Annotated in this window: 86 protein-coding genes and 1 pseudogene (1 of these 87 running past the window's edge); 54 read left to right on the top strand and 33 right to left on the bottom strand. The window is 52.9% G+C overall.

Translation table 11 applies throughout. The features are described 5' to 3' along the window. The 3 genes from MRY86_RS26560 to MRY86_RS26550 form a co-directional block, all read right to left on the bottom strand. A protein-coding gene (locus tag MRY86_RS26560; RefSeq protein WP_293565289.1) for a beta-N-acetylhexosaminidase crosses the window boundary here: on the bottom strand, positions 1 to 2,135 show its 5' portion. Its footprint begins 265 nt before the window's first position; 2,135 of the gene's 2,400 nt are visible here — the first part of the coding sequence; its start codon is at positions 2,133 to 2,135; its stop codon lies beyond the left edge, outside the window. A gap of 102 nt (positions 2,136 to 2,237) precedes the next feature. Next, on the bottom strand, positions 2,238 to 4,268 hold the full coding sequence (nagB, locus tag MRY86_RS26555) for a glucosamine-6-phosphate deaminase (RefSeq protein ID WP_363325390.1): 2,031 nt from the start codon (positions 4,266 to 4,268) through the stop codon (positions 2,238 to 2,240). Between the two features lie 22 nt (positions 4,269 to 4,290). Continuing rightward, entirely contained in the window at positions 4,291 to 5,244 is a 954-nt protein-coding gene (locus MRY86_RS26550; protein WP_293565287.1) for an ROK family protein, read from the bottom strand. A 236-nt stretch (positions 5,245 to 5,480) separates the two neighbouring features. Here MRY86_RS26550 and MRY86_RS26545 point away from each other — a divergent pair, with 236 nt between their 5' ends. Then, positions 5,481 to 6,566 carry a substrate-binding domain-containing protein gene (locus MRY86_RS26545; RefSeq protein WP_293565285.1) on the top strand — a complete coding sequence of 362 codons (1,086 nt, stop codon included), beginning with the start codon at positions 5,481 to 5,483 and terminating at the stop codon, positions 6,564 to 6,566. Here MRY86_RS26545 and MRY86_RS26540 read toward each other — a convergent pair whose 3' ends face one another. The 4 genes from MRY86_RS26540 to MRY86_RS26525 are packed head-to-tail and all read right to left on the bottom strand — an operon-like array spanning position 6,567 to position 12,347. Next, complete coding sequence (locus tag MRY86_RS26540; RefSeq protein ID WP_293565283.1) at positions 6,567 to 8,198, bottom strand: hypothetical protein; 1,632 nt, start codon at positions 8,196 to 8,198, stop codon at positions 6,567 to 6,569. A gap of 11 nt (positions 8,199 to 8,209) precedes the next feature. Next, positions 8,210 to 9,292: a carbohydrate-binding family 9-like protein gene (locus MRY86_RS26535; RefSeq protein ID WP_293565281.1), complete on the bottom strand. Its 1,083-nt coding sequence runs from the start codon at positions 9,290 to 9,292 to the stop codon at positions 8,210 to 8,212. Then, the gene (locus tag MRY86_RS26530; RefSeq protein WP_293565279.1) at positions 9,292 to 11,580 is read right to left on the bottom strand and encodes a GH92 family glycosyl hydrolase; all 2,289 of its coding nucleotides are present in this window, start codon (positions 11,578 to 11,580) and stop codon (positions 9,292 to 9,294) included. The genes MRY86_RS26535 and MRY86_RS26530 overlap by 1 nt, the downstream gene beginning before the upstream one ends. A 17-nt stretch (positions 11,581 to 11,597) precedes the next feature. Continuing rightward, positions 11,598 to 12,347 (bottom strand): DeoR/GlpR family DNA-binding transcription regulator, encoded by a 750-nt coding sequence (locus MRY86_RS26525; RefSeq protein ID WP_293565277.1) that lies wholly within the window; start codon positions 12,345 to 12,347, stop codon positions 11,598 to 11,600. A 259-nt stretch (positions 12,348 to 12,606) separates the two neighbouring features. On the opposite strand from MRY86_RS26525, the gene MRY86_RS26520 reads away from it, so the two are divergent. The 9 genes from MRY86_RS26520 to MRY86_RS26480 all read left to right on the top strand — a co-directional run bounded on the left by MRY86_RS26520 (position 12,607) and on the right by MRY86_RS26480 (position 29,848). After that, a complete protein-coding gene (locus tag MRY86_RS26520) occupies positions 12,607 to 15,141 on the top strand; it encodes a glycoside hydrolase family 2 protein (protein WP_293565275.1) in 2,535 nt (844 codons plus the stop codon). Positions 15,142 to 15,155: 14 nt separating this feature from the next. Beyond that, positions 15,156 to 18,188, top strand: coding sequence for a GH92 family glycosyl hydrolase (locus MRY86_RS26515; protein ID WP_293565273.1), 3,033 nt, complete (start codon positions 15,156 to 15,158; stop codon positions 18,186 to 18,188). Positions 18,189 to 18,194: 6 nt separating this feature from the next. Beyond that, the gene (locus MRY86_RS26510) at positions 18,195 to 20,537 is read left to right on the top strand and encodes a GH92 family glycosyl hydrolase (protein ID WP_293565271.1); all 2,343 of its coding nucleotides are present in this window, start codon (positions 18,195 to 18,197) and stop codon (positions 20,535 to 20,537) included. Further along, a complete protein-coding gene (locus MRY86_RS26505) occupies positions 20,534 to 21,859 on the top strand; it encodes a sulfatase-like hydrolase/transferase (protein WP_293565269.1) in 1,326 nt (441 codons plus the stop codon). The genes MRY86_RS26510 and MRY86_RS26505 overlap by 4 nt, the downstream gene beginning before the upstream one ends. A gap of 250 nt (positions 21,860 to 22,109) precedes the next feature. Next, the gene (locus MRY86_RS26500) at positions 22,110 to 24,440 is read left to right on the top strand and encodes a PSD1 and planctomycete cytochrome C domain-containing protein (protein WP_293565268.1); all 2,331 of its coding nucleotides are present in this window, start codon (positions 22,110 to 22,112) and stop codon (positions 24,438 to 24,440) included. An 11-nt stretch (positions 24,441 to 24,451) separates the two neighbouring features. Beyond that, positions 24,452 to 25,930 (top strand): DUF1501 domain-containing protein, encoded by a 1,479-nt coding sequence (locus tag MRY86_RS26495; RefSeq protein ID WP_293565266.1) that lies wholly within the window; start codon positions 24,452 to 24,454, stop codon positions 25,928 to 25,930. Further along, complete coding sequence (locus tag MRY86_RS26490) at positions 25,927 to 26,946, top strand: 6-bladed beta-propeller (protein ID WP_293565264.1); 1,020 nt, start codon at positions 25,927 to 25,929, stop codon at positions 26,944 to 26,946. The genes MRY86_RS26495 and MRY86_RS26490 overlap by 4 nt, the downstream gene beginning before the upstream one ends. Beyond that, positions 26,943 to 27,728 (top strand): chitobiase/beta-hexosaminidase C-terminal domain-containing protein, encoded by a 786-nt coding sequence (locus MRY86_RS26485; RefSeq protein ID WP_293565262.1) that lies wholly within the window; start codon positions 26,943 to 26,945, stop codon positions 27,726 to 27,728. Before MRY86_RS26490 ends, MRY86_RS26485 begins: the two co-directional genes overlap by 4 nt. 2 nt (positions 27,729 to 27,730) lie before the next feature. Further along, the gene (locus MRY86_RS26480; RefSeq protein ID WP_293565260.1) at positions 27,731 to 29,848 is read left to right on the top strand and encodes a c-type cytochrome domain-containing protein; all 2,118 of its coding nucleotides are present in this window, start codon (positions 27,731 to 27,733) and stop codon (positions 29,846 to 29,848) included. A gap of 2 nt (positions 29,849 to 29,850) precedes the next feature. Here MRY86_RS26480 and MRY86_RS26475 read toward each other — a convergent pair whose 3' ends face one another. The 9 genes from MRY86_RS26475 to MRY86_RS26435 all read right to left on the bottom strand — a co-directional run bounded on the left by MRY86_RS26475 (position 29,851) and on the right by MRY86_RS26435 (position 43,765). Then, complete coding sequence (locus MRY86_RS26475; RefSeq protein ID WP_293565258.1) at positions 29,851 to 30,483, bottom strand: Uma2 family endonuclease; 633 nt, start codon at positions 30,481 to 30,483, stop codon at positions 29,851 to 29,853. Positions 30,484 to 30,543: 60 nt separating this feature from the next. Beyond that, complete coding sequence (locus MRY86_RS26470) at positions 30,544 to 36,525, bottom strand: MG2 domain-containing protein (protein ID WP_293572079.1); 5,982 nt, start codon at positions 36,523 to 36,525, stop codon at positions 30,544 to 30,546. A 277-nt stretch (positions 36,526 to 36,802) separates the two neighbouring features. Next, entirely contained in the window at positions 36,803 to 37,894 is a 1,092-nt protein-coding gene (locus MRY86_RS26465) for a septal ring lytic transglycosylase RlpA family protein (RefSeq protein WP_293568168.1), read from the bottom strand. A gap of 110 nt (positions 37,895 to 38,004) precedes the next feature. Then, positions 38,005 to 40,878, bottom strand: coding sequence for a glycosyl hydrolase (locus MRY86_RS26460; protein WP_293568166.1), 2,874 nt, complete (start codon positions 40,876 to 40,878; stop codon positions 38,005 to 38,007). A 110-nt stretch (positions 40,879 to 40,988) separates the two neighbouring features. Further along, positions 40,989 to 41,513 (bottom strand): DUF4252 domain-containing protein, encoded by a 525-nt coding sequence (locus MRY86_RS26455; protein WP_293568164.1) that lies wholly within the window; start codon positions 41,511 to 41,513, stop codon positions 40,989 to 40,991. A gap of 36 nt (positions 41,514 to 41,549) precedes the next feature. After that, positions 41,550 to 42,113 carry a DUF4252 domain-containing protein gene (locus MRY86_RS26450; RefSeq protein ID WP_293568162.1) on the bottom strand — a complete coding sequence of 188 codons (564 nt, stop codon included), beginning with the start codon at positions 42,111 to 42,113 and terminating at the stop codon, positions 41,550 to 41,552. Between the two features lie 74 nt (positions 42,114 to 42,187). Further along, on the bottom strand, positions 42,188 to 42,727 hold the full coding sequence (locus tag MRY86_RS26445; protein WP_044228547.1) for a DUF4252 domain-containing protein: 540 nt from the start codon (positions 42,725 to 42,727) through the stop codon (positions 42,188 to 42,190). A 43-nt stretch (positions 42,728 to 42,770) separates the two neighbouring features. Next, positions 42,771 to 43,274 carry a hypothetical protein gene (locus MRY86_RS26440; RefSeq protein ID WP_293568156.1) on the bottom strand — a complete coding sequence of 168 codons (504 nt, stop codon included), beginning with the start codon at positions 43,272 to 43,274 and terminating at the stop codon, positions 42,771 to 42,773. After that, positions 43,259 to 43,765 (bottom strand): RNA polymerase sigma factor, encoded by a 507-nt coding sequence (locus tag MRY86_RS26435; protein WP_293568154.1) that lies wholly within the window; start codon positions 43,763 to 43,765, stop codon positions 43,259 to 43,261. The genes MRY86_RS26440 and MRY86_RS26435 overlap by 16 nt, the downstream gene beginning before the upstream one ends. A gap of 304 nt (positions 43,766 to 44,069) precedes the next feature. On the opposite strand from MRY86_RS26435, the gene MRY86_RS26430 reads away from it, so the two are divergent. The 3 genes from MRY86_RS26430 to MRY86_RS26420 are packed head-to-tail and all read left to right on the top strand — an operon-like array spanning position 44,070 to position 47,425. Then, on the top strand, positions 44,070 to 45,767 hold the full coding sequence (locus MRY86_RS26430) for an LptF/LptG family permease (RefSeq protein ID WP_293568152.1): 1,698 nt from the start codon (positions 44,070 to 44,072) through the stop codon (positions 45,765 to 45,767). Then, positions 45,751 to 46,422, top strand: coding sequence for a phosphatase PAP2 family protein (locus MRY86_RS26425; protein WP_293568150.1), 672 nt, complete (start codon positions 45,751 to 45,753; stop codon positions 46,420 to 46,422). The genes MRY86_RS26430 and MRY86_RS26425 overlap by 17 nt, the downstream gene beginning before the upstream one ends. A gap of 34 nt (positions 46,423 to 46,456) precedes the next feature. Beyond that, a complete protein-coding gene (locus MRY86_RS26420) occupies positions 46,457 to 47,425 on the top strand; it encodes a GNAT family protein (RefSeq protein WP_293568148.1) in 969 nt (322 codons plus the stop codon). 47 nt (positions 47,426 to 47,472) lie between these two features. On the opposite strand, the gene MRY86_RS26415 is transcribed toward MRY86_RS26420, so the two are convergent. After that, positions 47,473 to 49,023 carry an alanine/glycine:cation symporter family protein gene (locus tag MRY86_RS26415; protein WP_293568146.1) on the bottom strand — a complete coding sequence of 517 codons (1,551 nt, stop codon included), beginning with the start codon at positions 49,021 to 49,023 and terminating at the stop codon, positions 47,473 to 47,475. A gap of 307 nt (positions 49,024 to 49,330) precedes the next feature. On the opposite strand from MRY86_RS26415, the gene MRY86_RS26410 reads away from it, so the two are divergent. Then, positions 49,331 to 49,882, top strand: a complete 552-nt coding sequence (locus MRY86_RS26410) for an RNA polymerase sigma-70 factor (RefSeq protein WP_293568144.1) — start codon at positions 49,331 to 49,333, stop codon at positions 49,880 to 49,882. 130 nt (positions 49,883 to 50,012) lie between these two features. Next, positions 50,013 to 50,999 (top strand): FecR domain-containing protein, encoded by a 987-nt coding sequence (locus MRY86_RS26405; protein WP_293568143.1) that lies wholly within the window; start codon positions 50,013 to 50,015, stop codon positions 50,997 to 50,999. 2 nt (positions 51,000 to 51,001) lie between these two features. Here MRY86_RS26405 and MRY86_RS26400 read toward each other — a convergent pair whose 3' ends face one another. The 4 genes from MRY86_RS26400 to cysC form a co-directional block, all read right to left on the bottom strand. Further along, positions 51,002 to 52,099 carry an OmpA family protein gene (locus MRY86_RS26400; protein ID WP_293568141.1) on the bottom strand — a complete coding sequence of 366 codons (1,098 nt, stop codon included), beginning with the start codon at positions 52,097 to 52,099 and terminating at the stop codon, positions 51,002 to 51,004. 167 nt (positions 52,100 to 52,266) lie between these two features. Continuing rightward, complete coding sequence (gene cysN / locus MRY86_RS26395; RefSeq protein WP_293568172.1) at positions 52,267 to 53,556, bottom strand: sulfate adenylyltransferase subunit CysN; 1,290 nt, start codon at positions 53,554 to 53,556, stop codon at positions 52,267 to 52,269. 8 nt (positions 53,557 to 53,564) lie between these two features. Continuing rightward, the gene (gene cysD / locus MRY86_RS26390; RefSeq protein ID WP_363325444.1) at positions 53,565 to 54,476 is read right to left on the bottom strand and encodes a sulfate adenylyltransferase subunit CysD; all 912 of its coding nucleotides are present in this window, start codon (positions 54,474 to 54,476) and stop codon (positions 53,565 to 53,567) included. 53 nt (positions 54,477 to 54,529) lie between these two features. Further along, positions 54,530 to 55,135: an adenylyl-sulfate kinase gene (gene cysC, locus MRY86_RS26385; protein ID WP_293568137.1), complete on the bottom strand. Its 606-nt coding sequence runs from the start codon at positions 55,133 to 55,135 to the stop codon at positions 54,530 to 54,532. A gap of 256 nt (positions 55,136 to 55,391) precedes the next feature. On the opposite strand from cysC, the gene MRY86_RS26380 reads away from it, so the two are divergent. The 4 genes from MRY86_RS26380 (at position 55,392) to MRY86_RS26365 (ending at position 58,741) form a co-directional block, all read left to right on the top strand. Further along, positions 55,392 to 56,561: a PLP-dependent transferase gene (locus MRY86_RS26380; RefSeq protein ID WP_293568135.1), complete on the top strand. Its 1,170-nt coding sequence runs from the start codon at positions 55,392 to 55,394 to the stop codon at positions 56,559 to 56,561. Positions 56,562 to 56,693: 132 nt separating this feature from the next. Further along, positions 56,694 to 57,731 carry a hypothetical protein gene (locus MRY86_RS26375; protein WP_293568133.1) on the top strand — a complete coding sequence of 346 codons (1,038 nt, stop codon included), beginning with the start codon at positions 56,694 to 56,696 and terminating at the stop codon, positions 57,729 to 57,731. Positions 57,732 to 57,871: 140 nt separating this feature from the next. Then, positions 57,872 to 58,348 carry a DUF2452 domain-containing protein gene (locus MRY86_RS26370; RefSeq protein WP_293568132.1) on the top strand — a complete coding sequence of 159 codons (477 nt, stop codon included), beginning with the start codon at positions 57,872 to 57,874 and terminating at the stop codon, positions 58,346 to 58,348. Between the two features lie 36 nt (positions 58,349 to 58,384). Next, positions 58,385 to 58,741 carry a DUF1573 domain-containing protein gene (locus tag MRY86_RS26365; protein ID WP_293568130.1) on the top strand — a complete coding sequence of 119 codons (357 nt, stop codon included), beginning with the start codon at positions 58,385 to 58,387 and terminating at the stop codon, positions 58,739 to 58,741. Here MRY86_RS26365 and MRY86_RS26360 read toward each other — a convergent pair. Further along, positions 58,713 to 59,267 carry a TrmH family RNA methyltransferase gene (locus MRY86_RS26360; protein ID WP_293568128.1) on the bottom strand — a complete coding sequence of 185 codons (555 nt, stop codon included), beginning with the start codon at positions 59,265 to 59,267 and terminating at the stop codon, positions 58,713 to 58,715. The two genes, MRY86_RS26365 and MRY86_RS26360, sit on opposite strands and share 29 nt — an antisense overlap. 124 nt (positions 59,268 to 59,391) lie before the next feature. On the opposite strand from MRY86_RS26360, the gene MRY86_RS26355 reads away from it, so the two are divergent. Continuing rightward, positions 59,392 to 61,359 carry a T9SS type B sorting domain-containing protein gene (locus MRY86_RS26355; protein ID WP_293568126.1) on the top strand — a complete coding sequence of 656 codons (1,968 nt, stop codon included), beginning with the start codon at positions 59,392 to 59,394 and terminating at the stop codon, positions 61,357 to 61,359. Positions 61,360 to 61,585: 226 nt separating this feature from the next. Here the strand turns inward: MRY86_RS26355 and pruA are convergent, their stop codons facing one another. Together pruA and MRY86_RS26345 are read right to left on the bottom strand one after the other, a co-directional pair. After that, positions 61,586 to 63,217 carry an L-glutamate gamma-semialdehyde dehydrogenase gene (pruA, locus tag MRY86_RS26350; protein WP_293568124.1) on the bottom strand — a complete coding sequence of 544 codons (1,632 nt, stop codon included), beginning with the start codon at positions 63,215 to 63,217 and terminating at the stop codon, positions 61,586 to 61,588. Between the two features lie 69 nt (positions 63,218 to 63,286). Continuing rightward, positions 63,287 to 64,042 carry a hypothetical protein gene (locus MRY86_RS26345; protein ID WP_293568122.1) on the bottom strand — a complete coding sequence of 252 codons (756 nt, stop codon included), beginning with the start codon at positions 64,040 to 64,042 and terminating at the stop codon, positions 63,287 to 63,289. Between the two features lie 87 nt (positions 64,043 to 64,129). Between MRY86_RS26345 and MRY86_RS26340 the strand changes: the two genes are divergently transcribed. The 3 genes from MRY86_RS26340 to MRY86_RS26330 are packed head-to-tail and all read left to right on the top strand — an operon-like array spanning position 64,130 to position 68,548. Further along, a complete protein-coding gene (locus MRY86_RS26340) occupies positions 64,130 to 66,130 on the top strand; it encodes an AMP-binding protein (protein ID WP_293568120.1) in 2,001 nt (666 codons plus the stop codon). Positions 66,131 to 66,139: 9 nt separating this feature from the next. Continuing rightward, the gene (locus MRY86_RS26335) at positions 66,140 to 67,591 is read left to right on the top strand and encodes an MBOAT family O-acyltransferase (RefSeq protein ID WP_293568118.1); all 1,452 of its coding nucleotides are present in this window, start codon (positions 66,140 to 66,142) and stop codon (positions 67,589 to 67,591) included. A 24-nt stretch (positions 67,592 to 67,615) separates the two neighbouring features. Continuing rightward, positions 67,616 to 68,548 carry a hypothetical protein gene (locus MRY86_RS26330; protein ID WP_293568116.1) on the top strand — a complete coding sequence of 311 codons (933 nt, stop codon included), beginning with the start codon at positions 67,616 to 67,618 and terminating at the stop codon, positions 68,546 to 68,548. Positions 68,549 to 68,655: 107 nt separating this feature from the next. Here the strand turns inward: MRY86_RS26330 and MRY86_RS26325 are convergent, their stop codons facing one another. Both MRY86_RS26325 and MRY86_RS26320 read right to left on the bottom strand, forming a co-directional pair. After that, the gene (locus MRY86_RS26325; protein ID WP_293568114.1) at positions 68,656 to 70,074 is read right to left on the bottom strand and encodes a DUF5009 domain-containing protein; all 1,419 of its coding nucleotides are present in this window, start codon (positions 70,072 to 70,074) and stop codon (positions 68,656 to 68,658) included. 40 nt (positions 70,075 to 70,114) lie between these two features. After that, complete coding sequence (locus MRY86_RS26320) at positions 70,115 to 71,641, bottom strand: VCBS repeat-containing protein (protein WP_293568112.1); 1,527 nt, start codon at positions 71,639 to 71,641, stop codon at positions 70,115 to 70,117. Between the two features lie 223 nt (positions 71,642 to 71,864). On the opposite strand from MRY86_RS26320, the gene MRY86_RS26315 reads away from it, so the two are divergent. The 7 genes and pseudogenes from MRY86_RS26315 (at position 71,865) to MRY86_RS27280 (ending at position 79,075) form a co-directional block, all read left to right on the top strand. Next, positions 71,865 to 73,175 carry a cytochrome c peroxidase gene (locus tag MRY86_RS26315; protein ID WP_293568110.1) on the top strand — a complete coding sequence of 437 codons (1,311 nt, stop codon included), beginning with the start codon at positions 71,865 to 71,867 and terminating at the stop codon, positions 73,173 to 73,175. A 336-nt stretch (positions 73,176 to 73,511) separates the two neighbouring features. Further along, positions 73,512 to 73,766, top strand: a complete 255-nt coding sequence (locus MRY86_RS26310) for a hypothetical protein (RefSeq protein WP_293568108.1) — start codon at positions 73,512 to 73,514, stop codon at positions 73,764 to 73,766. Continuing rightward, complete coding sequence (locus MRY86_RS26305) at positions 73,748 to 74,071, top strand: type II toxin-antitoxin system RelE/ParE family toxin (RefSeq protein ID WP_293568106.1); 324 nt, start codon at positions 73,748 to 73,750, stop codon at positions 74,069 to 74,071. Before MRY86_RS26310 ends, MRY86_RS26305 begins: the two co-directional genes overlap by 19 nt. 95 nt (positions 74,072 to 74,166) lie before the next feature. Further along, positions 74,167 to 75,234 (top strand): nucleotidyltransferase domain-containing protein, encoded by a 1,068-nt coding sequence (locus MRY86_RS26300; protein ID WP_293568104.1) that lies wholly within the window; start codon positions 74,167 to 74,169, stop codon positions 75,232 to 75,234. A 254-nt stretch (positions 75,235 to 75,488) separates the two neighbouring features. Next, positions 75,489 to 76,160: a hypothetical protein gene (locus MRY86_RS26295; protein WP_293568102.1), complete on the top strand. Its 672-nt coding sequence runs from the start codon at positions 75,489 to 75,491 to the stop codon at positions 76,158 to 76,160. 16 nt (positions 76,161 to 76,176) lie between these two features. Next, a pseudogene (locus MRY86_RS26290) lies at positions 76,177 to 78,747 on the top strand (tetratricopeptide repeat protein); the annotation flags it as partial. Next, positions 78,683 to 79,075 carry a CHAT domain-containing protein gene (locus MRY86_RS27280; protein ID WP_363325443.1) on the top strand — a complete coding sequence of 131 codons (393 nt, stop codon included), beginning with the start codon at positions 78,683 to 78,685 and terminating at the stop codon, positions 79,073 to 79,075. The pseudogene MRY86_RS26290 and the gene MRY86_RS27280, both read left to right, overlap by 65 nt. 17 nt (positions 79,076 to 79,092) lie before the next feature. On the opposite strand, the gene MRY86_RS26285 is transcribed toward MRY86_RS27280, so the two are convergent. Together MRY86_RS26285 and MRY86_RS26280 are read right to left on the bottom strand one after the other, a co-directional pair. Further along, a complete protein-coding gene (locus tag MRY86_RS26285) occupies positions 79,093 to 79,941 on the bottom strand; it encodes a hypothetical protein (RefSeq protein WP_293568098.1) in 849 nt (282 codons plus the stop codon). 53 nt (positions 79,942 to 79,994) lie between these two features. Further along, positions 79,995 to 80,546 carry a hypothetical protein gene (locus tag MRY86_RS26280; RefSeq protein WP_293568096.1) on the bottom strand — a complete coding sequence of 184 codons (552 nt, stop codon included), beginning with the start codon at positions 80,544 to 80,546 and terminating at the stop codon, positions 79,995 to 79,997. A 482-nt stretch (positions 80,547 to 81,028) separates the two neighbouring features. Between MRY86_RS26280 and MRY86_RS26275 the strand changes: the two genes are divergently transcribed. Continuing rightward, positions 81,029 to 82,867, top strand: a complete 1,839-nt coding sequence (locus MRY86_RS26275) for a metallophosphoesterase (RefSeq protein ID WP_293568095.1) — start codon at positions 81,029 to 81,031, stop codon at positions 82,865 to 82,867. On the opposite strand, the gene MRY86_RS26270 is transcribed toward MRY86_RS26275, so the two are convergent. Beyond that, positions 82,860 to 83,996 (bottom strand): ATP-binding protein, encoded by a 1,137-nt coding sequence (locus MRY86_RS26270; RefSeq protein ID WP_293568094.1) that lies wholly within the window; start codon positions 83,994 to 83,996, stop codon positions 82,860 to 82,862. The two genes, MRY86_RS26275 and MRY86_RS26270, sit on opposite strands and share 8 nt — an antisense overlap. 214 nt (positions 83,997 to 84,210) lie before the next feature. Here MRY86_RS26270 and MRY86_RS26265 point away from each other — a divergent pair, with 214 nt between their 5' ends. Continuing rightward, entirely contained in the window at positions 84,211 to 85,221 is a 1,011-nt protein-coding gene (locus MRY86_RS26265) for a hypothetical protein (RefSeq protein ID WP_293568092.1), read from the top strand. 65 nt (positions 85,222 to 85,286) lie between these two features. Here MRY86_RS26265 and MRY86_RS26260 read toward each other — a convergent pair whose 3' ends face one another. After that, positions 85,287 to 85,772 (bottom strand): thioredoxin family protein, encoded by a 486-nt coding sequence (locus MRY86_RS26260; protein WP_293568091.1) that lies wholly within the window; start codon positions 85,770 to 85,772, stop codon positions 85,287 to 85,289. A gap of 158 nt (positions 85,773 to 85,930) precedes the next feature. Between MRY86_RS26260 and MRY86_RS26255 the strand changes: the two genes are divergently transcribed. Next, positions 85,931 to 87,157, top strand: a complete 1,227-nt coding sequence (locus MRY86_RS26255) for a T9SS type A sorting domain-containing protein (RefSeq protein ID WP_293568090.1) — start codon at positions 85,931 to 85,933, stop codon at positions 87,155 to 87,157. Here MRY86_RS26255 and MRY86_RS26250 read toward each other — a convergent pair. After that, positions 87,097 to 88,494, bottom strand: a complete 1,398-nt coding sequence (locus MRY86_RS26250; protein ID WP_293568088.1) for an RNA methyltransferase — start codon at positions 88,492 to 88,494, stop codon at positions 87,097 to 87,099. The two genes, MRY86_RS26255 and MRY86_RS26250, sit on opposite strands and share 61 nt — an antisense overlap. Positions 88,495 to 88,559: 65 nt before the next feature. Here MRY86_RS26250 and MRY86_RS26245 point away from each other — a divergent pair, with 65 nt between their 5' ends. The 11 genes from MRY86_RS26245 (at position 88,560) to MRY86_RS26195 (ending at position 101,150) form a co-directional block, all read left to right on the top strand. Next, on the top strand, positions 88,560 to 90,356 hold the full coding sequence (locus MRY86_RS26245; protein WP_293568086.1) for a helix-turn-helix domain-containing protein: 1,797 nt from the start codon (positions 88,560 to 88,562) through the stop codon (positions 90,354 to 90,356). An 86-nt stretch (positions 90,357 to 90,442) separates the two neighbouring features. Beyond that, positions 90,443 to 91,435, top strand: a complete 993-nt coding sequence (locus tag MRY86_RS26240) for an NAD(P)-dependent alcohol dehydrogenase (protein ID WP_293568084.1) — start codon at positions 90,443 to 90,445, stop codon at positions 91,433 to 91,435. Positions 91,436 to 91,459: 24 nt separating this feature from the next. Continuing rightward, positions 91,460 to 92,146, top strand: a complete 687-nt coding sequence (locus tag MRY86_RS26235; protein ID WP_293568082.1) for a DUF4386 domain-containing protein — start codon at positions 91,460 to 91,462, stop codon at positions 92,144 to 92,146. 6 nt (positions 92,147 to 92,152) lie between these two features. Beyond that, complete coding sequence (locus MRY86_RS26230; protein ID WP_293568080.1) at positions 92,153 to 93,010, top strand: alpha/beta hydrolase; 858 nt, start codon at positions 92,153 to 92,155, stop codon at positions 93,008 to 93,010. Positions 93,011 to 93,211: 201 nt separating this feature from the next. Next, complete coding sequence (locus MRY86_RS26225) at positions 93,212 to 93,583, top strand: VOC family protein (protein ID WP_293568078.1); 372 nt, start codon at positions 93,212 to 93,214, stop codon at positions 93,581 to 93,583. 176 nt (positions 93,584 to 93,759) lie between these two features. Continuing rightward, a complete protein-coding gene (locus MRY86_RS26220) occupies positions 93,760 to 94,908 on the top strand; it encodes a serine hydrolase domain-containing protein (RefSeq protein ID WP_293572075.1) in 1,149 nt (382 codons plus the stop codon). Positions 94,909 to 95,006: 98 nt separating this feature from the next. Continuing rightward, on the top strand, positions 95,007 to 96,401 hold the full coding sequence (locus tag MRY86_RS26215; protein WP_293568074.1) for a glycosyl hydrolase 53 family protein: 1,395 nt from the start codon (positions 95,007 to 95,009) through the stop codon (positions 96,399 to 96,401). A gap of 91 nt (positions 96,402 to 96,492) precedes the next feature. Further along, positions 96,493 to 98,640, top strand: coding sequence for a TonB-dependent receptor (locus MRY86_RS26210; protein WP_293568072.1), 2,148 nt, complete (start codon positions 96,493 to 96,495; stop codon positions 98,638 to 98,640). A gap of 28 nt (positions 98,641 to 98,668) precedes the next feature. Next, entirely contained in the window at positions 98,669 to 99,334 is a 666-nt protein-coding gene (locus MRY86_RS26205) for a hypothetical protein (RefSeq protein WP_293568070.1), read from the top strand. A 5-nt stretch (positions 99,335 to 99,339) separates the two neighbouring features. Beyond that, positions 99,340 to 100,395 (top strand): histidine kinase, encoded by a 1,056-nt coding sequence (locus MRY86_RS26200; RefSeq protein WP_293568068.1) that lies wholly within the window; start codon positions 99,340 to 99,342, stop codon positions 100,393 to 100,395. Next, positions 100,395 to 101,150 carry a LytTR family DNA-binding domain-containing protein gene (locus MRY86_RS26195; protein ID WP_293568066.1) on the top strand — a complete coding sequence of 252 codons (756 nt, stop codon included), beginning with the start codon at positions 100,395 to 100,397 and terminating at the stop codon, positions 101,148 to 101,150. Before MRY86_RS26200 ends, MRY86_RS26195 begins: the two co-directional genes overlap by 1 nt. Before the next feature lie 80 nt (positions 101,151 to 101,230). Here the strand turns inward: MRY86_RS26195 and MRY86_RS26190 are convergent, their stop codons facing one another. Both MRY86_RS26190 and MRY86_RS26185 read right to left on the bottom strand, forming a co-directional pair. Further along, positions 101,231 to 102,376: an acyl-CoA dehydrogenase family protein gene (locus MRY86_RS26190; protein WP_293568064.1), complete on the bottom strand. Its 1,146-nt coding sequence runs from the start codon at positions 102,374 to 102,376 to the stop codon at positions 101,231 to 101,233. Positions 102,377 to 102,640: 264 nt separating this feature from the next. Next, positions 102,641 to 104,719 (bottom strand): S9 family peptidase, encoded by a 2,079-nt coding sequence (locus tag MRY86_RS26185; RefSeq protein ID WP_363325442.1) that lies wholly within the window; start codon positions 104,717 to 104,719, stop codon positions 102,641 to 102,643. Positions 104,720 to 104,955: 236 nt separating this feature from the next. On the opposite strand from MRY86_RS26185, the gene MRY86_RS26180 reads away from it, so the two are divergent. The 10 genes from MRY86_RS26180 to MRY86_RS26135 all read left to right on the top strand — a co-directional run bounded on the left by MRY86_RS26180 (position 104,956) and on the right by MRY86_RS26135 (position 115,169). Next, the gene (locus MRY86_RS26180; protein ID WP_293568060.1) at positions 104,956 to 106,293 is read left to right on the top strand and encodes an MATE family efflux transporter; all 1,338 of its coding nucleotides are present in this window, start codon (positions 104,956 to 104,958) and stop codon (positions 106,291 to 106,293) included. Positions 106,294 to 106,351: 58 nt separating this feature from the next. After that, the gene (locus tag MRY86_RS26175) at positions 106,352 to 107,425 is read left to right on the top strand and encodes a T9SS type A sorting domain-containing protein (protein WP_293568058.1); all 1,074 of its coding nucleotides are present in this window, start codon (positions 106,352 to 106,354) and stop codon (positions 107,423 to 107,425) included. Position 107,426: 1 nt separating this feature from the next. Further along, positions 107,427 to 108,443 carry a DUF1028 domain-containing protein gene (locus MRY86_RS26170; protein WP_293568056.1) on the top strand — a complete coding sequence of 339 codons (1,017 nt, stop codon included), beginning with the start codon at positions 107,427 to 107,429 and terminating at the stop codon, positions 108,441 to 108,443. A 9-nt stretch (positions 108,444 to 108,452) separates the two neighbouring features. After that, on the top strand, positions 108,453 to 108,905 hold the full coding sequence (locus MRY86_RS26165; protein WP_293568054.1) for a type I restriction enzyme HsdR N-terminal domain-containing protein: 453 nt from the start codon (positions 108,453 to 108,455) through the stop codon (positions 108,903 to 108,905). 98 nt (positions 108,906 to 109,003) lie between these two features. Then, positions 109,004 to 109,954, top strand: coding sequence for an NAD-dependent epimerase/dehydratase family protein (locus tag MRY86_RS26160; protein WP_293568052.1), 951 nt, complete (start codon positions 109,004 to 109,006; stop codon positions 109,952 to 109,954). 33 nt (positions 109,955 to 109,987) lie between these two features. Continuing rightward, on the top strand, positions 109,988 to 111,175 hold the full coding sequence (gene kbl / locus MRY86_RS26155; protein WP_293568050.1) for a glycine C-acetyltransferase: 1,188 nt from the start codon (positions 109,988 to 109,990) through the stop codon (positions 111,173 to 111,175). Between the two features lie 256 nt (positions 111,176 to 111,431). Beyond that, entirely contained in the window at positions 111,432 to 111,659 is a 228-nt protein-coding gene (locus MRY86_RS26150) for a DUF433 domain-containing protein (protein ID WP_044228394.1), read from the top strand. Between the two features lies 1 nt (position 111,660). Further along, positions 111,661 to 111,996, top strand: coding sequence for a DUF5615 family PIN-like protein (locus MRY86_RS26145; RefSeq protein WP_293568045.1), 336 nt, complete (start codon positions 111,661 to 111,663; stop codon positions 111,994 to 111,996). Positions 111,997 to 112,161: 165 nt separating this feature from the next. Next, positions 112,162 to 112,824: a beta-phosphoglucomutase gene (pgmB, locus tag MRY86_RS26140; protein ID WP_293568043.1), complete on the top strand. Its 663-nt coding sequence runs from the start codon at positions 112,162 to 112,164 to the stop codon at positions 112,822 to 112,824. Positions 112,825 to 112,844: 20 nt separating this feature from the next. Next, a complete protein-coding gene (locus tag MRY86_RS26135; protein WP_293568041.1) occupies positions 112,845 to 115,169 on the top strand; it encodes a glycoside hydrolase family 65 protein in 2,325 nt (774 codons plus the stop codon). The last annotated feature ends 174 nt before the right edge of the window (positions 115,170 to 115,343 follow it).

The raw sequence follows: 115,343 nt of genomic DNA, 5'->3' as shown, positions 1-115,343 counted from the left end.
AAGCGAAACCTGGCTTTGTTGACCTGCTGTAGCTTTTCCCACTCGATAGTACCAACGAAGTCTTCTCCCTCAAAGCCCAGCCATTCTGAATCGCCGTAGCGTTCGTCGCTGCCATCAACGCCGTTGAGGACCACTTGTGGTTGGTCGCCATTGTATTTAGGGTGGGCTTCGCTTTCCAAAGTAAGCGTTTGTCCAGCTGCAAGGTGCCTTTCAAACTGAAGTGTGGCGGGGCGGCCTGTCTTGATGCCCTTCACGTAGCCTTGTACGCTATACCTGCCGGATTCTGGTTCAAAAGGCGCTGTGTAGGGGAAGTCGGCATTGCCAGTAGCCGGCACTTTAGTTACCGCAAACCGGCCTTCTTCCGCCGGATTGCTTACCGATATTTTGAGGGGCGCTCCCTGGCCGCCTACCACTTTCAGGTCTACATCGTAGATATGGTTGGCCGCGTTGATGCCTTCCCTTTCCATCCATTTGAGATGGTGGCTGAGGCGCTTTACGAAGTTACTGTAACCTGGCTTTTTCTTGCCTGTCCAGACCACTTCAGATAGTGCCTGCATTCTGGGATAGGCCATGTACTGCAGTTTGGAAGGTGTGGGGATGTACTCTGTCCAGACATTGCCCTGTGCACCGAGTATGTGTTTAGCCTCCTCCTCACTCAGTTCTTCCGGCACCGGGTAATAATTGTACACTTTATCGAGGGGCAAATATCCGCCGATGGCGAGTGGCTCATCCGGATGGTTGGACTGATAGTAGTCGAAATAGCAATAGGTAGTCGGGGTCATCACCACATTGTGCCCTTGCTTAGCGGCTTCGATTCCGCCGGCTTCGCCCCTCCAGCTCATCACAGTGGCGTTAGGGGCTAGCCCACCCTCCAGGATCTCGTCCCAGCCGATGATCTGCCGGCCCTTGCTGTTGAGGAAGCGCTCAATCCGCTGGATGAACCAGGACTGCAATTCATGCTCGTCTTTCAAGCCTTCCTCATCGATGATTTGCTGGCAAAGCTCGCTCTGCTTCCATTGTGTCTTAGGGCACTCGTCGCCACCAATGTGGATGTATTCACTTGGGAAAAGCGCCATGACTTCTGTCAAAACGTTTTCCAGGAAGGTGAAGGTCTCCTCGGATGGGCAGTACACATCTTCAAAAATCCCCCATTTGGTAGCGACTTCCACCGGTTCCCCTGTGCATCCCAGCTCGGGGTAGGCAGCGATGGCAGCCTGAGCGTGACCGGGCAGCTCAATTTCCGGAATCACGGTAATAAAGCGTTCCTGAGCATAACGGACAATTTCTTTGACTTCTTCCTGTGTGTAAAACCCGCCATAGCGCTTTCCATCAAACTGATGGGGCTGATCACTGTAGTGCCCTTTCAGGGTTTCCTTGCGGTAAGCGGCTACTTCCTGTAGTTTAGGGTATTGCTTTATTTCAATACGCCAGCCCTGATCTTCGGTCAGGTGCCAGTGGAAGCGGTTCATTTTGTAGCGGGCCAGCATATCAATGTAGGATTTGACCGACTCAACAGGGAACATATGGCGGCCAACATCAAGGTGCATCCCCCGGTAGCTAAATGCCGGTTTATCCTGAATGAAGGCCGTTGGCACCTTCAGCAAACGGGTACGCATGATTTCCCAGGGCTCGCTAAGTTGTATCAAGCTTTGAATACCGTAGAAAACGCCGGCGGCATCAGAGCCTAAAATGTTTATTTTATTGTTGTTGATCACCAGGCGGTAGGCTTCCTCTTGTTCCAGCGAATCCACAATCCGAATCCTGATTTTTGCTGCCTTTTGCCCGCTCGGGGTTGGAGCCAGCCGCTGCCCGGTGAGCCACCGTTCGAGGTGCTGTACCGCAGTTTCAAGGGCTTCATCTTCTTTGTCAAATTCAATCGTGGCATCCTTGCTGATAACCACGGCCTCATTTTTAGTCACCTTTATGGTGTGCGGTTGCGGAATGATTGTGGGCTCCATAAGCTGCTCAGGGGGGATGTTCTTGATTCGGTCCCGCAAGGCTTTTCCTTTTGCTTTTCTTTTGTCTTCCTGAGTCGTTTTATCCTGATTCTTTTGTTCCTGCTGTGCAGAAGCTGGCAGAACGGATGCCAGCATAAGGACGAGCACAGGTATAAAAATGGGAGTAATACGTTGCATGAAATTGTTTTTTGTTTCGTACCGCCAAATTACAAAAGAAGGAAGGCGCTCGGCCTTCCTCCCTAAAAAATAGTGTATGAAACTTAAATTCTTAATAAGTGCTTAGGCCTTCGCTTTCGCTTTTTTCTCTTTGGAGTTAGGCTCTGGCGCTGCCTTTTTCGCTTTGGCAGGCTTCTCGCCGGTTTGCCAGTCAAATTTCCAGCGGCTAAAGGCCTCCATGGCTTCGTACTCCGCCAGGCCTAGAGCCCGGTACTGATTGGCCAGGTGTTTGTTCCGGTCTTCGGCACGCTGCCAGAACTCCCGGGAGTCGTTGCCCGGGAATGGCGGACGGTCTTTTTGAGACTGATGCATGAAGATGGCATCCCGTTTCTTGAGCAGTTCCACCGGGCTGATGGGCACGGCCATCTCTATTTCATGCACCGGCCATTCGTGCCAGGCTCCACGGTAGAGCCACAGCCAGGCATCCTGTGCCCAGTCTTTGCTTTTAACCCGGTCATAAGCCTGGAATATGGCATCCAGACAGGTGGCGTGGGTGCCGTGCGGATCGGCCAGGTCACCGGCAGCGTATACCTGATGAGGCTTGATCTTTTCCATCAGGTCTACGATAATCTGAATGTCTTTTTCGCCCAGGGGCTTTTTGCGGGTACGGCCGGTTTCATAAAACGGCATGTCCAGGAAGTGGATTTGCTCGTCTTCCAGTCCACAAAGGCGGGCGCCTGCGCGTGCTTCTCCTCTTCTGACGAGCCCTTTAACCAGTCGGGTTTCCTGGGCGGCAACGCTGTTGGTATCTTTGGTAATCACCTGCTTCAGCATCTGCCGCACCCGGGTATCCAGCTCTTTGTAGTCGCCTTTCTCGGCGTCCATTAGCTCAATGCAGAACTCCAGGAAATGGCGGGCGTGGTGATCGTGCACGGCAATATTTCCAGATGTCTGGTAAGCCACGTGTACTTCATGCCCCTGCTCAACAAGCCGCTGGAAGGTCCCCCCCATGGAGATCACATCGTCATCCGGGTGTGGGCTGAATATAATGACCCGCTTTTTGGAGGGGGTTTTGCGCTCAGGGCGGGTAGTATCGTCAGCATTCGGTTTTCCGCCCGGCCAGCCCGAAATGGTATGTTGCAGGCGGTTAAAAATCCGGATGTTGATATTGTAAGCCGAAGCATGTTCTATCGTGAGATCGCTCAGGCCGTTCTCAGCGTAGTCCTCTGTCGTGAGTTTGAGAATGGGCTTTTGCACTTTTCTGGACAGCCAGGTTACGGCTTTGCAAATGAGGTCTTCGTCCCAATTGCAAATACCAATGAGCCAGGGCGCTTCAAACCGGGTCAGCAGTTCGGCTGCACCGTAGTCCAAGTGTACGCTGACATCCTTGTGCTTTTGCAGGAAGGTGGAAGGAATGTTTGGTGTGATCTCCTCTTCAACGGCTTTCTGAAGGATGGCGGCTTTGTGCTGCCCCCAGCCCAGCAGGAAGATTTTGCGGGCTTCCATAATGGTCTGAATTCCCATAGTGATGGCCCGGTAGGGAATATCTTCCTCCCGGTCGAAGTCCTTTGCAGCATCCCGGCGGGTTAGGGCATCGAGGCGTACCATACGGGTAACGGAGGTCTCCCAGGAGCCCGGCTCGTTGAACCCGATGTGGCCCGTCCGGCCTATACCGAGAAGCTGAATATCAATGCCTCCGAAGTATTTAATTTTGCGCTCGTATTCTTCGCAGTAAGATTCCACATCGTCCATCTCAAGGGTGCCATCCGGAATGTGGATGTTTTTCTTTTGGATATCGATGTGGTCGAAGAGGTGTTCATTCATGAAGCGCACATAGCTTTGCCGGGCGTTGGGCGGCATGGGGTAGTACTCATCCAGGTTGAAGGTGATAACATTTTTGAAGCTAAGGTCTTCTTCCTTGTGCATGCGGACCAACTCCCGGTACACCTGAATAGGGGAGGAGCCGGTTGCGAGCCCGAGCACGATGTGCTTGTTCTCCTGTTGGCGCTGCCGGATCGCGAGAGCAATCGACTTGGCTACATGAACGGAGCCATCTGTAGCTTTGGGCCAGACGGTGGTCGGCATCTTTTCTACAGATCGCAACTGGTATTTCAGAAAATTCCTCATAAGTGAACTTGAGTTTTCGGTTTTGATTTCTTCTATTGTATTTGTCTGTTTATGTGACCGGTGTGCCGAGGTAGACTTGTGCGGCTGCGCCCAGTGTACCTGCCGTATCTGCACCCAAACGGGAAACTTCAATTTTTACCTTGCCCCGAAACGCAGGCAAGAGCTGTGCATTCATATGATGTGCCACGCGCTCAGCCAGCATTGGGCCAGCATTGGAAAGCCCCCCTGATAAGAAAATGCCTTCGGGGTCAATCTGCAAAACCACAGCAGCGAGTGCCTGGCCCAGGCGGCGGGATAAGTCTTCAAGTGCCATCTGCGCCAGGGGGTCGCCTTCCTTTGCGGCGAGGGCGATGGTCTTGGCGGTCAGTGCCGATTGAGGCAGTTCCCGCAATGGGCTGGGGATGATTTCCCGTCCCATTAAGGCTTGGCAGGTCCTGCGCAGGCCCGTTGCAGAGACATAGGTCTCCAGGCAGCCTTTGCGCCCGCACGAGCACTTTCGCCCGTCCGGTACTGCAATGGTGTGGCCCAGTTCGCTGGCCAGACCATGCCCGCCTTCCACTATTTTTCCGTTGATGTAAAATGCACTGCCTAAGCCTGTGCCCAGTGCCACCAGGACGAAATTCTCCATTTGGCGGGCACCGCCCCACATTTTTTCGCCCAATGCGGCGGCTGTGGAGTCCTTTACTAGTACTGTGTGCGCACACAGTTTTTCTGACAAAAAATCTCTGATTGGGAATGGAGCAGAAAAAGGAAGGTTGACCGCATAGCTGATGTAGCCGGAAACGGGGTCACAACCTGGAGCACCTACGCCAATGCCTTCAAGGGGATAGGGCGCGTACTGCAACAATTTTTGCATTGCATTCACCAGGGCGGTGGGGTAGTCCGTTTGGCCATTACCCTGCGTGGGGAATGCAGAACGCTGTAAGATCGCGCCCGAACGGTCCACCAAGCTTAACTTAGTGCTCGTCCCTCCGATGTCTACGCCTAGCGCAAGTGTGCTCAAGATGATAATGGATTAACTGCCCGAAAATAAGGGGGCAATACTTGAAAAATTAGGCTTACTTCCACAAAAGTATAATTTTTTCTAGTTTTACGCGAGTAATTTGAAATATTTTAACGCTGTGTTCGGACACATATCCAATTTTATACGTATTATAGCCCCCGCGCCTGCTCACCCGGCTGTTGCAACTGTAGCGATTGCAGCTGCACGTTTTAATAGGCTACAACCTAATAGGACTAATGGGAAATCGAATTCGAATCAAGGACATTGCTAAAAAAGCAAAAGTCTCCACGGGCACTGTTGACCGGGTCATTCACAACAGAGGGAACGTTTCGCCGGAGAAACGGGCAAGAGTGAAAGCCGTGATGGAAGAGTTGGGCTATGAACCCAATATCATCGCCCGGACCCTGGCCACCCGAAAGGTTATGCGTATCGCCTTGCTCCTGCCAGACCCCAGCATTGACCCTTACTGGGAATTGCCCAATGTTGGAGTAAACAAAGCCTGGCATTCGGTAAAGCATTACGGCGTGGAGCTCGATCATTATTACTTCAACCTTTTTGACCAGGCTGACTTTGCCAAAAAAGCTAAAGTGGCGCTTAAGGCCAAGCCGGAAGCCATCGTCTTCCCACCGGTCTTTTTGAAGGCCGCCAACGAATTGCTCGAAGCCTGTGCCCGGTTTGGCATTACGGTGTCCCTGTTCAATACAGAGCTCTCAGGGGAGAACGTGCTGACCTACGTTGGCCAGAATTCTTACCAAAGTGGAGTGCTGGCAGGCAAACTGCTGAGCTTTAGCATGGGGCCGTCCGCCCGGGTTGCGGTAGTCAACCTCTCCAAAGAACCGGCAAATGCCAAGCACCTCTCCGACAAAGCTCAGGGATTGGAAGATTACTTTCAGGCACAGGGTATGGGCGGCCGAAACCGAGTGGAAAAGGTGGTTTTTGAGGCTTTTGAAAACAAGGAGGCACTCCGGGCTTTCCTGCTTGAGCTTTTGCGGGAACAGCCAGAGTTAAAGGGCTTTTTTGTGACCAATTCCCGGGCTTATAAGATACTGGACGCACTAGGGCAGGAGGCGCTACAGGATATTCGCATCGTAGGCTTCGATCTCCTTCCGGAAAATATCGCCTACCTGAAAAAGGGGGCCATTCAGTTTTTGATCAACCAAAATCCGGTAGAGCAGGGCTACCTCAGCCTGACTAGCGTTGTGCAGAAGCTTATTTTTGACAAGGAGATAGATGCTATTCAGCACTTGCCGCTGGACATTGTAGTGGCTGAGAACGCCAAATATTACCTCGAGCGGGAGGATAAGTATGCCCTGATGGTCTAATCAGGCTTTGATGGTGATTAGGATAGCGGTGGTTTCGGTTGGGGCTTCCCAGACCAGCTTTTTCAAGCGGGCAGGCAGTAGCACAACTTGCCCGAACAGCAGCTGATATTGAGCGCCATCGCCATAAGTAAGCCATGCAGAAGTGCCTTCCACCACACAGATCGCCCGGACTTGGCTCACGTCCTTGAGTTCCAGTTTTTTACCGCCCGATAATTGTTCCAGTTCCAGGAAGTGGTCTTCATAGGGTGCATTTTTAAGGGAAGCAGGCTGGGCAGAAGCAGGAGCTAGGGGTTGAAGGGGATTGGCGCTATTTCCGTCAGGCGTCCTCAGGTGTGGCCTTTTCCCGGTTTTTTTGCTGACCAGGTGCTGCCTGAAAAAGGGAGACGCAGTGCCGATGTTGAGTAGCTGGCAGCCGGTACCTGTACTGTGTACCACCCCCGCCGGAATGCAGGCTACCGAACCTTTTTTAAGCGGAAGGGGGTGTAACAATCCCAACCATTCTTTTGCGCTCAGGTATTCCTGCCGCTCCGCTGTCCCTTCTTCGGCATCTTTGCCAACACCAGCCAAAATTATAGCGTTTTTGTGTGCTTTTACTGCATAGTAATAATCCTGGTGCCGGGCAGTCTTCCCAAAGTGCAGGGCCATTGCTGAAGAGTCCGGGTAGTAGTTGATGTCGGGGATCTGCTGCTGCAGGTGGTCGAAAAACTGAATGTAAAAGGGTAGCCGGTCACCGTAGGCCTGTCGGATGTCAGCTCCGAGGAATTCATGGGCCCTGTAAAATAGAAGATTGACAACCGGCGCTTCAATTAACTGATCGCAAATCTTGAAAAGCAGGTTGTCTTCTTCTACCCGCAGATGGAAATTGACGCCTAGCTCACCCGGCTCCTGCTGTGGGCTGTCTTCATCCCATAGCTCAGGGTCAAAGAAGGGAGAAGGGTAGACCGGGCGCTCAAGAGCCAGCTCAAAACCTCTTCTGATGGCATCTCCTGCCACCATTTTCGGGCGTTGCCAGTTGTTGGTCTCCAGAATATAGTCACAGGAAGGCAGCAGCTGCTGCTTGACATGATCGCCAAGCGGCCAGTCGATGAAATAGCTCCAGGCGTACTGAAGGTCGTAGCCCAACTCCCGGTTGTCCACGCCGATATTAGTGATGTCTCTTCGCCGGAGCCGCTGAATCAGTTCGTAACGGGAGACGTCCGAATACACCAGTACATCGGGTTGCGCGATCAGGTGCGCCCCCACACCGTGGACGAGGATAATGCCGTTTTCAATTTCCGCAATGGTCTCCTGAATGGAGGCCAGTTTTTGGGGGTCAAAGTAGGAAGCAATAGTTACAGGCAGGTTGGCATCCGCTCGCGGTGTTTTGGCAAAGCCCGGGCCGATACGCTGCCGGATTTCATTTTCTTCCAGGAAGAGGTCCTCCGCCCGGCACACCACATTGGGGGAAAGCGTTGATTTCAGGAAGCCCATGTCAATATTGGCATAGGTGCCCGGGTAGCACTCCACTGCCAGAATGGTTCTGGCTTTGCCCAGTTGCTTCAGGTGCTCTTGCAGTGCTTTGCCAATGGCCGGCCAGCTGCCCCAGCAGGCGCCTTCAGATTCCGGTACTTCTATGTAGGGCGATTGTAGCATTCGTGGTTCGTTTATTCCTCTTCTTCCTTAGGCTGTATGTGGTCCAGTTTCCCGTCTTCCCGTATCCGTAGTTTCAGGTCGCCTAACTCGTACGTGGCCAGGAAGAAGTCGGCTCCGGCGATGACCTGAACAGGCTCGCCTTCCAGCCCGAGCTGGGCAGGGTCATCGGTGAAGGTGCCATTGGCTTCCTTCCAGGCGTGTTGTTTGTAGTACAGCTGCCGCAGTTGCCAGCGGATGGCTTCCAGGTTGGGCTGCTCGTTGAATCGAGCCCGTTTGCCTACAGGGGCGCTGGAAAATTGTACCAATCCCCAGGTTTCCGGCTGATGCATGGCAATAGCGCCCTGTGGGGACCACACCCAATTGTGCTCCGGGTAGGGCTGTCCGGTGACCGGGTCTTTTTCCTTTACGTACTGGCCGTCTTCCGTTTCGGTGCGCCATTGCACCCTGGAGAAGTTGACCCGCCAGATTTCCTGATCGTTGGGTGGCCCGGGGTGCGGAGCCAGTTCTTCCAGTACCGACCATGGGAAAGCCAATTCCACGGTCCACCCTTGGTCTTCATCATCTGGGTTGTTGAGGGTGCCGTTGAGGTGTACGCCGGATTGGAGCCCTTTGATATCCCAGGCATCAACCGCTTTACCGCCATCACGGTAGGGGCGGGTGAGGATAAGGTCCCATAGGGTGCCCAATGCATTGATTTCCAGCTCGTAGTAGTGGTGGGTGTCCCCATCCGGATCAATGAAGACTTCAAAGTCATTCTCATGGAAAATGACCATATCCCTTTTGTCGTAGGTGGCCCAGAGGTGAGGCTCCTCCAGTTCTACGGCAATGTAGAAGTATTGGGAATCCCAGAGCATTTTTGCCCTTGTGTCGTAGTAGGGCAGAGGCCTGATCGTACCCTCTATATCGATGAATTTATCTGTGGTTTCGGCCTGTTTCCAGGCTTTCTCATCCAGTTTGCCATCAATAATAAGCGGGCTGTCCACGTACTGGCAGACGTACTGCCGGGGGCTGAATTGGTAGAGTTCGTGCTGTTGTGCCAGCAATCCGATGGGCAGCGCCAATACGGCTATCCAAAAACAAAGGTGCTTTATCATTATTGCTTCTTTTTAGGTTTGGTTGTAAGGTCGAGTTGGAGCGTGCCGCCTTCCACCAGCTTTTGGTGGCTTAGGAAAAGCCGCCCGAGCGGTTGCCCTTCAAAACGGGCTTTTTTGATGTAAATAGCGCCCGGTGTTTTGCGGGGCGCCTGTATGACCAGTTCTCTGCCCGGGTAGTAATCCGGGTGCAATTGCAGGCGGACTTCTTCCAAAGCAGGGGTGAATACCGCGTAGTCCATATCTGCCGGGCAAACGGGGTAGAGCCCCATCATACTGAAGGCGAGCCAGGTGGAGAGGGTGCCGGTATCGTCATTGCCGGGAATACCGCCGGGGGTATTGGTGTAATGCTTGTCGATGATGTCCAATACTTGCTGTTGCGTGCGCCATTCGGCACCAGGCACATAGTTGTAAAGGAACGGGTAGGTAATGTCCGGTTCGTTGGCCACATCGTACTGATCATCGGCGAAGCAGGTGTTCAAGGCTTCGACAAAAGTATTATTTCCGCCCAGGGTATCCATCAGGAAGGGGATGTCATGGGGCACATAAAAGCGGTATTGCCAGGCGGTGCCCTCCACAAAGCCAGTCACCGGCTCAAAGTTTTTTCCTTCCTCGGGGTCAAAGTTTTCGTAGAAGCGCCCATCTGCATATTTGGGGCGCAGCATGCCGGTTTCGGGGTCGAGATAGTGAAGGTATCCTTTCGCTCGTTTTTCCAGTAGCTGTGCATCAGCCGTTTTGCCAAGGGCTTTGGCCAGTTGGGCGAGTGTCCAGTCCGAAAGGTAGTACTCCAGTGCGGTGGACACACTGCCGCCGTACAGGTCTTCCCCGTCCATAGGCACATATCCCAGCTGTGCGTAGGCATCAAAGTCCGGGCGCAGCGGGTTCTCTGCCTCCGGAGTGGTGGCGGCTTTCCAGGCGGCGGCATAGGCTTTTTCAATATCAAACCCTCGGATGCCCCTCAGGTAGGTATCGGCAATCACAGGGGTGCCGGGGTCGCCTACCATTACATTGGTTTCCATGCTCAGGAGTTCCCATTTAGGCAGCCATCCGCTTTCCTCGTACATATCTACCATCGTCTGCACCATCTCTTCCTGCAGGTCAGGGTAGAGCAGGCTGAGCAGAGGGTGGACATTCCGGTAGGTATCCCATAGAGAAAAGACAGTGTACCGGTTGCGCCCGTCTTCCATTCTGCCCACGCCGGGCTGCCCCATGAGGGGGTATTCCCCGTTTACGTCTTGCAGGATATTGGGATGGATAAGGCTATGGTAAAGAGCAGTGTAGAACAAAGTTTTCTGCTCGTCTGTGCCTTTCACCTGTGCCCTGCCCAGGAGTTCGTCCCAGCGGTCTTTGCTGGCTCTTCGGATGCCCTCAAAGTCAAAACCGGGCTGTTCGGCTTCTAAATTGGCCCGGGCATTCTCAATGCTGACGTAGGAAATACCCAGCTTGACCTCGATGGTCTCGCCAGCTCTCGTATCAAAGGAGAAGTAGGCGCCAACGTCATCGCCGGCCATTTCCTGCATAAAGCCCTCGTAGGGTTTCCAGGTGTTGTTGTACTTTGTCCAGTCGCCTTCGGGGCCCTTGTATTCAGGCATTTTTTTCCAGGTGCCAAACGATTGAGCCGGCTGGCTAAGCTGTGCCACGAAGTAGACCGGGCGCACATCCTCCGGGGTATAGCAGAAGGTGCCAATCATACGGTAGCCTTCCACCTCCTGAGGGGAGTTGACTTTGACCATGCCGCCCGTTTCGTTGGTCAGCCCGAGGCCGAGGTTGAGCAGGACGTGCGATTCGCCCGCCGGGAAGGTATAGCGGCTGATGCCGGTGCGCAAGGTACTGCTCACTTCAGCCTTGACATCGTATGCATTAAGGTGGCAGCTGTAATAGCCTGGTGTGGCTTTCTCATCCCGATAAGTACTGCCGTATACTGCCGGGTCGAAACGGCGCTCGCCGGTGGTGGGCATTAGGAGCAAAACGCCCAGTTCCGGGCAGCCCACACCACTCAGGTTGGCATGGCTGAAGCCGGTGAGAAAGCCATTTTCCTGAATGTAGGACCGGGAGTTCCAGCCTGCATCCTTTTCGATGGGGTTCTCGGCCCCTTCCCGGAAGGCAACATTAAATGGAGTGACGGAAGCTAAAGCGTGCGGGTACTGTGCACCGGGATGGGTAGCTCCAAAGTTGGAGGTGCCGATAAACGGGTTGACCCAGTCGGAAGGAGACTGTGCCTGCGTGCTTAGCGCAATAAGCAGAGGGGCAATACAAAAAATAGAGTTTAAGAAGTGCCGTTTTGCTTGCATGTATCGTTTGTTTTGGATTACAGGATTTGTAAAACCTGCCGGCTCATGCCCTCCAGGGCGTCATCTTCGGGTAGCAGGTCGGTGATCAGTGTGGAAAACCCATTAAGTTTAGCCACTTTAAAAGGCTGTATTTGTCCCAGGTGCTCAGAGGGGCAGCATACGGAGGTGCGGGCGGCAGAGGCGATCATGGCCCGTTTGACGATCGCGATGTCCCGGTTGTTGCTCGTGAGCCCTATTGTTTCGTGCAGGCTTGATGCGTTGATAAGGCAAAGGTCAGCGTGCAGTTCCTCAATCGCCCTTACCACTTCAACCCCCGCGGTGAGCCGGTTGCGGCCCGTGATTTTACCACCCAGCAGGTAGGTGCTGATGTTGGAAAGGGTCGCGAGGCGTTCGGCAGCAGCGATGGAATTGGTGAAAATGGTAAGTTCCAGTTCCGCCGGAATTTGATCGATGAGGGAAAGCGTGACCGGGCCGCCGTCCATGAGCAGCACCATGCCATCCCGCAGCAGAGTGGTTGCTTTCTGAGCGATAAGCGTAGCCTCCGGGCTGGGGGTGCCGTTTTGGCGGTGCACAGCCTCCGGCGTTTTCGGGTTGGCTAGCGCCCCCCCATGTACCTTTTTGATGAAGCCGCCTTCTGCCAGTTCGCGGAGGTCGCGCCGCACGGTATCTTCTGAGACCCCCAGATGATCACTCAGCTCTGTTGACTTGATCTTGTTCCGCAGATTGATGATTTCCAGAATCATGCTCTGCCGTTCTTCCTTTAGCATAGTTTCCGTGGTTGCGGCAGGTTTCGTTTGGTTGGTGGGGCTGCCGGTTAGCATGGCCTAAAGTACATAAAAACTTGCAGCTTTTTTCTTGTTTATGCGTGTTTGAATTAAAATCGGCAAAAAATATGCGCTTTATTGCTGGTTTTTACTTTTTTTAGTAATTTCAGAGCCCAAATATCTCAAACTATGCAGAGGTGCCGGGCGTGCGTTGTAGCTAAAGCGCGCTATCGGACCGATTGCACTACTACTCAAGAACGACATGCCTCACACAAACTATCAACAGCAAATGGCCTCTGCGGCAACCATAAGAGTGGAGCGAACGCCGCTGCTTCAAAACTGGGCTTTCCGAAAAGCAGGAGATACGGATTGGCTGCCCGCGCAAGTCCCGGGGAATAACTTCTCCGATCTGCTTCGGCAAGGGCTCATCCCTGACCCCTTTTACCGCACCAATGAAAAGGAGCTGCAATGGATAGAGAAGGAGGACTGGGTATACCAAACCACTTTTGAGATAGACGATCGCCGGCTTGACCTGGACCAGCATCTGATGGTTTTTCACGGGTTGGATACTTATGCAGATGTATTCCTGAACGGGCAGCTCATTCTGACAGCCCAAAACATGTTCCTTGGTTACGAGGCAGAGGTTGGCCCTATGCTTCGGCCTGGCGCCAATGAGCTGCGCATCCGATTCCGTTCGCCCATTCGGGAGGTACAGGCAAAGGCAGAAGCAGTTGGTTTTACCTACCCGGCCGGCAATGACCACGCTGAGGAAAAGCTGAGTGTATTTACCCGCAAGGCACCTTATCACTATGGATGGGACTGGGGCCCACGGTTTGTGACTTCCGGTGTCTGGCGCCCGGTGGAGCTGATTAGTTTTGATACGGCCCGAATGAAGACGGCCAATCTGGTCACCCAATCGCTTACCGAGACAGGAGGCGTGGCGCGGGCAGAGGTGACGGTAGCCGCTACGATTGCCGGGGCGTACACCTTAGCGCTGAATGTCGGTCAGGGGCGCTGGGTTTTTGAGCATACCGTTCAGCTGCAGCCCGGTGAGCATACGATTGCATTTGATGTGGCCTTGCAGGGCGCAGACTATTGGTGGCCCCGCAGTTGGGGAGCGCCGGTGCTTTACGATTTGAACTGGCAGTTGAAGCATGCTGATGAGACTATTGACCAAAAGACGGGCCGGTTTGGCTTGTGCACCATACAGCTCATACGAGAGGCCGATGAGGAGGGCTGCAGCTTCCACTTAGAAGTCAACGGACAAGCCCTCTTCGCCAAAGGAGCCAACTACATCCCGCAAGATAGCTTTCTGGACCGGCCTACGGAAGCGCATTACCGGCAGGTATTTGAGGATATGGCAGCTGCCAATATGAATATGGTACGCATTTGGGGCGGCGGTATTTATGAATCCGACCTCTTTTACGATCTGGCCGATGAGTATGGCATTATGGTGTGGCAGGATTTTATGTTTGCCTGCACCATGTACCCGGGCGATCCTGATTTTCTGGACAATATCCGGGCCGAAGCCATTTACAATATTCACCGGCTGAAAGGGCATCCCAGCCTGGCTTTATGGTGTGGCAATAATGAAATCGCCGTGGGCTGGCAGCACTGGGGCTGGCAAAAAGAATATGGCTACAACGAAGCAGACTGCAAGCTTATGGCTGACGATTACGAGCGGCTGTTTGAAGCAGTCCTGCCTGAACTTGTAGCAGAGCATGACCCTACACGCAATTATCTGCCTTCTTCACCGGTATACGATTATTCTGACCATGATAACTACGATAAGGGAGATGTCCACTACTGGGGTGTTTGGCACGAAGAGGCGCCATTTTCCACCTACAAATGGGCGGTGCCCCGCTTCATGAGCGAGTATGGGTTTCAGTCCTTCCCCCTGCTGGATTCGGTCCGGCGTTATGCAGAGCCTGAAGACTGGTCGATTGAGTCGCCGGTCATGCAGCTCCACCAAAAGCACCCCCGGGGCAATGGCATTATACGCAAGTACCTGCTACAGCACTACCGGGAGCCCAAAGACTTTGAAACCTTCCTCTACCTCAGCCAACTGCTGCAGGCGGAGGGCATACGCATTGCCATCGAAGCCCATCGCAAAGCCAAGCCTTTCTGCATGGGTACCCTCTACTGGCAGCTCAATGACTGCTGGCCGGTAGCGTCCTGGTCGGGCATCGACTACTACGGGCAGTGGAAAGCCCTGCATTATGCGGTCCGGCAGGCGTTTAGCCCCTTACTGGTCGTACTGGAAACGGACGAAGAAGACTGGTCTGCCACTATAGTTTCTGATGAACCTGAAGATAAGCGCCTCCGCCTGAGTACCGGGCTCTACCGCCTGAGTGGCGAACGCTTGTGGCTGGAGGAAAAAAGCCTGAATATGCCAGCTAATGGCAAAGCGCTGGTCGGGCTGGAAGAGTTGAAAACAGCAGCAGCAGACTACGATGCTGCTGATTTATGGATACGGGTCCAATTGTCTGATAGCGAAGGGGTAGCCTACGACCAAACCGCCTATCTGGTGCCTGCCCGCGATTTGCACCTGCCCGTACCCAAGGTTAAAGTCAGTACGGAGGCCAATGGGGCGCAACTCAGCGTTACCTTGCAATCCAGCGTGTTGGTGATGGGGCTGTACCTCAGCCTGGAAGGCCTGCCGGGCAATTTTTCCGACAACTTCTTTGATCTTTGCCCGGGGGAGCCTAAAACTTTGGAACTTACCTTGTCCGAACCACCGGAGCAGGGCTGGCCGCCAGTCCGCCTGCTGTCCGTCTATGATTCCTATACCGAATAATGCAATACTCAACGATGCAAAAAAATCTAATCCTTCTCTTGCTGGTGGTTATGATGGCTGCCTGCAGTGGCAGCTCAAATGAGCAAGCTGCACCATCCGGAGAAAAGTACCTGTCTTTTGTGGACCCCATGATTGGCACGGGCGGCACCGGGCACACCTTTCCCGGAGCGACGACGCCCTTTGGGATGGTGCAGCTGAGCCCTTCCAATGAGTATAAGTCCTGGGACTATTGCTCCGGCTATCACTATAACGATACCATCGTTAAAGGCTTTGCACATACGCACATTAGCGGGCCTGGCTTGTCTGGTCTGGGGGATATCCTGGTGATGCCTGCCAGGGAGGCGCATACAAGCTCAGGTGAGGATGGCAAGGCGGATACAGGTTACCGTGCCCGGTTTTCCCATGATAATGAATCGGCTTCAGCAGGCTATTATAAACTGCTGCTGCACGAAGAAGAGGTGCTGGTGGAGCTTACAGCTGGTACGCGCATGGGCTACCACCGTTATACCTTCAATGGGGAAGGGGAGGATTACCTGCTTTTCGATCCCAATCATCAAATCAACGAAAATATACAGGACACTTACCTGGAACTGATTTCCGATACCGAGCTGGTCGGCTACAAAGATTGCGATGGCTGGTCGGCAGGAGACCGGACGCAGTACTTCTATGCGAAATTTTCCCAACCTGTGGCTGGCTTTAACCTGGTACGCAAAGGGGAGCCGGTAGAAGGTAATAAAGGCAATGGGAAAGGCCTGCTTGGGCAGGTCCGCTTCGATCTGGCACCAGGGGAAAGCGTGGAAGTCCACCTGGCGCTGTCCTCCATTTCCATTGAGGGCGCCAAAGCTAATTTTGAAGCCGAAGCGGTGGACGGATTCGATCTGGCCCACGAAAATGCCCGGAGCGAATGGGCGAAGGTCCTGAGCAAAATCGAAATTGAGGGCGCGACCGACCGTCAGATGAAGTTGTTTTACACCGGGCTTTACCACGCCTTTATCTCTCCCAACCTCATCTCTGATGCGGACGGGCGGTACTACGTCGAGGGAAAGGTGCGCCAAAGTGATATCCCGCAGTACAGTAATTTCTCCACCTGGGATACTTACCGCGGATTACACCCCCTCTTTACCATCATTGAAACCGGGAAGACAGCCGAGTTTGTAAACAGCCTGTCCTCGCGGGTAGCCATGGATGATGTCGGCCTGCCAAGCTGGGAATGCCTGGGCTACGACAACCGCTGCATGATTGGCTACAGTGCGGTGTCGCCCGTAGCGGATGCCGTGCTGAAGGACATCCCCGGCGTGGATGTGGATGCAGCTTATGAAGCCATCCGCTATGCCGCCTTTGACCGCACCAAGCACAGTCAGGTGAGCGACCTCAACGGCATGGACGAATACCTTAAATACGGATACGTGACCGCAGAGACCGGCGTATCGGTTTCTAAAACTACAGAACAGAATTATTGCGATTGGGCGATAGCCCGGGTAGCCGAGAAGCTGGGCAAAACGAAAGACCAAACTTTATTTGACCGCCGTGCGATCGGCTACCGCAATTTTTTTGACCCGCAGACGGGTTATTTTATGCCCATCACGGCCACCGGAGAGCACCTGCTGCTGGATACAACGAAGTGGAATTCCCTCAAAGGGCATTACATCTCGGGTAACATCTGGGCTTATTCGGCTTATTCCCCCCACGATATGAAAGGCGTGATGCAGCTCCACGGCGGACGGGAGGCCTATGCGCAGTGGCTACAGGGTGTTTTTCAAAATGAATCGCCCCTTGAAGGGCATCAGCATGTGGACATTTCCGGGTTTATCGGGAAGTACGGGCACGGGGATGAGCCTGGCCACCATATGCCTTACCTGTTCAACTACGTAGGCAAGCCCTGGCTGGCGCAGCGCTACATCAACGAAGTACTAACCACGATGTACCACCCCAATCCGCAGGAAGGCTTCATCAACAACGAAGACCTGGGGCAGATGTCGGCATGGTATATGCTCAGCGCGCTGGGAATGTATCAGGTGGCACCGGGCGATGGCGTTTTCCAGCTGACCGCGCCCCTTCACCCCAAAGCGGTCATCCATCTGGAAAGTGGGGATGATTTCACCATTCTGGCCAACAAGGTGTCGCCGGAGAACATCTACGTGCAGTCCGTCACCCTCAACGGGCAGCCCTATGATAAGAACTACATCGATTACAAAACGATCATGCAGGGGGGCGAGCTGGTCTTCGAACTCGGCCCCGAGCCCAACAAGCAATGGGGCAGCGACCCGGCAGCGACCTTCCCCGGCGACTTTGAGGACACCGCTGTGGCGGAAATTCCGGTCGTGGGAACGCCTGCGCCCTACGATGTGGCGCCCGGTGCCTTTTTCCGGACCGAGCGTACCATTGAGCTGGCTTCCAAAAACAAGGATGCTAAGATTTACTATACCCTGGATGGGAGCGAACCGGACGACAGCAGCACGCCTTACAACGGCCCATTCACCATTCGGGAAAACACCACGGTAAAGGCTATTGCCTACGAGGAAGGGCTCAACCCAAGTGCCTTCTTTGAAAAGCCCTATTATCAGAGCGTTTTGGCAGGATTGCCGGCCGGCTATCCCAAATACAGCGTAGCGCAGAGCGACTTTCCCTACGGAAAGGAGGGCGCAGAGCTGATCTTTGATCAGGAAATTGGTTCCGAGAGCTACAACGACAACCGCTGGACCGGCATCAAAGACAACATCTTTTTGGATATTGACTTCGGGGAGCCTACCAGCGTTAAGGAATTGGAAGTGGGTGCCTTGAAGGATACCCAATCTTACATTTTCCCACCCGATAAAATCGAGGTGCTGGCCGGGAATCAGCCCGGCGCCCTGCAGCCCATCGGTAGCCTGGATCTGCCGCCTCAGGAAGAGCATGAGCTCAAGGTTTACCGCTACAAGCTGGACCTCGAACCCGGGCAATACCGATACGTGAAAGTCAAAGTGTACAACTACGGTGCTCCTCCGGAATGGCACGGCGCTCGCGGCAATGAATTGTGGACTTTCCTGGACGAAGTTATTCTCAACTAAACGGATATGAAGTACATCATTTACATCTCCCTTTTTTGTGTGGCCGGGTTGGCTTTGATGCCAGCCTGCACTACTTCTGAGGCGGCTGAAAGCCCTGCCAACGAGCCCGTAGACTACGTGAGCTACGTCAATCCGCTCATGGGCACCGATTCCGAGTTCAGCCTGTCCAATGGCAATACCTACCCGGCAATTGCGATGCCCTGGGGCATGAACTTTTGGACGCCCATGACCAACAAAATGGGCGATGGCTGGACCTATCAATACGATGCGTATAAAATCCGGGGCTTCAAGCAGACCCATCAGCCCAGCCCCTGGATCAATGACTATGCGGCTTTTTCCCTCATGCCGGTGACGGGCACGCTGAAATTTCAGGAAGAAGAGCGGGCGTCCTGGTTTTCGCACAAAGCGGAAGTGGTGCAGCCGCATTACTACAAAGTGTACCTTGCCGACTACGATGTGGTGACCGAGATGGCCCCAACGGAAAGGGCGGTGCAATTTCGCTTTACTTTCCCGGAAACAGACTCGGCGTACATTCTGCTCGATGGCTTCTTCCGGGGCTCCATGGTGAAAATTTTGCCGGAAGAGCGGAAGATCATCGGCTACTGCCGCAACAACCACGGCGGGGTGCCTAACAATTTCCACAACTATTTTGTAGCGGAGTTCGATAAGGATTTTTCCGTCCATCACACCTGGGGCGATGGCTGGCAGCTTATGCCGAATACGTTGGACAACGAAGGCGAGCACGTCGGTGCAATCGTGGGCTTTGCAACGGAGCGGGGCGAACAGGTAAACGTGAAGGTGGCGTCTTCCTTTATCAGCCCCGAGCAGGCACAGCGCAACCTTGATCAGGAAATCGGCAGGGCTACCTTTGAAGCTACCAAACAAGCCGGTCACGACCGCTGGCAGGACGAGCTGAGCCGCATCAAAGTGTCAGGCGGGAAAGAAGCCGATATACAGACCTTCTACTCCTGTCTGTACCGGTTGCTCCTGTTCCCGCGCCCTCTGCACGAAATTGATGAAAACGGGCAAATCATACACTACAGTCCTTATAACGGAGAAGTCCGCCCCGGATATCTCTATACCGACAACGGTTTTTGGGATACTTTCCGGGCGGTTTTTCCTTTTTTCAACCTCATGTACCCTGAGCTGAACAGCCGGATCATGCAGGGGCTGGAAAACACTTACGTGGAATCGGGCTGGCTGCCGGAATGGGCAAGCCCCGGGCACCGGGATTGTATGATTGGCTCGAATTCAACACCTATTATCGCTGATGCCTACCTCAAAGGCGTGGAAGGGTATGATGCGGAATTGCTGCTCGATGCCATGCTCAAGAATGCTGATCAGGATGAAGGTCGTCCGGTACAGTCAGTTGGGCGGGCCGGTGTGGATTACTACAACAAGCTGGGGTATGTGCCCTACGATGTGGGGATCAATGAAAATGCGGCCCGCACCCTGGAGTACGCCTACGCAGACTTCACCCTGGCGGAGATGGCCCGCGCCATGGGCAAGACGGAAGTGGCTAAACGCTTTTATAAGCAAAGTCAGCGCTACCGCAACCTCTTTGACCCGGAAACCGGGTGGATGCGCGGTAAATTGGAGAACGGTGCATTCCAATCGCCCTTCAACCCGCTCAAATGGGGCGATGCCTTTACGGAAGGCAACAGCCTGCACTACACCTGGTCGGTCTTTCACGATATTGCGGGCCTGATGGAATTGATGGGCGGTGAGGAAGCCTTCGCAGCCCGGCTCGACGAGGTATTCACCATGCCTCCAAAATTTGACGACAGCTACTACGGCTTCACCATTCATGAAATCCGGGAGATGCAGATTGTCAATATGGGCAACTATGCGCATGGCAATCAGCCCATACAGCACATGATTTACCTGTACAATTTTGCCGGTCAGCCCTGGAAGGCACAAGCCCGGTCCCGGGAAGTCATGGAAAAGCTCTATCAGCCCGCACCCGATGGGTACTGTGGGGACGAGGACAACGGGCAGACTTCCGCCTGGTTCGTCTTCAGTGCTATGGGCTTCTATCCGGTATGCCCGGGCACGCCTCAGTATGTCCTGGGCAGCCCGCTTTTTGAGTCGGTGGAGCTGCAGTTGGAGAATGGCAATACCTTCCGGGTCAGTGCTGCGGGCAACAGCCCTGAAAACATTTATATACAGCAGGCGAGCCTCAACGGCAAGCCCCACCCTTACACCTGGCTGGACTACGATGCGGTGCAGGCTGGAGGAGAACTGCAATTCCAAATGGGCGCAGCGCCCAACCGGGAATGGGCCACCGATGCTGCCGCCCGCCCGTACTCATTATCTACCGATCCGGAACTGGAAAACTACCTGAAATGATACGCTTGTTTATAGCCCTCCTGGCACTAGGGATTTGGAATACCGCGAAAGCTCAGCAGCGCCCCAACGTCATCCTCATTTACACTGATGATCAGGGTACCCTCGATATGGGCTGCTACGGCGCTCCGGATTTGTACACGCCTAATATGGATGCGCTGGCGGCAAGCGGGGTGCGTTTTACGCAATTTTATGCGGGCTCCTCGGTCTGTTCTCCCTCCCGGGCGTCCCTGCTGACCGGAATGACGCCCACTAAAGCCGGGTTGAATAACAACGCTACCTCACAGCCGGGCGCTCACGAAGGGCTGCCCGGAGAAGCCTTCACGCTGGCTGAGGCCCTAAAGGCAGAAGGCTACCAAACCGCCCATATCGGCAAATGGCACCTGGGCTATCAGCCCGATAAAATGCCGAACGCCCAGGGGTTCGACTATTCTTTTGGGCACATGGGCGGCTGCATTGACAACTATTCCCACTTCTTCTACTGGAACGGCCCTAACCGGCATGACCTCTGGCGAAACGGAGAGGAAGTCTGGCACGATGGGGAATTCTTCCTCGACCTGATGGAGCAGGAAGCCCACGATTATATCCGGGCGCACCGGGAGGCGCCTTTCTTCCTGTACTATGCCATCAATATGCCACATTACCCTTTGCAGGCTAAATCACAGTGGCGGGAATACTATGCGAATTTGCCATCGCCCCGGAAAGAATATGCAGCATTCATCAGCACGATTGACGAGAGCCTGGGCCGCCTGATGGATCAGTTGGACCGCTACGGGCTTCGGGAAAACACCATCGTCATTTTACAGTCCGACCACGGGCACAGCACCGAAGTCCGCACCTTTGGGGGCGGGGGCTATGCGGGCCCTTACCGCGGCTGTAAGTTCTCCTTATTCGAAGCAGGCATCCGTGTACCGGCTATGGTCAGCTATCCCAAAGCGGTCCCTGCCGGGGTGGTGCGGGACCAAATGGCGGCGGGCATGGACTGGTTTCCGACCGTACTGGATTATGCTGGCGCGGAAAATATCTCCGGTCACCTGGAAGGCCGGTCTCTACGAGATGTCCTTGAAAAAGATGCTCCCTCACCCCATGAACATCTGATTTGGGAAGGCCCCGACCGGTGGGCGGTCCGCAAAGGCGACTGGAAGCTGCTGTATGCCCCGATCGACCCCGCAGGCAACCCAGATGCGCCCTGGGAGGCGGTTGCGGAAGGACTTTTTTTGGTCAACCTAAAGGAAGACATCAGAGAGTCGAAAAACTTGATAGATCAATATCCGGAGGAAGGCAGGGAACTTGAAAAAATTTACCAGGAATGGTCGGAAAGGTAGTAGCAAACCTCCACGGTTTTAATAACAAATTTTCTGAAAGAATCAACTCCAACCTGCAACTCCCTCTGGCTACTGCACCATTACGCTGCCGCAAGGATGACAAATCTCATTTAATTTCACAAAATTTCTTTGGGAGCATCGGTAAAATTCATATTTTTGATTAACCGCTAAACCGGTTTAGTAAAATTAAAGACTGGTTTGGTGTGATGCTAAGAAAGCATCATGATACAAGTCAAAAAAGCCATCCGAAATGTCAACATTGAAATCCTGTTGCTTTGCTGTTTTTTGTACCGCCCTGGTTTTCAGCTGTGAGCAAGCGTCTACTGCGGACAAGACCTTGGTAGCCACAGCTCTGCCGGAAGTAGTGGATTTCAACTTCCACATCAAGCCTATTCTTTCCGACCGCTGCTTCAAGTGCCACGGGCCGGACGAGGCCACCCGGGAAGCTGGACTCGGTCTGCATACGGAGGCTCATGCTTTTGCTGCCTTGGGCAAGGCGCAGGACCATTACGCCCTGGTGCCGGGCAATCCGGAGCAGAGTACCCTTATACAGCGGATTTACACCGATGACCCACAGGAAATCATGCCGCCTCCGGAATCTAACCTCACCCTTACCGAACACGAAAAAGCACTGCTGCGCCGGTGGGTGGAGCAGGGGGCAGAGTGGAAAAAACACTGGGCATTCCTTCCTCCGGAAATGCCTGAAGTGCCTCAAGCCGGGGCGGGCTGGGCGCAGAATGAAATCGATCACTTTGTTTATGCCAAACTGCAGGAAAAGGGGCTGCAGCCTTCCTCAAAAGCAGAAAAAGCCAAGCTCATCCGCCGCCTTTCCTTTGACTTGCGGGGCTTACCACCTACATTGGAAGAAATCGACGCATTCGTTGAGGATGACCGCCCGGATGCCTGGGCGCGCCTGGTGGATACCTTTCTTAACTCCACCGCCTACGCCGAGCGCATGGCCCTGGACTGGATGGACATCGCCCGGTATGCCGACACCCACGGCTATCAGGATGACTTCGAGCGGGTGATGTGGCCCTGGCGCGATTGGGTTATTCATGCTTTTAAGGAAAATATGCCCTACGATCAGTTCGTCACCTGGCAGCTGGCCGGTGATCTGCTGCCGGAGCCTACGCTGGAGCAGCGCATCGCTACAGGCTTTAACCGCAACCATAAAATAACCGCTGAAGGAGGCGTCATTGACGAGGAATACCGGGTAGAGTACGTGGCGGACCGGGCCCAGACCCTGGGCACGGCCTTTCTGGGACTGACCATGGAGTGTGCCAAATGCCACGACCATAAATACGACCCTATCAGCCAAAAGGACTATTTCAGCCTTTACGGTTATTTCAATACCATCCCGGAGAAAGGCTTTGTAGGGCAGCTCAATCAGAACTTCCGCTATGCGCCCAAGCCATCGGTCCGGATCACGCAGAAAGAGATAGAAGGTATCGTCACTTTCATCAACAACCGCGACAGCCTGCCGTACATTGACCTGATGGTGATGGAAGAGCAGGAAGAACCACGAAAGACCTATATCCTCAACCGGGGCAAATACGATCAGTACGGAGATGAGGTACAACCTGCCGTTCCTGCACAGCTGCCTCCAATCCCGGAAGGGGCGCCCAACAACCGGCTGGGCCTGGCGCAGTGGCTGTTTACTCCGGAGAACCCTCTGACCGGCAGGGTAACGGTAAACCGGCTCTGGCAGCAGCTGTTTGGAACGGGCATTGTCGCCACCCCCTTTGATTTCGGCAATCAGGGCGCGCTGCCTACGCATCCGGAGTTGCTGGACTTTCTGGCCATCAAGTTCCGGGAAGAGGGCTGGGATGTCAAAGCTATGCTTCGCTATATGGCGCTTTCGGCTACCTATCAGCAAACCGCGGCGGCCAGCCCGGAGCTGTTGGAGCAGGATCCCGAAAACCGCTGGCTGGCCCGTGCGCCCCGCCTTCGGCTCCAAGCCGAGATGATCCGGGATCAGGCATTCGCAGTCAGTGGCCTGCTCAATGAGGAAGTGGGCGGCCCAAGTGTCAAGCCCTATCAGCCGGAGGGTTTGTGGGAAGAAACGACCGGTGGCGGCGGCGGAAGTACAGCCCGCTACATGGTCAGTGAGGGCCCCGACCGTTACCGCAAAAGCTTGTATACTTTCTGGAAACGTACGGTCCCCCCGCCCGGTATGCTGATCATGGATGCCCCCTCCCGCGACCTCTGCTCCGTCAAGCGGCAGGAGACCAATACACCCCTGCAGGCTTTGCTGCTGCTCAATGACCCGCAGGTGCTCGAAGCCAGCAAAGCACTTGCACTACAGGCCTGGGAACAGGGTGGGGCAGATGCTGCAGAGCGGATTGCGTATATGTTCCGGGCGGTGACTTCTGCCAGTCCGGAAGAAGCAGAGCTGCAATTGTTGCTGGATTACTTTGAAGAAGAGCGGGCGGCTTATACGGAAAAGCAGGAAGAGGCACAGTCTTATCTGTCGGTTGGTGCTTACACCCTACCGGACACCCTGCCGCTTGCAGATATGGCCGCCTACACCCTGGTGGCGAACACTATTTTTAACCTGGACGAGGCGATCACTCGTGGCTAAAACAATGACCAATGAATCCATTCGAAGAACGATCCTTACAACTGAACCGCCGCGCTTTCCTCTCCAAAACCGCCTTAGGGCTTGGGTCTGCCGCACTGGGCTCTTTGCTCGGGCTGCGCTGCTTCCGGGCCAATGACAAAGGCATTATTACGGAATCCGGTCAGGGGATAGAAGGTGTATTGAAAGCCCTGCACCATCCGGCGAAAGCCAAACGGATTATCTACCTTTTCCAAAGTGGCGGGCCTTCACAGCTCGAATTGTTTGATTACAAACCCTTGCTGGAAAAGCGGCGTGGTGAAGACCTTCCGGAATCCGTCCGGCAGGGACAGCGCCTGACGGGCATGACCTCCGGGCAGGACAGCTTCCCGTTAGTGGGCTCTCAGTTTGGCTTTCAGCAGCATGGGCAGAGTGGAGCCTGGATCAGTGACCTGCTGCCTTATACCTCCAAGATTGCCGACGAGCTGTGCATCGTAAAGTCCATGTACACGGAGGCGATCAACCACGACCCGGCCATCACCTTTTTCCAAACCGGGTCTCAGCAGCCGGGGCGGCCAAGTATTGGCTCCTGGTTGAGTTATGGTTTGGGCAGCGATAATGAAAACCTGCCCGCCTTCACCGTGCTCCTTTCCCGGGGCACCGGTCGCCCGAACGGGCAGCCGCTCTATTCCCGCTTGTGGGGCAACGGCTTCCTGCATTCCCTGCATCAGGGCGTGCAGTTCCGGGCAGCCAAAGACCCGGTGCTTTACCTCAATGACCCGGCAGGGCTGGGGCGCTCCGGCCGCCGTAAAATGCTGGATAAACTGGAAGCCCTCAACAGCATGCACCACGAAGAAACACAAGACCCGGAGATTCAAAGCCGGATCGCGCAGTACGAGATGGCCTATCGGATGCAGACTTCCGTACCTGATGTGATGAGCGTAGAGGACGAGCCGGACTACATTTACCAGATGTACGGCCCGGATGCGATGACGCCCGGCACCTATGCAGCCAACTGTCTGCTGGCCCGGCGGCTGGCCGAGAAGGGTGTCCGCTTCATTCAGCTCTACCACATGGGCTGGGATCAGCATGAAAACCTGCCCACTGCCATCGCCAAACAAGCCAAAGATGTGGATCAGGCATCAGCCGCACTCGTGATGGACCTCAAACAGCGGGGCATGCTTGACGACACCCTGATCATCTGGGGCGGAGAGTTCGGCCGCACCAATTACTCACAGGGCACACTCACGGATACCAACTACGGGCGCGACCACCACCCCCGCTGCTTTACCATGTGGATGGCAGGAGGCGGCATTAAGCCCGGTATCGTATACGGCGACACCGATGATTTCGGCTACAACATCACTGAAAACCCGGTGCATGTTCACGATTTTCAGGCTACGATGCTACACCTGCTGGGCATTGACCACGAGCAGTTGACCTACAAATATCAGGGGCGGCGCTTCCGGCTCACTGATGTGGAAGGGCATGTGGTTAAAGACCTGTTGGCATGATGAAAAGACGTGAATTTCTCAAAAGCAGCCTCTGGGCAGCGGCTGGTATGGGGCTGGTTTCCTGGACGAGCCGGGGCGAGCTTGTACTCGGGCATGGCGACTTCAGGTATAAAGTTGACCTTAACTGGGGCGCGCTGAATGCACAGTTTTACCCGGTTAAAGACTGCCACGAACTGGTACAGGACAAGCAGGGGCGGATCATCCTGCTGACCAACCATACCCGCAATAACATCCTGATCTACAATCGTGATGGCCGGCTTTTAGATGCCTGGGGTACCGGTTTTCCCGGAGCCCACGGCCTGACGCTCAAGGATGAGGGCGGGGAGGAGTTCCTTTACATCACCGATACGGAGCGGCACGAGGTGATTAAGACTACCCTGAGCGGGAGGGTCGTTTGGGCCTGGGCGTACCCTAAAGCATCCGGTGTTTATGATTCCCCTTCCCAATATATTCCCACGGAAACAGCAGTGGCGGATAATGGCGATGTGTACATAGCCGATGGATACGGCAGTCAGTACATTTTGCATTACAATCAAAAAGGCGAGCTGCTGAATGTCTTTGGAGGCAAAGGCGAGGGCGAGGCGCAGTTCCTGAACGCCCACGGCATCTGCATCGACCAACGCGGGCAGGCTCCGGAATTGCTCATCACCGCCCGTCAGCAGAATCAGCTGAAGCGCTTTGGTATGGATGGCGCGCTGAAAGGGGGCATCGATCTGCCCGGCGCATACATTTGCCGCCCCGTGGTGCACGGTTCTAATGTGTACCTGGCCACGATCTGGTCGGGCGATGGCAGCAGCGGCACTGGCTTTGTTTCGATTTTGGATGAACAAAACCGGCTGGTCTCTGCACCCGGCGGCGTGGCGCCCGTCTATGAAGAAGATCAGCTCCGGCCGATGTATCAGGTATTGCGCGTCTTCACGCACCCCCACGACGTATGCGTGGACGAGGATGAGAATCTCTACGTAGCGCAATGGAATGCCGGATTTACCTATCCCATAAAACTTACCCGGGTATGAGGTATATGTACTTTATATTTTTGATGTTATGCAGCGGGCTGGCTTTAGCGCAGCCCAGGATACAACTGAGCCCGCCCCAGGCTGTAGTGGATTCGGTGTTTTTTACTGAAACCACAACAGTACGCCTGGAACTGGATTACCCCGGCGTGGAGCTGCGGTATACGCTGGATGGAAGCCCGGTGGGTTCAAAAAGCCCCGTTTACAAAGGGCCGCTTGCCTTATCTCAATCGGCTACCGTCTGCGCAAAAGCTTTTCACACTGACTTTGAAGACAGCCCGCAAGTGAGTATAGCTGTTCGCAGCCTGAAATACAATCAGCCGCTAAGCATTACGAATGCCACCCCAAAGCCCGCGCCTCAATACACCGGAGCCGGCTTGCCTGCTTTGACCGACCGCCAAAAAGGCGCCCTGAATTTTGCAGCTACCCCTAAGGCATGGCTGGGTTGGGAAACAGATACCCTGCGCATGCAGTTGAATGCCCCGGAAGCCGGAAAAGCCAATATGCTGGTACTCAGTATGCTGGACAATGCCGGTGCCTGGATTATGCCCCCGGCGGTTGTAAAAGTTTATGATGCCGGAGAACAGATTGGGCAGATTGAAACTGCACGCCCTGAGCCTGGTGGGCCTACACAGTACCACTTTCTGGAGGTGCCACTGAAGCCCTGGAGCTCTGACACCCTGGAGGTCCTCGTCCTTGCCCGGCAGTTGCCCGATTGGCACGATGGGGCTGGCCGGCCGGCCTGGATTTTTCTGGATGAAATTTTGCTGACTCAAAAGCCCTGATCATGGACGTTCTTTCCATCAATTTAGCCCGTTTGCACCCCCTGATTGTTCACCTGCCTATCGGCTTCTTGTTGCTGGGAATGCTGATGGAGGGGCTGCAACGAAGGCAGAAACACAATAACTACCAACCGGCCATTGGGCTTTCCCTGCTGCTGGGCACGCTGGCTTCCATAGTGGCAGCGGCTACCGGCTGGTGGCTGGCGGAGGAAGGCGGCTATGAGGAAAACCTCCTGCAGTACCATCGTTGGCTGGGGATTGCGACTACAATCAGTGCCCTGCTGCTTTACCTCGGGCATCTGGAATATACCCGATTGCTGACCAAACTGTACCCTTACCTGCTGTGGGTCTGTGGTGTTGCTTTGTTCGCCGCCGGGCACTTTGGCGGAGCAATGACCCACGGCACCGATTATCTTTTCGAAAAACCGGCAGCGCCCCAAACGGTGGAAAATATCGAAGAAGCGGTGGTCTACGACCTCATCATACAACCCATCATGGACCAAAAGTGCACCGGCTGCCACAAGCCTTCCAAATCAAAGGGCGGGCTGATCCTCACCGATCAGGCGGGGCTAATGGCAGGAGGCGATAGCGGGCCGCTGTTCAATACGGCAGTGCCGGCTCAGAGCCTGTTGCTGGAGCGGGTGCATTTGCCGATGGAAGTGGAGGAGCACATGCCTCCGGAGGGCAAACCTCAATTGTCAGCGGGCGAAATCCAATTGCTGGAATGGTGGATGGGCAATGGTGCCTGTTTCGACTGCAAGGTGGAAGATATGGAGGACAGAGCCGCGGTAGCCACTCTTCTGGAAGCCTATCAGGCCCCGGCAGATCACTGGGCGAAGCTGGACCTGCCGCCTATGCCGCTTGAAACGGTCCAACAACTGAAAGCACAGGGCCTGCGCGTGGCAGTAGCTGCGGAAGAAAGCCCCTTTTTGCTGGTGGATATGGCGCGGGATACGGCGATCAGTACCCGTAGTTTTGCTCCCCTTCGCAAGTATACCGACCGGGTTATTGAACTTCACTGCGGGCACAGTAACTTTTCGGATGAGCTGTCGGGCCAGCTTGCGGATTTTACCAACCTGAAAAAGCTCCAACTGCAAGGCACCCGGATTACGGATGCTGGGCTGGGTTTTCTGGCTGAACTGCCTCACTTGCAGGTGCTCAACCTGTACGGGACGGCCGTGACTGATGCAGGGCTTAAGGCGATCGGGCAATTGCCGGAGCTGAAGCAAGTCTACCTGTGGCAAACGGCGGTTTCTGATGCCGGGCTGACCAAATGGAAAGAGGCGAACCCGCAGGTGGCGGTACAACAGGAAGCGGACCGGGAAGTCTTCGGAACGGCTGCGCTCAACCCACCGTTGTTGGAGGCGGCTTCCACGCTATTCCATGACTCTATCGTTGTGCGGGCTATTTCCAATTTTAAAGGCGTAGAGGTCCGCTACACCATTGACGGAACGCCTCCGGGGCAGGATTCTCCCCTTTTCCCGGATTCTCTTATCCTGCGAAAGACGGCAGAGGTGCAGGCCTTTGCCGTAAAGTCAGGCTGGAATGACAGCGAGGTGTCCTCCGCCCGATTTGTGAAAGCCGGGCTACGGGCGAAAGCCGGGCGCCTGCTCAATCCACCTTCCGGAAAATTCCAGGCACAGGGCGGAGCTTCTCTGGTCGACTTGCAAAAAGGCACAGCAGTCTTTACGGCCGGCAACTGGTTGGGGTACGAAGGAGAGCACATGGGCGCGGTAATGGAATTGCCGGAGCTTACTGCCGTTAATGAAGTCACCATTAGTGCCTTGTCCAGGCCGGCCAGCTGGATTTTCTTCCCGAAAAGCGCCGTCGTCTCCGTCTCTGCGGATGGGCAGCAGTTCCGGGAGGTAGGCAGGGCAGACTGGCCAACGATTGATAAGGAAGTGGTTGAAACGGAGCTGAAATACTTCCCGATCGCATTTGATCCGGTGGAGGCCCGCTATGTGAAGGTGGAAGTCCGCAGCCCCTTGCGCAACCCAGACTGGCACCCTAATCCGGGCGGCAAAAGCTGGATATTCCTGGATGAAATTTTATTGTCCGGGCCTGAGGAAGCTTTTGACCACGGAGGGATTAGCGCTTCCAACAATCTCAAAACCACGAAGTAAAATTATTTTCTGCCAAAAACTTCCGCAACCGGTATCTCCAGTTCCTTCAGGATCTTCGAAGTGAGTTGGCTACCGGGTGCGAAAGGGCGTGACCCCGCGTATCGGCCACTGCTGTCCGGCCGGTAAACGGTAATCGTTTGCTCGAAAGGGTGGACAATCCAATATTCCGGGACGCCAGCGGATTCGTAAATGGTAAATTTCTCTTCGGTATCCTCCTTGTTATTGCCCCGGGAGAGGATTTCAATAATCAGGTCCGGAGCGCCCAGGCAGCCCCGGTCATCAATTTTTGAGGGGTCGCACACCACCAGGATATCCGGTTGGACCACGGTTTCTATCTCTTCATCTGACAGGGCGGTGGCGCTTTTTCTTCTCCGGCTGGACAGGGGCGTATCAGATGGGATGATGAGCCGGACATCATAGGGCGCATGCCGGACTTCACATTCCTTTTGCCGCAAGTGATACCAAATTGTGCCATGAAGAAAACTGCTGATCCGCTGATGTTCATCGCTGGGGGCGGGCGCCATTTTGCGTACATACCCCCTTAATAGCTCCACCCGCTCCCTGAGGTTCCAAGTCAGGTAGTCCGCGTAAGAATACTTTTTGTGCAAATCCAGTTGGTCCAATGAGGTAATCATAGGCGTGGGTTATGCTGTTCGCAAGATATTACGATCCTGTTTCATTAGCAATACGCAAATCTACTCCACCTTCAATCGCACCCCGGCTGAATGGCTGCTGAATTCCGGTGCGTACATACACTGCAGGCGCGCCATGCCGTTGGTGAAATCCCCGCGGTGGCTGACCCGCAGCGGGTATTCCAGCGTATAGGTTCCTTTAGGCAGGTACGAAATAAAGAAGTCCGTAGAGGCATCCCGGGTACTTTGGTAATAGCCGAGTCCTCCCTGCCACTGATACCGGCTCAGTACATTGACCGGCTCCAGGCCGCTTGCCCGCATGTCCTGCAGGTGGACGTACTCCATCGCCCGGTCCACCTTGATATCGATGCGTACCACAAGCTTATCGCCGGGTTGCAGCGCCATTTTGGGCGTGACCGGTACCAGAATGGGGCCGGTGTCGCTTAGCTCTTCCCGGTATAGCGTACGGTTCATCACCAGCGGCGTGGACTTGAAGGTCTCCACTTTGTCCAGGTCTTCAAAGTACTGCCAGTAGGCGGCACCCCAGGCAATGCCGGGGTTCGGGTTGTCCACCTTGATTTGACGGAAGCCCGGCTGAACGGCTTTGCCATCCCATTGGGTTTTGAAATAACCAGTGCCTGCCTCAGCATTTTTTTGCGCTTCTGTGAGTTTTGCCTGGTAGACATCTTTATCCAGCTTCGGGAAGGAGACCTGCACGGGCTCATCGTAAGCCAGCCAGTTTTCACCAAAGCGGAGCATAGCGTAGACCGCACTTGCCGTGGCCTTGGTGGTTTCCCAGTGGTTGGTCTGTTTGTTTTTCAGCAGCCACACTTTGAGTTGCTCCACCGCTTCTTCGTCCTTAGCAACCGTAGCGAAGGCCTCGATAAGCATAGCATGGGTTTCAATTGGCAGCTGATACCAATAGAAGCCATAATCGTACTTCCAGTACATGCCCATTTCCTCGTTGTACAGGGCACGCTCGCGCAGGGACTTCATGACTTTGGTGGCTTGTTCCGGCAAATCCTGCTTTTGGAAAACTACCGCCAACATAGCTTGCTCGTACAGGTTGCGCTCCAACCACTTATCCTCAGCCATTTTCAGGTAGAAGTTGAATGCCTCCTTCGCAGTCCCGGAAAGTTCCTGATCAGCGGTAAGAGATCGGGTGTAGAGGTAGTGAATGGCAATGTTTGGCAGCATACTATCCTTTCTGGCCATAGCCTTGGTGTAGTAATCTGCCACTTCTTCATCGACAAAGGCGAGGCCGCGCTCCATGATGTTCCGGGCGTTGCGGTCATTCGCAATGTCTTCTACGCCAAGCAGCTGCAGCCGTGCCAAGCCTTCCACCAGGTACTGCGTGATGTACCAGCTTTCGCGCCCGCCGGGGAACCAGGAGAACCCACCGTTCGCAGATTGGCGCTCTTTGAGTTTATTCAGGGCCTCCGCTTTTTCGTACCCCATACGGTTGAGGTCGAACAGCAGGCCGATGCGTTTGCGCTGTGCGGTTTCGCTTTGGGCATTGCGTACCCAGGGCGTCTGCTCCAGAATGATGTTTTTCAGGTCCTGGTTTTGCTCCAGTTCGCTTAGCAGGGCATCCGTTGAGCGCCACTGCTCGAACACGCGCTGTACCTGCGGGTACTGATTCGCCACGGACGAGGCCAGGCTGTTGGCGTAGTAGCGGCTGAAAATCTGCTCGGTGCATTCGTGGGGGTACTCCATGAGATAGGGGAGTGCCTTCACCGCGTACCATGCCGGGTTGGAGGTGAACTCCAGGGTGAACTGATGCTGCTGTAGTGTTTTGGACTGCTGTGCCTTTTTCATGGCGCTAAAGTCGAAGGTCTTGCTTGCTGCCCCACTGATCGGCAGCGGCATCGTTTCCGTGACGAGGGTCCGGTTGGTCAGCACAGGCAGGGCGCTTTCCTCTCCGTCGGCATAGCTGCCGGCTTCTGCTATGACCCGGTGGACGATCGCGCCGGTGAAATCTTCCGGCACTTCAAGCATCCAGGAAAGCCCCTGTGACTGCCCGGCTTCGGCCGTGAAGGGCTGTTCCTGATCGGCATTCCCAAACAAAGCATCAATGGGCTCCATGCTGACGGCATCAAACAATTGAAGGCGTGCGGTGCCCTGCAATGGTCCTTCCGACAGGTTGCTCACCTTAGCGGTAAAGGCAATGCGGTCGCCCTGACGCACAAAACGGGGCGCGTTGGGCTGTACCATCAGCTGCTTCTGCGTGACCACCTCCTGCTCCGAAAGAGCATACTGCAAGGAGGTCGTATGGGCAAAGGCCAGGAATTTCCAGCGCGTAAGGGCTTCGTTCATTTTGAACTGCAGGATGACATTGCCCGCCTCATCGGTACGCAGTTGCGGAAAGAAAAAGACCGTTTCCTTCAGGTTGCGGCGGATGGTTGGCTCGGGTTTAGGGGCTTCCGGTTCGGCATTAGCCATCGTATCGGCTTCCGGAGGAGGGGGAGCAGCCATCCCGGCGCGTGGGGCTGCTTCCTCTCTTTGAGTTGATTTAGCAGCATAGGACATCAGGGCATCAGCCTCTGCGCTGGCGGCATCATCAAAAGTTCGCGATTCGGCCATTACAGGTACATTCCCCCGGGCAAAGCCATACCAACGGTTCCAATTGTGCCAGTCGAGTTCCCGGTACTGCCGGGGATCAGTGCTAAAGTAAGCCCCTCTGTTGTAGAAAAAGGAACGGCCATAGTCGGCTGAAAAGCCCTGCTGTGCCCAATTCGAACGGCTGTAAGCACTTGGGAAAGGGCTGAAATGCCAGTTGTGCATGCGGTAAGCATCCAGCGAAGCATCATACATGCCCGCCACCAGTTCCGCCGCTACTGCCTCCTTCTCCGGGCCACTGATTTTGAGCTCCCAGGTTTCTTCCGCTCCGGGCAATAGCTTATCCCGGAAGGTCTGATAGGTGATTTTTAGTTCCTTGTTGCTCCAGGGCACCATGATTTGCTGCTGAAACTTGAAGAAGCGGTTGTACTGCATCCCCTGAATGTGGAGGAATAAATTGCCCCGGTCTTTTTCCTCAATTTTCTGGCTGATCCGCTGCCAGCGTGCGGCTTTCAGCCATTCCTGCCGGATCATTCCACTGCGGTCTTCCACTTCGATCAGGTAGGGGATTTCCGCTGTGGCGCTGCCCAGGAGGTGCTGATAGGTTTCACCGGGTTGGAAGGGGCCTTCTTTGGCGGGTCTTTCCCAGGCTACGGCACCATCGGGCAGGCGTTGTTTTTTGCTGTCAAACAGCGCAAAATACTTGATGGACTCTACCATTTCGCCGCTTTCGTCCCGCAGGCGCAAGGTGGCGCGGTAGTGGCCGGTTTTCCAGCCGGAAAAATTAAGGAAGAGGGTGTCTTGGCCATTGACTTCTACCGATTCTTCGAAAACGGTACCCGTAGTTTTCCAGTTGCGCCGCTCCTGCTCGTCGGCATAAGGCAGGTGAGGGAACCGCTGTATAAATTCGGCTTCCTCCAGCAGGTAGTAGTCCGGGCGCTCCCAGTAGCGCTCGACCAATGCGCGTGGCGGTGGGGCCAGAGCGGTTATGGTAAGTTCGCCACCGGCAGCAGTAGGGTTGCCATCGAGGTTTTGGGCATAGAGCTGTATGGCCATCATTGGATCAACTAGGTCTGCCTGAGCCGGGAGGTCCATTTCAGCCTTGAGCTGCAGGTAGCCCAGGCGTACGGAGCGGGTAGCGGATCGGGTCTCACCATTGGCATCGGTAACATCCACCGTTACGGTATAGGTGTATTCCGGGCGGTTGTCCGGGCTGATAGTGGGGTCAGGCACTGCAGGGAATTCGATGGAAAAGCTGCCGTCCAGAGCTGTTTGTGCAACGCCATTGGCGATTTCCATACTACTGCTGCTTGGCATACGGTACCACCAGGAAGACCATGGGAAACGGGCACTGCGCTCCACCCGGTAGCTAACCTTTGCCCCATCGATTACATTGCCGGCATAGGCTTTAGCCAGACCAGAAACCGTTACGGTGTCGCCCAGTTCCGGCTGGCCATCCAGCGGTTGGAGCTCCACTTCAAATTTGGGGCGTTTGTATTCTTCTACTGAGAAAAAATGCGTGCTTCCTCCCAAGTTGGACTGTATGGACATTTGCCCCAGCAGGCCACCCTGCGGTGCCGTGAAGTTGCCCTGTACAGTACCAAATTCGTTGGTTTGCAATTCCAGGGTTTCTACTTCCTGCCGGTTGGCATCCCGGAACGTCAGCGTGATGGACTGATTGGGCAGGATAGCCGGGAGGTCATTCGCGTCTTTGGTTAAAGCAAGCGCTTTGAAGTAAATGGTTTGCCCGGGCCGGTAAATGGACCGGTCCAGGAAAAAATGAGTGGTTTCTGTCCGGATATCTCTGTCGTAAGACTGGTAATTAGAGAAGCCCCGGCCCAGGAACTGGACATCTGCACCTCGCGTAAGTTGTACGACAAAGGCTTGTCGGTTGTCACCGGGAAGGGAAGCCATGCCCATGGCGTTGGTTTGGGCCTTGCTGTGCGGGACAAGCTCCTGTTGGTTTTTCCGGCGATTATACCGGGTGGTGAAGAACTCTAGTTCCACGCCAGCCAGGGGCTGCCCGTTCTCCCGGTGGGCGATCAGGATTTGGTTGTCGGTACGTTGATAGAATGCGCCCAGTTCGGAAATGCTGAAAAATGCTGCACCAACTTCAGCAGCCTCATCAAAATCTTCATTGGCGGCATAGAGGAGGGCGTAACTGCCGAACCCCTGCCCGTCAAGTGCAAATTCGGTTCGGTGCTGCTGCAGGTCGCCTTCGTCCGGCAGCTTGAAGTGCCCCTTAAGCCGGGGCGCTTTGTTTTTCAGGATTTCGAGCGTTTCTTCCCCCCGGTTGCGCTCAAGTTGGAAGGCATCTTCCGGGGCAAGGGGGATGAGCCGATAGTATAGGGCATCCGTATTCCGGTAGGCGATGGAGAAGAGCATCGACTGATTAGGAAGGTAAACTTCTTCAGCCTGTAGGGTAAGTTGTTGGTCCAGAAGCTTGGCCTGTAGGTTTTTAATGGGTTGAGCCCAATAATGGTCTGGGTAGGCATTGAGCGCCTGAGTTGTTAAATCCAGAGCCTCCTTTGCTTTCCAGCGGTGCGTGGTATCGCCAAAGGGTTGGTAACTTTGCCCAAGCTGCTGATAATGCTGCGCTAAAGCATACCAGGCCTGCATAACTTCAGGCGTGCCCTGATATTGCTCGATGGTGCGTTGCAGGGCCTGGGTGTACAGCGATTCTTTCTCAGCATTGACCAGCTTTTGGTAAGCAAACTGCAGGCGTTTGAGGTCCAGGTCGAGCAAAGCAGCAGCATTGTCATTTTCCAGCCGCACACGCAGTAAGTCTTGCAGGAGGTGGAGTACCTGAATGGTGTACGCTGCTGAGTCTTGTACACTGAAGCTGGTTTCGACAAAAGTTTGGGCAGGAGCGAGAGCTGCTTCCTCCTGGAGTACGTACTTGTACACCGGTTCGTTGAGGTATGACTGGTCGTTGGAGAAGTAGTCGATAGCCCGGTGCATGAGGAAGTCGTAAAGCGTGGGGCGCAGCCCTTCGGTAGCCGGGCTGCTGGGGGTTGTGATGGGCGCCCATTCCTCAATGGGGCTGTTGAGGAGGCTCTGGTCCTGTACAGACAAAAGGTAATGCTTTGCCGTTTCATCCAACAGGTCGCGGGTAGTCCAGAGGCTGATCTCCTCGGGGCGCTCTCCGGCCACGGCCGTCCGCTGACTAATCTGCCAGCGGTTTTCCTCCAGGTAGCGGTGATACAGGCCCGCCAATAAGGTATGGAGCACTGGCTTTACAGGAAAAGAAGCCGAATCGGCTTCCGATTGCACACGGCGGATCGCTTCCGATAAGCCTTCTTCCTCGATTTGGCTTTGGAACTTATTGAGGTAGATGATGGTTTTGACCCATTCGGCTGGTTCACCATCCGCTTTAGCTTGCTGGTAGAGTGCTTCGGTGGCTTCGAGTGCCGAGCGCGGCAGGCCATTCTGCTCCAGCGAGTCAATTTTGGCCCAGGCATCGGCGTATGGGCTGTTATCGTTCATAATTGGTTTTGGTGCTTGGGAAAATAAAGGGACGGAGCAAAGCAGTGCGGCGAAAAGCCCCGAAATGATGCGGTTTAACATAGAATTTGTCTTTTGGGAAGGCGGGGTGCTGAATGATACCGCCCGTTACCTTACTAATACGCAGTAAGGCAGGGTCGAATTACATAAATGTAGGGAAAATATGGCGAATAGTCTGTGGAAAAGGTAGGGAAGGGGAGGCGTAAATGTAAATAACTGGAGCAGTGCAAATCTTTATACTGCTCCAGTTATTTAGGCCTTACCGGATCATCGTGACCAATCCGTCAATCATAAAGGACCGGCGCAGGTCGTCCAGGTAATTCTGGGCAGCTGCCTTTTGGGGAAATGGTGCTATGACTACTTTCTGGAGCCCGTTGGAATTCATGATGAAGATATTGCTTAATCCCTTGGCCTGTAATTCTTCTACCTGGCGGGCAGCATTTTCTGCATTTCGATAGGAACCGACCTGTACTGCGTAGCCTTGTGTGCCGCGCGGCAGCGTAGGAGCTGTAGCAGTTGAGCTGGCATTAGAGGGATTTTGTGCTGCACCAGGCGCCCGGCTGGCGAGGGAGCCACCGACCTGCCCATAGGACTGGGGTTGATTATTGGCGTAGCCTCCTTTGGCGGTCAGATTGGTATTGTTGCTGTAAGGCTCGGTATAGGTCCTGCCGGATTGAACCGGCTGGTTGTAGGAAGTTGTGCTGTTGTTGCTGTAAGCCCGCCCAACTGGTGGCGCTGAATTGTAGGCAGAATAGCGGTTTGAGCCGCCCTTTGCCGTATAGTCGGCAGTGTTAGTGCTTCGGCTGGAGTAGCTGCTCTGGGTAACTGCAGCCGGGTATTGTGGTTCGTAGGAAGACGAGCTGTAAGAAGGGGCGCGGTTGCTTTGGCTACTGTAGCTGTCGTAGGATTGAGGAACGGACCGGGAAGTGGTTTGAGCAGTCAGCTGCCCACCTCTCGGGTTTTGATCAGACTGGCCGACTGGCTCTATCCGGACCTGAGCTTTACCGTCTCTGAGTAGCCCGATATCCATCGCCGCTGCTTTGGAAAGATCAATCATCAGACCTTCGACGAATGGGCCACGGTCATTGACCCGTACTACGGTAGACAGGCCGTTATCCAGACGGGTAACTTTTAATAAAGTGCCTTTCGGATAAGTTTTGTGGGCAGCCGTGTATTCTTCCCGCCGGTACACCTCGCCCATAGCGGTAATACGGCCGTGGAGATAGTCGGCATAATAGACCGCTGTACCGGTCTCACTGTTATTGGTGGAAGAAGCGTAACGGCTGCTGTATTGCTGTGCCGATAAGCCTGTCGTCAGTAAGAACAGGCCAAAAATCATGTAGAAGCGCATATGCGTTTTGTTTAGTGGACTTTGTTTTTAACAAACAAGAAGTTGGTTAAGATCATATTAACATTCAAAATCGGCAATAAATTGTTGAGGGTCAAGTTTTTTTATACGTTTTATTCTAATTTTAGCGTTTCCTGAACGGTCACTTCCCCGTATTGAATCTCCACGCTGTATTTCCCCTTGTACAAATAGGCACTACCATTGTCCATAACTTTAATTCGGACCGGCTTCTCGTCCGGTTCTCTGTCTTTATTTAGAATTTTATTGTACTCATCCAGAACTTCCTTCCTAATCGTAAGGTCATATGAAAAGTAGTTTAGCCCCTTTGAAAGTTGGACCTCAAAGTTCTGCAGCTCCAGGCTGTCCTGGGTAGAGACCGTTACGGAAGCCTTACCGGGCTTATTGGCATACACCGGAATTTGCGCTTTGGGTATGGTTTGCTCCCAAACCGATTTTTTGCCCCAATTGGAGCGGTACCGGATGGGGTCAGGCGGGAAGGCGTGCAGTGCATTTGCCATCAGGCTGCTGTCCAGTTGCTGCAGCTCTTTGATGCGCCCCACGTAAATGGACCGGCCGTGGGTGCCCACCACCAATTCCTTAGCCGTATTTTGAATGGCCAGGTCATGGACGGCTACGGCAGGTAAATTGTTGTCGAGCAACATAAAGTGCTTGCCTTTGTCCAGGGAAATATACAAGCCGTGATCTGTGCCCACGTAGAGCAGTTCGGGGTGCTCCGGGTCTTCCCGGATGACATTGACGGGCTCAGCGGGGAGGTCCTGCCCAATGCGCTGCCAGGTGCTTCCATAGTCTTCAGAGACGTACAGGTAAGGCGTGAAATCATCCCAACGGTAGCCATTCAGTGCCACATACACCCGGCTTTTCTGATGGGCGGAAGCTTGCACCCGGCTCACCCACAAATCTCCGGGCAGGTTACTGGTGATGTTGGACCAGCTAAAGCCTCCGTCCCGGCTCAGGTGCACCAGCCCGTCATCAGAGCCGGTGTACAACAGCCCGAATTGCAGGGGCGATTCATGAATGCTGCTGAGGGTTCCATAGGGCACATCGCCGGTAACTCCGCCCTGTGTGAGGTCTCCGGAAATTTCTTCAAAATGCTCACCCTGGTCCATAGAGCGCAGCATTTTATGAGCGCCCATGTACAGAATGTCGGGATTGTGGATGGACAAGTGGATAGGCGCCTGCCAGTTCCAGCGGTAGGGGCGCTCTCCCAGGTCGGGCTTAGGCGTAATGTAGGTGGTTTTTTCTGTGGAAGTGTTGATGCGGAAGTAGTTGCCAAACTGGAACCCGGTGTACACGGTTTGGTTGTCTCTTGGGTCAATGGCGACCTGCATGCCATCCCCGCCCATGATTTCTTTATAGGGGTACTGACCGGTAGCGTGCCAGCGATCGCTTGCTTCATAAGTGCTGGGGCCCATCCATACGCCATTGTCCTGCAGCCCTCCGTAAATGCGGTAGGGCTCGGCATGGTCAACGGCAACCGTATAAAATTGCCCGACAGCCGGGCTGTTACATTTGGCCCAATGCGCGCCGTTGTCGTAGGAAATATTGATGCCACCATCGTTGCCCAGAATAAGGTGCTCCGGCCGGTTGGGATTAATCCAAAGGCCATGGTGATCGGCATGCACGTTGTCTTGCATGATGTTGGTCCAGGTCTTACCGCCATCATCGGAGCGCAGTACGGGTACGCCCATCACGAAAATCTGAGCGGGGTCCTGTGGGGCCACCCGGATTTGCCCAAAATAATAACCGTAGGAATTGTAGACCTGATCGATATAGTCATCGTGGGTCTTCTTCCAGGTCCGCCCGCCATTATCGGAGCGGTAGACTTCCAGGCCGATGACTGGAGTATCAAAGAGCAGGGAGTTGGCGTCTTCCACGTAGGCGACCAGGTCTTGTGGAGTGATTTCATCCGTTTTGACCATTTCCAGTACCGTCTCCAAATCGTATTTTTTAGGGAAACCATTGCTGCGCAGGTACGCTTTGATTTGATAGGGTGGCAGTTCGAGGAAAGTTTCTTTGGACATTTTGCGCAGCTCAGCCTTAGTCAGTTCATCTTCTTTTTCCTTTGCGGGGCGGCGGCCGTAGTTGTCGATAGCGGCGTAGAGTATGGTGTTGCCATCTGCTTGTACGATATCAAGACCGATTCGCCCTGCACCTTCGCCGGTTGGGAATCCGCTGTTGATGTTCGTCAGGCGGGCCCAGGTATTGCCTCCGTCCGTACTTTTGTAAATGGCAGATTCCGCACCGGACTCCACGAAGTTCCAGGCGCGCCGTTCCCGTTGCCAGGTGGCGGCGTACAGCACGTCAGGGTTGCCCGGCTCCATGATGAGGTCAACCACACCGGTTTCCGGTCCGGCGTAGAGGGTGCGGTCCCAGGATTTGCCACCATCGGTGGTTTTATAAAGACCCCGTTCGGGATTGGAAGAATAGAGATGTCCAAGGGCGGCCACCCAGGCGGTATTCGGGTCATTGGGGTGCAGGAGGATGCGGCCAATGTGGTGAGTCTCCGGCAGGCCGAGGTGTGTCCAGGATTTGCCCTCATCGGTACTTTTGTAAATGCCGGTGCCTGCATAGGAAGAGCGGCTGGCATTGACTTCTCCCGTGCCTACCCAGATGGTGCCGTTGTTCCAGTCCACTGCGATATCGCCAATGGTCATAACCACTTCTTTGTCGAACAAAGGGGTAAAAGAAAGACCGTTGTTTTCCGTTTTCCAGAGCCCACCGGAGGCATAAGCGACGTAAAAATGGGTGGGGTCTTCTTCCCAAACGTCAATATCGGCCACGCGCCCGCTCATCACAGTTGGGCCGACGTTGCGAAACTCAATGGCGTTGGCGATGGAAGCTTCCCGGAGTGCCTGCCGTTGGGTATAACTTTGGATACGGGATTGGGCAGGAGTGGCGGGGACGGGATTTTGCGCAAACACCACATTTAGAGCAAAAAGGCAAAGGGTGAAAAGAGTAAACCGCATGTTTTAGGCGAAAGATAAATAAAATCTCTGCATTCAGGCGCAAATCAAAATACCCCGGACAACTAAGGTTGCCCGGGGTAAGTGTCAGGTGAATGATCTACAAGAACGGATTACACACGTGGAATATCCTCTTTTTTATCCGGCAGGTTTTCAAAGTGCTCCATGCCTTCAATGTCCAGGTGCAGGTCATTGAGGTCACTGAATTTCAGCAGGCCTTCCAGACTGAGCAAAATGAAGTTGTCCTGGCCATGAACGGTCAACAGGACGTTGGTGACCTTTTTGTTTTCCTCCCGGATATAAAGCCCCACATCTTCATGGCCTTCGCGTACCCGGAAGAGCTCTTCGAAGCCGTTTTGGCGCATATTCTTCAGCAGCTTTTGGTACTCCTTCGGGGTGACGAGGTTGCCATCGTCCATCGTCAGGATGCGCAGCTGGGTGATTTTATCAATGATTTTGTCTGCACCTTCTGCTTCCTCTGCATTGATTTTCAGCTTGAGGAGCCAGCCCTGTATGTCGATATGGCTGACCTGATCCTGGTCTTTGTACTGATCATAAAACTCAGAGATGAAATGAGTTTGGCTTATGCCAAATACCGGGATGAGGGCCAACAGGCACAATAGAATGAAATCTCGCATGGTATAGAGTGGTTTCGGGTGATTAAAATACGGGGGTCAAACCCTTGGGATCGCAGGGGCAGGCTTGGGTTGCTCCGCCTCTTCCTGTTCCCCTTTTTGCTCGCCCATTTTGATGAAGTAATTGATGAGGTCAGAAATCTCCGAGTATTTGATCCGGGACTTCATATCCATAAACACAAAGCCATCTTCATCACGGACCAGGAGCAAGAGGTTTTTAATTTTATTGCGGTTGTCCCGTGCCATGATCCGGACGGAAGAGCCTTCGCTGTCCACCTGCAACAGGTCTTCGTACCCATTGTCCTGAATGTTTTTGACAAAGGCTTTGATCTCGGACTCCGGCAGGGCCGCTCCTTTTTCAGAAGCCAGCATACGGAACTTGCCTATTTTTCGGGCATAGCGCAGGGCAACTTTGGTTTCCTCATCTTTCACACTGTTGTACACAATGCCTCCGCCCAGCCACATGACCCAGCCGGGCAGCTTGAAGTTGACCACTCCGGGCTGCTTTTTGTGGGTTTGGTAAAACTGAGCTGTCGTTTTGGGGCTGCTGCAGGACGTAAATGCAAAAACTGCGGCACAAAAAATAAGAATGGGCAGTCTCATGGCGATCAGGTTTGTGGTGGAGTAAACAGTAATGGCGGGGTACAAGACCCCAACCATTGCTTTGATGAACTAATTTACTGTTTCTGCTCGGCAGGCTCTTCGTTGTCGTCAAACTCATTGATGAGCCTGGAGATTTTCTCCATGTCGATTTTGCCCACAAAGCTCATCAGCACGAATTCTTCCCCACCGCCGACCAGCAGCAGGAGTTCTTCCATGGTCCCTGCGGCATCTTCCTTGACCAGGAAGTCGACGTTTTGCTCGTCGGCATTACGCACGGTCATGAGGATTTCGTATTCGGTGGTGTTGATCTTCTGCTTGGCTTCCTTGTAAAAGCCGGCACCATTCTCCTCTGCGACGAGGATTCGGATGCCCTTGAGGTCGGAGGCCAGGTCAATAATGGCAGCAGTCTCGTTGTCGTCCATTTCCATAGATTCCACATCCAGCTTTCCGAACATGCTCATCAGTTTGGAGCTGATGTAGACCACGGTGAAGCGGTCATCATCGAGGTATTGCTGAAAGTACTTGTCAATGGCATTGGCATTGGAGGTCTGCGCTGAGGCGATGCTGACGATGCCCAGCATCAAGGCGGTAAAAATCCACTTTGAGGTCTTCATGATTTAAGATTTACGGATAAACAATCGGATGAGTAAAGGTTGGTTATTCAAAAAAGCGGCTGATCTCTTTGAGGTTGCGCTCAAAGCCCTGAGCAGCCACGTCAGTTCCCTGATTGAGTTCTAAGGAAGCCCGCTTGAGGGCGCTGCTGGTAATCGCAAACGCCTGTTCGGGGTCTTCCACTTCGTATTTGGACCAGTCTACGCCGGCCACTTCCTGATGCTGCGCGGGCTGAAAGCCTTCGTACATCCAGAAAGCACCGATGGCAAGGGCTACAGCGGCTGCTACCCGCAATACCCATGTTCTGGCAGAAAGGTGCCGGACTTTGGCTTCCTGAGGCTGCAGTTGCGCCAGTAATTTGGCATCAAAGGCATCGCCCAGTTCCTGGGCGGCATTTTGCTCCAGGTACCCAAACAAGGGGCGGTACCCCTTTAGGTCTTCCGGCAGGTCGGTGCGCTGAAAGGCACGCCGAAGTTGAGCTTCTTCTTTAAGGCTGGTTTGCCCTTCGAAATAGCGGTTGAGTAATTGCCGTATCAATTGGTGGTCCATAAGGCGGTTAATTTATTTCGGATGCTCTTTCGAGCTCTGAAAATGTTCGTTTTTACCTGTGCCAGGGGCATTTCCAGGGTATCAGAGATTTCCTGATAGGTAAATCCATCCACATCCCGGAGCTGCATGGCCATTCTTTGGTTTTCGGGCAGTTCCTGCATCAGTTTCTGAATTTGCAGGTAGCTGTCCGAGAGTTCCGCTTGCTGATCGGGCGTATGCGCTGAGCTGCTCAGCCCATAGGCACCATCCAGCCCTTCGTTTTGGTTGAACCGAAGACGGCGCTTGTCGATGGACCGGTTTTTGGTCAGCTGCATGCACCAGGCTTCGATGTTGCGGACTATACCCAGCTGCTGGCGTTGTTCCCAGACTTTGATCAGGGTTTCCTGCACCACATCCTCTGCCTCCTGTGGGTTAGCCGTTATGCGAAGGGCGACCCTGTAGAGTTTATTTTTGATGGGCAGTATGTCTGATTTGAATGTTTCCAGGTTCATTACGCTCTTTCAGTAGTTTGACGGAAAGAAGCTAGACCGTTTTCTCTTTAGGTTTTTGCGATAATCCAACGCAACTTCTAAGTTTTCAAATGCTTATGGAGTGTCGCAAAAACTCAAACGGTCTAACTTCTTTTGTTTCCGTCTCTAAACTGCGTTCACTAAGGTGACGGCAAGGGTTAACGGAAAGTTACAGCCGGGCAATAAAAAATTTAAAGTTAATATAAAGTCAACCTTTGGCACACCATATAGAGTTGTTATGAGACGTTGTACCTTTGCGCAACGCATAAAGTCTATTTGTGAATCTATGAAGATTGTCGACCGCTTACTGATCAAGAGTTTTATCCCGCCATTTATCGTGACATTCATGATTGCGATGTTCGTTTTGGTGATGCAGGTACTTTGGCTGTACATCGACGATATAGCGGGCAAGGGGCTGGGGTTGTTTCTCATCCTGGAGCTGATGGGGTACAAAAGCCTCTCCCTGGTGCCGATGGCCCTGCCGCTGGCGGTATTGATTTCTTCCGTCATGGTGATGGGCAATATGGCAGAGCGTTACGAGCTGTCGAGCTTTAAGTCTGCCGGTGTGTCTCTGGCCCGGATCATGCGGCCTATGATCGGGTTTGGTTTCTTTGCGGTCCTGGCTTCTTTTTTCTGTTCCAACAACCTTATTCCGGTAGCCAACCTAAAATTCGGCTCCAGGATGTACGATATCCAGAAACAAAAGCCTGCACTGCGGCTGGAGGCTGGCATTTTTAATGACGATTTTGACGGATACGCCATCCATATTGGCAACAAGCCAGGCGATGGGAAACGGATAGAAGACGTACTCATCTACGACCACACTGATGCCAACAAAGGCAAGCTGTCTCAGATTATAGCCAGTGAGGGGGAAATGTACGCCACTGAGGATGGGAGCTACTTCATGATGAACCTGCACAACGGGCATCAATATATGGAAGGGGATCCATCGGGGTCAGCCAACAGCCGGTCCTACCCATTTGTACGCACCAATTTCAAAAGCTGGTACAAGGTCTTCGATCTGAGCGAATTTAACCTCAACCGGACTAATGAGGACCTTTTCAAGTCTAACCGTAGTATGTTGACGAGCGGTCAGCTGGCCGATGCGGTAGACTCTCTGGAGCAAAAAATTCGGCGCCGGGAAGTGGGTATCTCCAATCAGTTTAGTTCCTATTTTGATGTACTGGAGCTGGACAGCACCTTCCTGGATAATCCGGATGAAGAAGATAAGCTTGCCGCAGCGGAAGCCGAGCGCATCAGAGCCGAAGAGGAAAAGCTGGAGGCCAAAGCGAGCGAAGCTGCAGAAGAACAAACGGAGGCTGTCGATTCCATTAAGGCTGAGGCTCCAGCCGAAAACCCTGAAGCCGACAGCAAACAGCCGGCATTCAAACCCGATGAAAAAATCAACCGCAAACCCATCAAGTCCTTCGAAGGGCGCCCCATCAAGCAGGTGATTGAGAAGCCAGTCGAAGAGTATGAGAGCATCCTGATGTTGTTCACGGAAGCTGAGCGCCTCAGGCTGGTCAATAAGTCGAAGTCCTTTATCCGCAGTATTCAGGCGCATGCCGAATCGGCCACCCGCTCCATCGACCGGCTGCAGGAAAGCCGGGTCAAGCACATCTATGAGCTGCATACCAAATACAGTATGGCGCTGGTTTGCTTCATCTTTGTATTCATTGGTGCACCGATGGGCGCGATTGTACGCAAAGGCGGTTTTGGGTACCCCATCCTGATCTCGATCATCTTTTTCATGATCTTCATCGTACTGACGATTTTCTGCCGGAAAATTGCCGAGTCTTTCGTGCTGCCCGCTGCGATTGCGGCCTGGGTGCCCTGTACGGTGCTGTTCCCCATCGGGGTTTTGCTGACCCGCAAGGCGATGAATGACAGTAAACTGGTCAACATCGATCAGTACGCAAATTTCTTCAAAGCCATCATCAACTTATTCAAAAAACGAAAAGCCGAACATGACCCCGCTGTCTGATTTATGGCGATTGAACCGCTGGTTTTTTTCCGGTATGGTTCAATTTCTTTTATTTGGAGCTGTCTTGCTATTCCTGATGGAAACTGGCGCCTTTGTGTGGTTTTTCAGCAGGCACCGCAGTGGGTTGCTGGACTTGCTGTTTGTGAACGGGACTAAGCTTGGAGAGCCCATTGGTTTTATTCTGGCCGGATTGGTGCTTCTGTTTATTAAGTTCCGGCACGCGATTACTCTTCCGTTTCTGGGTTTCAGTGTATCTGCTATTTCTTATGCCTCCAAATCGTTTTTTGCGCATGACCGCCCCTTCGCCTATTTTGAGAAGCTGGGCATTGCCGGGCAGCTCAACCTAGTGGAAGGCATCAAAGTGCACTCCGGCGCCACCAGTTTCCCAAGTGGGCATACGATGGCAGGCTTCGCTCTTTTTGCCTTCATGGCTTTCTGTATGCCGAACAAAAAGACCACCGGCGCTTTATGCTTTCTGCTGGCGCTTATTGTAGGTTTGTCCCGTATTTACCTTACCCAGCACTTTTTCAAAGACGTTTATCTGGGCGCATTCATGGGCGTTATCATCGCCATGTTTTGGTACTATATACAATACCTCCCAAAGATGGGCTGGCTGGATAAAAGCCTTAAAATACCCCGGCGGGGAACTTCCTAATTCTGGTAAGGGTTCTTTCGAAAACCAATAACGCATGCCTGATCTGAATTTGCCCACATTGGATACCGGGCGGCTCTTGCTTCGTACGCTCAATCCGGCACCCTTTAAGGCGCTGACTTCCAAGTTAAATGACGAGACGCTGAGGGCTGCCCTGAATTGCCCCACGCCAGAAATGTACACTGGCGTTAAAGAGCGCTTCCTGACCTATGGCCTGGACTGTCCGCGCCTGGGGATGCACAACTGGTTGTTGTACCGTAAAGATACCGGGAAGCTAATCGGTGATTTTTCCTATCACATTATTTTCAGACGGCACCGCCGGGCGGAAATTGGCTACAGTCTGTACGACACGGAGGACTGGGGGCAGGGCTTTATGCAGGAGCTTTTACCAGTAGCGTTGAAGTTTGGATTTGAAGAACTCGGACTGGAGCGTATCGAAGCCCTCACTGCGGTTGACAACTGGGCTTCCATGAGCCTGTTGCGTAAGTTCGGGTTCCGTAGAGAAGGCTATGCCCGGCGGCATTACCGGTTTGAGGGAAAGAATACGGATTCCTTCAGCTTCTCGCTTTTGCCGGAGGATTTTAAGCCAGAACCAGCCCTGTCACCCGTTGAAAAGTTAGTCTGTGGCTTTGAGCGGCAGGCCATACCGGAAGCAGGCTGGACGCATGAGGCGCATTTGAAAGTGGCGCTCTGGTACGTGTTCCACAAAGGAGAAGATGAGGCCCTTTGCCGGATGCGAAATGGCATTATCGCCTACAATCTCTACCTTGGGCACCAAAACACGCCCGAAGCGGGCTACCACGAAACACTGACTGTCTTCTGGATTGCCGTTTTGAAACAGTTTCTGGAGGAGCATCCACATCTAAATTACGAGGAAGCTTTAAGGGCGCTGCTGCAGTCCCCTCAGTCGGCATCCGGTTATCCCAAATCCTTCTATAGCGAAAATCTGCTGCAATCGGTTCGGGCAAGGTCAAGATGGGTGGCGCCTGATTTACAGCCGCTCTAAAGCAAAAGAGCGCATCAGCTATTAAAACTGATGCGCCCTATGCTATCTTACTTTGTAGCCGCTATTTCTCCGGACTTAATCCGTCTCATGTAGTCCTTGTAGGCCCGCATCACATTGGGCATGAGTACGTAAAGCCCCATCACATTAGGGAAGCACATCGCGAAGATCATCGCATCGCCAAAGTCGAAAACACTTTTGGCAGAGATGGCAGAACCAATCACAACAAAGGCACAGAAGATCGCTTTGTAAATCAACTCATTGGTTTTGTTTTCACCGAAGAGGTAGGTCCACGCCTTCAGGCCATAGTACGACCAGCTGATCATCGTAGACAAGGCAAAAAGAATAACCGCAACGGAAAGGATAGGTGGGAACCAAGCCATCACTGTTTCAAAGGCAGAAGAAGTGAGGGTGATGCCGTCCAGGTCGCCATTTTGGTCGCTCAGGAAAGCCTGCTCTGCGCCAATGCCGCCATAGTTGGTGATAACAATAACTAAAGCCGTCATCGTACAAATCACAACGGTGTCAATAAAAGGCTCAAGAAGCGCTACAACACCTTCTGAGATCGGCTCATCAGTACGCACCGCAGAGTGAGCGATAGATGCAGAGCCCACACCTGCCTCATTCGAAAATGCCGCCCGCCGGAAGCCCTGTATCAGGACACCGATGAAGCCGCCGTAGAGGGCATCTGCGTTGAAGGCACCACCAATGATTTCTCCAAAAGCGGCGGGGATGTCAGCATAGTGGTAGACCAAAACAACGACTGCGCCCAGCACATAAATGCCCACCATAAACGGGACAATTTTGTCGGTTACCCGGGCGATGGACTTAATGCCACCGATGATGATAATGGCTACAATGACAGCCATAACCGCGCCGAACATCCAGGAGCTGTCCGCAATAAAGCTCTCCTTTCCGCCAGTTACGTCTATGAATTGCTGTGCGGCCTGATTGACCTGCACCATATTGCCACCACCGAATGAACCACCAATACAGGCGATCGCAAAAAGCACAGCCAGTATTTTTCCGATGACGCCCATTGTAGCCCCTTTTTCCTTAAAACCTTTATCGAGGTAGTACATCGGGCCACCGGAGACAGAGCCATCCACATTATAATTTCGGTACATTACACCAAGAGAGCATTCCACGAACTTGGAGGTCATCCCAAATATACCGGCCACGATCATCCAAAAGGTGGCACCAGGCCCGCCTACAGATACTGCGATGGCTACCCCGGCAATATTTCCGATCCCAACTGTACCCGAAAGGGCAGCGGTAAGTGCCTGGAAGTGAGAAACTTCCCCTGCATCATTTGGATCGTCGTACTTACCGCGTACCACGTTGATGGCGTGACCAAAAGCCCTGATATTCACAAAGCCAGTATAAATCGTAAAAATGAGTGCGCCAGCAATGAGCCAGACCAATACAAAAGGTATAGTAAAGCCCGCTACCGTAATGGGGACGAATACGACGCTCTCCACCACCTGGGTGAGCGGCTCCATTATGGAGTTGATTTTGTCGTCAATAGTTGAGCCACCATCTTGCGCCCAGATTGCAAAAGGGGCAAAAAGGCTAAGGATAAAAAAGAGAAGTTTCTTCATGGTTGTGAGTGATTTGCCTTTGCCGGAGAGCCATTTTGTTCAGGGCCAGCTCAGGCATCTTGCTTGCAGGTGTAAAGTTTGGTTTAAAGTCGTTATCGGTATCTACAAGAAGTTTTTTGAAGCACTTAGTTAAATAATGCCGACTAAGGTATTCGATTATTTTTACTTATTCAAAAGATCAAGCTGAATATTTGGTAGTGCTCAAACCAGTGTACGCTATGTTCTGAGGATGTATTATATTGTGGATAGGAATCAGTCAGTAGCTTTGCAGCTGTGCTGGCCTACTATGTTAAAAGCACCAACTAAATTGCAACAGCAACGGACAGATCAGGAATTACTGGATTTGCTGAATCAGGGGGATGAGAGCGGCATTGAGCTGATTTTCAGGCAGTACTACGCCTATGTTTGCAAGGCGGTGTATAAAATCATTCCGGATAGCAATCTCGTAGAAGACCTGGCGCAGGATGTGTTTTATGAACTTTGGCGGAAGCGGGGCCGCATCCAGGTTGCCTCATCGCTAAAGGGCTATTTACGGCGTGCAGCTGTGAACAAAGCGCTTAATTTCGTCCGCGATCAGCGCATAAAATTCACGGAGGAAGAGCAGGCGCCTGTACAGAAAAGTACAGAAGCTACGGCTCCTGAGCTAATGGCTGCTGAGCACCTGCAGTCGAGAATAGATGCCGCGATTGATGCACTGCCCGAACGGTGCCGTATCGTTTTCGTACTCAGTAGGTTCGAAGATATGAGCTACCGGGAAATTGCTGAACAACTGGAGATATCGCCCAAGACCGTCGAAAATCAGATGGCAAAGGCATTGAAACTGCTCCGGGAAATGCTGGAGGTCGACCGAAAGAAGTAAGCTGCAATCCCTTTAGAATATGACGTTTGGGCGGGCAGATGACATTTTGAGCATTATTCGAAAAAAGGAAAATAATAGATAGGGGAGGCCGGTTATGCCTGTGTCCTATTGACGAATGAATCAAATGAGAATGAAATTATCACGATATATATCATTGTTTCACCGGCAGCGAACCGGTCAGTTGCGGCCGGAAGAGGAAGAGGCCTTTCGCAGTCAGCAGGACCCCGGGCTGCATCGGGAACTCGAAGAGCTGTGGTCAGAAAGTCGGTCTTACAAGTCTGGCTACGAGCCGGATGTGGACAAGGGGTTCTCCCGCCTGAAGTTCCGCATGGATGCCGACCGGGCCAGGGAAGCCCAAACCGTAGAGCTGAAGTCAACGTCCCGGAAATGGATGAGCATCGCCGCAGCAATCGCGCTCGTCATGGCGCTGGGGACGATCTGGCTCGTTAACCGTGGGCAAGGAGCTTCCGGCATGGTTTTTACGACCGGTCCGGCTGAACAATTGGAAGTCACCCTTCCCGATGCCTCTGTTGTTTATCTCAATGAGGATTCTTACCTGAGCTTTGATGTTGCTGATGGCAAAAGACAAGTTTCCCTCACCGGTGAGGCTTACTTCAAAGTAGCACCTGACCCCGGGCGTCCGTTCGTGATTCAATCTAACGGAGTGCGTACGACCGTTTTGGGTACCGCATTCAACCTCCGGGCTTATCCGGAAGAACCCACTGTTGAAGTGGAAGTGACAGAGGGCCTGGTGCGTATGGAAAATGCTCAGGTCGGCCAGCAGGTCGAACTCAAGCCGAAGGAGCGCGGTGTTTTTAAGGCTGACGAGCAAAAGCTGGTCAAGAAGCCTGCTCCCGAACTCAATGCACAGGGGTGGCATAGCCAGCAAATGGTTTTTCGTGATGCAGCATTGGGCAATGCGCTGCAGGAAATTGGCCGGTATTACAAAGTCGAATTCAAATTGGCCAATAAAGACTTGCAATCTTGTGCACTCTCTACAGAAATTGAAGGAGACCCTTTGCCTGATTTTCTGCAAGTGCTGGAGACCATCTACGGGCTCAATGTAGAGCAGGTTGGTGCATCCACTTACCAGCTAAACGGCGGGCGGTGCCGGTAAGGCTAAGCTATAGGTTCAAGTAACCTAAGCTCGACCCGGCGGTTGCGTAGCCTGCCGCTTTGTGTGTCGTTGGAATTGCGGGGGTATTTTTCGCCCATGCCCCGGGAATTGAGCCGTTTTGGCGAGATGCCCTTTTGTTTCAGGTATTCCGCCACCGCTCTCGATCGTTTTTCTGATAAAGACAAGTTGGTTGCCGCGGCGCCCACATTATCGGTGTGCCCGATGATGTCCAGCTGCATGTCCGGATGGGCTTTCATAATCCGGGCCAGTTCATCCAGCTCTTGCCGGGACGCCGGCGTCAGTTGCGCTCCACCGGACTGAAACTGAATGTGGTCCAGGGTGATAAAGTGGCCGCGCATCAGTTCCTTTAGCTTTTGACCCTGCAGTTCCAGCGTAGGCAATTCCTCCACCAGCTCAAATTCCAGCTTTTCAAAGCAGACGGCTTGCCGGTTGTTGTAATTGCCGGTGGCGGAGGTCACCCCCCAGTACACCTTTTCTTTGCCTCTGAAGATCGTCCTGACCAGGTCACGCTTTAGCGAAATTACTTCTTTGCCGTCGATACGGACACTCAAAGTCTGAGTGTTTGCTGCCCAGTTGATGTTTAGGTCATGCTCCCGGCAGTCTTCAATATTGGAAATCCACTTAGGCCCTGCCAGGTTGAAGCCGTGGTTGACACTGCCGTCTCTGAGGATGGCTACATGATCCTGCCAGGGGTCGCCCAGATGCTCGTTTTGCCAAGTGTCAATTTCGATACCAATTGCTGGGTTCAGCCCCGCAAAGCCCATCCCTTCCCCCCGGTAGCCGGTCCGCTCGGCGTAAGGGTGGAAAACGAAAACCATCCCATCCGCTCCGTCGCGGTCCTTACACCCGAGCATAACCCTCAACTGCATGTCAAAGGAAGACTTAAGGCTGATGGCTTTCTTGTACCAAATCGATCCGGAGGACCACTGATAATCGGGGGTGAGGGTAATGCAATTGCCGCCCGATTGGCGGGCATCGCCGTCAAGCCTGAAATCTGTAATTTGGGGAGTCTGAGCGCGCAACAGAAAAATGGGGCTAAATACAAAGAACAGGAAAGTATAAAGGGCAAGGTGTTTCATAGCTATCGGGTTTTGCGAAAACGAATATGTTGTCAAAACGCGAGATTGCCTGCTTTGGTTTCTCAAAGCCCGATTTTAGCAGGGGATGCTTCCGGGGCATAAAAAAGCCGCCTGTCTGAAGGTCAGGTTCAGACAGGCGGCAGAAGGGAAGCGCAAATACTTTAGGCTTAAATAATCATGCCCGCGCCTACGGTCTCATTCGTCCCCTCATCTACGAAGATCACGCTGCCGGTAATGCGGTTTTTACGGTAGGCATCGTAGTACAGCGGCTTAGTAGTCCGTATCACCACACGTGCGATGTCATTCATGCCGATGGTCTTGTCTTCTTCGTTGCGGTGTAGGGTGTTAATGTCCAGTTTGTACCGTATCTCCTTGACGATACAGCGCACCTCTTTGGTGGTATGAAGTACGGCATATTTACCCCGGGGTTGCAGCGGACGGTCCGAGAACCAGCAAACCATGATTTCCAGGTCCTGCTCTACCTCAGGGTGGTTGTTTTCCCGCACAATCATGTCGCCCCGGCTTAGGTCGAGGTCATCCTCCAGCAGGAGGGTCACCGACATCGGTGGGTACGCCTCGTCGACTTCCCCGTCAAAGGTGTCAATCTTTTTGATTTTGCTGGTGAATCCGGAAGGCAGCAGCATTACATCATCTCCTTTTTTGAAGATGCCACCGGCGATGCGTCCGGCATAGCCCCGGTAGTCGTGGTAGTCATCAGAGTTGGGACGCACCACATACTGTACCGGGAAGCGGCAGTCAATGAAGTTGTGGTCGCTGCCAATGTGTACGTTCTCCAGGTAGTAAAGCAGGGTAGAGCCATCGTACCAGGGGGTGCTTTCCGACTTGGTCACCACGTTATCGCCCTTCAGCGCAGAAATTGGGATAAAGTGGACGTCATTGACATTCAGTTTGTAGGAAAACTCCTCAAAGTCCTGTTTGATCTTTTCGTAAGTCTCCTCCGAATAGTCGACGAGGTCCATCTTATTGATACACACGACAAGGTGCGGAATTTGCAGCAGGGATGCGATAAAGGCATGCCGGCGGGTTTGTTCCAGTACGCCCCGGCGGGCATCAATGAGGATGAGTGCGACGTTGGCTGTAGATGCCCCGGTGACCATATTCCGGGTATACTGAATGTGGCCCGGCGTATCAGCGATGATGAATTTGCGCTTGGGTGTTGAGAAGTAGCGATAGGCCACATCTATGGTAATGCCCTGTTCGCGTTCGGCTTTCAGGCCGTCGGTGAGAAGCGCCAGGTTAACGCCTTCTTCCCCCCGTCGTTCGCTGCTCTCGCGCACGGCATCGTACTGATCCTCAAAAATTGACTTGCTATCGTACAGCAGCCGCCCGATAAGGGTGGACTTGCCATCATCTACACTGCCCGCTGTGGTGAACCGGAGCAGCTCCATATTATCGTAATTTTCCATTTTGCTTTTGTTTTTCCTTGATTGATCGATTGGGGAGTCTAGAAGTAGCCTTGTTTCTTTCGGTCCTCCATGGCAGTTTCAGAGCGCTTATCGTCTGTACGGCCGCCCCGCTCTGTTTTACGGGCAATGGAGACCTCCTTGATGATATCCTCAATGGTTTTGGCCTCAGATTCCCATACACCGGTGCAGGTCATGTCGCCAATAGTACGGCAGCGTACCATGCGGGTTTCCACTGCGGCTGCTTCTTCAGGCCGCTTGTGGATGTATTCGCAATCTGCAAGCAGTGTGCCTTCCCGGGCAAAAACGGGGCGCTCGTGGGCAAAGTAAAGGCTCGGCAGTTCTACTTCTTCCATTGCCAGGTACATCCACACATCGAGCTCCGTCCAGTTGCTGATAGGGAAGACGCGGAAGTGCTCCCCGTAGTTTTTCTTGCCGTTGAACAGGTTCCAGAGCTCCGGGCGCTGATTTTTGGGGTCCCATTGCCCAAATTCATCGCGGTGGGAGAAGAAGCGCTCCTTGGCACGGGCTTTCTCTTCGTCCCGGCGGGCACCGCCCAGTGCAGCATCGAATTTGCCTTTTTCCAGCTCTTCGAGCAATACATGCGTTTGCAGGTAGTTGCGGCTGGCGTTGTACCCTTTCTCCTCCACAATAGCACCGCTGTCGATGGCCTCCTGTACAGAACCAACAATCAGGCGGGTGCCGGTTTCCCGGACCAGTTTGTCCCGGTATTCAATGGTTTCCGGGAAATTGTGCCCGGTATCTACGTGCAATAGCGGAAAAGGAATATTGGCTGGAAAGAAAGCCTTGCGGGCCAGGTGTACCATAAGGATGGAGTCCTTGCCTCCGGAAAACATCAGCACTGGCCGCTCAAACTGAGCCGCGACTTCGCGCATGATGAAGATGGATTCTGATTCCAGCTCTTTGAGGTGATTGAGATGATAACTCATAATGTAAAGGTTATTCGCAATGATTGATCAGTGCTCCGGTTGCAGAGCGCCTGCGGTTATGCTTTAGGTAATTCAATATGTGGTTTCAGGAATTGGAAGACGGCCTCTACGCTCTCTTCCAGCGACTGCTTGTCGGTTTTGATTTCCAGCGCAGGGTGGGGCGGTGGCTCATAGGGGGCATCAATGCCAGTGAAGCCTTTAATCTGGCCGGCTCTTGCTTTTTCATAAAGCCCTTTGACATCCCTGGATTCGCAGACTTCCAATGGTGCATTGATGTAAATTTCGAGGAAGTCTTCGTGCCCGATAATCTGCCGGGCCATGTCTCGTATTTCCACCGTTGGGCTGATGAAGGAATTCAGCGTGATAATGCCGCTGTCGAGGTACAGCCGGGCGATTTCCGCAATGCGGCGGATATTTTCCTGCCGGTCTTCCAGGCTGAAACTGAGGTTGTTATTAATGCCGCTGCGGATGTTGTCGCCATCGAGCACCTGCGCAAAGAAACCATTATTATAAAGGTAGCGTTCCAAATGCTGAGCAATCGTGCTTTTGCCCGAGCCGGACAAGCCGGTAAGCCACAGGACTTTACTCCGTTGGCCAAGCCTTCGCTCCCGGTCGCTGCGCTGTAGCAGCCGGTCGAAAATAGGGTGGATGTGTTCTGTCAAAACGGGTTCTTTTTGTGCCCGGGATAGCCACCGTAAAGGTGTTGTCTGGAATTGGCGAGTGCTTGTCAGTCTTTTGCTGATGTTGGCTGCCCCGGAATACGTTTAATAATTGACACACAAATGAATCGCAAAGAAATAGGTTTTTTGCTATTTGCCCAAACCTTTGCCTACTTGTGTCCGCCGCCCTCGCTTTTGCCGGTGCAAATTTGATAAATTATTTTTACTCTATAGATTTTATAGGAATTTAAAATCGCTTATGTCCTCTAACCATTTTGAAACCAACGCCATTCGCGGGCAGATGAAGCGCACCGAGCAACGAGAGCACAGTGCACCGCTTTTTATGACTTCCAGCTTTGTTTTCCCAGGCCCTGAACAGATGGAGCTGGCTTTTCAGGGCAGTGCTGATGACAACATCTACAGCCGCTACAGCAATCCCAATACAGACGAACTGATTCAAAAGGTCTGTTCGATGGAAGGCGCCGAAGATGGCTTTGCGCTGGCTTCCGGTATGTCGGCAGTATTCGCAAGCATGGCCGCCTTTTTAAAGGCCGGCGATCATGTGCTGGCTTCGAGGGCGGTATTCGGCTCCACCCATCAAATTTTAACTGAGCTCTTGCCGCGTTGGGGCATCACGCATTCTTACGTAGACCCGCTTGATGTGGGCAGCTGGGCGGCGCATCTGCAACCTTCCACTAAGATGCTGGTCCTGGAGACACCTTCCAACCCTGGTCTTCAGCTGATAGACCTTGAGGCAGCGGGCGATTTCGCGAAAGCGCATGGGCTTGTTTTCAACGTAGACAACTGCTTCGCCACGCCTTATTTGCAGCAGCCCGGCCGGTACGGTGCAGGCCTCATCGTGCATTCTGCCACCAAGTGGATGGACGGGCAGGGGAGAGTCCTTGGCGGTATCGTCGTGGGCAAGGCAGACCTTATCGAAGAACTGCGGTTTTTCTGCCGGCATACGGGGCCGGCTATGTCCCCTTTCAATGCCTGGGTGCTGTCGAAAAGCCTGGAAACCCTAAGTGTACGCATGGACCGGCATTGCGCCAACGCCCTTGAAATAGCCAAATGGCTGGAAGCACGCCCGGAAGTGGAACGGGTGCACTATCCGCACCTGGAAAGCCATCCACAGTATGCGCTGGCTAAAAAGCAAATGAAGCATGGTGGTGGTATCGTCGCATTTGATCTGAAGGGAGGACTGGAATCCGGGCGGCAGTTTTTAAGCCATATTCAGATGTGCTCTTTGTCTTCAAACCTGGGGGATACGCGCACCATTGTCACCCACCCGGCTACCACGACCCACTCGAAACTTTCAGAGGCTGATCAGACGGCGGTGGGCATAGGGCCGGGCATGATCCGGGTATCTGTGGGGTTGGAGCATGTGGAGGATATCCGGCAAGACCTGGCACAGGCACTGGAAGCGTAGCTTTTGGCCTACTTTTTTTTCGATTGGGCAATAGTTCGCCCATGGCACTCGTTAATGCCGTGTTTAGTAAGTGACGCCCAGCATGGCTTTGCGTCTCAAACCTGACACTTCTAACAAACTAACGATTCTATTATGTCAACCACCAATCCAACGCCTAATCCTTCCGGCCCAACGCCTAATCCCGGACCTGGTAAGAAAGATGACGGGCAACAAAAGTTGAAAATTGCAGCAATCGCGACCATCGCAGTGCTTGCCATCGTGTGTATTGTACTGGTGATTAGCCTGGTCAACAAAAACAACGCCAACGATAGCCTGACCTACGAGCTGAATGAATCGGAGCAGCTGAAGGCCGAACTGGAGAAGCAGTACTACGAAGCCCTTTCTGAGCTGGAAGAGATGCGCGGCAGCAATGAAGAGCTCAACGCACTCATCGAAGCCCAAAAGGCGGAGCTCAAGGAGTCTAAAGACCGGATCGATATCCTCCTCCGCGATAGCCGCCAACTGGCAGAAGCCCGCAAGCAGATCAACGGCATGAATGCCAAGGTCGAGCAGTATCTGGCGGAAATCAATCAGCTCCGTCAGGAAAACGAGGAGCTTACAGAGCGGACTGCCGCCCTGAGCGAGGAAAACTATTCTCTGAATTCCAACCTCGACTCCGCCCGCATGCGCAATATGGAACTGTCTTCTGCAAAAGCGGCACTGGTGAGCGAAAAGGAGGCTGTAGAAGCGGACCGGGCACGCCTGGCTAAGAAGGTGAATATTGCCTCTGTGGTCAAAGTAACGAATGTAGAGGCAGAAGGCCTAAAGCTGCGAGACAATGGCAAAACGGCTTCCCGCCGGAGCGCCAAAAATGTAGATCAGCTACAGGTATGCTTCAATACCACTGCCAATCAGGTGGCGGAATCTGGCGTGGAGGAATTCCTGATCCGTATTGTCAACCCGCTGGGTGAGACCCTCGCGGTGGAGTCTATGGGGTCGGGCGTTTTTGTTAATAACGCCAACGGGGAGCAAATTCGTTACACCATGATCAAGGAGGTAGACTACGACCGCGACGAGCAGCGCCTCTGCCTGACTTGGGCTCCGAGCGAAGCATTTCAGGAAGGCAACTACGAAGTGGAAATCTACAACAAAGGCTACCTGGCTGGTACGAGCAGCTTCCAGCTGAAATAGCCTGCCGCCAAGAAACAAAGCAAACTACGCAGCAGCGCCCGGGTATGATTTCGGGCGCTGTTTTTATTTGCGGGCCAGCAATTTTGAACAATACCCGGGCCAAATTGATTTTTACGTTTATATAATCTGAAAAAGCTTGTATGAGCGAAAAGAAGGAAAAATTCATCAACCCCATTGATCCGGATAAAATTGCGGAAAATCCGCACAACTTGCCTTACGCCCATACCGTAAGCGGTGTGGAGATCAAACCCATCGACAAAGGAAAGGTGAAGGGCAGGGCGGTCAAAGCCATGTATAAGCAATCGGATATGCAGCTGGAGCAAATCCGCAAGCAGATAGAGCTGCTGGCGCAGCAGGCTAAGGGTATTCAGGACCGCATCTCCATATCTGAGCAAATCTATAATGCTCAAATGAATTTTGAGCCTTTGATTGGCTTTGTTTACCACCTGTACGAGCGCCGGGACGGGAGCGAATACGTGCTTTCTATGGTCAGCCCGGAAGAGTGGGGCCCCAACCCGCCTTATCGCTTTGTAGCCACGGTGGAGCTCCTGGCAGACCATACCTGGGATGTTTTGCGCAAGGCTTCTGAAACGGAAGCGGACGAGCGTGATTTTTAATTGCTGCCTGAATCTTCTGGTCTTAAAAAATCAGCTATGCGACTTTTGATATTTATGTCAGCCTGTTTGTTCCTGATGGGGCCAGTAGTCGAGTGGGAGGGGGAGACTTCCTATGAGATGGGCGACCTGATTCGGAATCAGCCTTCGACTCATAAATTTGTTTTTCGGAACGTCAGCGGTGAGCCTATGGTCATCGATAATGTGCGGACTTCCTGTGGCTGTACGGTGCCCGAATGGGATGAAGTGCCCATTGCGCCGGATTCCACGGGTGTCATCGCCGTGACTTACGATGCCCGTGACCTGGGCTATTTTAAGAAGAAAGTCAAAGTCTACTTTAGCAATCAGCGAAAAGCAGAGGTGCTTTTCATTGAAGGTTGGGTGGAAGAACTTTAGTGTTTTTCAACTGTCTGATCTGATCATAGACCGCAATCCCCGCTGCCATCGCCACATTCATAGAGGTATTGACCCCGTACATGGGCAGGTGCATGGTTCGCGTGCACAGCGCCAGTATTTCGGGTGGGATACCATGCGCTTCCTGGCCGACCACCAAGACGGTTTTTTCCTGCGCTTCCACCTGCGTATAGGGCAGGCTTTGATCCGTAATTTCCAGACCCAACAAAACATGGTCTTTTTCAAGTTCCTGAACACCTTCGAGGTCCAGCACGCTATGGGGTACATAGTCTAAGGTAGCCCGGGCGACCCGCCTCACTTTGCGGTGTTCCAGCAGCTCCGCCGGCCCATAGAAGTAAAGGTGGGCCAGGCGTGCCGCATCCGCCAGGCGGAAAAGGCTGCCGATATTCCGCACGTCGGTAATGCCTGCAAGGAGCAGGCTCAGGGGATGCCGGTTGTTGCTAATATTTCGGATATAGGCTTGCAAATCTTCCGGACGGTCATCGTAAAAGGTAGATTGTTTCGGCATAATCGCTGCATCAGTTGGTGTGGAAAGGTAAGGCTTCCTGATTGAAAAATAGGACAGGGAGGTTAATTAACACTAGCACTACCACCCTGAAATACGCGTTCTCTTTACAAGCAACACTTTTTTCATGAAAACCCCGTTATTGATTCTTCTCCTGTTTTTGAGTGGTTCACTGAGCTTCGGGCAGACCGATATTCAGGTGCTGGGCACGGATCGCCCTGAAACGGGTCAGCGGATCATTTGGCAAAACAACGCCTTCTACCTACTGCTTCAGGTGCAAGCCGAGATTGGTGGGGAAAATGCCGTGCTCCTAAAGCTGGATGCTAGTGGCAATATGCTTTGGGCCAGAGCTGTAGGCACGCCCGGTCGTGATCTTGTCAACGATTTAGCGCCCCATCAGGATGGCGTCCTGGTGCTGGGCCGGATGGTGGAGCCCGGTAATCCCAATGTGATTGATGATGTTTTTCTGCATTATTTTGAATCCAATGGTATTATTGGCTGGAGCCGCTACTTTGGCCGTACCACCGGCGGGGACGATGAACACGCGGATGCTGTTTTTACAACTGATGCCGGCAACATCGCTGTGGTGATGCATGAGGCCGTAGGGCAGGACCGCCCGGCTTACCTCACACTGTTGCAGGACAACGGAAGTCCCATCTGGGGGACACAGCTTCGCCATGAAAGCCTGGACTGGGTTTTTCCGGCACACGGACTTGAGCACGGCAATCGGTTTTGGATAGCGGGGGCTGCTTCACTCGCAGATGGAACAGAGGAAGCCTTCTGGGCTACGCTCAATACAGCCGGGCAGCCGCTGTCCTGGTACGCTATGGATGTGACGGAGGATCAGCCCTGCAGTTTCCGGCAGATTATACCGCTGGAAGAGGGGTGCCTTATGGTGGGCACTGTAGGTGCGGATACCCCTGATTTATTATTGGTATGGGCGGACGAGAATGGCGATCAGGTTCTAACCCGGCGTTTCCACGATCCTGAGGGGGCAAGTTTGCTAGCTGCCTCCGGAGGGTATCAACGGGCCGATGGGCGGGTAGTGGTCGCAGCCAATCGCTTCGAAGCATCTGCTGGGGTAGAGGGTACGGGCCTTTGGTTGCTGATTGAAGCAGATGGAACGCTTGCCGAATGCCGAAGAATTGGGCAGGGCCAGGAAGTCATTCTGCAACTGGTCCCTGGGCCCGCAGGTACCATCGCTGCAACGGGTAGTACCTTCTCGGTCGGTAGCACTGCCGGTGATGCCACCTTTTTACAATGGCCGGAAAACTGGTGGGAAGCCCCGGAAAATTGCTTGTCCGTATCCGGTCAGCTGGAGCCAGCGGCTATAGCCTGGAACAGCCGCTCCGGTGGCGCATTCTCGCAGCCCTGGCTGGCAGAAGCCAATCATGAGATGGTGGATGTGCCGTATTTTCCGGATGAAAAATCACCCCTTTGCTGCCCGGATCAGGATACGCTCTATGCTTCCATCTGTGCAGGAGAGGCATTTGAAGGCTTCACTACAGCGGGTACGCACCGTTACCAAATTGATAGTGCGGGGGACTGCGGGCTGGACCGGCTTTTGGTGTTGGAAGTAAAAGATACGGCGGAGCTCCTGAGCCTGGAAGTGGAACCCTCAGATTGTGATCAGCCGAATGGAAAAATTCAGGTGGCCGTAGCAGGGGATAGTTTGCAATTTAGTTTATCGGGCGGGCCCTTTCAGGCTGAGCCACAGTTTGAAGCCCTATTGCCCGGTGTTTATACGTTGGCTATAGAGCTGCCTAATGGGTGTAGGGCTACGTTGGAATCGATCGTTGTCGCTACAGATTGCCCGGTTTACCTGCCCACTGCTTTCTCCCCCAATGGTGACGGGCGCAATGACGTGCTTCAGCTGTATACACCTCTGGCACAGGCAGCAGGGGTGATTTCCTTTCGGGTATACGACCGTTACGGGGGGCTGCTTTATGAAACCTCCGGCCCCTTGTCAGCAGTGCAATGGGATGGGCGGGTGAACGGACAGCTGGTCAATCCGGGCGTTTACACCTGCGTAGGCCGGGTGCAATTGCCTTTGCGGGAATTGGAGATCGCTCAGGCAGTCACGGTGACGCCTTAGACCGTGTTGGGACTTTAGTAATCGGTCTGCAAACTACACTTTTTTGCTTATACTTCGCCCCGAAAATCCTCATTTAGCTAAGGCTAAACTCCGGTTTTCGGCTCTTGTCTAAACAAAAAATTGTTAGTTTTCGACTAGAAGACCAAAATCCCAACACGGTCTTAAAAAAATACCCGGAGCAACCATTGGCTGCCCCGGGCTTTTTAGCTTGTCATTATGCTTGCGGTTAGCCCATGTAAGGATAGCGGTAATCCGAAGGCGGATTAAAGTTTTCCTTGATAGAGCGGGCAGAGACCCAACGGTAGAGGTTGATGATGGAACCTGCTTTGTCGTTCGTACCCGAACCTCTGGCACCGCCAAAAGGCTGCTGTCCTACCACTGCACCGGTAGGCTTATCGTTAATGTAGAAGTTGCCGGCAGAGTGGCGCAGGCGCTCAATCGCCTTGTGCGCCGCGTAACGGTCGTTGGAAAATACTGCACCGGTAAGGGCATAAGGGGAGGTGCTGTCCACAAGGTCCAGCGTTGCCTCAAAGTCCTCGTCTTCATATACATAGATGGTCAGTACCGGTCCAAAGATTTCCTCCTCCATGGTCGTGAAGTGCGGATTGCCAGTTACGATGACCGTAGGTTCTATGAAGTAGCCTTCCGACTTATCATAGCCGCCCCCCACGATGATTTCGGCTTCATCGCTCTTTTTAGCGATTTCGATGTAGTTAGCAATTTTGTCAAAAGCCCGCTCATCGATCACGGCACCCATGAAGTTGCTGAAGTCCTCCACGGTACCCATTTTTACAGTCATGATGTCCCTGATCAGCCCCTCTTTGAGCGCTGGCCATTTGCTCTTTGGCAGGTAAGCGCGGGAAGCAGCGGAGCATTTTTGACCCTGATACTCATAGGCACCACGGACCAAAGCGGTCACCACCTGCTGCACATCAGAGGAAGGGTGCATAACCAGGAAGTCCTTCCCCCCTGTTTCCCCAACGATACGGGGGTAACTGCGGTACTTGGGCAGGTTTTTTCCGATGGTTTGCCAAAGGCTTTGAAAGACTTTTGTGCTTCCGGTAAAGTGCAGCCCGGCGAAGTCCTTATGCTCAAAAATAATATCGCCGGCGACAGGGCCGTCTACGAGCACCAGGTTGATGACGCCATCCGGCAGCCCGGCAGCTTCCAGTACTTCCATTAGCAAGCCTGCTGAATAAACCTGAGTTTCTGCAGGCTTCCAGACGACGGTGTTGCCAAGGAGGGCAGGCGCACCGGGCAGGTTGCCGGCAATGGCGGTGAAGTTGAACGGCGTAATGGCAAAGACAAAGCCTTCCAGTGGCCGATATTCCACCCGGTTCCAGATTGCAGACTCAGGCTCGCTCAGCGGCTGGTCTTCGTACATCTCGGTCATATACTGCACATTGAAGCGGAAGAAGTCGGCGATCTCCGCCACTGCCTCAATTTCAGACTGATGGGGTGTCTTGGACTGTCCCAGCATCGTAGCCGCGTTCATTTTATAGCGGTAGGGGCCAGAGATGAGGTCGGCAGCGCGCAGGAAAATGGCTGCGCGTTCCTGCCAAGGCATAGCCTCCCAGGCCGGCTTAGCTTCCAATGCGGCATCAATGGCCATATTGACGTGCTCCGGGCCGCCTTTGTAGTAATGGCCCAACGTATGCTTTAGCTCATGCGGAGGGTGCATGGCAATTTTGGTGTCAGTTGTAATTTTTTTCCCGCCGATGGTCATGGGGACGTCCCGCTGTTCGGCCTTCATGGCTTTGAGCGTCTCCTTGAGGGCTTCCCGTTCCGGAGTGCCGGGTGCGTAGCTCAGAGAAGGTTCGTTGACCGCAGGTGGCGGTGTGAAATATGCATTAGCCATATCACTGGTTTTATCGGTTATGTAATTTTGGCGCGAAGTTAGGGGTTTCCCTTTGCTATTAAAAATAGATCAGTAGGCGGTTTGGTTGAGGTAGGTCCGGATAAACAAGATGGTATCGTATTCGCCAACGTAAACTTTGGTGTCGCTATCAACGGCTTGCTGCAGGCTGGCTTTGTATTCCTTGTAGATAGACCGTACGGCGGCAAAGTTGATTTGGGCCCGGTTTTCACCAGTGTAAAGCGTGTTTTCATCCTGAATGAGGCCCATGTCCCCAAAGATTTCAATCAGCAGGCGGTATACGGGTGCTTTGTCTTCTGCCCGCCAGGCCAGATTGATGAAGCCTCCGTACTGGCTGATGTAGTTGCGCAGCTTGGTGATTTTGGTATAAAACTGCTGGCCAAGTTGCTGAAGCTCGGTTTCCAGCGCTTCGATTTCAGTATTCGCCACCTCCAGTAGGGAGTCCCGTTCCTGCAACTGGGCGGCGAGCAGGGCCTGATCGCCCGTGGCGGCATCCAGTACGGAAAGGCGTTTGAGTTGTTCCACCAAAAAGTCTGAGGCGTTGGCCGCCTGCCCCGCCTGTGCGGTAAGGCCTGACCGGGTGATCACCTCCTCCAGGCAGGGGCCATCTGCTACCGGGCCCGTAAGAAAATCGGTGTTTTGAAAGAGCAGGACTACTGCAGCGACGACCTCCAGGATAAGTGCGGTGAAGAGGGCATTCAGGTAGTTTTCCTTGATGGTTTTAATAACGCCTGTAATCCCCAGCAGGGTGATGATCGCAGTGAGGGAGAAGATGATGATAAAGATCCAGAACAGTGCTTCTTTCATAAAGGGGCAGTAGTTTTCATCGAAACTACGGAAAAAAATACGAGTTTTGTCAGATAAACATTAATCAGATACCACATTTTCTCAGATATGGAAAATCTCGTTGACCTGTTACAGCGTCGTGTACAAGAGGCACCTGATTTCACTCCTTTCATTTTTTTGAGAGATGGCGTGTCTGATGAGCAATCCTTAAGCCACCGGCTGTTCGATGAGCAGGCCCGGCGTGTAGCGGCTCATTTGCAAGAACATGGGCTAAAGGGGGAGCGATTGCTTTTGCTTTTTCCGCAGGGGATAGAGTATCTGATTGCCTTATTTGGCTGTTTCTACGCAGGTGTGATTGCCGTGCCTGCCTACCCGCCCCGCAATAACCGGAATTTGTTGCGCCTCAAAGCAATCATGCAGGATTGTGGTGCCAGGTTTATTCTGGCTGACCAAAAAGGGGTGGAGTATATGGAAGGAATGAAAGAAGATTTCTCCGCTTATACTTTCCTGCCTATAGAGGGATTGATGGGCACATCTGCCGAGTGGGTGCCGCATCAGCCCGACCTTGAAGGTATAGCCTACCTACAGTATACATCAGGTTCCACAGGTGACCCTAAGGGCGTCATCATCCGGCATGAAAATGTCATGGCCAATATTATCGGCTGTATGCAGACGCACATCCCTGACCTTTCAAAAAGTGTTTCCTGGATACCGATGTACCACGACATGGGGCTGATTTCCATGTTAACCTATTTATTTCAGGGTGGGGTGGAGTGCTATTTTATGTCTCCGGTTCATTTTATACAAAAGCCTGTGCGATGGCTCGCTGCAGTTAGCCGTTATCAGGCTGAGTTTACCCTTGGCCCCAATTTTGCCTTTGATTTGTGCTGCGAGAAAATCACGGACGAGCAGCTCGAAGGGCTGGACCTCAGCAGTATTCGCAGTGTGGTTTCCGGCTCGGAGCGGGTGCGGTGGCGTACGATTCAGGCCTTCTGTGAGCGTTTTGGTCCGGTGGGATTTCCCAAAACCGGATTCCTGCCTTCCTTCGGCCTGGCGGAAGCGACCCTTATCGTGACGACCTCCGCTATTGACCAAAAAGCTAAGGTGCATTATCCGGAAGCCGGGCAATCTTTACTGTCATGGGACGATGGGGCACTTCAGGGTGCCAATCCTGAGCAGGTGCAGGTCAGCAATGGAAAACCAGTTGACGGGGCAGGGGTGGTTATTGTGGATACCGGGACCAGAGCGCTATGCCCGGAAGGTAAGGAAGGGGAGATATGGGCGGGTTATCCCGGCTCCATCGCCTCCGGTTACTGGGAACGGCCGGAAGAAAGCAAAAAGACATTTGAAAATTATACAGCTTCCGGCGAAGGGCCCTACCTCCGCACCGGTGACCTGGGCTTTCTGGTAAATGGCGAGTTATTTATTACCGGCCGGGAAAAAGATTTGATCATCATCCGAGGCACCAACTACTACCCGGACGATATTGAGGAGGTAGTGGAGCATGCGCATCCTGCCCTTCAGGACAACGGCTGTGCAGCCTTTGCAATAGAAAAAGCAGGCCGTGAGCGCCTCGTTCTCGTACAGGAAGTCCGCCGGACCGAGTGGCGCAATGCGAATGAGCAGGAGGTGGTGGATGCCATCCGGCAGGCCGTGAGCGAGGTTTTTGAAATTCAGCCTCACGCAATCGTACTGATCCGGCCCATGAGCCTGCCCAAAACATCGAGTGGCAAGGTACAGCGCTATGCAGCCCGGGAGGATTACCAAAACGGGGCATTGAGGATAATGCACAAGTGGGCTCAACCCGAAACTATTGTTACCGAAGCAGCTCCTATTCCTGAACCAGGAACTGCTGGTTTTGGCGTGCCGGCGATTGTGGAATGGCTAAAGCTTCAGATTGCCGAAAAAGTAAAAATGCCAATGGAGCAGATCAAAGCCGCCGACCCGGTCAAAGCCTATCCGCTGGAATCAGTGGATGCGGTCTTTATCTCCGATGAGTTGTCAGACTGGCTGAAGCTCCGGCTCACCCCAGACACCTTTTGGGCGTTCGATTCGATACAGGAGCTGGCTGAGCATCTGCTTAAGCAATATCAGGAAAACCACGACTAAGCACCAGCTATGTTATTTACATCCCTGGATTACTATCTCTTTTTGCCGATTGTCGCCCTGGTATTTTTCCTGACGCCGGTGCGTTTCCGCTGGGCGTGGCTGCTGGTGGCCAGTTATTACTTTTACATGGACTGGAACCCCTGGTACATCTGGCTAATTGTGGGGTCCACGCTGATCGATTACACAGCAGCCCTGCAAATAGAAAGTGCGGGCAGCCGGCAAAGGAAAAAGACCTGGTTATGGCTCAGTATCGTAGCCAATTTGGGGCTGTTGTTCACCTTTAAGTACTTTAATTTTTTGAGTGGAGAGGCGGCTAAAGTAGCCCGCCTGTTTCAGCCGGCGTTCGAAGCCTACCATTTGGATATACTCCTGCCGGTGGGGATTTCCTTTTACACCTTTCAGACGATGGCGTACACCATTGATGTGTACAAGGGTTTTGCAAAAGCGGAGCGCCACCTGGGGCGTTATGCGCTGTACGTGAGTTTTTTCCCTCAGCTGGTGGCTGGTCCTATCGAGCGGTCCCGGGATTTGCTTTCCCAGTTCCACTTCAACTACCAATTCGATTACCAACGTATTGTGGGCGGGCTGCAGCTTATCCTCTGGGGGCTTTTCAAAAAACTGGTCATAGCTGACCGCCTGGCGCTCTTTGTGGACGAGGTTTACGGGCACCCGACGCAGTACGAAGGCTTCACAATATGGCTGGCTTCGGTCTTTTTTCTGTTCCAGATTTTCTGCGATTTTTCGGCCTACACGGATATTGCCATTGGTAGTGCGCGGATATTGGGCGTGCGCTTGTCGCAAAACTTTGAGAACCGGGTGTATGTCATCACGTCCTTCAATAAATTCTGGCGGGGGTGGCACATTACGCTGACCAACTGGTTTCGGGACTATGTGTTTTTTCAGCTGACGCCCATGGGGCGGGGCATGGCGTGGATACTCGTCGCCACGGTCATTTCCTTTACGCTGAATGGCATTTGGCACGGTGCGGAGTGGACGTTTCTGATCTGGGGCGGGCTCAACGGGCTATTCGTTGCACTGGAGTCTCTGCTGTCGAAACCTGTAGATCGCGGGCTGAGCAAGATTGGTTTGCCGAAGGGCAGGCCATTGCGCTGGCTGATTGATTTTGCGTTCTTTTTTAATCTAGCTATTATTAGCATTATTTTCTTTCGCGCGGTAGATGTACAAACCGCCTTTGCGCTTATTAGCCAGCTTAGGTTTTGGGAGCCTATACAATTGCATTTTAGTATTGTCGATGTAATCGATGTACGGGAGGTTGCCATTGGTATTGGAGCATTATTATTGATGGATGGGTTTCATTATCTGCTCAGAGGTCAGCGTATTGATGTGTTTCTGAGCCAGCAGGCCTGGTGGGTGCGTTGGGCTTACTACCTCATTTTGTTGCATGCTGTATTGTATTTCGGTATGCCTTCCAACCAGGAGTTTATTTATTTTGATTTTTAGGAGCAGCTATAAAATTTTGGAGTTATGAGTTGGTTCGACCCTTACAAAGCGGTTTTAACTTTTCTGCTGAAAAGTTTGGTGTTAGGTATGATCGTACTTCCGCCATATGCTCAGGTTTCTCATAATCAGGTCAAAAATGTGGATTGTTTTTATCCGAAGCTTACTCACTCGGCAGAGCATTTGATTTTGGGCATTTCCAGAGCGGCTACTGGTATTGCGCCTGAAGTGCTAAAGGCGGAATTAGGGTTGAAGGGTCGTATGCTCAATTTTGCCTTTGTGGGAGCAGTAACACCTTATGGGGTGGATTATCATCAGTTGGTCAGGCGAAAGATTTCGAAAGGGAAAGAAACTCCGGTTTTTATTTTGTCCGTTAATCCGGATAACCTGTCACAAAATAGATATAAAGCGCTTTGGAGTGAAGGGGCGCATCCTATTTATGACCTCTTTCTGGTCAACATCAACCCTAATGTAGAGTATTTTCTAAGGAAAATCAGGCGGAAGAAGTCCACCATATTGGATAATGATCCACCAGAAAAAAACGAGTCTTTCCGTTTCTTTGAAGGAGGATGGATGGGCCTGAAAGATCGGAAAGGGGCAGAATCACTTGAGGATGAAGCTGCTGAAATTGACCGCATTTCCACCAAGAAGATCCCTTCACCAGAGCGAATTCAGGCGCTTTCCGAATTGATAAATGCTTTGTCAAAAAGAGGAACGGTAGTATTGGTACGAATGCCCGTCACCAGCAAGGTACGCAGAAAAGAAACTCAGATTTTTCCAGGTTTCAATCAGGAGATGTTGCAGCTTGCTGAGCAGTACAAGGTGCCCTTCCTTGATTATTCCGAAAGAGCCGAAGCGTATTCTTTCTTCGATGCAAATCATTTGAATGTTGAGGGAGCCATTGCCTTTACTCATGACTTAGCCCAGGATATAAAAACTATTCTTCGGTCTGACCACTAACTTCTCGTTCGGGGCCAGGCTGGTAATCAATGTTCTGTAAGTGGCTGAACTTAGGCTTAAGGAGTAAGCGATGAAACGATAAAATACAATCTGAAATTAACCACTATTTACGTCTTCCATCTCCACCCCCAACGCGTCAGCCCCACCGTAGCTGCCAGCGATAGCCCGGTAATGAGCACGCCCCGAAGCAATCCCAGCAGCGCGTTGCCATTCATACCTTCCACAAAGCCGGCCAGCCCGGAAATTTTTAAGATCGGCCACACCAGCAGCCAGGGCGCTACGTAGGCAATCATAGGGTTGCGGCCAGTGTGAGTTAGCCACTGCCAACCTCGTGCCCGGTAGTGGTCGAGCAAGAGGAAGAAGGCCATAAACAGGAAGGTGGACAGCCCGGCAGTCACATAGTAGTAGCTCATCGTGGCGTGATCCTTACGAATGCCGCCCTCATAGGGCTCAAAAGCCATACCTATGATCAGGAAAGCACTGCCCCATGCCAGCAATTGGCCCAGGAAACGGGCGGTGGGAGAGCCGTCTTTTCGAAGCAGCAGGGCTGTAAGCGCCAAAAAGCCTAATTGCAGCAGGAACAACGGAAACCCCCAACGGCCAAATAGACCAGTAAGAGATAACATGACCAGGGCGACCATAAGCCATCCGGTAGCAGTCAGGGAGGAAGAACCATCGCCGGTCTCTCTTTTGGCAGCATAGGCTTGTGCCAAATCACCCACAATGGATCCGGCGAGCACAATATGCAGGTACTGTAAAAAGCTGAAATTGAAGAACCAGGGCAGGGGAGAGCCGTTCCAAAGCACTGCGGTCCAGTTGTCGCCGGCAGATTGGCTGAGGCGAAGGGCGAACAGCACCGCCAGAAGGGCCAGCCGGGGCAGCACGTTGTTGCGGGTCAACAGCCAGGCCACTGCGCCAAAGAAAGCAACGTTGGACAAAATCAGGATGATAATATCGGTCCGTTCCAGTGAGAAGTACCGGCTGTCCCCGGGTTTAGACTCACCGGGTAGCAATAGCAGGTACACGATGGCCAGTAAGAGCCCGAGGGTGTTAAAGTGTTCGTGGTACTTCCACTGCCGTATGCGCGGGTGCGTGCCATAGATGGCAAACAGCAGCACAAAGCCCCCCAAAGCCAGCAGTTGCTCCACGGTGCCCGGGCTGCTTGTCATGTATTGCGGGATCAGATGCTGGTAGAACAAGGCAAAAAAGAACAACCAGCCCCAACGTTTGAAGGCCTGTAAGACGATACGCCACTCCGCGACGCCTTTCCCTAACCGGCTGCGGAGGGAAAACGGAAAGGCCATGCCCATAGCAAATAGAAACATCGGAAAAACCAAATCCACCCAGGTGATCCCTGCTATAGCAGGATTGAACTGATGATCAGGAGGAGGCACCTGAGCGTGGTGCATCCAGGCAGGTAGGACACCGCCGTGCGCAATATGTCCGGACAGAATCATGCCAATAATGGCCAGCCCACGTAGGGCATCAAGGGCGGAAGACCGCATTGGAGTTATTGCTGTGCTCAATTTTTGAACTAAAATAGTAAAAAAAGAGGCAGTTGCCCCTCTACTTTAGCTGATTCTCAAGCACCACAAACGGGATGCCCTTCTGCACCCAGCCTTCTATTTCTCCCCGATCCGGTACAACTTCAAAGGCGAGGGACCCCAAGACCAGGTCGTCGTCCCCATCTGAGTCGATATCGGCACTGTCCATGACGATCCATCTTCCAAGCTTGGATTGTGGAAAAGTGGAAGCCCGCATGGTCCAGCCGCCCTGATTTTCAAAAAAGACAAAACTGGCCTCCGGCTGCCGCTTAAAATCCGGAAAAAAGGAGATCGCTGCCAGGTCCAGGTCTCCATCCTGATCAAAATCCCCGGGGATGGCATCGTAAGCGCCGGGCAGTGGCTGAAAAAAGGCTTGTTCAAACCCCATTTCCCCATCGTTTTCAAAGAGGTAGATACCGTGGTAAGGCTTCAGCACAGGCGGGTAGTCGGCATTATCGCCAGCGGTGTAGAGAATGTCGGTATGCCCGTCCTGATTATAGTCGAGCAAACGGAAGGTGCTTGAGCCGTAGGAAGCGGGCAGGCGAAGGAGGAGCTTCTCTTCAAACATGCCATTCCCTAGATTTTCATACAACCAGAACCCCTCGTCGCCCTGCCCGAAGAGCGCCAGGATATCTGGCTTACCGTCTCCGGTAAAGTCCTCAATAGCGGTTTTGATGGCGCCGGGCTGCGCGCGCAGGGTGTGTGGGGCAAAGGTGCCATCCGGATGTTGTTCCCACCAGGCCAGCCGTCCGGTCCATTTGGCAAATTCGGCAATCACCACATCCATGCGGCCGTCACCGTTCAGATCAGCATAGGCACTATGCACGGGCCGTTGCAGGCTGTCGATGAGGATTTGCGGAGGCTGCCCACCTCCTTTGGGCAATTGAAGCAGAAAACCTTCGGGCGCATCCGTAGGGGAGAAAGAGCCCATGACCGTGAGGAGCAAATCGGTAGGGTTGTCCTGCAGGCTGACTGCACCTTGCCGGACTTTGGCTTGTTGCCGGAGATTTAGATTTTGGTCAAAAACCATCAGCCGCTGCTTGTTAGCGTCACCCAGGTATAGGCCCCCGGGGAAGGCATCGATCAGGGTGGTGGATGGAGGAGAGAGGAAATAGTCCGGAAAGCGGGCCTGAAAAAGTGAGGTGGTGTCCAATGCCAATAGAGCAGGCAGGTCCCATACGGCTGGTGCATTTTCCAGGTAAAAGGCCTGAATAGCCATCCAGGTTGCCGAATCAATCAGCGGTTGTTCGGGGAAAATACGGCGGGCTTCCACCGCCTGGCCTCCCGGTCCGCTTTCAATCATTTGCTGACGGGTATCGGCATCCGGATAATGCCCCAGAAAGTAGCCCATGCGGGGCAGTACGTGGGCGGCCCAGGTTGATTTGGGCAATAGCTCCGGCTCCGGGAATTGATGGCAGGCGGCGCAGTGGATACGGGCCCATTCCGCTCCGGTGGGAGTAGATTGGGATGGTCCGGCAGTAGGCCGGCAGGCATGAAAAACAGCCAAAAAACCAACTGAAAGCAGTAAAGAAAGCAGGTAGCCGCGCATTTTTCCGCAAAGGTACAGGGCTACAGGTTAACAGCATGTTATTTCTTGGAATACACCGAAGTGAAGGTTCAGAATTAGGGCTATGGATAAAAAAATATAAAAAGATGAAACATCGGGCCCGCCTCCCCGTATTACCTCATATCCTTCCCCCCGGTGAATCTCGAAACACAGCCTCCCACTCAGCACCATGAAAGCACAATCAAGACAAACATTAGCAATATTGGTGTTCGCTGTACTTGCCTTTTTTGTCGGCTGTACCAGCGAGCAATTACCTAATCCACTGGATACCCGTTTGGAGCGGCGGTTGGTGGAATTGTCTCCGGACGGTTCATTGGATTACTTCCGTTTGCCCAATAGTGATACAGAATTAGGTGCTGTTCCGGCAGGAGTGGGCAATCCATTAACCAAAGAAAAAATAGAATTGGGCCGGATGCTCTTTTTTGAGACCGGCCTGGCGGCGGATGCCATGCATGAAGGTGGTAAGGGCACTTACTCCTGTGGCAGCTGCCATGTGCCTTCCGCTGGGTTCATGCCTGGTTCAAAGCAAGGCATCGCAGATGGAGGCGTAGGGTTTGGCCAAAACGGGGAAAGTAGAGGCAAACTCATTGACTACGCCGAAGAAGAGCTTGACGTGCAAGGCGCTCGTCCACTCAGTGTGCTCAACACCGCTTTTGTTACCAATTCCACCTGGAGCGGTAAGTTTGGCGCTAATCATGCCAACAGAGGCACTGAGCATGCCTGGGTGGGCGACGCCGAAGTCAACGAGCGGGGCCTGGATGGGCTGGAGGCTCAGATTATCGAAGGGCTTGCCCTGCACCGCATGCGGGTGACTATCGGCTGGCTCGATACCCTGGGCTATCTGCCGATGTACGATGCTGCCTTTGCGGATTTTCCGGAAGGCGACCGCTATTCTCCCCTGACTACAAGCTTTGCCCTTTCCGCTTACCTGCGGTCGCTGACCACCACGGAGGCGCCCTTTCAGCGCTGGGTGCGCGGTGAGGAAAACGCCATGAGCGATCAGGAAAAAGCAGGCGCCATGGTCTTTTTCACCAAAGCGGGCTGTTACCGCTGCCACAAAGGTGCCGCATTAAGCAGTAACGAGTTTCATGCCCTCGGGGTACGCGATCTGTGGGAATCCGGCGCTTTTGCTACGGGCCCTAACGATATCCGGAACTTCGGGCGGGGCGGTTTCACCGGTTTTGAGGAGGATTTCTACAAGTTCAAGGTGCCTCAGCTCTACAATATGAAAAATTCACCCTTTTATTTCCACGGCAGCAGCCGGCATTCTTTGCGCTCTGTAGTGGAATACTTTAATGAAGCCGTACCCGAAAATGACCGGGTGCCGGAAACACAGATTTCTCCCTTCTTCCACCCGCTGAACCTTACAGCGCAGGAAATTAACGACCTTGTGGAATTCCTGGAGCACGGGCTTTACGATCCCAATCTGGACCGGTTTGTGCCGGAAGAAGTCCTGTCGGGCAATTGCTTCCCGAATAACGACCCGCTGTCGCAGGAGCAGTTGGGGTGTAATTAAGAATTTTAAATAGGCTTCTACAGCCTGGATATAATTGCAACTATCTTGGGAAGGTGGCCTTCGGGCTGCCTTTTTTGTTTGTTTTAGTATGCCAAATCTGGTGTGCGTCTGCCAGATGCAAGCGTAGTAGCCTAATCCATTTACTCTCATGCCGGGAACTCTGGATGAAATAGGCAATGTTGTCACATTTATTGTCTCGCCTTATACGCTGGGATTTTCGAATGAATTATAGGGAACTGCGCGCCATTACCATAGAGCGGTAGAGTAAAGATGTTAACACAACGACCTTTTTAGACTGAAAAACCGTTATATTCACAGTACTAAAAAATTCATACAATGAACTTACAAGCTGAAAAATTACAGCTCATTGAATGGTTGGTAAGCCTACAAGATCATGATGTAGTAAAGAGATTGTTGGAAGTACAGCGCAGCAGCAAAGCTAATCCTGAAGTAGCCATTCCCGGGCTGCCGGTTACTACTGAAGAAACAGATACTAGTATAGCAGAAGCTGAAGAGCAAATAGCCAGAGGCGAGTATTATACTATAGACCAAGTCAAAAGTCAGGCTGCACAATGGCTCAATACAAAGTAATTATCACTGCTCAGGCCTTGAACCAGCTATACCTTATTGTAAATTATATTCAAAAGCAAGGCTCAAATCAAAATGCCAATATTGTTTATAATGGCTTGATCGAGATAATTGAATCCCTCAAAATAATGCCAAAACGTAACCCTGTCTATCGAACAGTTGAAAAAAAGCAGTACGAATACCGTTACCAGTCCAAGTGGTCATTTAACATCATTTACCGAATAGAAGAAGCTCCTCCAAAAGTATATATCGTAACGATCGCTGGAGCAGCGCAAGACAGGGTAGGTATAGAATCAATGTTAGGATAGGCTTTCATAAGGTCAGGTCGTGAATAAATACTAAGCAGACAGACAGGGAACTCTGTTTAATATGTTCCATGTTACTTGCTTTAGAAAGAGAAGAAATGACCTATAAAGACCTTCAATCTAACCCTGACCTTTTACTCTACGACTGCATCACCGGCAGCCGCGCCTACGGTACCTATTTGCCCACTTCCGACACAGATATCCGTGGCGTTTTCATCCTTCCGCAACCAGAATTTTACAGCCTGAGCTACACCCCACAGGTAGCGGACGATACGAATGATACGGTCTACTACGAGCTCGGCCGTTTCGTGGAACTGCTGGCTAAAAACAACCCCAATATGCTGGAGCTGCTCGCTACACCACCGGAATGCATCCGATACCGTCACCCAATCATGGACCACCTGACACCCGAGCTCTTCCTCTCCAAAAAGTGCAAAGACACCTTTGGCGGCTACGCCTACGCACAGATCAAAAAAGCCCGGGGGTTGAATAAGAAAATCGTCAATCCCATGCCCAGGGAGCGGCAGACGCCTTTGGACTTCTGTTACGTGATCAAAGGCAACGGCTCCGTACCTATCCGGCAGTGGCTGGACGACAATGGGCTGGAGCAATCTCGCTGCGGGCTCTCTGCCATCCCGCACTTCCGGGAGGTTTACGCCATTCATCATGATCCTACAGGTAATTTAGGCTACGTCGGCATCCTCCGTAAGCCTAACTCCAACGACCTGTCGCTCAGCAGCATTCCAAAAGGCGCGGAAATCCTCGGCTACCTCCACTTCAACAAAGACGGCTACGCCACCTACTGCAAGGACCACAAAGCCTACTGGAAATGGGTGGAGGAACGCAACGAAGCCCGCTACCAAACCAACCTCGCCCACGGCGCCGAGTACGATTCCAAAAACATGATGCACACCTTCCGCTTGCTGGAGATGGGCATTGAAATTCTGCGCGAGGGCATCATTCGGGTGCGCCGGCCGAACCGGGAAGAGCTGCTGGATATCCGGCAGGGGAAGTATGATTATGACACCTTACTCGGCATGGCAGAAGATAAAATGGCAGAATTGGAGGAGGCTTACGCCAAAAGCACCCTGCCGCTGGCGGTGGATATGGAGCGGGTGGATGCGGTTTTGGTGAAGATGCGGGGGGCATGGTACGCAGGGACCTAACGCAGCTCACCGAGCCGAAGCTTCTTTGATTTCCAGTATGTATATTGTATATTGTACAATGTTAGGCCCGCATATCCGATAAGGTACGGGTCGCTTATGCTTCCCGGTCTCATCCAAAAAAAGCAAGCTGTCGAACAGCACCCTCAAAAAAAATAAAAAAATAGTGTGACGAACTGCTGTACTGCGGTATAGGGTAGGTAGAGAACGAATATCTCGTATACGATAACTTATTCCTAAATAAACTCAAAACAATTATGACCAACCTATTCTTCAAACCCACGTTATTGGCCTTGCTGTCCTTGTTTCTATTGGCTTCCTGTTCTAAAGAACCAGCGGAAGCAGTAGCAGAAGAGGATGCTAACATTTATACCCTTTACCCTGATTTCAGTATGGCGCAGGAAAAAAATCAATTGATCCTCGAGCAAGTCTCCATGCGCCTAGATGAGTACAGCCAACGGCTAAGTGAAGACCCTAAAGCGGCACCGGCCATTGCAAAAGAATTGCAGGACCTCCAAAGTACAGTGGATAAGCAAAGGGAAGAAAACCAACAATCCAGGGACATCAAAGATATAGTTGAAAGTGCCCGGGGGGCCATTGCCAGTTGGGCCCCATGTATACCAGAGTGCCCGCCTCCACCGCCCTGTGAAGTGGCCGGGAAATGCCGGGAAATCCGACTAAAAAGGGATCAGCTCGTCCTGTTGCTTCCTGCGCCTTTCGAAAAGCATACGTTTTCTTTGGAATCTGCAGAAGGAGCGCTTATCGCTGAGCCAACTGAAGTTAAGGCTTCACCAGGCGGTCAGGTCCGGGTGGAAATGACGATGCTACAACCCGATTATCAGGGACCGGCTGCTTTTTATGCTAAAAGGGCGGAAGGAAGCGAGGTACCTGATTTTTTCGCCAGCTTTGATTTCCAGCCACCACGTTAGGCACTAAACCCCAGTTATGAAACCCATTTTTCATTTTTTTTGCCTTAGTTGGTGCCTTATGCATGCCCCGGTAATTTTGCCGGGGCAGTTTGCTTTATCCGAAGCCTTAGAGCAACGTATGAGCGCTTGCAGGCAACACAATGACTTCCCCTGCGCCGCCCGCCTGCTTGACTCCCTGATCCGCGTTCAGTATGAGGCGGGAGACCATGATGCGGTGTTCCACCTCTTTCGCCGCAAATCGGATGTTGCTAATAAAATGGACGCCATGCGCGCCTATCTGGCCACCTACCGGGAGCTGGACTCTTTGTTTACAGCCGACCATGTCAGCCTGGAAGAGGACTACATCTTTTTTGTTCACCTTTGGAACGACACCAATCTGGGCAATTACTACAACAAAATCGGTGCCTTCGAACAGAGCAAAGCCGTTTTCAACCGCCACCTGGAAATCCTGGATTCCATCCCCTTGAAGCTATATAGTTATTATTCCAATGACCATCTGCACCTCGGGAATATCTACAAGAAGCAGGGACAATACGACCTTGCGCTGGGGCATCTGGAGCGGAGCCTGGTCTTTGCAGATTCCTTTGAAGCCGAAGCCACCTATAAAGGGCTGGTCCATAAGCACTTTGGTGATGTGTACAAGGAAATGGAAGATTACCCAAAGGCCAAGGGGCATTATGAAACTTCTCTGGCGCTTTTTTCCAACGTGGCCGCACAAGCAGATACCAACCGCCTCATCAACACCTGCAATGCGTACGCCGATCTGCACCGGAAATTAGGCGAGGTCAATGCAGCGCTGCGGTTACTGCGCACATCGCTGTCGTATCAGCTGCCCAAAGACCCTTTCCGCACCGAAACTTACCGGGAGCTGGGCATCACCTACAGCCAAATGGAAGATTGGGACACTGCCGATTACTATTTCCATCTGGCCCTGGAGCACGATCGCTATCAGGTCCGCAATCAACAGACCGCGCAGACCTATCTGGCTCTTGGGGATATGAACCGGGAGCGGGGGCGAATGGGGGAGGCCCTGGAATATTATGAGGCGGCTGTTCAGCAACTGGCCGGGCGCTCAACGGAAAGCGGCTACTGCAGGTTGCCCAATGCACTGGATGCAGCCTACGACCAAAAGACCTTGCTCACGGCATTGTACCGGCTGGCGGAGGTGTATTACAGCTTTGAAGACCAGAGCAGCTTGCATTGCGCCTGGGAGGCGGCCGACCGCGGGCTGCGCCTGGCCGCCCACATCAAAAGCGGGTACATCGGCGATTACGACAAACAATACCTGATGGAGGAGTGCTACGGGCTTTTCGAAACCGCTATCGAGGTCAGCTATGCCCTGCACCGGCAAATTCCCAACGATACTTTCTACATCAACTATGCCTTTTCCGTCTCTGAGCGCAGCAAGGATTTGCTGTTGCTGGAGGCTTTCCGGGATGCGCAGGTCAGCGATTTTGATCTGCCCGGCGACCTGCTACAGCGGGAACGGCTCCTGAAATTTGATATTCAGTACTTGTCAGAGCAATTGCACGAGTCAGAACAGAGCGGGGCTGTACGGGATACGCTTAAGCAACGCCTGTACCGTGCGCAGGCAGGCTGGAAGGCGCTGATGAAAAAGCTGGAGGAAGAGGCACCACGATACTATGCCGCCAAGTTTGATACCACCACAGCCACGGTGGGCTCAGCCCTGGAACACCTTCGCGCTGATCAGGCCCTGTTGGAGTTCTTTGTAGGGGAAGATTCCACCTGGATGTTTTACCTCCGGCCGGGCGCTGCCCCTGAGGTCTTCACCCTGCCCATGCCCAGAGCCCATTTGGCGAAAGCTGTGCAGGAAATGGTACACGCCATCTATCTGCCATTTTACGATGGGGAAGACGCTTATTTGAAGCAGCTTAAAGCGGATTACCCTTCCGAGACCGCTAAGGCCATTTACGCCCACCGGGCCCATCAGCTTTACAAATGGTTGATCGCGCCACTGAATACGTTGGGATCCGGTATGCCGCAACAGCTCATCATTATCCCCGACGATATCCTGAACGTACTGCCCTTTGATGCGCTGCTGACCCGGCCGGTGCCCGAATCCGAATACGGTTATTACCGCAACCCCAGCTATAATTATCTGGTAGAAGACCTGGCGCTGAGCTACTGCAGCTCAGAAAGCCTGTTGGAAGAAATGATCGCTGCACACCGCCACGACCGCAGGCCCCGGGAGCTTTTGGCATTGAACGGAGCCGGTTTTGAGGAGGAAATCGAAGTCATTCAGGATGAGTTTTCCTTTTTCAACCTGTTCCATTGGTTTGTGCACCCGCTCTGGGAGCGTTCCAACAAGCAAGAGCTGGAAGCCATGGGAGGCGACTACCGCTTCCACCATTACACCGCCCACGGGCAACTCAGCAACCGGTATCCCAGCCGGTCGCGCTTTATGTTGCAGCCAGGGCAGCCCGGAAGGGACAGCGCCTTGTACCTGCATGAATTGTACCGGTTGCCCATGCGGCAGGACATGGTCGTGACCAGCGTCTGCAATGCCGGTATTGGCGAAATCCGGCGCGGGCAGGGCATGCTCAGTATGGCCCGGGGGTTTTTCGTACGGGGGCGCCCGGAGCCTGATTACCACGCTTTGGGAGGTATCGAGCGGGCATACGACCCAGATTATGCAAAGCTTTTACCGCAACCTCCGCAACGGTATGCCCAAACACCTTGCGCTGACCCTTGCCAAGCGCGATTATGTGCGCAGGGTAGGGGACGTGGAAGCTCATCCTTACTACTGGTCGTCCTGTGTGGCGATTGGGAGCATGTCGCCGGTGTTGTCGAAGGGAGCCGGTTGGCGGAAGCCGATTGCAGCCGGGGTTTTACTTACTGTAATCCTGATTTGGGGTTTTCGCCGGTTGCAGCCTGATCGGAGCGCAAACGTTTAGTACGGGTTATCTGAATTTCAATCAAACAGGACGATACGGAACGGGCTGTCGAGCTTTTGACGCAGTCGTTCTGCCTTCTGTGCATAAAAGGTGCTTTTGCCCTTTAGGAAAAAGTCCAGTTCTTCCCGGAAGCGCGGGCTGTCTTCGGCCCCTATGCCCAGCAGGGCGAGCAGCCGGGACCATCGGAGTTTTTCTTCACTTTTGTAGGCCTCCGGGAGTTGGCTGAAATGCACCTGCAGCAGTTGATCGAAGTATTGCAAGGCCGGCTCGTACTTTTTCTGGTAGAAAAGGCTGTAGGCCAGCAGCGCCTGAGCCTCCGGGAAGTTGGGGCTTTCGGGGCTGATTTGCATCATGGCCTCTTCTGCTTGCTGATACCGGCCGTTGAAGAAATCCTGCCGTCCGGCGCGGAACACCTGCTGCTCGGCTTCCGTACTCCTTACGATCGTGCTCAGCAAGGGTTCCTGGAAGGACTGCGCAATAGCCGAGTCAGAGTAATTCAGATTGGCCCATAGCACCCCGCCAATCGCCACAATTAGCAGAAAGCCCGCCGCCCATCCCAAAATCCGGGCCGGTCGGTTGGCTGTGGAAAGGGGCCTGACTTCAGCGGCAGCTGTTTTCGCCCGCCTTGCCTCCGCTTCGTGGTAGCGGTCTGCACCGGCCTTGACTGTTTTGCGCAGGTCCTCGTCCTGTAGTTCACGGCTAAGCCCCTTTTGAAGGTAAGCCTGCTGCTCCCAGGCCTGTCGGAAGTTGTCCTTACCGAGCAGTTGCGTGAATTCCTGTTTGTCCACTTCAGACATTTCTCCCTCGTAGTACTGGAAAATCAAATCCTGTTCCTGTTCTGTTATGGGATCAAATTCATTTTTCATGTAGCCAATTTTTTGGTGCTTTGGAGCGGTTATTGATTGTACAGCCGAAAGCGTTAGCGGTAAAAATTTCGAAGTTTTTCCATGCACCGGTAAAGCCGGGTGCGGATGGTCCCTTCTTTGATAGGCGTTTCCTCCCGGGTTTCCATTTGCAGGATGGATGCGATCTCCTTCGCCTCCAGGTTCAGCGCAACTTTGTAAAACACCAGCCGTTGACAGGGGTGTTTCAGTTGGCCAAAAGCCTTTAACGCCCGCTCAACGAGTACTTCCGATTCCGGAGCATCCGCAGGTGGCGGGGGCGGCAGTCCCGGCTTTGTCAGAGCCCGGACCAGGATACGAAGGCCAATTTTAGCTATGAATTTCCGCAGCGGTACCCACAGGCCGATCAGCTGGCCATTTTCCACCCGAATCCGCCCGGTACGGATAAATTTCAGGATAAACACCATGATGGTCTCCTGGAAAGCGTCCTCTGCGTCCTCCAGTTGTGCCCGTTGTACCTCCCGCCTTGCCCGGCCGATAAAGTACGGGTAGCATTTTTCATAGACCAGCGTTGTACCCCTGGACTCATCCTGCTGCAGCATAGCGATGATCTCCTCGTCTGACGACATAAATAGTGGTTTAGTGCTTGATCATTAATATATACCGCAACGCCTGATGTATCACGCTTCAAGGCCAATTTTCTTCATTTTTTGCGCATTCCGCCTCCCCAACCTTCTTTTTTTTTTAAAAAATCCTACGGTCAGACGTGACGCACCTGCGCTTCCGGTATATAAAAGCAAGGTCATTCAACCAGCCCGGAAAACACCTAAAACCCATTTCCCCGGTCTGCCGATGACCGGTGCCGGCAGGGCTTCTAACCCAAACACCCGCCTGCCTGGCGTAAAAAGGTTTCTATGTATAACCCCAATTTATTATCAGGCCCTTTTCGGTGGGAGGGGGCTTTTTTGTTTGATAGGGAAAGAGGCTGTTTTTACCCCTTTCTCGTTAGGCATGGAAAGATGGAGAATAGAATTTCCTACCTGCCGATCCTGCGCCATTTTAATTTAATGCGCAGTTAACGTCTAATGCCTATTTTAGCCGCAAAAACAACATGTACCGCCATTTTTGCCTCCTGACCTTCGCTTTGCTGATAACGGTATCCGCCTACAGCCAAAACTGCACCTCCGACACCCTGCGCATTGATACCACCGCCGGGCCCCACCCCTTCACCAGCCTGGAGCTGAATAATGACGACTGCCAGTTTCAGTTTGCCATCGTCACCGACCGGACCGGCGGGCACCGCCCGGGCGTATTCATGGACGGGGTGCGCAAGCTGAATCTGCTGCAACCGGAGTTTGTGATGTCAGTGGGCGACCTGATCGAGGGGTATACAAAGGATACAGTGGAACTGGAGCGGCAGTGGGAAGAGTTCACCGGCTTCACGGCCCAGCTGCAGATGCCGTTTTTCTATGTGCCGGGCAATCATGACATCACCAACGAAGTCATGGAGCGGGTGTACCTGGAGCGGTTCGGGCAGACTTACTACCACTTTATCTATAAGGATGTGCTGTTCCTCTGCCTCAACTCCGAAGACCAGTACCGGGGCTCCAACCGGGGAACGATCTCAGATGAACAATACGAATACATTGAGCAGGTACTGGCGGAAAATGAAGAGGTGCGCTGGACCTTCCTCTTCATGCATCAACCGCTGTGGATACTCAAAGACACCGAGCGCTGGGTGGATGTGGAGAAGCTGCTGGCCAACCGCAGGCATACCGTTTTTGTAGGGCACCACCACCACTATGTGAAGTATGAGCGCAATAACGGGCGCTACTTTATGCTGGCCACCACCGGAGGCGGGAGTGCCCTGCGTGGCCCGCAGCTGGGCGAGTTTGACCATGTGGTGTGGGTGACGATGACGGAGGAAGGGCCGGTGCTGGCCAACCTGCTCCTCGATGGCATCTGGGACGAAAATGTGGTCACTTCTGCGTCCAGCGATTTTGTGAAAACCATCACCGCCCTGCGCCCTATCCGTGTGGAGCCGCTGCTGATGGAAGGCGCTGCTTTTGAGGAGGCAGAAATGGTGGTCAAAGTCTTCAACGATCAAAACGTGCCTATGCAGGTGAAGTGGGATCAGCAGTTCAGCTGGGGACTGACCGGTGTGCTGAGCGCGCCTGAAATGACGGTAGCGCCTAACTCCGTAGACACCCTGCTAATCGACCTGAAGGCGCGTAAAGGCAAAACCGCACTTTCCAACCTGGAAGCCCTGCCCCTGAAAGCAGAGGTGAGTTTTGACACCAAAGACTTCCCGGACCTGTCTATCCCTTTCTCCTTCAATCTCCGCCCGGCACAGAAGTATCAGCTGGAGCAGGCACCAAAGCGTGTCAAGGTGGACGGAAAGCTGAAGGAATGGGAGAACCTGCCTTATACCCTGCAGGACTTGCCCGGCGAAAGCCTGAATGCCCGCTTCAACCTTGGCTATGACGACGACTACCTCTACGTCGCCGCCCGGGTGGAGGACGATCAGATCATGGTTGATACCGCTGAGGTCTCCTGGCAGCAGGACTTCATCGGGTTTGTGGTGAATGCCGAGCCTACTGCGGTCAGTGCCAGCCGGACGGGGCAGGGGTGGTACGAAAATTCCATCCTGTTCACGGTGGCACCGGAAACGAAGGAACTGCCGGCTTCGATTTTTTATGAGGATAAATTGCCGGAAGGTGCCGAATACCGCTGCCGGGTGGAAGCCGAAGGCGTCTATGTGCTGGAAGCGGCCATCCCTATGTCCTACCTCACAGAGCGGCAAGGCGAGAACTGGCGCTCCATCCGATTCAATATGGTGGTGCAGGACCGTGATGGCGGAAAATCCGAAAATGGATGGCCCCGTTATCAGTTCATGCCTGACTGGCGGGGCGGGGAGAATTTTGTGGGCTCAGGGCTGTTCTTTAGATAAAGTCAAGAACCTGTTCGGGCGTGATGCATTGGTAACGGGCTTCAGGGTAGGCATTCTGCCAGGGAGCGTAGCTGTTGCGGTACTTTTTGGGATTCCACTTGAACTCGAAGCCGTTCAGGTGGCCGCCCATTTCCTCCACGTAGTCAATTTCTGCACCTGTGTGGGTATTCCAGAAGTAAGTATTTGCAAATTGAAGGGTATAGCTTAGGTGCTTTTTGCGTTCAGCGATCAGAAAGTTTTCCCAAAGGCTTCCCTTGTCCTTCCGCAGGTGAATGGGGCTGAAGTCATTGATAACTGCATTGCGTACGCCTAGGTCATAAAAATAAATCTTGTTCATTTTTGTCATTTCTTTGCGAAGGTTTCGGCTGAAGCCCCCGAGCCGGAAAAGGACAAACCCCTTTTCTAAAAGGTCAATGTAGTTGTTGATCGTGTCTCGATTGACTTTCAGGCTTTTAGCGAGTTCCTGAATGGATACGAACTGTCCCATCTGGTAAGCCAGCAATTGGACTAACTGATTGAGTTTCTCAGGATAGCGAATGTTACCCAGTGCCAGTACATCTTTGTAGAGGTAGGCCTGTTTTAACTCGTTAAGGTATTGTACTTTCCGTTGCGTTCCTTCCGATGTAATGGCTTCAGGGTAGGAGCCGAAAAGCATCAAGCCTTCAAGCTTTGCGATGTTGAGCCCGGAAGAAATTTGGTTATGCTCCAGCCATTCCCGAAAGGAAATGGGGAATAGCGTGTAGGTCCAGGTACGCCCGGTCAGTGGTTCTGAGATCCGATTGGCCAGGTCCAGGGAAGATGAACCGGTAACGATGACACGCTTTTCGGGCATGGTGTCATGTATGATTTTCAGGTTGATACCGATATCGGTAATGCGTTGTGCTTCATCAATAAAGAGCAAATCCGCTTCGCCAATGAACCGTTTGAGTGCTTCAGGAGACCGGCTGGACAATACGGATAGATCCTCCCCACTATCGGCATTGACTTTGAGCGTTTTATAGTTTAACTTTTGAATGAGGTCATTAATTAGCGTTGTTTTGCCAACCTGACGGCTGCCGTACAGAATGATTATTTTATTGGAGTGCTGTAGTTCCTCTAAAAGGGTCGGTGCAAGGGCTCGCGCTATCATTTTTATTATAAAGATATAAAAACAGCACAATTCGCGCAATTTCCAACGGTCAACCATCGCAAATCGCGCGATTTGCGATGGTTCTTTGACGCTGTGCCCTTTTGCCCCCTTCTCTGCTTGCTTTGCGTCCTCCTCTCCGCGCTCTTTGCGTGAACCCCAAAAAACCTCCCCGAAATTCCGTATTTTCACCCCGAACCAACCACCTGAAAACCGCATGCACTACGAACAAGCCAAGGAACGCCTCATTAACGGCAAAACCCGCGAGGCCATAGACATGCTCCGGGAGCCTCTGGAAAAGACCCCGCTCTACGATGAATGGATGATGGTCCGCGCCCGCTACGAGACCCTGCGCGAGCGGGAAATGAAAGGCCTGCTATCGACTGCTGAGGCCCAGCTGGAGCACAATCGGATTAATGATGCGGTCCTGCGGCTGCTCGATAAGGCAGAGCAAAAAGAAGAGGTGCCGGTAGTACGGCAGCAGGCAACGGCTTCTACCGCTCCGCCCAAGCAGGGGCTTCCCAAGTGGGCCACCATGCTGATCGCAGCGGTAGTCGCCGTAGGGGCGCTCATTTTTATCAGAGGGCAGTTTGGGGAAGCTCAGGAGCCTGCGGCAGCGAAGACGCAGCGGGAAATTATACCGGAAACTAAAGAAGAGCCGGAATCTGCAAGCGTCACCCCGGAAAAAAAGCCCGCCACCAAACCCAACCGGGTAACACCTGAAACCAGGGCCATCGTGCCACCAAACCAGTCGGTAGCAGAAAAGAAGATCAATGAAGAAGCCACCCGGACGCTATCGGAAGTAGCCAGGGAAATGCCCAAAACAGAGCTGAAAAAAGTGGTAACCCTTGAGCCTGGCCCGTTGATTGCCAAATATGATGTCAGCAAAATATCCGGCAATCGTGACCTGCCCTTCGAAATCCATACCCTCAGCCACACCCAAAACATGATTCTGATGGAAATGACCCTGACCAACCGGACAGGCAAACCGGTGAAGCTGGGCGAAATGGAATTGCTGCATATAGGCGACCGCTCAGTGGGCAAAAGCCAAAGCCTTAACGGGACAATGATGGAGGCAGGGGATAAAATTACCGAAACCTTCAGGTTCGCATGGGCTATTCCCGGCGAGCTCCGGGCCTTCCGGATGAAGATGGGATACGCCATTCAAGGCGGAGATGGGCCCCGTACACTTAAGACCGACTTTGGGCTCTACAAGAAAATTCAGTAAAAAAGGATTGGAAAGCAGCAAACGCGCTTCCCAATCCTCTTTCAGAATAATCTTCTCTATTTGGCTTACTTGCCTTTGGCAATCATCTGGTCCACACCACCGGTAAACTGCTCTACGGTTGGGGTGTAGCCGGTTTTGCCAAGGGCCTCTATTTCGTAATTGCCCGACTCTTTGTTGCGGTTCAGATTGAATACCCAGATAGTAGGGTAACCGCGCACGCCAAAGCTCTGCTGCAAAGAATAATTCTGCTGACGGATTTCTTCCGGGATTTGCTTGCGGCGTGGGAAGTCCAGCTCCAGTAATACCACATTTTCGTTGGCCCACTTTTGAAAATCCGGCTTTTGGAAAACTGCGGCATCCAGGCGTTTGCACCAACCGCACCAGTCACTGCCGGTAAAATTGGCCAGGATGGGCTTGCCCGTCTCTTGTGAAACCTTGTAGGCCTCATCAATATTCACCAGCCATCCGGCTTTGGTTGCTTTGTAATCATCCTGTGCGCATGCGAAAGTGCCCATAAGCAGGAATGCAAAAAGAATGCTGAATTGTCTCATAAATGTATTTTCGGTTTTGAACTTCCTGTGCGGTTTACTATACAAAATTACAATATTACAAAAGAAAAGATGCATTCCACACAGTTAGCGTTGTGTTAAGGCAGGGATTACTTGATCCGAAGCAGATATTCCACTATTTTTCTCAAAATGGAAAATGTATGCTAATTACTCGCCTGATTTTCACCCTTGCATTAAGTCTGTTAATGGGTGCCTTTGCCTATACTCAGCAATTATGGATAAAGGAAGCGCTCGGCTACGATGATGTCACTCAGTCCTGGCTACCGGTAGAGCGTATTCAGTATACCTACGAAGGGGAGCAAGTAAAAACCAAAACCTGGTACTCCTGCGAATTTGGGGATAGCACATTGACATTGGCCCAACGGGAGACTTACGAATATCTGCCTGAGGGCAAACTGCTCCGAACGACTGGTGAAAACCCGGGAGACAACGGCGCTCTGCAGCGTACCTACCAATGGGATTACTTCTACTACGATGACGGGGGGATGGCGAAAGAGGAACGAAGAACATTCCGAGAAGGGGTAGCGGACCGCCTGGAGGTTACTCATTTTGATGCTGCCTCCGGGCAAAAAGACGCTGTGTTGTACTTCTCTTTCGGGGAGGACGGAATGCCTAATCTCCGGCAGCGCTCACTTTTTACCCATGAGGGAAGGCTGACCACTGAGGAAGTGTACATTGTGCAAAACGGCGAGTGGGTGATCGGAGGCAGAAGAGAGCAGGAAGTCGATGAATTTGGAAACCTTATCCGCGCATGGACCAACATTAGTGATTATATGCAGGAAGAAGCTTTCCTTTTTGCGTACGATGATTATGGTAACCAAGTGCTTTCATCCTATCTCGTGGACCCGGGAGGCCCTGAACCCGGACTTAGACCAAGCTATCAGATTACAACGGCATATGAGTACGAAGGCGGGCGTATTCAAACGGCTATCAGGAATAGTACTTTTTATCATCTGCACAATGGAGCGGTTGAGTCAGAAAGTCAGCTGGAGGATCAGTATGCCTACTTTTGTGACGGTGTTTTAAAATCCATCCATAACTTTGATGTATCCGGCAACCTCATTGGCCAAACCCGCTACTACTACCTGAACGGGACCGAATGTGACCCCCTAAAGAGGAGCAGTTTTGAGGTGCAGGCCTATCCCAACCCCACCTCCGGGCCGCTTATCCTTGAAAGTGATGGGCTGTTCCTGAAAGACAGTGAGGTTCAGGTTTATGACAGCAGCGGCAGATTAATGAAAAGCCTAACCGCCCGCAACCGAATTGATTACCTGGAATTAAACCTTACAAACTTACCCTCCGGTGTCTACTTCTTATCACTAAGGTCAGGGGCTGAATTCTCCACCGTCCGCGTGGTGAAAGACTGAAGTTTGATTTTCAGGTGATTGGGGAAATAGTTATTGACCCGGTTGGGCAGCATCTTGCCCCAGCCAATGCCCCAGCCATCGTAACGCATCAGGTGCCAGCCTTTTTGCCCGGGGCGGGCAGGGAGGGCCGCTTTGCGCAAATAGTCCAGCGCGGTGTCTTTGTCGAGGTCCGCTACGGGCGTATCCGGGTGCAGGTGCAGGGATAGGCTCAGGGCGTGGTCCGGTATCAGGTGCTTGCCTTTCATCAGCCCCACCGGCGTGCCAGGGTCTAGTCTGGGCAGGCTTTGTGATAAAATACTAAGTAGTGGAAGTGCGCCATCCGGCACGGCATACAGTTGTCCCTTTGGCGTGGTAAGGATACTGAGTTGGGCTTCAGGGTCAAGCCAGGATAGGGCAGCCTGTTCAGTAGCCTTAGGCACTTTCGTGAAATAGCGCATGGGGGTCTTTGAAGACCGGTTGGTTGCTTTTCCCTCTTTGCGCAGCACCGCCAGGTAGAACCCTTCGCTGCGGGTGCGGTGAGGGTAAAACTGGTACCCCAGGCCAGTAGGCATGATCCCCCAGTCTTCTGGCAAATCAAAAGAGACGGTCTCGAAGCCCCCTTTTTCGAGGATTCGGGCCACCTGATCGTCGTTTTCCCCCTTGTTGTAGGTACAAGTGCTGTAGATGAGGATGCCACCCGGCGCGATGAGGGGCATCGTATGATCAAGGATATTCTGTTGCCGGCTTTCACAAATGACCACATTTTCAGGATTCCACTCCTTTGTGGCATCTGGCGTTTTGCGGAACAAGCCTTCACCGGAGCAGGGAGCGTCCACCACCACCAGGTCGAACCGGCGCGTTAGGGGCGAAAAGCGCTCACTGTCCGCATGCGTTGCAATCACATTGGCCCGCCCCCATTTGGCCAGGTTCTCTCTAAGAATGGCGTAGCGGCCCTTAATCACCTCATTGGCTACCACAATGCAATCATCAGGGAGGGCATTGAGGAGCACAGTGGTCTTGCCGCCCGGTGCCCCGCAGAGGTCCAGCGCGGTACTGAAATCCTGCGTTTGCCGAAGCTGCTCCACCACATAGGCGAGGAACATAGAACCAGCTTCCTGCACGTAGTAGCGCCCGGCGTGGAAGTGTGGGTCTAATGTGAAGGAAGGGCGTTCCGGCAGGTACTGCGCAGTGCGGTTCCAAAGTACAGGGGAGCCTTCATAAATGGGCGCTTCCGTTTTGGCCCGGTTGTAATTGATGCTCACTGGAGCCGGGCTGTTGAGGGCTTCCGCAAAGGCAGCCCAGTCAGGCCCCAGTTGGTCTTGCATGCGTGCTTCAAACGCAGCGGGTAATGCCGGCATAGTTTATGATTGAGCGGTAAAGATATAAAGTACTATCTTTATTGCCTACTCATACTTCACAAGGCATGACTTCCAACACCATCGCTGTCCTCCCTTTCGTCAACCGCAGCCCGGACCCCGACAATGAATACTTCTGTGACGGTATCACAGAGGAAATTATCAATGCTCTGGCCCGGATCGAACAGCTTAAAGTTACTTCCCGTACTTCCTCTTTTCAGTTTAAAGGGCAGGCCATAGCGGTAAAGAATATCGCGCAACAGCTTGGCGTAGAGGTTATTCTGGAGGGAAGCATCCGTCTTTCCGGGCGCAAAGTCCGCATCATGGCGCAGCTGGTACAGGCAGAAGAGGATTTCCACTTTTGGTCGGAGACCTGGGACCGGCAGCTGGATGATATCTTCGCCGTGCAAGATGAGATCAGCCTCTTGATTGCTGACAAACTACGCGAGCAGTTCGGGCACTTCGAAATTGAAGATCACCTGGTGGAGCCTCAAACCGACAGCCTCGATGCCTATGCCTACGCCCTCAAAGCCCGGTATTACCACAATCAATGGAACCCCTCCGATGTCAAAAAGGCCATTGAGCTCTTTGAGAAAGCCATCGTCCTGGATCCCCGGCACACCGAATCCTACGTAGGCCTTGCGGATGCTTATGGGTTTCTGGCGACCACGCAGTTCATGGACCCGGCCGAAGGCTGGCAGAAGGCAGCGGACTATACGCAACAGGCCTTCGAGCTCAATCCTAAAAACGCCGGGGTACATTATCAGCTGGCCAACCTGGCTTTTTTCACGGAGTGTGATTTTGCGAAAGCTTTTGAGCACGCTCTGGAATCCATCCGCTTGAAGCCCAATTATCCGGAAGCGCAGCAGTTTGTTGCTTTTCTCTATACCCTGGAAGGCAGCATGAAGGAGGCGGAAGAGCACCTGGGGCTGGCACTCCTCATCGACCCGCTATCACAGGAAACCCTATTTTTCAAAGCTTTCTTCGATTACCGCAACGGCGATTACAAAAGTGCACTCCGGCAGCTTGATGCCTGCCTGCAGGCCAACCCGAATAATATTCCGGCTTACATACAGCGCTCTTATTGCCTGCTCATGGAGGGGCATTATCAGGAGACTCTCGACTTTATCCATCAGATTCCAAAGGACATTACGGTGGAAGGGGATAAGCTGGGCATCATTTGCCTGGCCCATATCCTGGCCGGGCACCAAAAGGAAGCGGCCTCTACGCTGGAATTACTCCGGGCTGAAGCGGCAAAACCAGCTGCTTTTCAGGCGCATTCCTACCTGTTTATGGCTTATGCCTGTCTTGAGGAGGCGGATGCTGCCTTCGAATGGCTGGAAGAGGCCCTCAAGCTCAATTCCTCCGTGCTATTGCTGAGTTACAGCGGACAATTGTCCAAAAGGCTGAGCGGTGATCCCCGCTATCAGGTTTTTCATGAACGGCTATATGGCAGAGGGGGCAGGGAAGAAAATGCCGAACAAAAAACAGCTTTGCTGGATGAAGCTACCTCGGAAGAATACCGTCAGCGGCTCCTGCAATTCATGGAGGAGGAAGAACCCTACCTGAATCCAGGCTTGTCACTGCGCAGCCTGGCGGAGCAGATAGAATTCCACCCCAATAAATTGTCCTGGCTGCTCAACGAAAGCCTGGGCAAAAACTACAACACCTTCATCAACGAATATCGAGTGGCGCACTTCAAAAAGCTCGCTCTCGACCCGGCCAACGCACATATCTCCCTGCTCGGGCTGGCTTACGAGAGTGGATTCAACTCCAAGACGGTCTTCAATACCTATTTCAAGAAGGAAACCGGTATGACGCCCCGGGCTTTCCTGAAAAGTGCGGATTCCGGTTCGGGAATATAAATCCGAACGTCTGCCTGCTTTTTCAGAACGCAGCGCCCTGCTATAGGGGCTTTCTTTGCATCATGAATCAGAAAAACACCACTATCATGACTGCATTGAAAATGAAAGCCGTTGTAATGACGGGCTACGGTTCCCCCGACGTTTTGACTTTTCAGGAGGTGGACAAGCCTGCTCCCCAACCCCACGAAGTTCTCATCCGGGTACACGCCTCCTCGGCTACCACTGCCGACGGCATGATGCGGACTGGCACGCCCTACTTTGGTCGGTTGATGCTGGGGCTTACCAAACCAAAGCATCCGATTCCGGGCACCGGCTTTGCCGGTCAGGTGGAAGCGGTAGGGGCGGAGGTGACACAGTTTCAGCCGGGCGACCGCGTGTTTGGCGAAACCACTCTGGGCTTTAGCACCAACGCAGAATACGTTGCCGTTCCGGAATCCGGGGTCATCAGTTTGATGCCTGATCAGTTGAGCTACGCTGAGGCTGCGCCCTTTTGCGACGGAGCCGTTACTTCCTGGAATTACCTTCGCCACCTGGCTAATTTGCAGCCCGGGCAACATATTCTTATCAACGGTGCTTCGGGCAGCCTGGGCACTGCAGCCGTTCAACTGGCGAAGTACCTGGGCGCAAGAGTGACGGCCGTTTGCAGTACCCGCAACCTTGGTCTGGTGCGCGCTCTGGGAGCTGATGAGGTGATTGACTACACCCGCAAGGATTTTACGAAAGGCACAGAAACCTATGATTTTATCTACGATACTGTGGGCAAAAGTTCTTTCAACGCCTGTAAGCCTGTGCTGAAGGGCAACGGGCAATACCTCTGCCCGGTGTTGGGGCTGCCACTGCTGCTGCAAATGATGAAAACCAACATTTCGGGTGGTAAGAAGGCGGTTTTTGCAGCTACCGGCCTGCGGTCGGACGAAGAACTGCGCGGCATGCTGAAGGAGCTCATCGAAATCTACGAAGCCGGTAAGCTCAAAATGGTCATCGACCGCCAATACCCGCTCGAGAAACTCGCAGAAGCCCATACCTACATCGCCGCCGGGCGTAAGAAAGGCAATGTGGTCATCACCTCCGCCGAATAAATCCAACCCTTCAAATCTTTAAGGATGAACCCCGATTATAATTATGCTGCCGTCGCAGGCGGTACTATCGTTGCCATGGCGCTGGCTGCCGGATTTTCCTACGGTTACGTCTGGACGACGCTGGTTGACTTTTCAGCCCCGGTACAAACGATCACCAATCTCAAAAATGCCCTGCCTATCTTCAGGGCAGGCATTGCCGGCTGGTTGTTCATTGCCTTGTGTGACGTAGTGGCTGCCTGGGCTTTGTACCTGCTGTTTAAAAGTACTCATCCCGGACTAGCCCTTTTGGTCGCTCTGTTGCGGCTGGCTTACACTGGTTTTTTGGAAATGGCCATTGGGGATCTGCTTTCTGCTACCGCTTTACTGGAAAGCGGCGCGGAGCTTTCCCCGGACCTGCTGAATCAGCAAGTATTGCTTCAACTGGAATCCTTTGAGGATACCTGGTCGATCGGGCTGATACTGTTTGGGCTACACCTGGCAGCGTTAGGTTTGTTAGTCCGGCAGACAAAGGCTGGGCATTGGATTTGGGGAATTTTGCTCCTGATTGCAGGATGTAGCTACACTTTGCTTCATTTGCAAAGTCTCCTAGGCATTGCGCCAAATGTAGCCTGGGGCACCATTGAAAATATATTGGCGGTCCCGATGACAATTGGTGAGCTGGGATTCGCCCTGTGGTTGCTGGTAAAACAGCCGCAATTCAACTCAAAATAAATGATAATGACCTCATTCTTTAAAACTCAAGCGGGCCGTGCAGCAGTCTTGTCCCTGTACGATCAAAAACTGCAAGACCTCGCTATTGAATACCAGTCACAAACCGTGCGCACTCAATTTGGGGAAACCCACCTGCTGGTCACCGGCCCGGTCGATGGGCCTCCGCTCATGATAGTGCATGGGTCCAACGGCTGCGCCCCAATCGCCCTGGAAACCTATCCCAATCTGTTCAAAAAGTACCGGGTCTACGCGGTAGATGTCCTCGCACAACCTAATAAAAGCGAAGGCGAGCGCCTGAGTATGGCCGACTTGTCCTATGGGCAGTGGATGAACGAACTGCTTATTCAGCTTGGACTGGAAAGCGTCACCCTGGCTGGCTTTTCCTTTGGTGGGCTTATTATTTTGAAAACCCTGGCTTTTGACGAATCACGCATCAAAGCCGCCTATTTGGCTGCCCCTGCCTATATAGTCAACGGTAACCCGCTGAAATTGCTCTGGAAGATGTTTATCCCAATGAAACGGTATATCAAAACAGGGAAGCCAAAGCATATCCGCCGGTTTTTAAGTGAAATCTTCACCGATGATGACTCGTTCGCGCTGGCGTTTCTTTCTGAGGTGTTTCTGCACTTTGAGATGGATTTTACCCCGGTACCGGTTATTTCAAAGATGGAGGCTGAGAGTATTCGGACCCCCATTACCCTTTTTGCTGCCCGACAGGATATAGTGTTCCCCGGAGAAAAAATGATCAAACGGGCTCAAAAACTCTTCCCAAGCCTTCGGCAGGCCGTTTTATTTGAAGACTCCAAACATGTGCAGGCCCGTGTCCATAATGATCAGATTGAAGCGCTGATCCTGAAGGCCTGATGTGCCCGATCAGGTCGCAAAGCCGAAACTTTTTGGCGGAACTGTGCGGGAAGGGGTTCACGCAGCGTCCGCAAAGTGTCACGCGAAGCTCGCAAAGGATTGCACGAATTCCGTTTAACCCTCAGCGGGATATTTTCTCCCTTTGCGTCAACTGAGTTGCTCCAAAATAGCTACCTTGAAGCCTAACCAAAACCAAAACCTATGCAACTCGGAGCCTTCTCAGTCAGTCTGAGCGTCAAAGACCTCGCAGCTTCCAAAGCCTTTTATGAAAAACTTGGCTTTGAAGTGTTCGGTGGAGATCAGGACAAGCACTACCTCATTATGAAGAACGGCGATACCTTGATCGGGCTGTTCCAGGGTATGTTTGAGCAAAATATCCTCACCTTCAACCCCGGCTGGGATGCCAATGCGCAACCCGTAGATGACTTTGACGACGTGCGGGTGATCCAAAAGGCGCTAAAAACCAAGGGGCTGGAATTGGTGCGTGAGGCAGATGAGCACACGGAAGGCCCGGCGAGTATTGTTTTGGTGGACCCGGACGGGAATCCTGTATTGATTGATCAGCATGTATAGCGGAATCGAATTTTCCAGTGAGTTCCGCGCTAAGCTGGTTGAGGTAGGTCGCATGGAGTAGTTTCTCAGCATTAGTGGGAATGAATAGTGTTGCTCGGCCCGTTTTCTATTCCGACCTTTCTTGTCTTTGGCGAAAAATCACTTTTTTCGTTCAGAAAAGATAAATTAAGACCGAAATGAAAGAGATATTCGACAAAAAGTCTTTAGTCCTGCTACTGCAAATTTGCCTGATGGGAACGGTCCTGTCTGCCCAATCTCCCGGGTTGATAGAGCTCATCAAAAGGGAGGTTCAAAATCTGCCTGATGGAACAGAAGTAAGTATTGGCGTTCTGAAAGATGGGGGCTGGACAAAAGCTGGTTACCGGTTAGAGGGTGATAGTCTGTTGCCAGTCAAAAATGATGACAAAATTTTTGAGATCGGATCGATCACCAAAACCTTTACCGCTTCCCTTATTATGAAACTGGCTGATGAGGGGAAACTCTTATTGACTGATCCAATGCAAGACTATTTGCCTGTACAATTGGCTCAGGATAGCTTTGAGGGCAGCACAATTACGGTTCAGCATTTGGTGACCCATACATCTGGTTTGTCAGCGGGGCCGGCAAGCTTCATTTTACCTTATTTACGGGCGCTGATTTTCACCCCCAAAAACCCCAACAGGAACTTTAAAGCCAAACAGTATTACCGGTATCTCAGAAAGTTTGAGCTGGACTATGTGCCAGGTGAGGAGTGGGATTACAATAACGCAGGCTATGGTCTGTTGGGTGAAATAGCCAGTAGCCTAAATGGCACGTCATGGGAGGAGTCTGTTCAGCAAAACATTTTCGACCCGCTGGCGATGTACAATAGTTATTTTGAAATCACCAAGCCAAATAAAGACCGCTTTGTTGAAGGGATTACGGCAAAAGGGAAGCGATCCAAGCCGTGGGAAATGAAATTTATCAATGCCGCAGGTGCCATCAAATCAACCTTAAACGATATGATACGCTATGCCTCCACCGAGTTGACAGCCGCTCCGGATAGCTTGCATTTCCTTTATGCTGCCCAGGACCCTCTAAGTTTTTCAATCAGGATGCCGGAAGGTAAACTCTGGGATGGAAATGCTATGGGCCTTGGCTGGTGGCATAACCTGGAGGATGAACAGCATCCATTTATATGGCACGGCGGGGCTTCAGGTGGATATACCTCTTTCATAGGGTTCTCCAAATCCGGGAACAAAGCAGTGGTCATTCTTACAAACATCAGCAGCTCCCATCCTTCAGCACGGGCAGAAAACCGTATTCCCAAGCCTATCTTGCTAGGCCAAAAAATATTACGCATGTAGGGGAGGGGGGAAGTCAAAAGAGCCAACGTTTAAGGATTTACGCTTATCTATGAATGCAGGGTGCACTCTACCCGTTTTCCAGCTTAACACATTGTAAAATGATGAACTACCGATTATGCCTTTCCTTTCTGCTCCTGCCTTTTTTTGTTATAGCCCAGGAAGATTTCCTCCGGGGTGCCGATTTATCCTACGTCAATGAATTGGAAGATTGCGGAGCCGTCTTCAGTCTGAACGGGGAGGCCCAAGACCCCTACGCCCTGTTTGCCAATGCCGGCTGTGGTATCGTCCGCTTACGCCTCTGGCATACGCCAAGCTGGTACGACACCCTTAATGCCGGGCAGCGCTACAGCGATTTTGAGGACGTTCGCCGTTCAGCAGAGCGGGCGAGGGCTGCGGGCATGCAAATCCTGCTGGATTTTCACCTGTCTGACTTTTGGGCAGACCCTGGCCGGCAGTGGATTCCCGCCGCCTGGTCACCGGTGGCTGATGATCTGCCGGCACTACAGGATTCTTTGTACAACTACATCCACGGTACCCTCATGGCGATGCACGAGCGCGGGCTGCTCCCGGAAATGGTACAGGTGGGCAACGAAACCAACCGGGGAATCCTGTTGCCCATCGCCGTGAATGATGCTGGCTGGGTGCTCGACTGGGACCGCAATGGCCCCCTGTTTCAAACCGGGCTACAGGCGGTGGCTGACGTGGAAGCCGCTACCGGGCAAAATATCCGCACTGCCTTGCACATTGCCGGCCCCACTAATGCCCATTGGCTTATGGAAGGCTTCACCGATCATGGCGTTACGGATTTTGACATCATCGGGCTTTCGTATTACTGGCAGTGGCACATGCCCGCCACCATTCAACAAACGGGCAGCATTATCAGCAGCCTTCGGGAAGCCTATCCGGACAAGGAAGTAATGATCTTCGAAACCGGATATCCCTGGACGTTGGATTGGGCAGATGAGGCATCTAATATTCTCACCACCGCCCACCCGGACTACGCTCCGATTAGCCCGCAGGCCCAAAAACAATGGATGCTGGATTTGGATGCAGCAGTCCGCAGCAATGGTGGTTCCGGGCTGTTTTATTGGGAACCGGCCTGGGTGAGTACGGATTGCTACACCCCCTGGGGGCAGGGCTCGCACAAGGAGAATGCTACCTTTTTCGATTTCAGCGGGGCCGTATTAGACAATGGCGGTATGGACTGGTTTGGGGCAGCAACGACATCCGTTGAAGCACAACCCATACTGGAAACGCCCGCTATTCTGCTAAATTACCTGGAGAACCGTACCCTTTCGGTTGAAGTGCCGCCCGGTATTCCCGACAGCCTCACCTGCCAGGTGTTCAGTATTGATGGCAAGGGCGTGGCAAGTTATGCTTTGGTACAAGGGAGCAATACCCTGCAGTTATCCGAAGTACCGCCGGGGCAGTACGTGGCTTTGGTGCAGGCGGGGCGGGTTATTTATTTTACGCGGTTGATTCCAATACGCTAATTTGCAATTCAGCCACCTCTGAGTGCAATTCAGCCAGTTGTTTTTGCCCAAACGCTGCATAACCAGCAGTTTTGGATCAAAAGCAACCGAGATGAAACCGACATATTTCCTTGCTACATTTCTAATCCTGACTACCGCCCTGCACGGGCAGTCCATACTGGCTGGGCGGGTACTGACTGGCAAAACGGAGCCGGCAGTAGGAGCCAATTTATACATCAAAGGCACTTTCGATGGCACTTCCACAGATGCGGATGGACAATTCCACCTGCCGTATCTGCCCGGCGATAGCCTTACGCTTGTGGTGTCCTACATCGGTTTTCAGCAGTTAGAGCAGCTCATTCCCACCGGGCAGGACAGCCTGTGGCTGGAATTCCGCCTGAAACCGCAGGCGAGCGAACTGCAGCAGGTCGTCATCTCCGCAGGGGCTTTTGAGGCGAGCGATGAGAAAAAAGCGGTATTGCTGAAGCCCATCGACATCGTCACCACGGCGGGCTCCAACGGCAACATCGTAGCTGCGCTCAATACCCTGCCGGGCACGCAGTCCAATGCCGAAGACGGGCGCATATTCGTACGCGGCGGTGATGCCCATGAGACACAAACCTTTATTGACGGGCTGCGGGTGCCCAATCCGTATACGAGCAATGTACCGGACCTGCCGGTGCGTGGGCGCTTTTCCCCCTTCCTGTTCAAAGGGACTTCCTTCAGCACAGGCGGGTACTCTGCCGCTTATGGCGATGCGCTGTCCTCCGCCCTGGTTTTGCAGACCAAAGACCTGCCGGAAGCCTCCGTCACGAGCTTGTCTATGATGACTATCGGGGCAGGTGTCAACCATACCGAGCGTTGGGAAAACAGCGCACTTTCGGCAGGGGTGGACTATACCAACCTTGGCCCCTACACCCGGCTCGTCCCTCAGAATATCGACTGGGAAGACCCGGTCACGGCACAGGGGGCACAGGTGGGCTTCCGCCAAAAAATGAGCAACGGCGCTCTGCTAAAGGCACAGGCCAATGCACAGTGGTCGGGCTTCTCTATGCGGCACCCCTTACCGGAAAACCCCACAGAGCAGTCCCTGCTTAGCCTGCAAAACGACAACTACTACGGCAGCGCCACCTACCATCAGCTGATTAAGGAGGAATGGCAGCTGGACGCGGGCCTTGCCGCCGGATACGATAATGAGCGCATTGATCAGCACTTTTCGGTTGACCGGTCAAACGCCATGATGCAGGGCCGCGCCGTTGCCATCCGCTACTTTGAAAACGACTGGGCGCTGAAGCTCGGAACCGAGTGGATACACAGTGACTTCGACGAGCACTATCAGGAGGCAGAAACAGATATCCAAAGTGCCTTTCAGGAGGACTACCTCTCTGCTTTCGCAGAAACGGAAGGCTACCTGGGCGAAAAAGTCGCGCTGCGGGCGGGGCTTCGGGCAGAACGGTATAATCTGCTTGACGCCAACCGCTTGTCTCCGCGCCTTTCCCTGGCCTATAAAGCCGGTCAGGGCGGACAGTTTGCCTTCGCCTACGGACATTTTTACCAGGCGCCACAGCAAGACTGGCTGCGGTTTACCCAAAACCTGAGCCCCGAGCGGTCCGATCATTACCTGGTCAACTATCAGTACCGCAAAGGGGGGCGTACAATCCGTGCTGAGCTTTACCATAAAGAATACCGGAACCTCGTGCAGTTTCCCGCTGGCACTCCCTGGCTGGCAGAGAACTCCGGTGAGGGCTACGCCCGTGGGCTGGACCTCTTCTACCGGGACCGGGTGAGCATTCCTAACGGCGACTTCTGGGTGTCCTATTCTTACCTGGATACGGAGCGTCAGTATGAAGATTTTCCGGTGGCTGCAACGCCTGATTTTGCGGCAAAGCACAACTTGTCGGTGGTCTACAAGCACTGGATTCAGGAGCTACAGACTAATGTGGGGCTAACCTACACGCTCGGCAGCCCACGCCCCTATGACGATCCAAATACCCCCCGGTTTAATGATCTGCGTACCCCAACCTTCCAGGACCTCAGCCTTAACCTGAGCTACCTGACCGAGCTGTTCGGGCATTTTACCATCGTGCACGCCTCAGTGAGTAATGTACTCGGGTTTGAGCAGTCCTTCGGGGAGCGGTTCGGCAATCAGCCGGACCCCAACGGGCGCTTTACTTCCACGGCTATCCGCCCGCCGGCCCCAAGGTTCTTTTTCGTGGGCGTCTTTGTCTCCATAGGCGAAGGCAGCACCTTTAGTAACTAATTTTTTACATCATAAAAATCCAACTATCATGAGACCTTTAATCATTCTTTTCAGCTTAGCATTGTCCATTTCCACCTTCGCGCAAAACGACCGATACTCCGCCGCCATGGAAAAAGCAGTCGGCGAGCTTCAGGCGGCCGAGCAAACCCGCGACTTTTCCGCTCCGGCCAATACCTTCGAGCGCATCACCGCCGCCGCTCCGGAAGGCGAGTGGCTGCCGGCCTACTATCAGTCTTACTGCCACATCATGCAAGCGGTAGGCGCTATGCAGCAGGGCAAGCCGGACCAAATCACCGCTTTCCTGGAAAAAGCGCAGGGCGCATTGGACAAAGCCAAAGAGATCTCTCCCGAAAATCCGGAAATTCTCGCCCTGCAGGGTTATATTTACACAGGGCACATCTGGGCTGACCCTATGGGCAATGGCCCAATGTACAGCCCGCAGAGCGTAGCGGCTTACCAAACAGCTATTGAAGCCGGGCCTGATTATCCAAGGGCTTACCACCTGATGGGCATGCACCTGTTTTACATGCCCGCTATGTACGGCGGCGGTCCGGAGCGCGCAATGCCTTATTTGGAAAAAGCGGCAGAACGCTTTGAAAGTTATGAGCCTGCGTCGCCAATGCACCCGGCCTGGGGCAGCTACTTCAACCAACAGTTGCTGGAACAGGCTACCGCTAAAATGGAAAAAGAATAAAAATAATGCCAAATCAAAATACAAACTGGACCCGAGACCTGAGGTGGAAAAGCCTCCTCACACAGTTCCTGCTGGGTGGGGGGGCGATCACCATCACTTTCGGCTGGTATTTACTTCTCGAAGGAGAATGGGCGGATTTCCTGTCTAATTTTACAGTGAACGGCATCCTTTGGGTACTCATTGGCTTGGGCAGCGGGATGCTGGTTCAGTGGTTAGACACCAAAATCCCCTGGCTGGAAGCTCCTGCAAAAAGGGTAGTGGTAAGCCTGGTGCTGATGGTGCTCTATTCGCTCGTTGTAGCTATGCTGGTGCTTTTCCTTTATGCAGGCCTAATATATGGCATCGCGCCTTTGCAAGCCCTGAGAAATGTAGGCTATACCTTCCCGCTGACGGTGGTGCTGATTACTTTGTTTGTAGGGACTTTCCTGCACGGGAGGGGTTTCTTCCTGGCTTGGAAAGCTTCATTCAAAGAAGCCGAAGAGCATAAACGGGCTGCTCTGGCCGCCAAGTATGAAGCCCTCAAAAATCAGGTGAATCCGCATTTTCTGTTTAATAGCTTTAATGTCCTGTCTAATCTGGTCTATAAAGACGCTGACTTGGCTGCGGAGTTCATCCAACAGCTGTCTAAAGTGTACCGTTACGTTCTGGAAACGCAGCAACAGGAGCTGATTTCGCTGGAGCAGGAGATGGAAATGCTCAAAGCCTACCTCTTCTTGCTGGAAATCCGGTTCGGAGAATCGCTGAAAGTGGAAACGGATGTGGACGTGGAGCCAACCGATGCCGTAGTACCCCTGACCCTGCAAATGCTGGCTGAAAATGCGGTAAAGCACAACATCGCCTCCAAAAAGCAGCCTCTGCACCTGTCGGTCACCCGGCAAAATGGTACACTGACGATCAGAAATTCTCTACAGCTGAAAGGCAATCAACAGTCGTCCCTGGGCGTAGGGCTGCCCAACATTCAGGAGCGCTACCGCTACCTATGCGGGCAGTCCCTGCAAGTGGAAACGACCGAGGACGCCTTCTCCGTGAAAGTCCCCATTCTTCAACTCAACGAACAGTAATGCGTGTACTTATCCTAGAAGACGAAGCACTCGCAGCAGAGCGCCTGCAACTACTTCTGGAAAAGCTGCGCCCGGAGATCGAAATCCTGGCCATCCTGGATACGGTGGAAGATGCAGTAGGTTATTTTAAAGCAGGCGCACAACCGGATGTAGCCTTTTTTGACATACAATTGGCGGATGGAGCCAGTTTTCAGGTGTTCGAATCGGTAAAGGTGCCCTGTCCGGTCATTTTTACGACGGCTTACGATCAGTACACCCTGAAAGCCTTCAAGGTCAACAGTATTGACTATTTACTCAAGCCGATTGGAAAGGGCGACCTGGAGCAGGCACTGGTACAGTACGAAGATTTGAAGGAAAAATTTGGGCAGCCCACGGTTCAGCTACAACAGGTGGAGCAGTTGCTGCAATCCATGCAAAGGCAATACAAAGAACGTTTTGTGGTGAAAACAGGGCATCAGTTCCTAAGCATTCGGGCAGAAGACATCAGATATCTATTCACAGAGCATAAAACAACCTGGATTCGCCATGCTGACGGCAAAAAGCATGCGCTGGAGTATACCCTGGAGGAACTCGAAGCCCTGCTCGACCCAAAGCACTTCTTTAGGACCAACCGGCAGTACATCGTCCATATTGAGGCGATTGACCAAACCACGGTTTACTCCAATGCTCGTTTGAAAATTAAGCTGCAGGATGGGGAAGAGACGACGGTGAGCCGGGACCGGGTAAGTGATTTTCGGGCTTGGCTGGGCGGGTAAAGCGCAGTGTGGCGTACTTTTGAAAGGGTAGAAATCAGAATTGGGAAACCAGCATATTCGCTGGTTTCCCAATTGTCGGTTTACCCTTCTTTCAACACCTCGCGGGAGATGACCAGTTTCTGAATCTCAGAAGTGCCTTCCCCGATGGTGCAAAGTTTGGCGTCCCGGTAGTATTTCTCCACAGGGAAATCTTTAATGTAGCCATAGCCACCAAAAATCTGAACAGCCTCATTAGCAATCGCCACGGAAGCTTCAGAGGCGTAGTACTTGGCCATGGCGGATACTTTGGTAACCCGCTCGCCATTGTCTTTCATGCGCCCGGCTTTGCGAGTGAGCAGCTCAGCAGCCTGGATTTTAGTCGCCATATCAGCCAACTTGAAGCCGATGGCCTGGAAAGAAGAAATCGGCTTGCCAAACTGCTGCCGCTCCTTGGAGTACTGTACGGATGCCTCGTAGGCGCCTTTGGCGATTCCGAGTGCGAGAGCGGCAATGGAGATCCGGCCGCCATCCAGGATTTTCATAGACTGAATGAAGCCATCGCCTACCTTGCCGAGAATTTGGCTTTTGTGCACCCGGCAGTCATTGAAGATCAGCTCGGCCGTTTCGCTGGCGCGCATGCCCAGCTTGTTTTCCTTTTTGCCGGCTTCGAAGCCCGGTGTGCCCCGTTCGATGATGAAGGCGGTCATACCGTGGCTGTCCAGTGGCTCGCCGGTACGGGCAATCACAACGGCTACGTGGCCCGATTTGCCGTGGGTGATGAAGTTCTTGGCACCGTTGAGCACGTAGTAGTCGCCATCTTGTTCTGCGACCGTCTTCATGCGCCCGGCATCACTTCCGGTATTGGGCTCTGTCAGACCCCAGGCACCGATGAATTCGCCGGTAGCCAGTTTGGGCAGGTACTTCAGCTTTTGCTCCTCATCCCCAAACATCAGGATGTGGTTGGTGCACAGGGAGTTGTGGGCGGCTACGGAAAGGCCAATCGATCCGCACACCTTACCGATTTCTTCGATCACGGTGATGTACTCCTGATAGCCCAACCCGGAACCGTTGTATTTTTCCGGTACCAATACGCCAAGGAAGCCATACTGCCCCATTTGCTGGAACATTTCGACGGGGAACTCCTGGGACTCGTCCCACTCCATAACGTGAGGGCGGATATAGTTTTCAGCGAAGTCGCGCGCACTTTCTTTAATGAGCTGAAGATTATTGATGGTTTCAACACTCATACAAATAACGATTTGAGATAATTTGAGAATTGGTTAGGGTAATTGGGCAATATACGGAAAAATAAGCTTTCCTGAAACGGGCTTAGCGATCAGGGAATATTGCTGCAACCCAACTTACTAAATGGCAGGAACCCTGACTTGGTTCAGGGAGGGGTGTCAAAAACGGGCAATTTTGAAGCCTAGAGCTTGGTAACGTAATTGGGAGCGCTTCAGCTTCCTCGAAGGTTAAAGCGCCCCCTCTTGCAAAAATAGTTTTACTACGTCTTAATCCTTCACAGGCTCCGTTACCTCTGCCCGCCCGGCCAGGTCAAGCAGGAAGGCGTACTCCATAGCGGTTTCCTTATAGCGTTGGTAGCGGCCCGAAGCGCCCCCGTGGCCTGCCTCCATGTTGGTATGCAGCAGCAACGGGTTCTGATCGGTTTTGACTTCGCGAAGCTTAGCAACCCACTTGGCAGGCTCCCAGTATTGCACCTGAGAGTCGTGCAAGCCTGTGGTGACCATCATAGCCGGGTATTCTTTAGCTTCCACATTATCGTAGGGCGAGTAAGACTTGATGTAGTCGTAATAGGTTTTGTCTTTTGGGTTGCCCCATTCGTCAAACTCACCGGTAGTCAGCGGAATGGACTCGTCGAGCATGGTGGTTACCACGTCTACAAACGGTACCGCAGCGATTACACCTTTCCAGAGGTCAGGGCGCATATTGATTACCGCGCCCATCAGCAAGCCGCCGGCACTGCCGCCCATAGCGAATAGCTGCTCTTTGCTGGTGTAGTTTTCGGCAACGAGGTGGTCTGCGACATCAATGAAGTCGGTAAAGGTATTTTTCTTGTTGAGCAGCTTGCCATCTTCGTACCAGTGCCGGCCCATTTCCTCCCCGCCCCGGATGTGGGCAATGGCAAAGGCAAAGCCCCGGTCGAGCAGGCTAAGGCGCACTGAGCTGAAGTAGGGCTCCATGCTGTTGCCGTAGGAGCCGTAGCCGTAGAGCAGCAGGGGTTGAGTGCCGTCCTTTTGGAAGCCTTTGCGGTACACCATGGATACCGGCACTTCCACGCCGTCCCGGGCTTTGACCATCAGTCGCTCTGATTGGTACTCTTCCGGGTTGAAGCCACCGACTACTTCCTGCTGCTTGAGCAGCTCAAAGGTCCGCCCTTCCATGTCGTAGTCGTAAGTGGTATTGGGCGTAGTCATGGAGGTGTAGCCAATGCGGAGAATTTTGGTATCGAATTCCGGATTGACGGAGGTGTAGGCCAGATAGGCATCCTCCCCGAAGTCGATGTAGTGTTCTTCACCTTCCCATGGCCGTACCCTTAGCTGGGTGATGCCAGCCTTGCGCTCAGAGAGCACGAGGTAGTCCTTGAAAATTTCCATATCCTCCAGCAGCACGTCTTTCCGGTGCGGGATGACTTCTTCCCAGTTGTCCTTCGTGGTCTTTTCTTCCGGGGTTTTCATGAGCCGGAAGTTTTGAGCATCCAGGTTGGTGCGGATGTAAAAATGACCGCCAAAGTGGGCAATGCTGTATTCCAGCCCGCGTTCCCGGGGCTGAATAATGCGGAACTCCCCTTCAGGCTTATTGGCGTCCAGTACCCGGTATTCCTGGCTTAGCGTGGCATAAGAGCCGACCACGATGTATTTATCGGACTTGGTTTTGTAGGCAAATGCCAGGAAGGTCGCATCGTCTTCGCTGTAGACTTCGACATCCGCTTCAACTGGCGTGCCTAGGCGGTGGCGCATGACCTTGTGGCTGCGCAGTGTAGTCTCATCTTTAAGGGTATAGAATACCGTTTCGTTATCATTGGCCCACACCGCACTTCCGGTAGTGCCCGGGATGGCGTCGGGCAGCATCTCCCCGGTCTCCAGGTTTTTGAAGCGCAGGGTGTAAATGCGGCGGCTTAGAGTGTCTTCTCCGTAGGCCAGCAGCCGGTTGTTGGGGCTGACTTCCCGCCCGCCAACGCTGTAGTAATCAAAACCCTCTGCCAGTTCGTTGGCATTGAGCATGATTTCCTCCGGTGCGTCGAGACTGCCTTTTTTGCGGCTGTAAATCGGGTACTCCTTTTCTTTTTCGAATCGGGTAATGTAAAAATAGCCGTTATCCTTGTAGGGCACAGAGGTATCGTCTGGCTTAATGCGTCCAATGATTTCCTGATAGAGCTTTTCCTGGAAGGTGTCCAGGTGGCTCATCATACCTTTAGTATAAGTGTTTTCGGCATTCAGATAAGCCAATACCTCCTCGTCTTCCCGTTGGTTGAGCCAGTAGTAGTCGTCTATGCGGGTATCCCCATGGATGGTAAGTTCTTTAGGCTTTTTGGTAGCCTGTGGCAGTTCAAGCCCGGTTTTTTCGTACATCTTGCTGGTTGTTTTTTCGGTTTGGCCAGCGGGGTCGCTCCCGCAGGACAGCAGCGCCGCGGTTAGTATCAGCGCCATCAGGAAAGTAGGTAATCTCATGGTTAAAAATTAAGGTCAGGTGAAAGTTTAGTAAGAGACACGATAAATGAATGTAAGTGTCAAATATTGCAGGAAAATTTTGAAAATTGAGGGTAAATTAGTGCTAATCATTTTCAGCCTGCCTACTTTTGCCACCCATGCGCCTACGCACTTCATATCGGCAGATCCTCTCCATTTCGGCTCCTATCATGTTGGGCAGCGCCGCACAGAACGTGGTGGCGCTCAGCGATAGCGTATTTTTGTACCACCTGAGCGAGGAGGACTTTGCCTCTATTGGCTTCGTAGGCGTCTTCTACCTGGTCATCGCGGCCATTGGTTATGGGTTTTCCCGGGGTGGGCAAATCATGATCGCGCGCCGGGCAGGGGAGGAGGCTCTGGAGGAAGTGGGGCGGACGTTTTATTCCATGGTTTACTTCGAGCTGGCGCTGGCCGTGGTCATGTTTTTTATCATGCAGTACGGCTGTTACTACTTCTTCGGGCTGTTTGTCAATTCGGAAGTCGTTTTTACGAAAAGCCTGGAATACCTGGATACCCGCTCCTGGGGCGTCTTTTTTAGCTATACCGGGGTGGCCGTGATTGCACTGTATACCGGAGTGGCCAGGACCACCTTTATTATCGTGGATACCGTTATTCTGGGCATGGTCAATATTGCGCTCAACTACGGGCTGATCTTCGGTCACTGGGGCTTGCCAGCTATGGGCATTGCGGGGGCCGGACTGGCGAGCACAATCGCGGAGATCGTTGCCTTTGCGGTATTTATGGTATACATTTTCTTTGACCGGGAAGCGCACCGCTACCGGCTGTTCAAGCTGCCCAATGTGGACCTGGAGCTTATCAGGCAGCAGTACAAGCTGGCCCTGCCGATTGTAGCGCAGTCTTTTGTCGGGCTGGGCAGTTGGTTCGTTTTCTTCGGTATCGTAGAAAACCTGGGCGAACGCGAACTGGCCATCACGAACCTGGTACGCATGGTCTACCTCATCCTGTCTATTCCCACCTGGGGCTTTGCCAGTGGGGTGAATACGCTGGTCAGTAACTTCATAGGGCAGCGCAAGCGGCAGGCCGTTGTTCCCATCATCTGGAAGACGGCCAAAATCTGCTGGCTGACTACGATGGTGCTGACTCTTCCGGTGGTCCTTTACCCGCACGAACTGCTGTATCCGCTCCTGGGCGGGGCTGACATGTCGCTGATCACCGAAGCGCAGCCAGTCTTTTATGTGCTGGTGGGCATTCTCACGGCTTTCAGCATTGGCAGCGTTTACTTCAACGGATTGGCCGGGACGGGAGCGACCTTTTTCGGGCTGGTCATACAGACCATTTGCGCGGCGGTTTACCTGGCGTACATCTACATCGTCGTCAACCATACCAACCTGGGGCTGCCCTGGGCATGGGCCTCTGAGATTCTGTACTGGATTGTGATGATGGGCATCGTCTTGTGGTATATGCGTTCTCAGCGCTGGCATGGGCTGGAAGTGTAGCCCCATGGTTTTTTATTGCCGGAATTCCCCGTACTTTTACCTCAAAATAATGCTTGCTATGAAACGATCATTTCTACTTTTTTTCCTGTTTGTTTTGACCTTGCCGCTGCTGGCACAGGAGATTGAAGTCCCTCAGACCCATCACCCGCTCATCACCAAGCGTACCGCCACCTGGTGCCCCAAATGCGGGGGGTATGGCTGGGAACTGTTCCGCGACCTGCTCGAAGATAATCAGTCGGAGGCACTGGTTATAGCCGCTCACTTTGGCAGCAGCATACTGACCAACAGTGTCTCCAATGAACTCACAACCGCACTCGGTGGCTTCGGGCAGCCGGTTTTCTTCCTGAATACGGAAAACCTCGGCGTTACGAGCACCAATATCGCAACGGTTCGTCAGGATGCAGCCACAGCAGTTGATGATTTCAATGAAGTACCACCCGTAGCCCAAACCGGGCTGTTGGCGGAAGCCACTGAGGACAGCCTCATCGTGCAGACGAAGACTCGTTTTTTTGAAGGCTTTGACGGGGAGTCGGTTAATCTGGCGGTCTATCTCATCGAGCCTGACGTTATTGCTACTCAATCCGGTCAGGGCGCTATGGCAGAGCACAAAAACATCCTCCGCCATTCCATGACAGGCACCGCTTTCGGGGAAACCATTGCCAATGGTGGCGCTAATGCCGGCGATGAAGTAAACAAGCGCTACAGCATAGCAATCTCTGACCTGCAGGCACAGGAGATCAATACGGATAACCTGGGCAACAACAGCCTCATCGTAGCTGCTGTACTCTGGCGTGGCAATGCCGGAGGGTTTGAGGTGCTCAACACCAATCAGGTACGGGAGACGATGCTGACGGCTGTTCCTGATTTTGAATCCCGGGTCAGCCTTAAGGTTTTCCCAACGCCGGCTGCGTCTGATATGACCGTATCGATTGAGCTTCAACAGTCTATCCCCAATGCTCAGGTGGTGCTCATAAATAGCAACGGGCAGCAGGTGCGCACACTGTTCAGCGGAGCATTGGCAGCCGGGCAACATGCCTTAGCGCTGCCCCGCTTGCAGTTGGCTGCCGGGGCTTACTGGCTTCAGCTGACCGATGGATTGGAAACCATAAACCGTAAACTGATCATCCAATAGTATGAAATTGATAATTAGAATAGGGCTGCTGTCCCTGTTGCTTGTGCAAAGCGCCTGGTCACAGGATACTTTCTCGATTGTGGCTGTTGATCCAGCTACGGGTGAGGTGGGCAGTGCAGGTGCCACTTGCGTGGAAGGCATTGGCAGCCTGGGCGGGGTGATTTTGCTGAGTGGGATTATTCCGGGCCGGGGCGGGATTAATGCACAGGCTTATATTTGTGTCAATCCCCACATCAATTTGGATAATGGCGTGGCCCGCTTGTCCGAAGGCAATACGCCGCAGGAAGTCATCGACTGGCTGGTCGCGAATGATGCCTGCTTTTCGCAGAATTTCAATCCGGAATACCGGCAGTACGGTGTAGCGGCTCTGAATGCTATGGGGGAACCGGAAGTAGCAGCTTTCACCGGTCAGAATGCAGACGACTGGAAGGGGCACCTCCTCGGAGCTAACTATGCGATACAGGGGAACATTCTGCTAGGCCCGGAAGTACTGGAGGGCATGGAAGCAGGATTTCTAAATACAGAAGGCACCCTTGCCGAACGCCTCATGGCCGCCATGCAGGGTGCTAATATCCCCGGAGCGGATGCCCGCTGCCTGGATGCCGGTACATCTTCCACTTCTGCCTTTTTGCGGGTGTTTAAGCCAGATGACGATCCGGATAACCCCTGGCTGGAGCTCAATGTAGCGGAAGCGCCTGCTGGCGTGGAGCCAATCGATTCCCTTCAGGCTTTGTTTGATGCCTGGCTGCTGACCTCTGATGAGGAGGTGACAGATACCTACGAATTCAGTGTTTTTCCAAACCCTACTCAATCAGTAGTTGAGGTCTTCATTAGCGGAGCCGAACAGGAGGCGCTTTCAATAGCCTGGTACAATACCGCCGGGCAGCAATTGGGGCAGCTACCGGTACAAGCGGGCCGCAATACGGTAAGGCTCCCAGAACAGGCCGGCGTTTACTGGATTTGCCTGCACAGCCCACAGGGACAGGTCCTAACACAGGAAAAAGTAATGGTACGATAACCCCGCTGCATGGAGATACATATTGACTTGCTCCGTTACAAAGATCAGCTTCGGGTGAAGCGGCAGGCCGATAAACGGTTTATCTTTGACCGCATCCGCAAAAAGTGGCTGGTGCTGCAGCCTGAGGAGATGGTACGGCAGCTGGTACTGGAGTACCTTTTGCAGGAGCGGGGATACAACAGCAACCGCATTTCCATGGAGCGGGGGCTGAAGGTCAATACCCTGGACCGCAGGTTCGATCTGCTGGTTTATGATAAAGAGGTAAAGCCCTACCTGCTTATTGAGTGCAAGGCACCGCAGGTAAAGATTAGTCAGGCGGTATTTGAGCAGGTCTCCTGGTACAATTCCAGCCTGCAGGTGCCCTACCTTATGGTCACCAACGGGCGGGAAAACTACTGCTGCTGGATGGACTACGAAGCAAAGAGCTACCGGTTTCTGGACGTTGTTCCGGACCCGGGCTAAGATAACCAAAACCGCAGCTGTTTTACTGCGTTATTAAGCTGTAGGCGGTTCATCTAACCATGAAAAGCCGAAGTATTTTATAGCACTGACCAAATTATATGAAAACCGAAACCATCCTCATTACGGGCGCGAACGGCCAGATCGGTACCGTGCTCGGGCAAGCCCTTCGTGAACGGTTTGGCACCGCTAATGTCCTGTCTACAGACATCCGCGAGCCGGCCGCTTACGATTTCCCTTTTGAAACCCTTGATGTGCTCGACCGCAATGCGATGTTCGAGCTTGTCGGGAGCAGGGGCGTCACCCAGATTTATCACCTTGCTGCTATTCTATCGGCCAAAGGCGAGCTGAATCCACAGTGGGCCTGGGAGGTCAATATGTCGGGCCTGTTCAATGTCCTGGAAGCGGCTAAAAAATTTGGCTGCAAAGTCTTCAACCCCAGCTCTATTGCAGTGTACGGTGGGGAAACGCCCAAAATTGACACCCCCCAGCATGCGGTACTGCAGCCGCAGACCGTCTATGGCATCAGTAAGGTAGCCGGCGAGCACTGGAGCAATTATTTTTACCAAAAGTTTGGCGTCGACGTGCGCTCGGTGCGCTATCCGGGCATCGTGGGCTATCAGTCGATGCCGGGGGGCGGCACCACAGACTATGCGGTGGATATCTTTCATCATGCCGTACGCGGGGAGCGCTACACCTGCTTCCTGGCTGACCACGCCCGCCTGCCCATGATGTACATGGACGATGCGGTGCGGGCTACCATAGAAATTATGGATGCCCCGGCAGAACAGATCAAAATCAGGACCTCCTACAACATCTCTGGCATGAACTTCACACCCGCTGAAATTACTGCTGCCATTCAGGCAGAAGTGCCTGGTTTTGAAGTCGCCTACGAGCCCGATTTCCGGCAGCAGATTGCCGAAAGCTGGCCGGAAAATATTGATGACGCAGAGGCCCGGGCTGATTGGGGCTGGAAGCCTGCCTACGACCTCCCGAATATGACCAGAGATATGCTCGCTAATTTGCGGGAAATGGCATCCGCGGCATTATAATTATTCAATTTCTAAAGCACTCAACTTCAACTTATGTATAAGAATGTAGAGCCTGCCCTGGAGCAGGAACTGAGCGAAATCAAAGAAGCCGGCCTGTACAAGGAAGAGCGGATCATCACGACTCCGCAATCGGCGGCTATCAAGACACAGAGCACGGGGGAAGTCCTGAACTTCTGTGCCAATAATTACCTCGGGCTATCGTCCCATCCGGATATCCTCAAAGCCGCCAAGGATGCTATCGATACCCATGGGTTTGGGATGTCTAGCGTGCGGTTTATTTGTGGTACGCAGGACATCCATAAGGAGCTGGAGCGCAAAATCGCCGATTTCCTGGGCATGGAAGACACCATCCTCTACGCAGCGGCTTTTGATGCCAATGGCGGGTTATTTGAGCCCCTGCTCACTAAAGAGGACGCCATCATCTCGGACGAGCTCAACCATGCTTCCATTATTGACGGCATCCGCCTGTGCAAAGCATCCCGTTACCGCTACAAGCACAGCGATATGGCTGACCTGGAGGAAAAACTCAAGGAGGCCCAGTCATCCCGCCGCCGCCTGATCGCGACGGATGGGGTGTTTTCTATGGATGGGGATATTGCTAAACTGAATGAAATTTGCGACCTGGCAGACAAGTATGACGCCATGGTAATGGTGGATGATTGCCACGCCACCGGCTTTATCGGCAAGACCGGCCGGGGTACTCATGAATTCCATAACGTTATGGGCCGGGTGGACATCATCACCGGTACGCTTGGCAAGGCACTGGGCGGTGCTTCCGGTGGCTTTACAGCAGCGAAGAAAGAAATTGTGGACATGCTGCGGCAGCGTTCCCGCCCATACCTGTTTTCCAATACCCTCGCACCGGCTATTGTGGGCGCTTCCATTGAGGTGTTTGACATCCTGAGCAAGTCTACCGAGCTGCGCGACAAGCTGGAGGACAATACCACCTACTTCCGCAAAGAAATGACTGCTGCTGGTTTCGATATTCTGCCCGGGGAGGCGCCCATCGTGCCCATTATGCTGTACGATGCCAAGCTGTCGCAGGACTTCGCCAACCGCCTGCTCGATGAAGGCATCTACGTGATCGGCTTCTTCTATCCTGTGGTTCCTAAGGGCAAAGCCCGTATCCGGACGCAACTATCGGCTGCTCATGACCGGGTGCACCTGGATAAGGCGATTGCTGCCTTCACGAAGGTGGGGAAGGAGCTGGGGGTGATTTAAGCACTCAAGTCTATCAGACATGTCAGGGTTGATGTTGGGCTTTTAGTAGGTTTTTCGAAGCTTTTACATTTGCGCTTCCATGCTTAAAGCTCAACCTCAGCCTTGGCTGTTTCTTTTTCAAAGATGTCTTTAAGTTGAAAACATCCTGAAGTCAGTATAATCCAAAAACAGGCAACTGTTGAGACTTTGTTTTTAGTCAGGAATGAATTATCTTGACTCTATTATAGTTTCAATCAAGTGAATAGTAAATATAAAAATGGAAAACCTTCAACAATACATAAGTATCAATCCTAATATCCGCTTTGGCAAGCCTTGCATTAAAGGGACTAGAATTGCTGTTGGAGATATTTTGCAATGGCTGGCATCAGGTATGAGTTATGAGGATATTTTGAATGACTTTCCTTCTCTCCGTCAGGAGCATATTTTGGCTGCATTATCCTTTGCAGCTTATAGAGAGCAGGTTTCTCAGATCATAGCTGCCTGAAATGAATTTATTGTTAGATGCCAATATTTCCTGGCGACTAATAAGGTTGCTTACGCCTCACTTCGAACAAATCCATCATGTAGAAAAGTGCGGGCTTCCTATACCTGCTAGTGATTTCGAAATATGGAATTGGGCGAAAGCTAATGATGCTATTATTGTGACAAATGACGACGATTTTTATCACTTTTTAGCCCAAAAAGGATTTCCGCCGAAAATCGTTTTACTTAGGATTGGTAACCAATCTACTAGTCATATTCAGGAATTGATTATTCGTAATCGACAGCAAATATTGGCATTAAGCGAGAGTGAGCAGCACGGTATTCTTGAAATTGTTTGACAGGTACACTTAAGATGATACCGAAATGAGTAACGCGTCACAATTAAGTCGTTCGGGAAATTCTGCTAGTTTTACATTATTTGTTTTCTAAGTGTAATTAAAACACTATCCTTTCCCGCCCTCAAAAAATCCCTTATCTTAGGGCGCAAATACGAATTGTTAAGCATGATCAAAGCTTTTATTTTTGATTTGGACGGTGTGATTGTAGACACCGCCAAATATCACTTTATCGCCTGGAGGCGAATGGCAAATGCAGTGGGCTCGGATTTCACCGAGGAAGAAAACGAGAAGCTCAAAGGGGTCAGCCGTATGGAATCCCTCGATCTCATCCTGGAGTGGGGCGGCGTGGAAAAAACTGCGGCTGAAAAGCAGGAGCTGGCTACCCAAAAAAATGAGTGGTACCGGGAGTACATCCTGAAGATGGACGATTCCGAAATACTGGAAGGCATACTGCCCTTCCTGGACGCTGCTGAAGCACAAGGGCTGAAACTGGCGGTAGGCTCAAGCAGCAAGAACGCCACTACTATCCTTGAGCAAATCGGATTGAAAGACCGCTTCGAAGTCATCATCGATGGCAACAAACTCACCCGCAGCAAGCCTGACCCGCAGGTTTTTCAAATGGGCGCGGAGGCGATGGGGCTGAAGCCCGACGAATGCGTGGTTTTTGAAGATGCCGAAAAAGGCGTGGACGCTGCCCTTTCCGGCGGTTTCTATGCCGTTGGCGTAGGTGGCGACAACCTGAAGCACGCCCACCATGTGGTACCTGATTTTACAAACCTCACCCCTAACGATATCCTGCAGGCCCTGCCCGCAGCAGCCATTCAATAATTCGAAAAGCCTAAACCAATATGAAGGAATATTTGAAACACGACGAGTGGAGCATCATCGAAGAAGGCTTCATTCCGGAATACAACCGCATTTCCGAAAGTATTTTCAGCATCGGCAATGGCCGCTTCGGGCAACGCGCCAACTTCGAGGAGCAGTACTCCGGCGATACCCTGCCGGGCAACTACCTGGCGGGCATTTACTACCCCGACAAAACTAAAGTCGGCTGGTGGAAGATCGGCTATCCGGAATACTTTGCCAAGGTGCTCAATGCTTCCAACTGGGCGGGCATCAATATTGACTTTGACGGGGAAGCCCTTGACCTCGCAGAATGCAAAGTGGAAGACTTCCGCCGGGAGCTGAATATGAAGGAGGGCTTTCTGCTGCGTACCTTTACGGCAAAAATGAAGAGCGGCCGGCGAGTGAAGGTGGAAGCTAAACGTTTCTGCAGTATCGTTCGCGATGAGATTGCCGCCCTGGAGTATCGCATCACGCCTCTGGACTTTTCCAGCCCCATCAACATTACGCCTTACGTGGATTTTGATGTCGAAAACGAAGATTCCAACTACGATGAGAAATTCTGGGTGGAGGTCGACAAGAAAGTCAAGCGCCGGCAGGGCTATGTGACGGCTGAAACGAAGAAAACCGCTTTTCAGGCTTGCACGGGCATGAAGTTCAGCATAGAACAAGGCGGCAAGGAAGTGGACTTCGACGCCTACCGCATCGAAAAAGAGAAGTATGTGGCCTGTTCGGTAGACCTGGCCTGCAAAGAGGGGGAGACCACGGTCATTTACAAGTATGCCGCCAATGTCACCTCTCTCAACTATAAGAAAAAAGAACTGATGGACCGCTGCAAGGCGGCCGTGAAGGAAGCTTACAAAGAAGGCTTTCAGTCCCTGTTGCGCGAGCAGGCGATTGCCTGGGGCAACAAATGGGAAGAAGCGGATATCCGCATCGAAGGCGATGCAGCGGCTCAGCAGGGCATCCGGTTCAATATTTTCCAGTTGTACCAAACTTATACCGGCGAGGATGAGCGCCTGAACATCGGCCCGAAAGGCTTCACCGGCGAGAAGTACGGGGGCAGCACGTATTGGGACACCGAAGCCTACTGCTTCCCCTTCTACCTGGCTACCGCTGATCAGTCCGTGGCTCGCAACCTGCTGGTCTACCGGTACAAGCATTTGCAAAAAGCCATCGAAAATGCCGAAAAACTCGGCTTCACCGACGGTGCTGCGCTCTACCCCATGGTGACGATGAACGGGGAGGAATCCCACAACGAATGGGAGATTACCTTTGAGGAAATTCACCGGAATGGCGCCATTGCTTACGCCATTTACGACTACATCCGCTACACCGGCGAGCAGGAGTACCTCAGTGAGTACGGGCTGGAAGTCCTTATCGGCATTGCCCGTTTCTGGGCACAACGGGTGCATTTCTCCAAGCGTAACGGGCAGTACATGATGCACGGCGTTACCGGCCCGAACGAGTACGAGAACAACGTTAACAACAACTGGTATACCAACTACATTGCCAAATGGTGTCTGGAGTATGCCATGGAAGCCATTGAATACGTGGCGCAAAACCACCCGGAGCGCTACCAGGAGATTGAAGAAAAGATTAAATTCTACCGGAACACCGAGACCGGAAAATGGAAAGACATTGCCGGTAGTATCTACCTGCCGAAGGACGATGAGCTGGGCATTCTAGTGCAGCATGATGGCTTCCTCGACAAGGAGCTGCTTACCGTGGATGACCTGAAACCGGAAGACCGCCCAATTAACCAAAACTGGTCATGGGACCGTATTTTGCGCTCGGTCTTTATCAAGCAGGCTGATGTACTGCAGGGGCTTTATTTTTTCGAAGACCACTTCGATACGGATACTATTCGCCGCAATTTCGATTTCTATGAGCCACGCACGGTGCATGAGTCGTCACTGTCCCCCTGCGTGCACGTAATCCTGGGCGCACTGCTGGGCCGGGAGGAAAAAGCCTATGAGATGTACCTGCGCACCGCTCGCCTTGATCTCGATGACTACAATAACGATACCGAAGACGGCTGCCACATTACAAGTATGGCGGGTACCTGGATGGCCTTTGTCAAGGGTTTCGGTGGTATGCGGGTGTTTAATGATACGGTGCAGTTCAGCCCGTTCATCACCAAAAACTGGCAATCTTACGCCTTTAAGGTGCGCTTCCGGGGGTACTATCTGGAGGTAAAAGTAGCCGGAGAGCAGACGCAAATCATCAATCATACCAACAAGCCACTGGAAATTATGCTTTACGGCGAACGCCGCGAGCTGCCTGCTAATGGTACGATTGAAGCCGCGGTAGTACACCGGCAGGGGTAGTGTTATACTGACGATTAAGTGGTTTGCCACAGCAAACCTACTTAATGCCTGCCTGCGTATTGGTACTTCGGCAGACGGGTCAGCATTTACGCTGGGAAGTGGCTTGCGCCTGCCCTGACAAGCTATGCTTCGTCAGTGGCCGATGTCGCAAATCCAAGATCCCAGACGATGAAT

The sequence above is a fragment of the Phaeodactylibacter sp. genome (assembly GCF_022763345.1).
Lineage (GTDB): Bacteria > Bacteroidota > Bacteroidia > Chitinophagales > Saprospiraceae > Phaeodactylibacter.
Note: the sequence above shows the minus strand (reverse complement) of the source record. Positions and strands in the feature narration are given on the sequence as shown.

What these genes read in the sequence shown, in the direction of transcription:
- MRY86_RS26295 (WP_293568102.1), top strand. Translation starts at nt 75,489, where the DNA reads ATGACCAACCTATTCTTCAAACCCACGTTATTGGCCTTGCTGTCCTTG.
- MRY86_RS26165 (WP_293568054.1), top strand. Translation starts at nt 108,453, where the DNA reads ATGGAGATACATATTGACTTGCTCCGTTACAAAGATCAGCTTCGGGTG.
- MRY86_RS26255 (WP_293568090.1), top strand. Translation starts at nt 85,931, where the DNA reads ATGCTAATTACTCGCCTGATTTTCACCCTTGCATTAAGTCTGTTAATG.
- MRY86_RS26275 (WP_293568095.1), top strand. Translation starts at nt 81,029, where the DNA reads ATGTACCGCCATTTTTGCCTCCTGACCTTCGCTTTGCTGATAACGGTA.
- MRY86_RS26490 (WP_293565264.1), top strand. Translation starts at nt 25,927, where the DNA reads ATGATGAAAAGACGTGAATTTCTCAAAAGCAGCCTCTGGGCAGCGGCT.
- MRY86_RS26460 (WP_293568166.1), bottom strand. Translation starts at nt 40,878, where the DNA reads ATGCGGTTTACTCTTTTCACCCTTTGCCTTTTTGCTCTAAATGTGGTG.
- MRY86_RS27280 (WP_363325443.1), top strand. Translation starts at nt 78,683, where the DNA reads ATGCCGGTATTGGCGAAATCCGGCGCGGGCAGGGCATGCTCAGTATGG.
- MRY86_RS26540 (WP_293565283.1), bottom strand. Translation starts at nt 8,198, where the DNA reads ATGCTACAATCGCCCTACATAGAAGTACCGGAATCTGAAGGCGCCTGC.
- MRY86_RS26420 (WP_293568148.1), top strand. Translation starts at nt 46,457, where the DNA reads ATGCCTGATCTGAATTTGCCCACATTGGATACCGGGCGGCTCTTGCTT.
- MRY86_RS26185 (WP_363325442.1), bottom strand. Translation starts at nt 104,719, where the DNA reads ATGTACGAAAAAACCGGGCTTGAACTGCCACAGGCTACCAAAAAGCCT.
- MRY86_RS26280 (WP_293568096.1), bottom strand. Translation starts at nt 80,546, where the DNA reads ATGTCGTCAGACGAGGAGATCATCGCTATGCTGCAGCAGGATGAGTCC.
- MRY86_RS26485 (WP_293565262.1), top strand. Translation starts at nt 26,943, where the DNA reads ATGAGGTATATGTACTTTATATTTTTGATGTTATGCAGCGGGCTGGCT.
- MRY86_RS26245 (WP_293568086.1), top strand. Translation starts at nt 88,560, where the DNA reads ATGACTTCCAACACCATCGCTGTCCTCCCTTTCGTCAACCGCAGCCCG.
- MRY86_RS26400 (WP_293568141.1), bottom strand. Translation starts at nt 52,099, where the DNA reads ATGAAACACCTTGCCCTTTATACTTTCCTGTTCTTTGTATTTAGCCCC.
- MRY86_RS26300 (WP_293568104.1), top strand. Translation starts at nt 74,167, where the DNA reads ATGACCTATAAAGACCTTCAATCTAACCCTGACCTTTTACTCTACGAC.
- MRY86_RS26135 (WP_293568041.1), top strand. Translation starts at nt 112,845, where the DNA reads ATGAAGGAATATTTGAAACACGACGAGTGGAGCATCATCGAAGAAGGC.
- MRY86_RS26190 (WP_293568064.1), bottom strand. Translation starts at nt 102,376, where the DNA reads ATGAGTGTTGAAACCATCAATAATCTTCAGCTCATTAAAGAAAGTGCG.
- MRY86_RS26510 (WP_293565271.1), top strand. Translation starts at nt 18,195, where the DNA reads ATGAAGTACATCATTTACATCTCCCTTTTTTGTGTGGCCGGGTTGGCT.
- MRY86_RS26415 (WP_293568146.1), bottom strand. Translation starts at nt 49,023, where the DNA reads ATGAAGAAACTTCTCTTTTTTATCCTTAGCCTTTTTGCCCCTTTTGCA.
- MRY86_RS26230 (WP_293568080.1), top strand. Translation starts at nt 92,153, where the DNA reads ATGACCTCATTCTTTAAAACTCAAGCGGGCCGTGCAGCAGTCTTGTCC.
- MRY86_RS26525 (WP_293565277.1), bottom strand. Translation starts at nt 12,347, where the DNA reads ATGCTAAAGGAAGAACGGCAGAGCATGATTCTGGAAATCATCAATCTG.
- MRY86_RS26150 (WP_044228394.1), top strand. Translation starts at nt 111,432, where the DNA reads ATGGAAAACCTTCAACAATACATAAGTATCAATCCTAATATCCGCTTT.
- MRY86_RS26450 (WP_293568162.1), bottom strand. Translation starts at nt 42,113, where the DNA reads ATGAGACTGCCCATTCTTATTTTTTGTGCCGCAGTTTTTGCATTTACG.
- MRY86_RS26370 (WP_293568132.1), top strand. Translation starts at nt 57,872, where the DNA reads ATGAGCGAAAAGAAGGAAAAATTCATCAACCCCATTGATCCGGATAAA.
- MRY86_RS26210 (WP_293568072.1), top strand. Translation starts at nt 96,493, where the DNA reads ATGAAACCGACATATTTCCTTGCTACATTTCTAATCCTGACTACCGCC.
- MRY86_RS26160 (WP_293568052.1), top strand. Translation starts at nt 109,004, where the DNA reads ATGAAAACCGAAACCATCCTCATTACGGGCGCGAACGGCCAGATCGGT.
- MRY86_RS26250 (WP_293568088.1), bottom strand. Translation starts at nt 88,494, where the DNA reads ATGCCGGCATTACCCGCTGCGTTTGAAGCACGCATGCAAGACCAACTG.
- MRY86_RS26475 (WP_293565258.1), bottom strand. Translation starts at nt 30,483, where the DNA reads ATGATTACCTCATTGGACCAACTGGATTTGCACAAAAAGTATTCTTAC.
- MRY86_RS26345 (WP_293568122.1), bottom strand. Translation starts at nt 64,042, where the DNA reads ATGAAAGAAGCACTGTTCTGGATCTTTATCATCATCTTCTCCCTCACT.
- MRY86_RS26205 (WP_293568070.1), top strand. Translation starts at nt 98,669, where the DNA reads ATGAGACCTTTAATCATTCTTTTCAGCTTAGCATTGTCCATTTCCACC.
- MRY86_RS26530 (WP_293565279.1), bottom strand. Translation starts at nt 11,580, where the DNA reads ATGCAAGCAAAACGGCACTTCTTAAACTCTATTTTTTGTATTGCCCCT.
- MRY86_RS26285 (WP_293568098.1), bottom strand. Translation starts at nt 79,941, where the DNA reads ATGAAAAATGAATTTGATCCCATAACAGAACAGGAACAGGATTTGATT.
- MRY86_RS26330 (WP_293568116.1), top strand. Translation starts at nt 67,616, where the DNA reads ATGAGTTGGTTCGACCCTTACAAAGCGGTTTTAACTTTTCTGCTGAAA.
- pruA (WP_293568124.1), bottom strand. Translation starts at nt 63,217, where the DNA reads ATGGCTAATGCATATTTCACACCGCCACCTGCGGTCAACGAACCTTCT.
- MRY86_RS26340 (WP_293568120.1), top strand. Translation starts at nt 64,130, where the DNA reads ATGGAAAATCTCGTTGACCTGTTACAGCGTCGTGTACAAGAGGCACCT.
- MRY86_RS26405 (WP_293568143.1), top strand. Translation starts at nt 50,013, where the DNA reads ATGAAATTATCACGATATATATCATTGTTTCACCGGCAGCGAACCGGT.
- MRY86_RS26235 (WP_293568082.1), top strand. Translation starts at nt 91,460, where the DNA reads ATGAACCCCGATTATAATTATGCTGCCGTCGCAGGCGGTACTATCGTT.
- MRY86_RS26470 (WP_293572079.1), bottom strand. Translation starts at nt 36,525, where the DNA reads ATGAACGATAACAGCCCATACGCCGATGCCTGGGCCAAAATTGACTCG.
- MRY86_RS26335 (WP_293568118.1), top strand. Translation starts at nt 66,140, where the DNA reads ATGTTATTTACATCCCTGGATTACTATCTCTTTTTGCCGATTGTCGCC.
- MRY86_RS26505 (WP_293565269.1), top strand. Translation starts at nt 20,534, where the DNA reads ATGATACGCTTGTTTATAGCCCTCCTGGCACTAGGGATTTGGAATACC.
- MRY86_RS26375 (WP_293568133.1), top strand. Translation starts at nt 56,694, where the DNA reads ATGTCAACCACCAATCCAACGCCTAATCCTTCCGGCCCAACGCCTAAT.
- MRY86_RS26515 (WP_293565273.1), top strand. Translation starts at nt 15,156, where the DNA reads ATGCAAAAAAATCTAATCCTTCTCTTGCTGGTGGTTATGATGGCTGCC.
- MRY86_RS26225 (WP_293568078.1), top strand. Translation starts at nt 93,212, where the DNA reads ATGCAACTCGGAGCCTTCTCAGTCAGTCTGAGCGTCAAAGACCTCGCA.
- MRY86_RS26180 (WP_293568060.1), top strand. Translation starts at nt 104,956, where the DNA reads ATGCGCCTACGCACTTCATATCGGCAGATCCTCTCCATTTCGGCTCCT.
- MRY86_RS26545 (WP_293565285.1), top strand. Translation starts at nt 5,481, where the DNA reads ATGGGAAATCGAATTCGAATCAAGGACATTGCTAAAAAAGCAAAAGTC.
- MRY86_RS26220 (WP_293572075.1), top strand. Translation starts at nt 93,760, where the DNA reads ATGAAAGAGATATTCGACAAAAAGTCTTTAGTCCTGCTACTGCAAATT.
- MRY86_RS26305 (WP_293568106.1), top strand. Translation starts at nt 73,748, where the DNA reads ATGGCTCAATACAAAGTAATTATCACTGCTCAGGCCTTGAACCAGCTA.
- MRY86_RS26215 (WP_293568074.1), top strand. Translation starts at nt 95,007, where the DNA reads ATGATGAACTACCGATTATGCCTTTCCTTTCTGCTCCTGCCTTTTTTT.
- MRY86_RS26145 (WP_293568045.1), top strand. Translation starts at nt 111,661, where the DNA reads ATGAATTTATTGTTAGATGCCAATATTTCCTGGCGACTAATAAGGTTG.
- MRY86_RS26270 (WP_293568094.1), bottom strand. Translation starts at nt 83,996, where the DNA reads ATGATAGCGCGAGCCCTTGCACCGACCCTTTTAGAGGAACTACAGCAC.
- MRY86_RS26355 (WP_293568126.1), top strand. Translation starts at nt 59,392, where the DNA reads ATGAAAACCCCGTTATTGATTCTTCTCCTGTTTTTGAGTGGTTCACTG.
- MRY86_RS26175 (WP_293568058.1), top strand. Translation starts at nt 106,352, where the DNA reads ATGAAACGATCATTTCTACTTTTTTTCCTGTTTGTTTTGACCTTGCCG.
- pgmB (WP_293568043.1), top strand. Translation starts at nt 112,162, where the DNA reads ATGATCAAAGCTTTTATTTTTGATTTGGACGGTGTGATTGTAGACACC.
- MRY86_RS26265 (WP_293568092.1), top strand. Translation starts at nt 84,211, where the DNA reads ATGCACTACGAACAAGCCAAGGAACGCCTCATTAACGGCAAAACCCGC.
- MRY86_RS26365 (WP_293568130.1), top strand. Translation starts at nt 58,385, where the DNA reads ATGCGACTTTTGATATTTATGTCAGCCTGTTTGTTCCTGATGGGGCCA.
- kbl (WP_293568050.1), top strand. Translation starts at nt 109,988, where the DNA reads ATGTATAAGAATGTAGAGCCTGCCCTGGAGCAGGAACTGAGCGAAATC.
- MRY86_RS26260 (WP_293568091.1), bottom strand. Translation starts at nt 85,772, where the DNA reads ATGAGACAATTCAGCATTCTTTTTGCATTCCTGCTTATGGGCACTTTC.
- MRY86_RS26310 (WP_293568108.1), top strand. Translation starts at nt 73,512, where the DNA reads ATGAACTTACAAGCTGAAAAATTACAGCTCATTGAATGGTTGGTAAGC.
- MRY86_RS26520 (WP_293565275.1), top strand. Translation starts at nt 12,607, where the DNA reads ATGCCTCACACAAACTATCAACAGCAAATGGCCTCTGCGGCAACCATA.
- MRY86_RS26170 (WP_293568056.1), top strand. Translation starts at nt 107,427, where the DNA reads ATGAAATTGATAATTAGAATAGGGCTGCTGTCCCTGTTGCTTGTGCAA.
- MRY86_RS26500 (WP_293565268.1), top strand. Translation starts at nt 22,110, where the DNA reads ATGTCAACATTGAAATCCTGTTGCTTTGCTGTTTTTTGTACCGCCCTG.
- MRY86_RS26455 (WP_293568164.1), bottom strand. Translation starts at nt 41,513, where the DNA reads ATGCGAGATTTCATTCTATTGTGCCTGTTGGCCCTCATCCCGGTATTT.
- MRY86_RS26320 (WP_293568112.1), bottom strand. Translation starts at nt 71,641, where the DNA reads ATGCGCGGCTACCTGCTTTCTTTACTGCTTTCAGTTGGTTTTTTGGCT.
- MRY86_RS26465 (WP_293568168.1), bottom strand. Translation starts at nt 37,894, where the DNA reads ATGCGCTTCTACATGATTTTTGGCCTGTTCTTACTGACGACAGGCTTA.
- MRY86_RS26360 (WP_293568128.1), bottom strand. Translation starts at nt 59,267, where the DNA reads ATGCCGAAACAATCTACCTTTTACGATGACCGTCCGGAAGATTTGCAA.
- MRY86_RS26240 (WP_293568084.1), top strand. Translation starts at nt 90,443, where the DNA reads ATGACTGCATTGAAAATGAAAGCCGTTGTAATGACGGGCTACGGTTCC.
- MRY86_RS26495 (WP_293565266.1), top strand. Translation starts at nt 24,452, where the DNA reads ATGAATCCATTCGAAGAACGATCCTTACAACTGAACCGCCGCGCTTTC.
- MRY86_RS26195 (WP_293568066.1), top strand. Translation starts at nt 100,395, where the DNA reads ATGCGTGTACTTATCCTAGAAGACGAAGCACTCGCAGCAGAGCGCCTG.
- MRY86_RS26380 (WP_293568135.1), top strand. Translation starts at nt 55,392, where the DNA reads ATGTCCTCTAACCATTTTGAAACCAACGCCATTCGCGGGCAGATGAAG.
- MRY86_RS26535 (WP_293565281.1), bottom strand. Translation starts at nt 9,292, where the DNA reads ATGATAAAGCACCTTTGTTTTTGGATAGCCGTATTGGCGCTGCCCATC.
- MRY86_RS26445 (WP_044228547.1), bottom strand. Translation starts at nt 42,727, where the DNA reads ATGAAGACCTCAAAGTGGATTTTTACCGCCTTGATGCTGGGCATCGTC.
- MRY86_RS26435 (WP_293568154.1), bottom strand. Translation starts at nt 43,765, where the DNA reads ATGAACCTGGAAACATTCAAATCAGACATACTGCCCATCAAAAATAAA.
- MRY86_RS26440 (WP_293568156.1), bottom strand. Translation starts at nt 43,274, where the DNA reads ATGGACCACCAATTGATACGGCAATTACTCAACCGCTATTTCGAAGGG.
- MRY86_RS26430 (WP_293568152.1), top strand. Translation starts at nt 44,070, where the DNA reads ATGAAGATTGTCGACCGCTTACTGATCAAGAGTTTTATCCCGCCATTT.
- MRY86_RS26480 (WP_293565260.1), top strand. Translation starts at nt 27,731, where the DNA reads ATGGACGTTCTTTCCATCAATTTAGCCCGTTTGCACCCCCTGATTGTT.
- MRY86_RS26425 (WP_293568150.1), top strand. Translation starts at nt 45,751, where the DNA reads ATGACCCCGCTGTCTGATTTATGGCGATTGAACCGCTGGTTTTTTTCC.
- MRY86_RS26200 (WP_293568068.1), top strand. Translation starts at nt 99,340, where the DNA reads ATGCCAAATCAAAATACAAACTGGACCCGAGACCTGAGGTGGAAAAGC.